This window comes from Limnohabitans sp. B9-3, from assembly GCF_002778325.1.
Lineage (GTDB): Bacteria > Pseudomonadota > Gammaproteobacteria > Burkholderiales > Burkholderiaceae_C > Limnohabitans > Limnohabitans kasalickyi.
Window position 1 is genome coordinate 283,187 of sequence record NZ_NESI01000002.1, and the last position, 115,343, is coordinate 398,529.

General features: G+C 55.8%; 103 protein-coding genes (2 of these 103 running past the window's edge). 59 read left to right on the forward strand and 44 right to left on the reverse strand.

Annotation, left to right across the window (positions count from 1 at the left end):
• Positions 1–409: the end of a Bug family tripartite tricarboxylate transporter substrate binding protein gene (locus tag B9Z42_RS04210; protein WP_100132090.1), read on the forward strand. 548 nt of this gene lie to the left of the window's left edge; the window shows 409 of its 957 coding nt (coding positions 549–957); its start codon lies beyond the left edge, outside the window; the stop codon is at positions 407–409.
• Between the two features lie 80 nt (positions 410–489).
• On the opposite strand, the gene iaaH is transcribed toward B9Z42_RS04210, so the two are convergent.
• The 3 genes from iaaH to B9Z42_RS04225 all read right to left on the reverse strand — a co-directional run bounded on the left by iaaH (position 490) and on the right by B9Z42_RS04225 (position 4,049).
• Complete coding sequence (gene iaaH, locus B9Z42_RS04215; protein ID WP_143474031.1) at positions 490–2,115, reverse strand: indoleacetamide hydrolase; 1,626 nt, start codon at positions 2,113–2,115, stop codon at positions 490–492.
• Positions 2,116–2,216: 101 nt separating this feature from the next.
• Positions 2,217–2,951, reverse strand: coding sequence for a LuxR C-terminal-related transcriptional regulator (locus tag B9Z42_RS04220; protein WP_100132092.1), 735 nt, complete (start codon positions 2,949–2,951; stop codon positions 2,217–2,219).
• 138 nt (positions 2,952–3,089) lie between these two features.
• On the reverse strand, positions 3,090–4,049 hold the full coding sequence (locus tag B9Z42_RS04225) for a LysR family transcriptional regulator (protein ID WP_100132093.1): 960 nt from the start codon (positions 4,047–4,049) through the stop codon (positions 3,090–3,092).
• A 92-nt stretch (positions 4,050–4,141) separates the two neighbouring features.
• Here B9Z42_RS04225 and B9Z42_RS04230 point away from each other — a divergent pair, with 92 nt between their 5' ends.
• Genes B9Z42_RS04230 through B9Z42_RS04240 form a run of 3 tightly spaced genes read left to right on the forward strand, consistent with a single transcriptional unit; the run spans position 4,142 to position 7,585 of the window.
• Entirely contained in the window at positions 4,142–5,659 is a 1,518-nt protein-coding gene (locus tag B9Z42_RS04230; RefSeq protein WP_100132094.1) for a sulfatase, read from the forward strand.
• Between the two features lie 31 nt (positions 5,660–5,690).
• Positions 5,691–6,650, forward strand: a complete 960-nt coding sequence (locus B9Z42_RS04235; RefSeq protein ID WP_100132095.1) for a tripartite tricarboxylate transporter substrate binding protein — start codon at positions 5,691–5,693, stop codon at positions 6,648–6,650.
• An 11-nt stretch (positions 6,651–6,661) separates the two neighbouring features.
• Positions 6,662–7,585, forward strand: coding sequence for a hypothetical protein (locus B9Z42_RS04240; RefSeq protein WP_100132096.1), 924 nt, complete (start codon positions 6,662–6,664; stop codon positions 7,583–7,585).
• Positions 7,586–7,611: 26 nt separating this feature from the next.
• Here B9Z42_RS04240 and B9Z42_RS04245 read toward each other — a convergent pair whose 3' ends face one another.
• Positions 7,612–8,592 carry a tripartite tricarboxylate transporter substrate binding protein gene (locus B9Z42_RS04245; protein ID WP_100132097.1) on the reverse strand — a complete coding sequence of 327 codons (981 nt, stop codon included), beginning with the start codon at positions 8,590–8,592 and terminating at the stop codon, positions 7,612–7,614.
• A complete protein-coding gene (locus B9Z42_RS04250; RefSeq protein ID WP_100132098.1) occupies positions 8,589–9,983 on the reverse strand; it encodes an MmgE/PrpD family protein in 1,395 nt (464 codons plus the stop codon). Before B9Z42_RS04250 ends, B9Z42_RS04245 begins: the two co-directional genes overlap by 4 nt.
• A gap of 203 nt (positions 9,984–10,186) precedes the next feature.
• Here B9Z42_RS04250 and B9Z42_RS04255 point away from each other — a divergent pair, with 203 nt between their 5' ends.
• From B9Z42_RS04255 to B9Z42_RS04265, 3 genes are read left to right on the forward strand one after another with little or no spacing between them, the layout of a single operon-like run.
• Complete coding sequence (locus B9Z42_RS04255) at positions 10,187–10,645, forward strand: (2Fe-2S)-binding protein (protein ID WP_100132285.1); 459 nt, start codon at positions 10,187–10,189, stop codon at positions 10,643–10,645.
• Positions 10,646–10,655: 10 nt separating this feature from the next.
• On the forward strand, positions 10,656–12,884 hold the full coding sequence (locus B9Z42_RS04260) for a molybdopterin cofactor-binding domain-containing protein (protein WP_100132099.1): 2,229 nt from the start codon (positions 10,656–10,658) through the stop codon (positions 12,882–12,884).
• A gap of 55 nt (positions 12,885–12,939) precedes the next feature.
• Positions 12,940–14,871: a YhgE/Pip domain-containing protein gene (locus tag B9Z42_RS04265; protein WP_100132100.1), complete on the forward strand. Its 1,932-nt coding sequence runs from the start codon at positions 12,940–12,942 to the stop codon at positions 14,869–14,871.
• A gap of 46 nt (positions 14,872–14,917) precedes the next feature.
• On the opposite strand, the gene B9Z42_RS04270 is transcribed toward B9Z42_RS04265, so the two are convergent.
• From B9Z42_RS04270 to B9Z42_RS04300, 7 genes are all read right to left on the reverse strand, one after another.
• Positions 14,918–15,526, reverse strand: a complete 609-nt coding sequence (locus tag B9Z42_RS04270; protein ID WP_100132101.1) for an NnrU family protein — start codon at positions 15,524–15,526, stop codon at positions 14,918–14,920.
• A 61-nt stretch (positions 15,527–15,587) separates the two neighbouring features.
• A complete protein-coding gene (locus tag B9Z42_RS04275; RefSeq protein WP_233203519.1) occupies positions 15,588–16,295 on the reverse strand; it encodes an ABC transporter ATP-binding protein in 708 nt (235 codons plus the stop codon).
• Positions 16,285–17,019 (reverse strand): ABC transporter ATP-binding protein, encoded by a 735-nt coding sequence (locus B9Z42_RS04280; RefSeq protein WP_100132103.1) that lies wholly within the window; start codon positions 17,017–17,019, stop codon positions 16,285–16,287. The genes B9Z42_RS04275 and B9Z42_RS04280 overlap by 11 nt, the downstream gene beginning before the upstream one ends.
• Positions 17,016–17,954, reverse strand: coding sequence for a branched-chain amino acid ABC transporter permease (locus tag B9Z42_RS04285; protein ID WP_100132286.1), 939 nt, complete (start codon positions 17,952–17,954; stop codon positions 17,016–17,018). Before B9Z42_RS04285 ends, B9Z42_RS04280 begins: the two co-directional genes overlap by 4 nt.
• Positions 17,955–17,968: 14 nt before the next feature.
• The gene (locus B9Z42_RS04290; RefSeq protein WP_100132104.1) at positions 17,969–18,823 is read right to left on the reverse strand and encodes a branched-chain amino acid ABC transporter permease; all 855 of its coding nucleotides are present in this window, start codon (positions 18,821–18,823) and stop codon (positions 17,969–17,971) included.
• Positions 18,824–18,868: 45 nt separating this feature from the next.
• On the reverse strand, positions 18,869–20,098 hold the full coding sequence (locus tag B9Z42_RS04295) for an ABC transporter substrate-binding protein (RefSeq protein WP_100132105.1): 1,230 nt from the start codon (positions 20,096–20,098) through the stop codon (positions 18,869–18,871).
• Between the two features lie 31 nt (positions 20,099–20,129).
• Positions 20,130–21,464, reverse strand: a complete 1,335-nt coding sequence (locus tag B9Z42_RS04300) for a serine hydrolase (protein ID WP_233203520.1) — start codon at positions 21,462–21,464, stop codon at positions 20,130–20,132.
• Between the two features lie 485 nt (positions 21,465–21,949).
• On the opposite strand from B9Z42_RS04300, the gene B9Z42_RS04305 reads away from it, so the two are divergent.
• Positions 21,950–24,070 carry a hypothetical protein gene (locus B9Z42_RS04305; protein ID WP_100132106.1) on the forward strand — a complete coding sequence of 707 codons (2,121 nt, stop codon included), beginning with the start codon at positions 21,950–21,952 and terminating at the stop codon, positions 24,068–24,070.
• A gap of 130 nt (positions 24,071–24,200) precedes the next feature.
• Here B9Z42_RS04305 and B9Z42_RS04310 read toward each other — a convergent pair whose 3' ends face one another.
• The 6 genes from B9Z42_RS04310 to B9Z42_RS04335 all read right to left on the reverse strand — a co-directional run bounded on the left by B9Z42_RS04310 (position 24,201) and on the right by B9Z42_RS04335 (position 30,666).
• Positions 24,201–25,202 (reverse strand): SDR family oxidoreductase, encoded by a 1,002-nt coding sequence (locus tag B9Z42_RS04310; RefSeq protein ID WP_100132107.1) that lies wholly within the window; start codon positions 25,200–25,202, stop codon positions 24,201–24,203.
• A complete protein-coding gene (locus B9Z42_RS04315) occupies positions 25,199–26,158 on the reverse strand; it encodes a bile acid:sodium symporter family protein (protein WP_100132108.1) in 960 nt (319 codons plus the stop codon). The genes B9Z42_RS04310 and B9Z42_RS04315 overlap by 4 nt, the downstream gene beginning before the upstream one ends.
• 25 nt (positions 26,159–26,183) lie before the next feature.
• Positions 26,184–27,506: an NAD(P)/FAD-dependent oxidoreductase gene (locus B9Z42_RS04320; protein ID WP_100132109.1), complete on the reverse strand. Its 1,323-nt coding sequence runs from the start codon at positions 27,504–27,506 to the stop codon at positions 26,184–26,186.
• Positions 27,503–28,342: an SDR family oxidoreductase gene (locus B9Z42_RS04325; RefSeq protein WP_100132110.1), complete on the reverse strand. Its 840-nt coding sequence runs from the start codon at positions 28,340–28,342 to the stop codon at positions 27,503–27,505. The genes B9Z42_RS04320 and B9Z42_RS04325 overlap by 4 nt, the downstream gene beginning before the upstream one ends.
• Before the next feature lie 105 nt (positions 28,343–28,447).
• Complete coding sequence (locus B9Z42_RS04330; RefSeq protein ID WP_100132288.1) at positions 28,448–29,347, reverse strand: hypothetical protein; 900 nt, start codon at positions 29,345–29,347, stop codon at positions 28,448–28,450.
• A gap of 86 nt (positions 29,348–29,433) precedes the next feature.
• Entirely contained in the window at positions 29,434–30,666 is a 1,233-nt protein-coding gene (locus tag B9Z42_RS04335; RefSeq protein ID WP_100132289.1) for an MFS transporter, read from the reverse strand.
• 110 nt (positions 30,667–30,776) lie between these two features.
• Here B9Z42_RS04335 and B9Z42_RS04340 point away from each other — a divergent pair, with 110 nt between their 5' ends.
• From B9Z42_RS04340 to B9Z42_RS04380, 10 genes are all read left to right on the forward strand, one after another.
• Positions 30,777–31,778, forward strand: coding sequence for a tripartite tricarboxylate transporter substrate binding protein (locus B9Z42_RS04340; RefSeq protein WP_100132111.1), 1,002 nt, complete (start codon positions 30,777–30,779; stop codon positions 31,776–31,778).
• A 24-nt stretch (positions 31,779–31,802) separates the two neighbouring features.
• Positions 31,803–32,627 (forward strand): TauD/TfdA family dioxygenase, encoded by an 825-nt coding sequence (locus tag B9Z42_RS04345; protein ID WP_100132112.1) that lies wholly within the window; start codon positions 31,803–31,805, stop codon positions 32,625–32,627.
• A 21-nt stretch (positions 32,628–32,648) separates the two neighbouring features.
• Positions 32,649–33,260 carry a carboxymuconolactone decarboxylase family protein gene (locus tag B9Z42_RS04350; protein ID WP_143474032.1) on the forward strand — a complete coding sequence of 204 codons (612 nt, stop codon included), beginning with the start codon at positions 32,649–32,651 and terminating at the stop codon, positions 33,258–33,260.
• Positions 33,257–33,982 (forward strand): formylglycine-generating enzyme family protein, encoded by a 726-nt coding sequence (locus B9Z42_RS04355; RefSeq protein WP_100132114.1) that lies wholly within the window; start codon positions 33,257–33,259, stop codon positions 33,980–33,982. Before B9Z42_RS04350 ends, B9Z42_RS04355 begins: the two co-directional genes overlap by 4 nt.
• Positions 33,983–34,233: 251 nt before the next feature.
• A complete protein-coding gene (locus B9Z42_RS16095; RefSeq protein ID WP_143474033.1) occupies positions 34,234–36,450 on the forward strand; it encodes a hypothetical protein in 2,217 nt (738 codons plus the stop codon).
• A 43-nt stretch (positions 36,451–36,493) separates the two neighbouring features.
• Positions 36,494–37,021, forward strand: a complete 528-nt coding sequence (locus B9Z42_RS16100) for a hypothetical protein (protein WP_143474034.1) — start codon at positions 36,494–36,496, stop codon at positions 37,019–37,021.
• On the forward strand, positions 37,005–37,499 hold the full coding sequence (locus tag B9Z42_RS04365) for a DUF2844 domain-containing protein (RefSeq protein WP_100132116.1): 495 nt from the start codon (positions 37,005–37,007) through the stop codon (positions 37,497–37,499). The genes B9Z42_RS16100 and B9Z42_RS04365 overlap by 17 nt, the downstream gene beginning before the upstream one ends.
• Positions 37,496–38,713, forward strand: coding sequence for a DUF3443 family protein (locus B9Z42_RS04370; protein ID WP_100132117.1), 1,218 nt, complete (start codon positions 37,496–37,498; stop codon positions 38,711–38,713). The genes B9Z42_RS04365 and B9Z42_RS04370 overlap by 4 nt, the downstream gene beginning before the upstream one ends.
• A 220-nt stretch (positions 38,714–38,933) precedes the next feature.
• A complete protein-coding gene (locus B9Z42_RS04375; RefSeq protein WP_100132118.1) occupies positions 38,934–39,326 on the forward strand; it encodes a hypothetical protein in 393 nt (130 codons plus the stop codon).
• A 29-nt stretch (positions 39,327–39,355) separates the two neighbouring features.
• Positions 39,356–39,706 (forward strand): LysR family transcriptional regulator, encoded by a 351-nt coding sequence (locus B9Z42_RS04380; RefSeq protein ID WP_100132119.1) that lies wholly within the window; start codon positions 39,356–39,358, stop codon positions 39,704–39,706.
• A gap of 11 nt (positions 39,707–39,717) precedes the next feature.
• On the opposite strand, the gene B9Z42_RS04385 is transcribed toward B9Z42_RS04380, so the two are convergent.
• Positions 39,718–41,511: a hybrid sensor histidine kinase/response regulator gene (locus B9Z42_RS04385; RefSeq protein ID WP_100132120.1), complete on the reverse strand. Its 1,794-nt coding sequence runs from the start codon at positions 41,509–41,511 to the stop codon at positions 39,718–39,720.
• 12 nt (positions 41,512–41,523) lie between these two features.
• Complete coding sequence (locus tag B9Z42_RS04390; protein WP_100132121.1) at positions 41,524–42,180, reverse strand: response regulator transcription factor; 657 nt, start codon at positions 42,178–42,180, stop codon at positions 41,524–41,526.
• A 278-nt stretch (positions 42,181–42,458) separates the two neighbouring features.
• Between B9Z42_RS04390 and B9Z42_RS04395 the strand changes: the two genes are divergently transcribed.
• From B9Z42_RS04395 to B9Z42_RS04430, 8 genes are all read left to right on the forward strand, one after another.
• On the forward strand, positions 42,459–43,049 hold the full coding sequence (locus tag B9Z42_RS04395; protein ID WP_100132122.1) for a carboxymuconolactone decarboxylase family protein: 591 nt from the start codon (positions 42,459–42,461) through the stop codon (positions 43,047–43,049).
• 60 nt (positions 43,050–43,109) lie between these two features.
• Entirely contained in the window at positions 43,110–44,087 is a 978-nt protein-coding gene (locus B9Z42_RS04400) for a tripartite tricarboxylate transporter substrate binding protein (RefSeq protein ID WP_100132123.1), read from the forward strand.
• Entirely contained in the window at positions 44,084–45,268 is a 1,185-nt protein-coding gene (locus B9Z42_RS04405) for an MFS transporter (RefSeq protein ID WP_233203521.1), read from the forward strand. Before B9Z42_RS04400 ends, B9Z42_RS04405 begins: the two co-directional genes overlap by 4 nt.
• A gap of 79 nt (positions 45,269–45,347) precedes the next feature.
• A complete protein-coding gene (locus B9Z42_RS04410) occupies positions 45,348–46,511 on the forward strand; it encodes an iron-containing alcohol dehydrogenase family protein (RefSeq protein ID WP_158235898.1) in 1,164 nt (387 codons plus the stop codon).
• Between the two features lie 26 nt (positions 46,512–46,537).
• Positions 46,538–47,419, forward strand: a complete 882-nt coding sequence (locus tag B9Z42_RS04415) for a TauD/TfdA family dioxygenase (protein ID WP_100132125.1) — start codon at positions 46,538–46,540, stop codon at positions 47,417–47,419.
• Positions 47,416–48,354: a fumarylacetoacetate hydrolase family protein gene (locus B9Z42_RS04420; protein WP_100132126.1), complete on the forward strand. Its 939-nt coding sequence runs from the start codon at positions 47,416–47,418 to the stop codon at positions 48,352–48,354. Before B9Z42_RS04415 ends, B9Z42_RS04420 begins: the two co-directional genes overlap by 4 nt.
• Before the next feature lie 57 nt (positions 48,355–48,411).
• Complete coding sequence (locus tag B9Z42_RS04425) at positions 48,412–49,395, forward strand: tripartite tricarboxylate transporter substrate binding protein (RefSeq protein ID WP_100132127.1); 984 nt, start codon at positions 48,412–48,414, stop codon at positions 49,393–49,395.
• Positions 49,395–50,531 (forward strand): alpha-hydroxy acid oxidase, encoded by a 1,137-nt coding sequence (locus B9Z42_RS04430; RefSeq protein ID WP_100132128.1) that lies wholly within the window; start codon positions 49,395–49,397, stop codon positions 50,529–50,531. The genes B9Z42_RS04425 and B9Z42_RS04430 overlap by 1 nt, the downstream gene beginning before the upstream one ends.
• Here the strand turns inward: B9Z42_RS04430 and B9Z42_RS04435 are convergent.
• Positions 50,528–51,130 carry a 3'-5' exonuclease gene (locus tag B9Z42_RS04435; protein ID WP_100132129.1) on the reverse strand — a complete coding sequence of 201 codons (603 nt, stop codon included), beginning with the start codon at positions 51,128–51,130 and terminating at the stop codon, positions 50,528–50,530. The two genes, B9Z42_RS04430 and B9Z42_RS04435, sit on opposite strands and share 4 nt — an antisense overlap.
• A gap of 297 nt (positions 51,131–51,427) precedes the next feature.
• Between B9Z42_RS04435 and B9Z42_RS04440 the strand changes: the two genes are divergently transcribed.
• The 8 genes from B9Z42_RS04440 to B9Z42_RS04475 all read left to right on the forward strand — a co-directional run bounded on the left by B9Z42_RS04440 (position 51,428) and on the right by B9Z42_RS04475 (position 59,628).
• Positions 51,428–52,201, forward strand: a complete 774-nt coding sequence (locus B9Z42_RS04440; protein ID WP_100132130.1) for an ABC transporter ATP-binding protein — start codon at positions 51,428–51,430, stop codon at positions 52,199–52,201.
• Complete coding sequence (locus B9Z42_RS04445; RefSeq protein WP_199171976.1) at positions 52,201–52,902, forward strand: ABC transporter ATP-binding protein; 702 nt, start codon at positions 52,201–52,203, stop codon at positions 52,900–52,902. The genes B9Z42_RS04440 and B9Z42_RS04445 overlap by 1 nt, the downstream gene beginning before the upstream one ends.
• A gap of 2 nt (positions 52,903–52,904) precedes the next feature.
• A complete protein-coding gene (locus B9Z42_RS04450) occupies positions 52,905–54,188 on the forward strand; it encodes an ABC transporter substrate-binding protein (RefSeq protein WP_199171977.1) in 1,284 nt (427 codons plus the stop codon).
• 99 nt (positions 54,189–54,287) lie between these two features.
• On the forward strand, positions 54,288–55,145 hold the full coding sequence (locus tag B9Z42_RS04455; protein WP_100132132.1) for a branched-chain amino acid ABC transporter permease: 858 nt from the start codon (positions 54,288–54,290) through the stop codon (positions 55,143–55,145).
• Between the two features lie 8 nt (positions 55,146–55,153).
• On the forward strand, positions 55,154–56,152 hold the full coding sequence (locus B9Z42_RS04460; protein WP_100132133.1) for a branched-chain amino acid ABC transporter permease: 999 nt from the start codon (positions 55,154–55,156) through the stop codon (positions 56,150–56,152).
• 4 nt (positions 56,153–56,156) lie between these two features.
• Entirely contained in the window at positions 56,157–57,317 is a 1,161-nt protein-coding gene (locus B9Z42_RS04465) for an acyl-CoA dehydrogenase family protein (RefSeq protein ID WP_100132134.1), read from the forward strand.
• 22 nt (positions 57,318–57,339) lie between these two features.
• On the forward strand, positions 57,340–58,923 hold the full coding sequence (locus B9Z42_RS04470; protein ID WP_369806834.1) for an AMP-binding protein: 1,584 nt from the start codon (positions 57,340–57,342) through the stop codon (positions 58,921–58,923).
• 39 nt (positions 58,924–58,962) lie between these two features.
• On the forward strand, positions 58,963–59,628 hold the full coding sequence (locus B9Z42_RS04475) for a TetR/AcrR family transcriptional regulator (protein WP_233203522.1): 666 nt from the start codon (positions 58,963–58,965) through the stop codon (positions 59,626–59,628).
• A 145-nt stretch (positions 59,629–59,773) separates the two neighbouring features.
• Here the strand turns inward: B9Z42_RS04475 and B9Z42_RS04480 are convergent, their stop codons facing one another.
• From B9Z42_RS04480 to B9Z42_RS04535, 12 genes are all read right to left on the reverse strand, one after another.
• Entirely contained in the window at positions 59,774–61,429 is a 1,656-nt protein-coding gene (locus tag B9Z42_RS04480) for an FAD-dependent oxidoreductase (protein ID WP_100132137.1), read from the reverse strand.
• 249 nt (positions 61,430–61,678) lie between these two features.
• The gene (locus B9Z42_RS04485) at positions 61,679–62,476 is read right to left on the reverse strand and encodes a 2OG-Fe(II) oxygenase (RefSeq protein ID WP_158235899.1); all 798 of its coding nucleotides are present in this window, start codon (positions 62,474–62,476) and stop codon (positions 61,679–61,681) included.
• A 2-nt stretch (positions 62,477–62,478) separates the two neighbouring features.
• The gene (locus tag B9Z42_RS04490) at positions 62,479–62,904 is read right to left on the reverse strand and encodes a VOC family protein (RefSeq protein WP_100132139.1); all 426 of its coding nucleotides are present in this window, start codon (positions 62,902–62,904) and stop codon (positions 62,479–62,481) included.
• 19 nt (positions 62,905–62,923) lie between these two features.
• A complete protein-coding gene (locus B9Z42_RS04495) occupies positions 62,924–63,226 on the reverse strand; it encodes a c-type cytochrome (RefSeq protein ID WP_143474036.1) in 303 nt (100 codons plus the stop codon).
• On the reverse strand, positions 63,227–63,763 hold the full coding sequence (gloA, locus tag B9Z42_RS04500; RefSeq protein WP_100132141.1) for a lactoylglutathione lyase: 537 nt from the start codon (positions 63,761–63,763) through the stop codon (positions 63,227–63,229).
• A gap of 89 nt (positions 63,764–63,852) precedes the next feature.
• Complete coding sequence (locus B9Z42_RS04505) at positions 63,853–64,227, reverse strand: ribbon-helix-helix domain-containing protein (RefSeq protein ID WP_100132142.1); 375 nt, start codon at positions 64,225–64,227, stop codon at positions 63,853–63,855.
• Between the two features lie 53 nt (positions 64,228–64,280).
• A complete protein-coding gene (locus B9Z42_RS04510; protein WP_100132143.1) occupies positions 64,281–65,849 on the reverse strand; it encodes a GMC family oxidoreductase in 1,569 nt (522 codons plus the stop codon).
• Positions 65,850–65,897: 48 nt separating this feature from the next.
• A complete protein-coding gene (locus B9Z42_RS04515; RefSeq protein ID WP_100132144.1) occupies positions 65,898–66,524 on the reverse strand; it encodes a twin-arginine translocation signal domain-containing protein in 627 nt (208 codons plus the stop codon).
• A gap of 153 nt (positions 66,525–66,677) precedes the next feature.
• Positions 66,678–67,616, reverse strand: coding sequence for a ribosome biogenesis GTPase YlqF (gene ylqF / locus B9Z42_RS04520; RefSeq protein WP_100132145.1), 939 nt, complete (start codon positions 67,614–67,616; stop codon positions 66,678–66,680).
• A gap of 65 nt (positions 67,617–67,681) precedes the next feature.
• Positions 67,682–68,905, reverse strand: coding sequence for a CaiB/BaiF CoA-transferase family protein (locus tag B9Z42_RS04525; protein WP_233203523.1), 1,224 nt, complete (start codon positions 68,903–68,905; stop codon positions 67,682–67,684).
• Position 68,906: 1 nt separating this feature from the next.
• A complete protein-coding gene (locus tag B9Z42_RS04530) occupies positions 68,907–69,881 on the reverse strand; it encodes a tripartite tricarboxylate transporter substrate binding protein (RefSeq protein ID WP_100132147.1) in 975 nt (324 codons plus the stop codon).
• A gap of 41 nt (positions 69,882–69,922) precedes the next feature.
• Entirely contained in the window at positions 69,923–71,083 is a 1,161-nt protein-coding gene (locus tag B9Z42_RS04535; RefSeq protein WP_100132148.1) for an acyl-CoA dehydrogenase family protein, read from the reverse strand.
• A gap of 98 nt (positions 71,084–71,181) precedes the next feature.
• On the opposite strand from B9Z42_RS04535, the gene B9Z42_RS04540 reads away from it, so the two are divergent.
• From B9Z42_RS04540 to B9Z42_RS04550, 3 genes are read left to right on the forward strand one after another with little or no spacing between them, the layout of a single operon-like run.
• The gene (locus B9Z42_RS04540) at positions 71,182–72,006 is read left to right on the forward strand and encodes an IclR family transcriptional regulator (protein ID WP_100132149.1); all 825 of its coding nucleotides are present in this window, start codon (positions 71,182–71,184) and stop codon (positions 72,004–72,006) included.
• A 31-nt stretch (positions 72,007–72,037) separates the two neighbouring features.
• Positions 72,038–72,997, forward strand: coding sequence for a tripartite tricarboxylate transporter substrate binding protein (locus tag B9Z42_RS04545; protein WP_100132150.1), 960 nt, complete (start codon positions 72,038–72,040; stop codon positions 72,995–72,997).
• Entirely contained in the window at positions 72,994–74,301 is a 1,308-nt protein-coding gene (locus B9Z42_RS04550; protein WP_100132151.1) for a DUF1254 domain-containing protein, read from the forward strand. The genes B9Z42_RS04545 and B9Z42_RS04550 overlap by 4 nt, the downstream gene beginning before the upstream one ends.
• Here B9Z42_RS04550 and B9Z42_RS04555 read toward each other — a convergent pair.
• A complete protein-coding gene (locus tag B9Z42_RS04555; RefSeq protein ID WP_100132152.1) occupies positions 74,252–75,010 on the reverse strand; it encodes a tRNA-uridine aminocarboxypropyltransferase in 759 nt (252 codons plus the stop codon). The two genes, B9Z42_RS04550 and B9Z42_RS04555, sit on opposite strands and share 50 nt — an antisense overlap.
• Positions 75,011–75,128: 118 nt before the next feature.
• Between B9Z42_RS04555 and B9Z42_RS04560 the strand changes: the two genes are divergently transcribed.
• The 3 genes from B9Z42_RS04560 (at position 75,129) to B9Z42_RS04570 (ending at position 77,880) form a co-directional block, all read left to right on the forward strand.
• The gene (locus tag B9Z42_RS04560; protein WP_100132153.1) at positions 75,129–76,235 is read left to right on the forward strand and encodes an aromatic ring-hydroxylating dioxygenase subunit alpha; all 1,107 of its coding nucleotides are present in this window, start codon (positions 75,129–75,131) and stop codon (positions 76,233–76,235) included.
• 80 nt (positions 76,236–76,315) lie between these two features.
• Positions 76,316–77,164, forward strand: a complete 849-nt coding sequence (locus B9Z42_RS04565; RefSeq protein ID WP_100132154.1) for a response regulator — start codon at positions 76,316–76,318, stop codon at positions 77,162–77,164.
• A 41-nt stretch (positions 77,165–77,205) separates the two neighbouring features.
• Positions 77,206–77,880, forward strand: a complete 675-nt coding sequence (locus B9Z42_RS04570; protein ID WP_233203524.1) for a Crp/Fnr family transcriptional regulator — start codon at positions 77,206–77,208, stop codon at positions 77,878–77,880.
• Between the two features lie 10 nt (positions 77,881–77,890).
• Here B9Z42_RS04570 and B9Z42_RS16400 read toward each other — a convergent pair whose 3' ends face one another.
• From B9Z42_RS16400 to B9Z42_RS04600, 6 genes are all read right to left on the reverse strand, one after another.
• Positions 77,891–81,364, reverse strand: coding sequence for a PAS domain S-box protein (locus B9Z42_RS16400; RefSeq protein ID WP_143474037.1), 3,474 nt, complete (start codon positions 81,362–81,364; stop codon positions 77,891–77,893).
• Positions 81,365–81,655: 291 nt separating this feature from the next.
• Positions 81,656–82,912 carry a hypothetical protein gene (locus tag B9Z42_RS04580; RefSeq protein ID WP_100132157.1) on the reverse strand — a complete coding sequence of 419 codons (1,257 nt, stop codon included), beginning with the start codon at positions 82,910–82,912 and terminating at the stop codon, positions 81,656–81,658.
• A gap of 4 nt (positions 82,913–82,916) precedes the next feature.
• Positions 82,917–83,660, reverse strand: coding sequence for a hypothetical protein (locus tag B9Z42_RS04585; RefSeq protein WP_100132158.1), 744 nt, complete (start codon positions 83,658–83,660; stop codon positions 82,917–82,919).
• A 51-nt stretch (positions 83,661–83,711) separates the two neighbouring features.
• Positions 83,712–84,263 (reverse strand): hypothetical protein, encoded by a 552-nt coding sequence (locus B9Z42_RS04590; RefSeq protein ID WP_100132159.1) that lies wholly within the window; start codon positions 84,261–84,263, stop codon positions 83,712–83,714.
• A gap of 57 nt (positions 84,264–84,320) precedes the next feature.
• Complete coding sequence (locus B9Z42_RS04595; protein WP_100132160.1) at positions 84,321–84,614, reverse strand: DnaJ domain-containing protein; 294 nt, start codon at positions 84,612–84,614, stop codon at positions 84,321–84,323.
• Positions 84,615–84,653: 39 nt separating this feature from the next.
• Positions 84,654–85,169, reverse strand: coding sequence for a GNAT family N-acetyltransferase (locus B9Z42_RS04600; protein WP_100132292.1), 516 nt, complete (start codon positions 85,167–85,169; stop codon positions 84,654–84,656).
• Positions 85,170–85,328: 159 nt separating this feature from the next.
• Here B9Z42_RS04600 and B9Z42_RS04605 point away from each other — a divergent pair, with 159 nt between their 5' ends.
• The 8 genes from B9Z42_RS04605 to ycaO all read left to right on the forward strand — a co-directional run bounded on the left by B9Z42_RS04605 (position 85,329) and on the right by ycaO (position 93,963).
• A complete protein-coding gene (locus tag B9Z42_RS04605; RefSeq protein ID WP_100132161.1) occupies positions 85,329–86,318 on the forward strand; it encodes a tRNA-dihydrouridine synthase in 990 nt (329 codons plus the stop codon).
• Positions 86,315–86,827, forward strand: a complete 513-nt coding sequence (locus tag B9Z42_RS04610) for a hypothetical protein (protein ID WP_100132162.1) — start codon at positions 86,315–86,317, stop codon at positions 86,825–86,827. Before B9Z42_RS04605 ends, B9Z42_RS04610 begins: the two co-directional genes overlap by 4 nt.
• 180 nt (positions 86,828–87,007) lie before the next feature.
• A complete protein-coding gene (locus B9Z42_RS04615; RefSeq protein ID WP_233203525.1) occupies positions 87,008–87,292 on the forward strand; it encodes an antitoxin in 285 nt (94 codons plus the stop codon).
• 2 nt (positions 87,293–87,294) lie between these two features.
• Positions 87,295–87,711 (forward strand): type II toxin-antitoxin system VapC family toxin, encoded by a 417-nt coding sequence (locus B9Z42_RS04620; protein WP_233203526.1) that lies wholly within the window; start codon positions 87,295–87,297, stop codon positions 87,709–87,711.
• Positions 87,712–87,715: 4 nt separating this feature from the next.
• Complete coding sequence (locus B9Z42_RS04625; RefSeq protein ID WP_233203527.1) at positions 87,716–89,893, forward strand: ATP-dependent DNA helicase RecQ; 2,178 nt, start codon at positions 87,716–87,718, stop codon at positions 89,891–89,893.
• 75 nt (positions 89,894–89,968) lie between these two features.
• A complete protein-coding gene (locus tag B9Z42_RS04630) occupies positions 89,969–90,916 on the forward strand; it encodes a nitronate monooxygenase family protein (protein WP_100132163.1) in 948 nt (315 codons plus the stop codon).
• Between the two features lie 28 nt (positions 90,917–90,944).
• Positions 90,945–92,114: a YbfB/YjiJ family MFS transporter gene (locus tag B9Z42_RS04635; RefSeq protein ID WP_100132164.1), complete on the forward strand. Its 1,170-nt coding sequence runs from the start codon at positions 90,945–90,947 to the stop codon at positions 92,112–92,114.
• A gap of 115 nt (positions 92,115–92,229) precedes the next feature.
• On the forward strand, positions 92,230–93,963 hold the full coding sequence (gene ycaO, locus B9Z42_RS04640) for a 30S ribosomal protein S12 methylthiotransferase accessory factor YcaO (RefSeq protein ID WP_100132165.1): 1,734 nt from the start codon (positions 92,230–92,232) through the stop codon (positions 93,961–93,963).
• On the opposite strand, the gene B9Z42_RS04645 is transcribed toward ycaO, so the two are convergent.
• Entirely contained in the window at positions 93,960–94,667 is a 708-nt protein-coding gene (locus B9Z42_RS04645) for a VOC family protein (RefSeq protein WP_100132166.1), read from the reverse strand. The genes ycaO and B9Z42_RS04645 overlap by 4 nt on opposite strands.
• Positions 94,668–94,712: 45 nt before the next feature.
• On the opposite strand from B9Z42_RS04645, the gene B9Z42_RS04650 reads away from it, so the two are divergent.
• Positions 94,713–95,534, forward strand: a complete 822-nt coding sequence (locus B9Z42_RS04650) for an RNA pseudouridine synthase (RefSeq protein WP_100132296.1) — start codon at positions 94,713–94,715, stop codon at positions 95,532–95,534.
• Between the two features lie 61 nt (positions 95,535–95,595).
• On the forward strand, positions 95,596–95,754 hold the full coding sequence (locus B9Z42_RS16265; protein WP_158235900.1) for a hypothetical protein: 159 nt from the start codon (positions 95,596–95,598) through the stop codon (positions 95,752–95,754).
• A gap of 123 nt (positions 95,755–95,877) precedes the next feature.
• On the opposite strand, the gene B9Z42_RS04655 is transcribed toward B9Z42_RS16265, so the two are convergent.
• On the reverse strand, positions 95,878–96,420 hold the full coding sequence (locus tag B9Z42_RS04655; RefSeq protein WP_100132167.1) for a C40 family peptidase: 543 nt from the start codon (positions 96,418–96,420) through the stop codon (positions 95,878–95,880).
• Between the two features lie 144 nt (positions 96,421–96,564).
• Between B9Z42_RS04655 and B9Z42_RS04660 the strand changes: the two genes are divergently transcribed.
• The 5 genes from B9Z42_RS04660 (at position 96,565) to lpdA (ending at position 104,964) form a co-directional block, all read left to right on the forward strand.
• Complete coding sequence (locus B9Z42_RS04660; protein WP_100132168.1) at positions 96,565–97,167, forward strand: isochorismatase family protein; 603 nt, start codon at positions 96,565–96,567, stop codon at positions 97,165–97,167.
• A 98-nt stretch (positions 97,168–97,265) separates the two neighbouring features.
• Positions 97,266–99,161, forward strand: a complete 1,896-nt coding sequence (locus tag B9Z42_RS04665; protein WP_100132169.1) for a propionate--CoA ligase — start codon at positions 97,266–97,268, stop codon at positions 99,159–99,161.
• A 162-nt stretch (positions 99,162–99,323) separates the two neighbouring features.
• Positions 99,324–102,188, forward strand: a complete 2,865-nt coding sequence (locus B9Z42_RS04670) for a 2-oxoglutarate dehydrogenase E1 component (RefSeq protein WP_100132170.1) — start codon at positions 99,324–99,326, stop codon at positions 102,186–102,188.
• A gap of 39 nt (positions 102,189–102,227) precedes the next feature.
• Entirely contained in the window at positions 102,228–103,478 is a 1,251-nt protein-coding gene (gene odhB, locus B9Z42_RS04675) for a 2-oxoglutarate dehydrogenase complex dihydrolipoyllysine-residue succinyltransferase (protein WP_100132171.1), read from the forward strand.
• 58 nt (positions 103,479–103,536) lie between these two features.
• Positions 103,537–104,964 (forward strand): dihydrolipoyl dehydrogenase, encoded by a 1,428-nt coding sequence (gene lpdA, locus B9Z42_RS04680; RefSeq protein ID WP_100132172.1) that lies wholly within the window; start codon positions 103,537–103,539, stop codon positions 104,962–104,964.
• A gap of 57 nt (positions 104,965–105,021) precedes the next feature.
• Here lpdA and B9Z42_RS04685 read toward each other — a convergent pair whose 3' ends face one another.
• Together B9Z42_RS04685 and B9Z42_RS04690 are read right to left on the reverse strand one after the other, a co-directional pair.
• Positions 105,022–105,720 (reverse strand): response regulator transcription factor, encoded by a 699-nt coding sequence (locus B9Z42_RS04685; RefSeq protein WP_100132173.1) that lies wholly within the window; start codon positions 105,718–105,720, stop codon positions 105,022–105,024.
• Entirely contained in the window at positions 105,717–107,717 is a 2,001-nt protein-coding gene (locus tag B9Z42_RS04690) for a sensor histidine kinase (protein WP_158235901.1), read from the reverse strand. Before B9Z42_RS04690 ends, B9Z42_RS04685 begins: the two co-directional genes overlap by 4 nt.
• A 253-nt stretch (positions 107,718–107,970) precedes the next feature.
• Between B9Z42_RS04690 and B9Z42_RS04695 the strand changes: the two genes are divergently transcribed.
• The 4 genes in view from B9Z42_RS04695 to B9Z42_RS04710 are tightly spaced (at most 56 nt apart) and all read left to right on the forward strand, a layout consistent with a single transcriptional unit that may run on beyond the window.
• Entirely contained in the window at positions 107,971–109,245 is a 1,275-nt protein-coding gene (locus B9Z42_RS04695) for a TolC family protein (RefSeq protein ID WP_158235902.1), read from the forward strand.
• A gap of 6 nt (positions 109,246–109,251) precedes the next feature.
• Positions 109,252–111,423, forward strand: coding sequence for an ATP-binding cassette domain-containing protein (locus B9Z42_RS04700; protein WP_100132176.1), 2,172 nt, complete (start codon positions 109,252–109,254; stop codon positions 111,421–111,423).
• The gene (locus tag B9Z42_RS04705; RefSeq protein WP_100132177.1) at positions 111,420–112,568 is read left to right on the forward strand and encodes an HlyD family efflux transporter periplasmic adaptor subunit; all 1,149 of its coding nucleotides are present in this window, start codon (positions 111,420–111,422) and stop codon (positions 112,566–112,568) included. Before B9Z42_RS04700 ends, B9Z42_RS04705 begins: the two co-directional genes overlap by 4 nt.
• A 56-nt stretch (positions 112,569–112,624) precedes the next feature.
• A protein-coding gene (locus B9Z42_RS04710) for an Ig-like domain-containing protein (protein ID WP_100132178.1) crosses the window boundary here: on the forward strand, positions 112,625–115,343 show its 5' portion. 11,051 nt of this gene lie beyond the right edge of the window; the window shows 2,719 of its 13,770 coding nt (coding positions 1–2,719); it begins with the start codon at positions 112,625–112,627; its stop codon lies beyond the right edge, outside the window.

Consider the following 115,343-nt stretch of genomic DNA (forward strand, 5'->3'; position numbering starts at 1 on the left):
GCAATTGATGACCGCGCTCATCGGTGATCAAGTGACCTTGGGCATTGACACCTTGGTGGACCAAGGCGAGATGCACCGTGCGGGCAAAAGCCGCATCCTGGCCACCTCCGGCCCGAACCGCAACGCTTTGTTTCCCGATGTGCCCACCTTGCGTGAGTCGGGCTTCAGGGATCTGGTGGGCGTGGGCTGGTTTGCCTTGTTCGCACCGGGCGGCACGGATGCCACGCAAATCTCCACTTTAAATGCCGCCGTGAACCGCGCTTTGAAAAACCCGGCGCTCAAGGATCGGTTCACCAAAATGGGGCTGGAAATTGGTGGCGGCAGCCCGCAAGACCTGCAAGTATTGGTCAGCACTGAAACCGCACGCTGGGCACCGGTGGTCAAAGCCTCGGGTTTCACGGCCGATTGAGTACGCGCTTCAAAAAAGGCCAGGTGAGGTTTCTCACCTGGCCTTTTCTTTTTTTCAAACCGGCTCAAGGCCGGTCTTGATCAGACCACTGGCGCTTTCACCGAACCCCACACCGCTTCAATGGCCATGCCGATGGCCAGCAAATTGGCATCCGAGCCCAAGGGACCGTCAATCTCCATGCCCACTGGCAAGCCGCCAGCTGTCATGCCCGCAGGGATCGACAGACTAGGAAGGCCGGCGTTGGTGCACGGGTCGGTGTTGCGGATACAGGTGCCAAAGGTGTCTTTGTCCTTTTGCTCAACACCACCGACGGTGTAGCTGAGTTTGTCGGAACCTTTGGCGGCGTCGATCTTGGGTGCGGCCAGCAAGGTGGTGGGGAACAAAACGCACTCCACGCCTTGTGCCGAAAAGTAGTCTTTATAAAGTTTTTGCAGTTGTGCGCGTCCACCCGTAACGGCAACCATGGCGGCGTCATAAGCGCCATTGCCGGGGGCGGGACCAAACACATCTCCCGCGATCGCACCAAAAGCACCTTGCACATCGGGGCTGGCCAATCCGGCGATCACAGCTGCAACGGTACGAACGGGCGCGTTGTTGGCATTCAAGTAGGCCGGAATGGCTGTGACGGGTTCGTGCAGCGCAATTGGGAAAGACACCGCGTCGTTGAGCGCCATGATGCCGGACAAATCAGCCTCCACAAAGACCACACCGGCATCGGCCAGCTTTTTCTTGGCCGCTTCAGCCACAGGCTTCACGCTGTCGTCCAGGCCCGTCCAGAAGGCGGCGGGAATGCCGATTTTCAGACCTTTGAGCGCTTTGGCTGTGGGCACAGTGCCACCCGTGATGACCGCATCGAGCAGGGCAATGTCTGCGACTGTTCGACCCATGGGGCCCACCGTGTCTCGCGTGGTGCTGATGGGCAGCGCATCATTGGCGGTATCGCGGTAGCGGCGGTCCGTGCCACCATCCCCCACCGAAGGGCGAAAGCCTGCAATGCCGCAAAACGACGCCGGTACGCGGGTGGAACCACCCGTGTCAGTGCCCAGACCTGCTGGCGCGAAGCGAGCAGCCACCGCGATGGCTGTACCACCTGATGAGCCACCAGGAATTCGGCTCGTGTCATAGGGGTTCTTGCCGGCACGTGTGGCAAGGCCTGATTGGTCGGTGCCCAGCGTGAAGTTGGTGGTGGTGATGCCAAAGGCCCACTCGTGCAAATTGGATTTGCCCAAAATGATGGCGCCAGCATCCAGCAGTTTTTGCACCGAGGGCGCGTTGCTTGTGGGCTGGAAATTGCGCAGCGATGACGTGCCACCCGTGGTCTTCATGTCTTTGGTGTTGATGTTGTCTTTGACCACAACCGGCAAGCCGGCCAAAGCGCCCAATGGGGTGCCAGCGGTTTTAGCAGCATCAACGGCTTTAGCGGCTTTTAATGCCTCACTCTCGTTCAAGAAAATCATGCCGTTCAGACCACTGGCTGCTTTGGCGCGGGCGATCATGGCGGCCATGTAGGTTTCGGCCTTGAGCGTGCCGTTTTTAATGCTTGTCACCACTTGGGTGGCGGTCAAGGCCAGCAAGGGATCTTCAGAGGTGGAAGCGGAATCGCCGCCGCAAGCCGTCAACCCTGCGCCAACGCCGCCGAACATGGCAGCAGCTGATACAGCGCCTGTGCTTTTGAAAAAATTTCGCCGTGATGCATTGGGGTTCATGAGGGTCTCCTTGGATGTTGAAACGCCCGGATGGACGTTCTCTTCATGCTAGGCAGCCCCCTTGTTTGCGACCATCCTCAAGATTGCGGAGGATGACGCCCTTAGTTCCTCAACTTGTGCACCAGTGCTGCGCGGTTACTCACGCCCACTTTACGGAAAGCGTTTTCCAGGTGCGTGCGCACCGTGGTGCTTGAAATGCTCAATGCCCGGGCGATTTCTTTGTCGGGCATGCCCAACATCACAAAGCGTGCGGTGTCTTGTTCACGAGGCGTTAAGCGTTGAGACAAGGTGTTGAGTTGCACTTCATGCCGTTGGGTCGGCCGTTGTGCCCTGGCCAATGCGGTGACGAAAGCCGGCTGCAGCATGTCCAGCAAGCGCATCTCGTCGGGTGTGAAGTTATCCCTGCGCTTGTCGCGCCAGATGCGCATGTCACCCAGGTTTTGCCCCTGGTGCCAGGCGTACAGGTTCACCCCCCAGTACAAGCCGTCCTTGTTCAGGAAATCGTTGAAAAATTCGGTTTTCTTCAGATCTTCAATCGCCAGCACATCGGTGGCACGCACGGCCACCTGGTAGCGTTGCATCAGGGGAGTGATGGGGTCGTGAAACTGGTAGTAGCTTTCATAGGCCCGCAGGTTGATGGGGTCCATGTTGATCTGGGTGGGCTGTGCAAAGCTCAAAGAGTCTGGCTGCCAGACATAGCTGGCATAAAACTGTGCCCCCAGCAATTGCATGACCAAGTCACCCATGATTTCACGGATTTCCTGCTCTTCGTGCGGTTCAGCCAAGGTCTGCATGATGCTACCCAGCAGTTGGGTTTGCTTGCCTGTCAGATACATCGGGGGTCCTTGGCGCTCATATTTTTAGCGTGCATAAATTACATCCTGACAAGGTTCGCCATTGCACAGGGGTTTATCCCATCCTGTTTTTAAAGGATGGTCTTGCACAGGGTTTTGCGGTGATGACCTCGCATGCGGTCATGTCAGAAATTTTTCAACTTCAGGTTCCGTCAAGGGCAGTAACGCCACGCCCTCTAAAAGTTGAAAATCGCCTGCTTGCAGTTGTGCAATGAACAAGCGCAAAAATGCGCGGGTACACGGCATCAGATCGCGCTCAGTGGCGCGCGAGATATGAATGGCGCGGTGAAAATCTCCAAAATCCAAGGCCCTGTGTGTGGTTTGGGTGTGGGTCGAAGACTGACAACTCAAGCTGGGTAAAAACGTCATACCCAAACCTGCCGCGATCATGCCCACCAAGGTGGATTGCTGATCGACTTCGATCAAGGGCACAGGACTTTGGATCTTGTCGAGCAGCGGGTTGACCATGTCTCGAATGGCCCCACGCCGCATCACGATGAACTGCTGACGCTGCAAATCTTTCAAGCGAATCTGTGCTTGTTGCGCCAACGGGGCTGCGCTGCAGCCGACCCACCGCAAACGGTCTTTTAGTATGGGCAGGTTTTTAAGATTTTCGCCATTTTGAGAATTCGAAAAAATAGCGAAATCACCTTCACCCGATTGCATCAACACGCGCAGTTGGGGGTCGGGATGGTCATGCACTTGAATCGTAACCTCTGGATGCAAGTCGCCATAGGACTTCACCACCCTCGGAAGAAGCAGATGGGCGACAGAGGGAATGCTGAGCACACTCACACTGCCGTGCTGGCCATTCGCCCACTGTTGCGTGTTGTGCAGCAAGCGTTTGTTCATTTCAAGCACCCGTTGTGCATCCCTGAAAAACACGACCCCTGCGGGTGTTAGTTGGAGGGAGCGGGTGGTGCGCGCCATGAGTTTGACGCCCGCGATGGTTTCCAAATTTGCAATCGCCTGACTGAATGCAGGTTGCCCCATGTGCAACTGACGGGCCGCTTTGATCATGGAGCCAGTTTCGATGGCGCTGACAAAGGCTTGTAAATGCCGAGGGTTAAAGTAATTCATTTAAATCAAATAATGATTCATAAAAATCGATTTGTAGCATGGATTGAAGTTGACTAGCATGCACCACAAGTTGACCCAGAGAACCATTGCCCATGAAAACTGTTTTCGTTCTTTTTGACTCGCTCAATCGCAAAGCCTTGAGTTGCTATGGCGGCAAAGATATCGCCACCCCCAATTTCCAACGATTGGCAGACCACTCTGTGGTGTTTGACAACCACTATGTGGGCAGCTTGCCTTGCATGCCTGCCAGGCGGGACTTGCACACGGGGCGACTGAACTTCTTACATCGCGGGTGGGGGCCGCTGGAGCCGTTTGACCATTCATTTGCAGCGCTGCTTCACAAACACAATGTCTACAGCCATTTGATTTCAGACCACTTCCATTACTGGGGTGATGGCGGCGCCACTTACCACAACCGGTACGACACCTACGACTTCATTCGCGGTCAAGAAGGTGACCCTTGGAAAGCGATGGTGGATCCGCCATGGAAACGCTTCAAAGAGATGTACCACCCTGTTCAATATTCAGAGCAGCGGCGCAACAAGTTGTCGCGCAACATGATCAACCGCGAACACATCAAGGAATACTCAGACTTTCCATCGGTCAGGTGCTTTGATTCAGGCTTGGATTTTCTCAACACCAACCAAAGCGCAGACCAATGGTTGTTGCACCTGGAAACGTTTGATCCGCATGAGCCTTTCCATGCACCCAAAGAATTTCGCCAAGCATTTTCGACCGATTACAGAGGTCCAACACTGGACTGGCCTCCCTATGCGCGCGTGACCGAGACCTTTGACGAATGCGAAGAGTTGCGCGCCAATTACGCCGCCATCATCGCGCTGTGTGACCATGAGTTGGGGCGGTTGCTTGACCATTTTGATGCCCACGATTTGTGGAAAGACACCGCCTTGATCGTCACCACAGACCATGGATTTTTGCTGGGTGAACACGACTGGTGGGCAAAAAATATCATGCCGTGCTACAACGAAGTGGCGCACATTCCGCTGTTCATTCACCATCCCGATCACGCTGCGCAAGCCGGCACCCGAAGGCAGTTGCTCACCCAAACCATGGACATCATGCCCACGCTGATGGACATTTATGGGGCGCCGCTACCGCCCGAGGTGACCGCTCATTCTTTGCTACCCGCCTTGGCAGATGTGCAGTTGCGCAACCGTGAAGCCTGTATTTACGGTGTTTTTGGCAGCGCTGTGAACGTGACCGATGGTCGTTACACCAGCTTCATTTATCCGCCTGATGTGCATGGGGGCGACTTGAACCAATACACCTTGATGCCGATGCACATGAAAGAGTTTTTCAGCATTGACGAGTTGCAGCAAGCGCAACTGGTGCCTTCGATGCCCTTTTCGAGGACCGCTCCGGTGATGAAAATTCCGGCCACGCCCAAATCGCCTTTTTACAACCATCAAGGGCCTGGCACCTTGAAAGACACCGTCTCCGCGGTGTTTGATTTGCAAACAGATCCTTTGCAAAAAATACCGTTGACAGATCCCGGCATCCAAGCACGCATGCACCAATTGGCGATTGACCAAATGAAAGTTCAACACGCACCGGCTGAATATTTCGACCGACTTGCACTGGCCGCATGACCACGAATCTCCACATGAAAAGGACTGAACGATGAAATTCCTAACGGCGTTTTTAATTTTGATGAGCCCAATTTTCGGAGCTTGGTCGCAGACTGACTTTCCTAATAAGCCGATCACTTTGGTTGTAGCCACCCCCGCAGGTGGTGCAACAGACAAAACCGTGCGTTTGCTGGCCAAGCAGTTGCAACTTAAGTGGAAAAACGGTGTGGTGGTTGAAAACAGGGCAGGTGCATCAGGCAATATTGCCTCGGCGTATGTGGCCAAAGCTAACCCCGATGGCTACACCTTGCTGGTGTCCGCAGGGCCGTTTGCTATCAATCCGAGCCTGTTCAAAACCTTACCTTTTGACACCAAAAAGGACTTTGTGCCCATTGCACAGATTTCCAGCTTTGCCAGCGTGCTGTTGGTTCACGAGTCCTTTCCAGGCAAAACTTTGAATGACTTCATCGCCACGGCCAAAAACTCAAAAGAGCCGTTGGCCTATGCCTCAGCGGGCAGCGGAACCGCGCAACATCTGGGTGTGGAGTTGTTAAAAAGCAAACTCAAATTGAACCTTAACCACATTCCCTACAAGGGTGGCGCACCCGCCATGAACGACTTGTTGGCGGGTCACGTCAAAGTCATGTTGGCAGGCATGGGTGATGCAAGCCCGCATCTGAACTCGGGCAGGGTCCTTCCATTGGTCACCACAGGAAAGACCCGCTCAGCCTTGTTGCCCAACATCCCAACCCTGCAAGAGTTGGGGATTTTGGACTTTGACGCTTCCGGCTGGTGCGGCTTGCACGCCCCCGCAGGAACGCCCGCTGAACTTATCAACAAGATCAATCAAGATGTCATGGCCGCATTGGCCGATCCAGCCGTGCGTCAAGGCATGGCCGCCATGGATGTCGAGCCTCGGCCTACCTCCGTCCAAGAGTTTAGGCAGTTCATGGACAGTCAGTTCGTCAAGTGGAAAGAGGCTGTCGAATTCTCCGGCGCCAAGGCAGATTGAGCCATCTGCGCATGCCTGACTTGGCCGTTTGTCCCAAGGTTCGTCTTCAGGCGGGTCGTTACGCTGCAGAAATTTCGCCGTCAGCCGGAGGGCGTCTGCTTTCTTTGACATACAAGGACGGGCAAACGCCTATCGATTGCATCGTGCCTTGGCCCAACGAAGAGCTGTTTCACCCGCATGACTGGCCTAAAGCAGGCGCATTTGTGATGTTGCCATTCACCAACCGACTAGCGCCTGCGCAGTTCATGTGGTTTGGCAAAGACATCACACTGGACAATGCATCACCGAGCCAGCAGGGATTGCATGGCTTTGGACATCGACGTCCTTGGCAACTGTTGCAAGCCACCCGTAGCAGCGCAGAATTGCAAATGGTGCACGCGGGCGCAGATTCCGAATGGCCATGGTCATTTGAGGCCGGCTTGTTGTACAAGCTCAGTGAGGCTGGGTTACAGGTTCAAATTTCCGTTCGCAACACATCGTCCGAGGTCATGCCCTTGAGTTTGGGTTGGCACCCTTTTTTGCCTAACGCGGCGTCAGCTTCTCACCACACTGATACATGGCGCGTTCACGCACAACGACAACACGCGATTGGATTAGACGGTTTAGGCCGTGCTGAAGCTGGTATGACTCAAGGTCCGATGCAAACCTTTCCCTTGCCTCTAGAACAGGCAGGCACCATCGCTTATGAGAATTACAGCGGCCAAGTCAAGCTGCCATTGACGCGGGACTGGCAATTGACGTTGCGCAGCCAGCATGCCCCTCATTTGCTGATTCACACCCCATTGGGGTTCAGGCACGTTTGCGTGGAGCCAATCAGCGCTTTGCCTGGCGCTTTGCGGTTCACAGCGCTCGCGCAAGAGCTGCTTAGCTTGTCGCCTAGCGAGAACCGCTCTTTGGTTTGCACTTTGTGCTTGGAGGGTGCCTCTGAAACATAAAGGCATCAAGGTGAAATGAGGAAAGCCTATTCGGGTTGAATCCGCGCGACTTTGATCATTCGGCCCCAATCGGCCAGTTGGTCCGTCACGTAGTTTTTGAATTCATCGGGTGAGCGGGTGGGCTGAATGTCAAAGCCAATGCCGCTGAGTTTGCTTTGCGTTTCGGGATCGGCCATCACCGCTTGAATTTCTTGCGACAAGCGTTCGGCCACAGCTTTTGGCATATTGGCGGGACCAAAAATGCCATTCCATGCATGCAGATCAAATCCGGGGATGGTCTGCGCCAGCGGTGGTACATCGGGCAGCAATTGTGAATTGCGGTTGTTCGCCAGTCCCAGCGGCCTAACCTTGCCGGCACGGATCTGCGGCAAAGCCAACGTGAAGTCGACGACATAAAAATCCAGGTGACCGGCCATCAAATCGGTCATGGCTTGCGGGGCTGATTTGTAAGCCACATTGATCAAATCCAATTGCGCCATTTTTGCCAAGGCCTCGGATGCCAGCATGGAGGTGCCGTTGGGCGACGCAAAGGCCAATTTTCCGGGATTCTGTTTGGCATAAGACACGAACTCAGCCATATTGCGCACGGGAAGACTGGGTTTGACAACCATCACAAAGGGCATGATGCCCAAGCGTGCCACGGGTGTGAAGTCTTTAAGAGGGTCGTAGCGCAAGCTCTTGTAAAGGTAGGGGTTGGCTGAATGCGAGGTGGCAGTTGTCAGCAACAAGGTGTAGCCATCGGGGTTTGCTTTGGCTGCATATTCCACGCCAATTTGGGCGTTGGCACCGGCTCGGTTGTCGACCATCACAGCTTGTTTGAGGCGCTCAGATAATTTTTGTGCGACTTGCCGAGCAACGGCATCGGTCCCACTTCCCGCTGCAAACGGAACCACCAAGGTGATCGTTTTTTCGGGGTAGCTCTGAGCCCAAACTGAAGTGACCGCAAGCCAAACGGTCAAAGACACGGCCAGACAGCGTTTGAGAATTTGAAATGGAGAGGTGCTCATGATGTTTGCGCCTTTGTTAGTGGATGAGGGAAGGCCATGCTTTGCAGCAATGAACGAACGCATTGATGGGCCGTCATTTGCCAAATCGCATCGCATGTCCGCTGCGCGTGTTCGCCGAGAACTGGTGTGGTCAATGTCACAAACTTATTTTGAAGCGATTCATCCGTCATGGGGTGTCGCGGATGTCCCAAAGGCAGATCCACTTGCATTTGCAAACGACGCCCAGAGGTGGTCTCTATCGCCATGTGGCAGGGGATTTCGTTGGGAAAGCGTCGGGTCAAGTCTGGGTCTTCGAGCACCCTTATTTTTTGGGTCAACGCACGGTGCTGCGGGTCCTGCAACTGTTCAGTGCTGAACAAGTATTCCCCGAAATGCCCATGCAGTAAAACGCCCGCCACAATCCAAGGCATGCTGTGGTCGGCAGTTTCCCTGTTTTTTGGGGCCCATTTCTCAGGGTCGCTGGCCACCTCGCTGTGAGCAAACGCATAGGTGTGCACCACAACAGACTCAATGGCCTCGCCCTGAAGTTGGCTGTGCAATTGCATCGCTGCAGCAATGGGCGTTTGAGAGTGGTAATCGCACAAGAATTGTTTCATGTGCGCCAGCTGCATGCGTGGCACGCCATTCCCTTGATCGAACGGTTCTAGCTCAAATGCGCCTGTCAAATGCCACAGGCCACGGTCACCTTCAAAAGGCATGGCCGGTCCTTCCATGCCTGCCGCCGCCATCAGCGCTGCAAACACGCCGTTTCGACTGGCATTGGCGCTGGCGCCAGCCTTCCACATGGAGAGTGCCCCAGTTCTGGCCACCGCCAAAGACACATTGGGAACCACGGCCAAAGACAAAGCGTGGGCTGTTTGTTCGTGGTTCAGTTCCATGAGACAAGCACAACCGGCCGCAGTTCCTAGCGTCACATAAAAACTGTTGTCGATGCCCTTATCGCGCAACTGGGCCGAGACAAACAAATTGTGAAAAACGCTGTAAGCCACTCGGGCGGCGAGCAACAAATTTTGGATGTCCAGACTGCGTTCTTCGGCCACAGCTAGTAAACCAGCCCAGCAGTCACTGGGGTGTCCACCGCCTCCGGGGTAAGTGTCTGCCCCATCCAGATAGCGAATCATCCAGCCGTTGGCGAACGCCGCGAGCGCCACAGAGGTGCGCTCTTGCGTTCCCAACAAACTTGCGCCGCCACCCACGCCGTCTAGCAACGCCAGTTGGCGAGCTTGCACACAGGGGCGCTGATGCAAGGCCGCCAATCCACAGCCCAATGTGTCCAACAGCCTGCGACGGCCATCGAAGAACTCGGTATCAGACAGAGCGACATGCCTTTGGGCGATGACAAAACTTGCCAAAGCGTGCAAGGTGTTGTCGTGTGTGGAAACGATATGCATGGCTCAGATTGAATCACAAGCTGGCCTGAGCAAGATGATCGGCGTGCAGGGGCTGACCTGTCCCCGAGTGGACTTTCTTGGGGATTCCACGAGCCCTCCATTTTTGAGGTTTCTTCATAATCAAATTTGCTGCACGCGTCCTGGTGGATTCGTGGCCCGGGCTCTTCTTCTGTTGGGATGGGCCTCAATTCATGGAGATGAAGATGGCTCAAATCAATTTGAAGGTCAACGGAAAGGCTCGTGCTGTCGATGCCGATCAGGACATTCCGCTGCTTTACGCACTGCGCGATCAACTTGGCCTCAATGGCCCCAAATTTGGCTGCGGCAAGGGCCAATGCGGCGCCTGCACCGTGATCGTCAACGGGCAAGCTACGCGTTCATGTATCACGCCGGCTGCAACCGTCCAAGGCAAAGCGGTCACCACGCTCGAGGGCTTGGGCAGCTCTGCCAAGCCGGGCAAACTTCAGCAAGCCTTCATTGACACACAAGCTGTGCAGTGCGGCTATTGCATCAACGGCATGATCATGACCGCCACAGCTTTGCTGGCCAAAAACAAGAACCCCAGCGACCAGCAAATCACCGAGGCATTGGCCGGCAACCTTTGCCGCTGCGGCACCCATCAACGCATTGTGGCCGCCGTCAAACGTGCCATCACCGCCTGAGGAGAACACGATGACCCAATTCAATCGACGTCAATTCCTGGGCGCTGCTGGTGCAGGCGTTCTGTCCGTCAGCTTCTCTTTGACAGCTCAAGCGAAATCCGCGACGGGTTTGTCGCCTGTGAAAAGTGTGGCCCCCGATGTGTTGGACTCCTGGCTGACCATCGACAAAAACAATCGCATCACCCTGTACGTCGGCAAAGTCGATTTGGGCACGGGCACCAAGACGGCGCTGACCCAAATCGCAGCCGATGAGCTGGATGTCGCCTTCAGCCGCATCGATATGGTCATGGGTGACACGGGCACCACCCCCGACCAATGGCTCACGGGCGCTGCCATCACCATCTCTCAAGGCGGAAGCGAGCTTCGCATCGCCGCGGCCAACGCCCGTCAAGCTTTGCTGCAGCGTGCCTCTAAAAACTGGGGCGTGCCTGTGGCCGAGTTGGTGGTCACCGATGGTGTCATCGCGCACGAAGCCACCCGCAAAACCGCCACCTACGGCAGCCTGATTGGCTCGGGTTTTGAAGTCAAGGTCGACCCCAAGATCGCGGTGAAAAAACACACTGACTACAAGCTCGTGGGGCAGTCCATCCCCCGCGTGGACATTCCCGGCAAGGTCACTGGCGAGCACTTGTATGTCCACGATCTGCGCCTGCCCGGCATGCTGCATGCACGGGTGATTCGCCCCACCCAGATTGGCGCCACGCTGCAAGCTGTTGACGAGACAGCCGCCAAAGGCGTGAAAGGCTTTGTTCAAACTGTGAGGCAAGGCAACTTCTTGGCGGTGGTTGCCAAAAACGAGTGGGCCGCCATCAAGGCGTCCGAGGCGATCAAGACCCAATGGAGCGCAGGCCCTGACTTGCCGGCCAAGGCCAACATTTTTGAAGCCTGGCGCAAGATGCCCATCGCCAAAGAAGAGGCGACCCAAAAGGTGGGCGATGTGTCACAAGCCTTGACCAGTGGCGTGAAAAGCGTCAAGGCCACCTACAACTTTGCGGTGCAGACCCATGCGTCCATCGGCCCATCGTGCGCTGTGGCCGATTTCAAAGACGGTCAATTGGTGTGCTGGTCGGCCTCGCAAGCCACGCATTCCATGCAGCACGAGCTGTCCGTCATCACCGGCTTGCCCAAATCGGCCATTCGTTTGGTTTACCTGGATGGCTCAGGCTGTTATGGCCGCAACGGTCATGAGGATGCCACCGCAGACGCGGCCTTGATCGCCATGAAAATTGGCAAACCTGTGCGCGTGCAGTGGACGCGTCAGGACGAGACGGCGCTGGCCCCTAAAAGCCCACCTCGGTCCATGGACCTCGAGGCCAGCCTGGATGCACAAGGCAAGATCACCGGATGGAAGGGCGACTTCTTCATCGCGCTCAACCACATCGCCGCTTTCAAACCGCTGGACTTTCCGCTGCTGGCGGCCAGTGACACGGGCATTCCGCGACCTGGCAACTGGGTCGGTTTTCTGTTCCAAAATGCGGGCGCACCCTATGCAGTGCCCAACATTTTGGTGACCACCAAACACGTGGCGCAAACCTTCTTGCGCTCGTCACATTTGCGCAGCCCAGGGCGTATTGAAAACAGCTTTGCCAACGAAGCCTTCATGGACGAACTGGCCGCGGCAGCGGGTGCCGATGCCGCAGATTTCCGTTTGGCGCATTTGAACGATGCACGCGCCAGCGGTGTGATCAACGCGGTGGTCAAGGCCTCCAACTGGAGCAAGCGACCATCAGCCACTCAGGTCAACGCTGGCAATGTGACGCGAGGTCGAGGCATTTCTTATGTGCGTTACAACAATGCCATCACGTATGTGGCGACAGTGGCCGAGGTGGAAGTCAACCGCTCAACGGGTCAAATTTTGGTGACCAAGGTGTTTGTGGCCCACGACTGCGGCCAGATCATCAACCCCGATGGTGTGCAAAACCAAATCCAAGGTGGCGTGATTCAAACCGTCAGCCGCACGCTGATGGAAGAGGTGCAGTGGAGCGGCAGCACCATCGACAGCGTGGATTGGGCCAGCTACCCCATCCTGCGCTTCCCTGAAACGCCCACGGTGCAAACCGTGTTGATCGACCAGCCTGGCCTGCCGGCCTGGGGCGCTGGCGAACAAACACCCACGACCGTGCCTGCCGCGATTGCGAATGCTTTCTTTGATGCCACCGGGGTTCGCATGCGAACCATTCCTTTCACACCAGAGAGCGTGAAAGTTGCTTTGAAGGGTGCAGAACGCAAAGTTGCCTGAACTGAAAGACGGGGGGCCAGACTTTTCACCCCCTAAGCCCGACAATCCCGTCTTGATGCAGTTCATTCGACAAATCCATTCCATCGCGCGCTTAGAAGCGGGTTTCGTGCTGGGGCAAGCCAAAATTGCATGGTCTATGCTGGCTGTCGCCCTGATTCCCGCTTTGTACTCCCTCATTTACTTGTCGAGCCTGTGGGACCCTGCTTCGCACAGTCAAGCCTTGAATGTGGGCATCGTGAACATGGATCAAGGTCTCGTTTACCGTGACAGCGCTGTCAACGTGGGGCGAGACCTCAGCCAAACACTGCAAACTGCGGGTAAATTCAATTACCAAGTGATGTCCACAGCGGACGAAGTCAGGCAGCACGTTCGCCAAGGCAAGTTGGCGTTTGCTTTGATCATCCCTGAAAACTTCAGCGCCAATGCTGTGCCAGGTGAACAAGCCGGCGCGGGCCAGTTGGTGGTGTTTGCATCCCAGGGCAACAACATTGAGACAGCACGCATTGCGCAGCAGTTTGCGTCTGAGTTGGGTCACAAAATCAACGAAAGCCTCAATGCTCAGCGTTGGTCCTTGGTGCTTTTGAATGCCGCAGGTTCCAAGCAAAGTGTGTCGCGGCTGAATCAAGGGTTGAAAGAGCTCCATCATGGTGCTACCGAGCTGAGCGAGGGTTCGAGCAAAGCGGCGCAGGGTGCCAAATCAATCCACACGGGCGCACAGCAGCTCAGCGAAAACGTCTCGCAAGTGAGTCAGAATGCCAAAAAACTGAGCGCAGGCTTGCGCCAATTAGAAGCCAACCGACCCCGAAACTCAGATTTAAGGCGGCTCGATGCAGGCGCAGAAACACTGGCCAACGGCGTCTCTGAACTGGGACAAGGGTTGCAGCGACTTCATACCGGAAGTCGCTTGATCAATACCCAAGTGTCATCCTTCAAAGCAGATACCGAAAACAGCTTTTTGGTGGGTGCCACGGCTCGAGACAACGTCTTGCAACTGTCTCAGGGGTTGCAGCAGCTCGACCAGGGTTTGCAAACCGCTGCCAACAGCGGACAAAAACTCGAGGAGGGTGCTCAGAGTTTGCGCACAGGGGTCAATGCACTGACCACAGGTGTTCGCAGTATGACCACCGTTTTGAGATCTGCCACGACGCAATTGCCGGAGGACGCTCAGCTGGAGGCGCTGGACAACGGCGCTTCAGAGTTGGCCAACAGCACTGCCAACCTGGCGCAAGGTAACGAAAAAATTCGTGAAGCCAGTCAACGCTTAGAAATGGGCTTGGCACTTGTAGAGAAAGCCATACCGGATGTAGGCGATACGCCCGATGGCAGCCCCGAGGGCTTGGCAGATTCGGTCCGCCCCTTGTTTGAAATAGACGCCACCGTGCAAAACAACGGCATTGGTTTTATTGCCAACGTGATCCCGGCCGCGCTTTGGCTGGGCGCGGGCATTGCGGTGTTTTTTGTCAATCTTCGGGTGCTGCCAAGACATGCCGAGCCATTTCATCCGGTCGCGCAGTGGCTTGGGAAAATGCTGCTGCCAGGCACCTTGGTCTTGGTTCAAAGCCTCACGCTGTTGTTCACCATCATGGTGGTGCTGGAGGTGAATGTGGTCCATCCCTTGGCGTTGATACTCACCATCGTGAGCGCTGGCTTGGCTTTTTTGTGCTTAGTCAGCGCCCTGACGTGTTTCATGGGGGATGCAGGAAAAGCCATGGCGATGGTTTTGCTGGCGCTTCAAATGACCTCTTCGGGCGGGGTGATGCCCGTCGAGTTGAGTGGCAGCTTCTTTGCCACCTTGAGCCCATGGCTTCCCATCACATGGTTGGCCCATGGCCTGAAAGCCGCCATATTTGGTGCTTTTGAAAGCACATGGGTGGTGCCTTGGCTGCAAGTCACAGGCGTCGGAATTTCAGCTGCCGTGCTCACCGTGATGTTGGGACGATGGCGTTTTGTTTCTATCCGTCAACTGAAACCCCGGCTTGATTTGTAAAGCGTCAGCAGTCGCCAGCGCATCCTGCGGATTGCTTTTTTCGCTGTTAACCCAGCGGCGAAACGCCAACCACCTGCGCATGCAAAACAAACGTGATGAGTGCCCAAAGTCCAACGCCCACAACAACTGCGATGAGCGTGGCAGAAAGTTTGGGAGCTGTGGATGGTGCAGTTTCACCTGGCACCAGCGCTTGCCTTTCGGCCGAGGCACGGTCGCGTGAACGCGCAGATTTGAAGTTCATCACGGACCAAGCCAAAAAAGCACCGAACAAAATGACATCGGCCAAATTGCCGTTTGACAACAAATGGGCCAAGGCCCACACCTTGACTGACAGCACCATGGGGTGGCCCAGGCGCACTTTGAAATGATTCGCGGGTATGTTCGCGGCAACCAGCAAGATACTGGCAAACAACATCAACAACACACTGATGTGGCGCGTCGCGATGGGGGGCTGCCACAGAACAACTGGCGCCATCCGCACTTCTGCGTAGCCCACGATCAGTGCATAAAAACCCAACAAAGAGACCAAGGCGATCACTCCCTTGAAAGGCTTTTCACCCCAGGCCTCCATGGTCCTGGTGCGCCATGCTTCAGCAAAGATGCGCGTTGAATGGGCGCCTAAAAAAAGAACCAAGCCCAAAATTAACCAAGCCATGCCAACTCCTTATGAACAACAGATCGTGCATTGTCTAGGAATCTGACATGCGAATGAAGGCTTAGGCAACGCCCAAGTAAATTTGCCGAATGTGATCGTCTTTGCTGAGTTCAGCCACTGGACCATGACGTGCAACATGGCCATGCTCTAAAACATACGCCCGATCGGCAATGCGCAACGCACTGAGCGCATCTTGCTCGGCCATCAAAATCGCCACGCCGCCATCACGAATTTGCCGAATGGCGTCAAAAATCTCGTGCTTCAAGCGGTGGGCGATGCCAACGGATGGCTCATCCAGCAAGAGCAACTTGGGGGCCCCCATCAAGGCCCTTCCGATCGCGACCATTTGCTGCTGACCGCCCGACAAGGTACTCACCATCTGGCTGGCACGGTCACGCAAAATCGGAAACAAGGCATACACCCGTTCCAGATCTTTGGCGACCGCATCTGCATCGTCACGCAAATAGGCCCCCAACATCAGGTTTTTGAGCACCGTCAACTCAGGGAACAAACGACGGCCCTCCGGACAATGACAAATGCCCCGACCGACCACCTGATGCGCTGCAAATGGGTGCAGTGACACCCCATCGAGCTCGAGTTTGCCGCTGGCGTCGAGCATGCGCGAAATGCATTTGAGCAGGGTGGATTTGCCCGCACCATTGGGGCCCAATACGGCCACAAACTCGCCGGGGGCGATGTTCAGGCTGACCTCTTCCAAGGCCAATGCTTTGCCGTAAGAGGCGCTCATTTTTTCAATGTCAAGCAGCATATTCGGCATCCTGTTTTCCGATGTAGGCCTCGATCACTTTCGGGTTTTTGACAATGTCCTGTGGTGCGCCCGTGGCAATGACCTGACCGAAATCGATGGCAACCACCTGCGACACCAATTGCATGAATTCGCGCAACTTGTGTTCGATCAGCATGATGGTCAAGCCTTGTTGGCGGTGCAGATCCCGAATCAAGGTGGACAAGGCCGCAATTTCACCCGATCCTAGTCCTGCAAAGGGTTCGTCCAACAGCAGCAAACGGGGTTCTGTGGCCAGCGCACGGGCAATCTCAAGCCGCCGCTGGTCGCCATAGGACAGGAGCTCTGAGGGCGAGCTTTCTTTGCCCGCCAGCCCCACTTGATCGAGCAATTTGTAGGCGCGTTTTTCGAGGTCAACATCTGGCACGCGTGGCCCCAGACTGCCCACCATGACGTTTTCAAGCACCGTCAACCCGACGAAAGGACGGCACAACTGAAAGGTGCGGGCAATGCCCAAGCCGACCACCTTGTGGGTGGGGATGCCGAGCAATGACTGCCCATCAAGCAACACCTCGCCGTTGTCGGGTTTGATGAAGCCAGTCAGCAGGTTGTACAACGTCGTTTTGCCTGCGCCGTTGGGCCCCAAAATGCCCAAGATGTCACCCTGCTGAACTTCTAGGCTGACATCTTTTACCGCATGCAGACCACCGAAGCGCTTGTCGAGATGGCGAACGCTAAGCAAGCTCATGGTTGTCCCCCTGCCAGTCGTTGGCGAATCTTTTCCCAAGTGGGTGCCACGAGGCCTTGTGGCAAAAAGAACAAGATCAAGATCAAGGCCACGCTGTACACCATCAAGCGCCACTCACCAAAATTGCGCAGTAATTCGGTCATCAAGGTCAACAGCAGTGCGCCCCCGATGGCCCCGTAAATGGTGGACATGCCACCCACATAAACCATGGTGATGATGGTGATGGACGTGACCACGGCAAACAGTTGCGGGCTGACCTGCAATTGGTAATGTGCATACAAAGCGCCGCCCATGCCCGCAAATGCGGCGCTGATCACCAGTGACGCAATTTTGTAATACGTGACGTTCAGACCTGCGGCCTGACACGTTGCTTCATCGCCCCGAATTGCTTTCAGGATCAGCCCCCAGCGGGAACGGGCCAAGCCACCCAGCAATGCGGTGGTGAGTACCAGCATGCCCAACACAAACCAGTAGAAATAAAGGGGCGAACGGATCAAGGGCTCAATGCCGTTGATGCCTTCTTCGCCGCCCGTGTATTCCCAAAAAATCAGCATCAGCCGCTGCATGATGACCGCGCCTGACAGCATGGCCAGCGCAAAGTAAGGGCCTTTCAAACGCAAGGTCGGAATACCCATGATCAAAGCGAATGCAATGGCGGCGATCATCCCAGCTGGCAAACTCCACCAAGCACTGGCTCCCCAAGTGGTGTTCAGAAATCCGGCGGCATACGCACCCACACCAATGAACAGCGAGTGGCCAAAATTCTCCCGGCCCGTCAAGCCCGACATGAAGTCCCAACTCACCGACCAAATGCCGTAAATGGCAGCCACTGTGAGCACACCCATCAGATAGCGGCTGTCAAAGACCAGCGGCAAAACCGCCATCACTGCAATCGCGACCAAGGCACCACCTCGGTCTATGTTTTTCAGTTGCATCGTGGTTCCTAACATCAGAAGGCAGCGCGTTTGCCAAAGAACCCAGCGGGGCGCAGCACCAGCATGAGCAAGGTTGCAGCCACCGAAACAATCTCCGTCCATGAGGTCGAGATGCCATACGCCACCAAAGTTTCGGCATAGCCCAGCATCAAAGCCGCCACGATGCTGCCCGGGATCGACCCCAAACCACCGACCACCACAATCGCAAACGCTTTGACAATGGGCAACAAATGCATGGAGGGTTGGACACTCAAAAAGGGCCCAGCCATGATGCCCGCCAATGCCGCTAAACCTGCGGACATGGCCATCACCACGCCAAAAATACGGTCACTTGGAATGCCCATGTACTGCGCCGCCTCCGGGTCTTGCGAGATAGCCAAAATGGCACTGCCCAGGCGGGTTTTCTGAATGAACATGTACAGCCCACCAATCGACACCACCGCAACCAGCAAGGTCAGCAATCTCTGCCCAGCCACGTCGACGCCGCCGATCACGTATTTCTGATCGATGAAGCTGGGCACGTTGCGGTACTCAGAGCCAAAAATCAAAAACAGCGCCTGCTCAACCACCAGTGACACCGCCAGACTGATCATCAGCACCGCCAGCTGTGACTTGCGCATGGGGCGGATCAAGACCCGCTCCACGAGCATGCCGAACAGGGCGACACCTAAAACCACCAAGGGTGTCGCCACGATCAGCGGCACCTTGAAGACGGTTGTCAACACGTAGGCGCCGTATGCCCCCAGCGCATAGAACGAGCCATGCGCCAAGTTCAAAATGCGGGCCACGCCAAAAATCAAGGTGAAGCCCACGGCCAACATGGCGTAGATGGCACTGGTGACAGCACCGAAGATCAGTATTTCAAGCACACGATTTCCTTTGCGAGAAGCAAATGTGAAATGAAGCGGGTCAGATTACTTGGCCAACCAAGGCGGCATGATCATGTTGCCGCTGCGTAAGCTCTTTGGCCACAGCACCACACGTTCGCCTTTTTCTTGCCATTGCGCGAACAACAAGTTCATGAATTTGCCGCCTGCTTTCACGTCGTGTGTTTCATCAAACTCGAGTACACCGGCAACGCCGACCATGCTGGTCTTTTCCAATTCTTTGATGATGGCGTTGGTGTCAAAACTCTTGGCACGTTCAATAGCCTGCGCGTAAGCATGCACAGAGTCATAAGTGCCGAACGCGGTGTAGACCGGCACGCGACCTGTGCGCTTTTTGAACTCGTCAAAGAATGGCACGGTCTTGGCTGTCAAAGGCGCACGCACCGCGAAGTTCACGGCGACTTCACTCAATGATTTACCACCCACACGGTCAAAAAAGTCACCGTCTTGGGACTTCACATCAATGCCGCCATAGGGGATCGGGAAGCGGGCGTCGTACCACTGCTTGGCAAACACGTCGCTCGACGCATGTGACAGAACCACCACCAAGAACTGGGCATCCGAGCTTTTGATTTTGGAGAGCAAAGGCGAAAAGTCGGAGGTTGAAGTGTCAAAGAATTCAACCATCCTCACATCGGCGCCGACATCGACAGCGCCCTTGCGCAACACGGGCACCAAGTCTTGCACCCACTTGGCATTCTCACCAATGATGGCGATTTTCTTCAAGCCGAGCTCACCGATCAGGTGGCCCGAAATCCACTCCACCAAACCTCTCGCCTGGTGTACGGCGTTGATGGGGCCGGCGCGGAAGATGTACTTGTAGTTGTCGTAGTCCTGCTTCACCTTCGCCGTGATCGCCGGCGAAGCCGCACCCACGCCAAGGTAGATGGTTTTAGCCGAGGAAATGTGGGGCAACTGCGCCAGGGTCACGCCGCTGGTGTAGCCGCCCACAATCACATCGACCTTTTCATCGGCCGTCAATTTCTTGATGGCATTGATGCCCACTTCTGGGTTTTCGGTTTCATCGGCCACCACAAACGTGAGCTTGCGCCCCATCACGCCGCCCTTGGCATTGATCTCGTCAATCGCAATTTTTGCCGCTTCTTGGGTGTCCCTGCCCACTTGCAATTGCACGGCGGTGGTCAAACCAATTTTGATGGGACCTTGCTGTGCTTGTGCAGGTAAAAACACCGCTGCGGCACTGAGTGTCACGGCAAGTTGGGTGAAGGAACGCTTAGATAAAGATGAATTCAACATGCTTGTCTCCTCGGGTTTGAAAAAGGGAATCTCAGTCCACGATGGCCTGTGCCACCATGTCTTTCATGAAACGGCGGTAGTAGGCACGAATTGGGCTCGGGGCCTGCGTCATGTAAACCGCGCAGATTTGCTCTTTGGGTTCGGCCCAGAAGAAGGTGCCTGCATAGCCGGCCCACATGAACTCGCCGGTGGTGCCATGCACACCAGCAATGCCATCACTCTGGCGAACCAAAAATCCCAGACCAAAGGTGTAGCCCGGTGTGCCAAGTAGCAGCATGCCGGGGTTGACGGTGGTACTGATCGCACTGCCTAAGTGGTCCGAGGCCATGAGATTCACGGTGGTGCGCGAGAGAATGCGCGCGCCATCCAACTGCCCGCCGTTGAGCATGGCTTGGCAATAACGGAGGTAGTCGCCTGCCGTGCTGACAGCCCCAGCGCCACCTGAGTCGTTGCCAGGCGTTTTGCTGACATCGATGAGTTTGTTGGCTGCGCCGGTGGCTGGGTCTTTGGGAAAGGCTTCTGCCAACAAAGGCAGCTTGGCTGCGGGTACGCTAAAGCCGGTGTCGGTCATCTTCAAGGGCTTGAACATGCGCTCTTGCATGAAGTCGTTCAAACGCTTGCCGCTCACAGCTTCGACCACACGACCCTGAACATCCACCGACAGGCTGTACTCCCAGGCGGTGCCGGGTTGTTGGGCCAGCGGTGCTTTGCCCAAGCCATCTGCCATCTCGGCGCCACTGAGTGTGCGAGAGTCGTAGTCGAGGTCTGCTTTGAACACACCAGCTTTGATGTACGCGTCTCTCACCAAGGTGTTTTTGGTGAGCTCGCCATAGGCGATGCCGGAGGTGTGACGCAGCAGGTCCTGAATCGTGGGTTCGCGGTTGGCAGGCATCAGCTTGAAAGTCACGCCGTTAAACACAGGGTCAAAGGTGGGAACGCTGACCATCGGACCCTTGAATGAGGGCAAAAACTTGCTGACTGGATCGGTGAGTTGCACCTTGCCGTCCTCCACCAACATCATGAGTGCGGTAGACACCAGTGGCTTGGTCATGGAGTAGATGCGGAACAACGCATCTGGACTCATGGCCCCACCCGTGCTGTTGTTCAGACTGCCCACGGAGGTGCTGTAAACCAGCTTGCCTTTACGCGCCACCATCACCACTGCGCCAGGGAGTTTTTTGTCGTTCACTTCTTGTTGCAGGGCAGCGCCAATTTTGGCTAAGCGCTCAGTGGACATGCCCACTGACTCGGGCTTGGCCATGGGCAGCGCTTGTGCGAACACGCTTGAAGCGGCAAGAGTCAATGCAGCTGTCAAAAGCGTTGGGCGCATGGCTGGTGCGTGGGTGATCAAGGTGTTGTGTGACATCCGTCTAGCAAGAGAAGTCAATTTCAAGGCAGTCTCCTTTGGGTTGCTGGCCATGTCAGCCAGATTAACCAATCTACGATTCAAGGTCTAGCGTGGCAAGGGGGGCAACCATCATTAAGTCGACGTAGCTGTCACCTGTGCGATAAAACGGACCATAAGCTTCTTGGTGCGTGATTGGGTCGTTCAAAAGCTAGAACAGATGGCTTAGCCGATTCTGTTCAAACTCTATTTAGGCTGGAATCCAGCGTTCAAACAACATCTCCCACTTTGTTGCCAATTTTTTCTGCTGTGCAGAAAAATCACGGATCAGCAAAATGAGCATTGAACGCTCGTCATCAAAAAACCATGCCTAAAAACGACTTGATGACCAAGACCTAACGAGAAACTACTCCTTGACTGTTCGCAGAATAAAGTATGATCAATTTTGTAATTAAATGCCGATGGGCTTTTTAGTGATGTAAATATCCATTCAAAGGAGGAGAACAATGAATAATCCAAAATTTTCAAGGCTCACGCTGGCTTTGTTGACCTTGGGCTTAATCGGCATCCAAGGTTGTGGAGGAGGCGGTAATGCCTCCGTAACAACAGGCAGCAACACCATTGCGCTCTCAGGAATAGCAGCGACTGGTGCGCCTATGGCAGTCGCCACAGTCCAAATTTACGGAGCCGATGGCATCTCTTTGTTGCAAACGCCTGCCACCGTCGCGGCCGACGGCAGCTACGGCGCCTCAATTCCTGCAACCGCTAAATTCCCCTTGATCATCATTGCGGACGATGGTTCCACCAAATTGCTGAGCGTTGTGGCCGAGGCAGGATCAACAGCCACAGCTAACATCAACCAACTCACAAATCTGATTGCCGCCCGTCTGTCACCCACGGGCGATCCTGCGAGTTTAATAAGTGAGATCGCTGCCAGATTAGCGACGATCAACAGTTCGACCTTGGCTTCAAAAAATCAGGAAATGATGGCCGCCATTAAGCCTTTGCTCGATGCGCTCAATTTGCCCGCCACCACCAATCCACAAACCGTCAGTTTTGTAGCCAATGGCACAGGCTTTGACAAGATGTTGGATTCACTCGATGTGAAGATCGAGCCCAAGGGTTCGTCCTCCACGATTGACTTAACTTTGCGCAAATCCGTCAAAGAAGGCGAAGACCTCCCCAATGTCAGTTTCAATAGCAATAGCTCAATCACCGCATTACCCTCGGTAAATTCCAGCGAACTGGTTACCGATGGCTTGAGTGTCAAACTCCAAGCTCTGCTGGACCAAATGACCAGTTGTTATGCACTCGATAAAGCGTCCCGAACTGGCAATGTGCAAGGTACAGCAGCAGATATCACCGCCGATCAATGCAAAGCCATCTTCCATGCCAGAAATCCTGCGGGCTACAAACTCAATGGTGCTGTCGTAAAGGCTGATCAGCATTTTGGTGGGATTTTCACTGCTAATCCTGGCGTGAAATTTATCTCTCCTAAGTACTATTACACCGTCTCTGAAACGGTAGCGAATGGCCCCACTGCGGGAGACGTAGTATTTGGTTATCGTTGGCAAGACGATTACGGAAACTTCCAGTACGAGAAAAATGTGGCCAGATTGGACCCTTCGGACAACCAGTACCGGATCATTGGGAATCAGTACAGCCTTCCAGGCGGAGCGAGTCCTTATGCACAAAGACGCGAGTTCCCAAAAGATGTGGCCTACACCTATGACAGCGTAGGTTACGTATTTGACTTACCCTGCACAAATAACACCAAAAATTGGGTGAAAGTCGTTATTACGTCGCCGTCTTACAACGACGCTGGCGATAAGGCTCAAATCACTATGAAACCCAATGTAACGGGAGGCATTTGCAATTACTCCTATTTCACAGTTTCCAAAGATACGGTCACACCTTCTTCAACAGGCTTTATCAGGATTCAGTCCAAATTCACGGGCAGCGCGCCTGTTGCTCACCCGCGCGATAGGGAAGGCACATTCTTGGTCTTTGTGGATCAGGATATGACCGATGCTCAGTTGGAAAAACTGCCGCAGTTTGGTACTTGGAAATTTGAGTACTTCTTTGCGAACAACAACGCAAATACACCTAATGCAATTCAGTATTACAAAACGACGGCTAGGGCCAAGACTATTGATGGTTTCATTAAGTCAGTGCCGTTGCCAAATTTGACATCGACCCTTCCAACCATCAATTATCAAGCTCAGGGTTCTCTAACTTTGGTGCAGCATCCCAGCATTGGATATTTCATACCGCAGGGTAATAAGGTAGATTTGACTTGGTCGGTTGCCAGTGATTCAAATCCTTTGCTGAAAGGTACTGAACCAGCGACTTATCGTGCTCGTATTTATGGCGCTTATGGTGGAGCTACTACTTTTAATGCCGGCAGGGGTTATCGTCTTGGATACGAAGATTCCGTGCTTTTTAGATCATCTGCTCGCGGATCTTCTATCATTTGCGGCGAGGGGTCATCGGCGCCTCAGTGTGCCAACGGCATCTTCAAAAATACTTCATATGAAAGCATAGTTACAGATATTGACCTTATCAGCCGCACAAGTGATGCATGGGATGCGAGTCATTTCTACTCATTTAGAAAGTATTCGAATTGAGAGATAGTTAGGTAGATATCAAGCCACCGGTGCATCGCTTGCCGGTGGCTTTTTTAATTTAAAAATTCCTAATTCCGATGGTTTAAGGATTAAGCGATGTTTTCTGATGTTCTGTTCAAATTTTGACCTTCTAAGGTTGAGGGCGAGTAGACCCACTTTGGTACTTGCGCGCTGATAACCACGCCTCGAAAGCTTCTGCACTGGTTTTATCGGGCTGATAGCCAAACCGAGTTTTAAGCGCGGTGTTGAGCAGCACGGGCCGGTAGCGTAAGAAGTCGAGTTGCTCGGGGCCGTAGCGACTGATGCGCAGGGCGTGGCCAATGGCCAAGGCGGTTTGTAACAACCAAGCGGGCAGCACGCGGGGGCGTTTGTTCATTCGCTGGGCGATCTCGAAGATCGTGAGCGCGCCGTCACCCGCCAAATTGAAACAACCGCTTGGGGCTTGACCGCTGAGCGCGTGCAAGATGGCGCCGGTCACGTCGTCGTCCCAGATGAACACAAAGGGGCTGTCGCTGCCTGCAATGGCCAAGAGGCGTGGTTTTTCAAACAGCGCGGTGATTTGGTTGTCCACCCGCTCGCCCAAGATGGTGCCAATGCGCAGCACGGTTTGCTGCAGTTGCGGACAGCTTTGGCGGTAGTCGGCCAGCATGTCTTCGACCAGCCGCTTGTGGTGCGAATAAGCAAAGCTCTCATTGCCGCGCAAGGGCATGTCTTCGGTCAGCCAAGGCGCGTTGTCGGCGTGGTAGCCATAGGCTGCGCCGCTGGACGAGACCACGATGTGCGCTACGCCATGTTGCACGCAGGCTTGCAGCACATTCTGTGTGCCACCCACATCGACCGAGTATTCGAATTCGCGGTTCGAGTCTTTGCCGGGTGTGACGATGGACGCCAAGTGCACCACGGTGTCGATCTGGTGCGCGGCCAGGGTGTTCGCCAGTGCCGAGTCGCGCACGTCTTGCGTGATATACGTGATGCCCGGCAGGCGCTGGGCTGAAGGCACTTCGCGCACATCTACTGCAACCACGTTGTCGCAAGTTGCACCACTCGCCAAGGCCTTGGTCAGGGATTGACCCAGAAATCCAGCGGCGCCAGTGACCAGCACTCGGCGTGCGGCAGGCGTCACCGTGTTCATGTGGACTTAGCCTTTGGCGTGCTGAGAGCCGTCTCGGGTGTCGTTGCCGGGCCACCGCTGCGCAAAGGCCGCCGTGCCCAGAATCCGGCCAGGATCAGGCCCGCGATGATGTCCCAAAAGCCCCAAACCCCGGCCACCACGGCCATACCGCCCAGGCCACCAAAGAAGCTGAAAATCAGCACCAGACCCAAGCCCGCATTGCGGATGCCCACTTCAATCGACAGGGCACGGCAGTCGAAGTCAGACAGGCGCGCCGCCCGGGCCACGGCATAGCCGGTGCCAAAGGCCAGCGCGTCGTGCAGCACCACGGCCAACAGCACCAACCCCACGTAATCCAGAAAGTAACGCCAGTTACCCGCGATGGCTCCGACGATGAAGCCGATCAGCGCCAGAAAGCTGATGATGCGCAACGGTTTTTTGAAGCGCTCGGTGAAGACCGGAAAGCGGTGCACACAGGCCAGGCCCAGTGCAAAGGGCAGGCCGATGATCAGAAAAATGTGGCCGAACATTTGCAGTGGATCCAGCGCGATGCTGGTCAGCAGCGGCGCGGCCGTGGGGTGGATGCCGCCCCAAAACGCAAAGTTGAGCGGCATGGCCACCACCGAGATGGCGTTGGACACGGCCGTCATCGACACGCTGAGCGCGACGTTGCCGTTGGCACGGTGGGTCAGGATGTTGCTCACGTTGCCCGGCGGGCAGCAGGCCACCAGGATCATGCCCAGCGCGATGCTGGGGGCCGGTTGCAGCACCAGCGTGAGGCCGTACGTGATGGCCGGCAGCAACAAAAATTGCGCCGCAATGCCCACCGCAAACGCCATGGGCATGCGCAACAGGCGGCGAAAGTCTTCGGTGCGGGTATCGAGCGCGATGCCGAACATCAAAAAGCCCAGCACCGCGTTGAGCACGGCCAGCGAGGCGGGGTTGAAGTTCAGTCGGATGTCGTCAACAGGCAGCATGGGGTGTTCCTTGTAGGGCTGTGGGTCAGGTCAGCGCGGCCGAGGCCTCGCGCACGGCAGCGCGGTAGGCGTCTTTGTTCACGTAATAGGCCATGCGTTCGAGTTGCAGGTATTGGTAGCCGCCTGACACATCGGGCGAGGGACCTTGTCGGGCCTGGTCGAGCGCCAGCGCGGCGGGTGTGCCGCTGTCCAAGCCCTTGAAGTAGCGGGCCACCATTTCGGCCTGTTCGTAGCGGCCTTGCCAACCCAAACCGCTGGCCTCGACCATGCCCAGCACCGCCAGTCGGTTGAAGCGCGGCGACAGCATGTTGAGGTACAGCCGAGGGGCCATGCCCTGCCAGTTGAGCAAAGCGTTGTCGATGAAGGGGTAGTGCAGCTTGTAGCCGGTGGCGGCCATGAGCATGTCGTAGTCTTTTTGGCTGCCATCTTTGAAGTACACGGTGCGGCCATCCAGACGCGCAATGTCGGGCTGTACCTTCACGTCGCCATGGCCGATGTGGTAGAGGATCAGCGAGTTGACCACGGGGTGTGACTCGTACATCTTGTAGGCGGGTTGCGGAAAGCCAAAGCGCACCGGATCACCCGTGAACCATTTCAAGATGGTGCTGTCGATGGCCTGCTTCAGGCGCATGGGCAGTTTGATCTTGCCGCCCACGGTGTCGGCGGGTTTGCCGAACACATATTTGGGCACGAAGTAATAACCCCGGCGCACCGAGATGTCCACGCTTTGTGCATGGTGCACCGCGTCCACCGCGATGTCGCAGCCGGAGTTGCCCGCACCCACGATCAGCACGCGCTTGCCCTGGAACTGCGTGGCCTGCTTGTAGGCCGAGGTGTGCAGCAGCTCGCCGCTGAAATGGCCTTCAAAGGCGGGCATGTTGGGCTCGGCCAGGGTGCCGTTGGCGATGACCACACCTTTGTAATCGGCGCTCTCCAGTTGGCCGTTACCGGGGTCGATCGTCACGCGCCACAAGCTGTCGGGCGCGTCGCTCAGCGGCTCTGCCCGGACCACCCGCACGCCAAAGCGGTAATGCCGCAACAGGTCAAAGTGCGCGGCATAGGCTTTGAAATACAGCAGCAGCTCTCGGTGGCTGGGGTAATCGGCCACGTCGTCGGCCATCGGGAATTCGCTGAACTCGGTCATGCGCTTGCTGGAGATCAGGTGCGCCGACTCATACACCGTGGAGCGGGGGTTGGTGTTGTTCCACAGGCCGCCCACATCGGAGTGAGCTTCAAAACCCTGAAACGGCACGCCGTTGCGGCTGAGCGCCCGCGCACCGGCCAGGCCCGCGGGGCCTGCGCCGATGAGCGCGATTTGTTCGTGACTGGATGGCGTTGGGGTGTTCATGGTTTGGGCGATGCGTTGGGTGACGACATTTCTGTTGCGCTTTGTAGTCCTGGAATGGGGGTGGCACCCGCCTGGCCCGCACGCGGTTTGCGCGGCTGGCCCAGCAAAATGCGGTCGTGCCAACGGGCGGGCAACAGCGACAAAGCGCGCGACAGCCAGCCGATGCGGCGGGGCAAAACAATGTGCTCACGGCCCCCGGCTACGCCTTGCAGCAAGGCGCGGGCAGCGGCTTCGGGCTCCATTAATCCAGGCATGGCAAAGCTGTTGCCCGCTGTGAGCGCCGTGCGCAAATAGCCGGGGCTGATGGTGTGCACGCTCAGGCGGGTAGGGCGCAGCTCGGCACGCAGGCTTTGCAAATAGGCGATCAGCCCGGCCTTGCTGGCGCAATACGCGCCATTGCCGGGCATGCCCCGCCAGCCCGCGATGCTGGCCACACCCACCAGCGCACCGGCTTGTTGGCGGTCGAGCATGGCTTGCAGAAAAGGTTGAAAGGTGGTTGCCACGCCCAGCAGGTTGATCTCGAGCATGCGGCGCATCACGGCCAAGTCAGTGGCGTCTGCGGTTTCAAAGCCGCCAGCCACCCCGGCGTTGGCGATCACCAAATCGGGTGTGCCGTGTTGTGCAAGCCATTCGCTGGCCATGGCCTGCATGGCGGCGGCGTTGGAGACATCCGGGGTGTAAATGCGCGTGCGCTCTGGCGCGAGCGCAGCCAGTGCTTGAAGTGCGGAGAGGTTCAGGCCAACCAGCGCCACGTGAGCGCCCGAGTCGATCAGTTGGCGAGCTAGGGCCTGACCCAAGCCCCCACAGGCGCCGGTGATGACTGCGTTGCGAAACATGCGGTGTGCAAACCTATTAATTTATTCAAAAACATTCTTGCACGCCAACTTCCTCAAGCCCTTCGGTGAAGACCCTTGGGCCTCGTCTGTAAAAGGTCTGTCAATTCAATGCGCTCCCAGGTAACACCCCTCAGCCCGCTCCCCATCCACGTCATCACCTTCTTCACTACAAAGCGCCGCAATCAAAGCTTGGTCCACCACTTGACCAGGTAGCAGCAGCTCTTCATTGGTCCAGCGCTTGACCAAGTGACCATTGGCCACGCCGCCTGTGTGGGGGGCTTGGTAGGCGCGGCGGTGTTGCATGGTGAGTCGGCTGTTGGCGTTGGCAATGAAGCGACTTTCGCCCAAGGCCCACGGTTCAAAGTAGGCATTGGCGGCGGCATCGACTTGGCGGAAGTAACTGCGTGCGCCTTCGGCGTTGAGCTTTTTGCGCACGGTGCGGGTGATGAGGCCTTGCAAGTGGTCGAGCGCGGCGTCGTCCATCTGGTCCAAGGCTTCGGGGCTCATGTCTTGCGTGGCCAATGCTGTCGTGGCGGCCAACTCAGCGGGCAGCACTTGCACCATGGCTTTGACCACGTCGCGGTGCGGTGCCACAGCGGTGGCCACGCCGCGTGTTTGCGGCTGGATGGGGCAGCGAATTTCTACAAAGCGCGGCTTGACAGGGCCCGTGCAGCCGTCGTGGTGGTAGTACTCGCCTTGACTGAGCCGCCCTTTGCTAGAGCGCCCGCGCACGTCGCGGTAGGTGGGGTGTTGGGTGTGCGAATTCAGGCAGACAACCAAGCCGGTGGCATCGACTAGCTTGTAAAAGGCTTCGCGCCATTCGGGCAAGAGCAGTTTGTCGTGCAGGTAGTCGCTGGGCTCAGCACTTTCCTGGCCGACTTCACCTTCAATCACCAACACGAAGGGCTTGGGCCGGCGCACGCGCCACAAGGCGTTGGCAAACGCCAGCACCGAGCTGGCGTGTTCAGAGTGTGTGGCGGCGCTGTGGCCCGTGGGTGCTGACATGGTGGGGTTTGAGTTGAGGCCGGGCTCGAACACCGAGCTTGTAACCAAGCTTAATTTTAGGTGGCGCACCCTGCGCGTTGTGCGGGCTAACGCAAGGCCCTGCGCTGCGCCAACCACAACGCGCCTGTGCTGAGCACGCCCAGTGCAAAAAGGCATTGCAAAGCCAGCGCATAGCCTTGTTGCGGCGACCACAGCAAGCCCATCACCAGTGGTGCCGCAGCGCGGGCGAGGGCGATGGGCATGCCCAGCAGACCGTTGAGTTGGCCCACATGGTCGCGGCTCACGTACTGGGCCATGGCCGTGCCTTTGACGATGGTGTTCATGCCATTGCCCAGACCGAAGAGCACCACAAACACCAAGGCCGCGCCGGGGTTGAGGCCGCCAATCAACAAGGCTAACAGGCCCATCGGAATGAGGGCCGGTATCCAGCGGTTGGCGGTGTGCACGTCCCAATGGCGCTCGAACATCCACAGCAGCAGGCGGCCCACCACTTGTATGACACCAATAGCCGCCGGAATGGCAATCACCCAAGCGGGTGACAAGCCCGCTTCTTGCAGCAGCGCAATCATGTGTGCGGGCAGGGCCGAGGTGACACCCATCATCAACAGCATGAAAGCGGCCAGCAACCAAAACGGCGATTGCCGCAGATGCGCCCGTACCGACACGGGCCGCGTTTGGGAATGGTCTGCGTGTTCGAGTGACACTCGCTTGGGCGCTGCGCCGCGCAAAAGCATTGCATGCAAAGGTGCACACACCAAAAATTGCAATGCCGCCAACGACCACAAGGCTTGACGCCAACCCCACAGCGCAATCCACCAGCTGGTGAGCGGAATAAACACAGTGCTGGCCAGTCCACCTAAAAAAGTCAGGGTGATGATGGCGCGGCGAAAGTCCAGCGGAAAGCGCCGCGTCACCACGGCAAAGGCGGGGCTGTACAAGGTGGCGGCCAGCCCCAAGCCCAACCAAATCCACGCGGCATAAAACGCACCGACCGATTGCACCCAGCTGTGGCCTAGCAAACCTAGCCCGACCCACACCGAGCCCAAGGTCATCACTGCGCGTTCGTGGCCCGCATCGATCCAACGCCCTACTTGGTAAGCCATCAGCCCCTCGGCCAGCAGCGCCAAACTGAAGGCCAAGGACGACTCGGCGCGGCTCATACCCAGTTCAGCTTCTAGCGGCGTCATCAGCAACGAGAAGGTGTAGAACACGCTGCCCCAGGTGATGAGCTGGGGCAATGACAGCCAAAAACTGAATGGTCCCAATGCGGGCGCTTTTGAAAAAAGCGCTTTCAGAAGTGGGTGGCGGGCAAGTTGCATGTGAGCATTATCTTGGGCGGCGAAGTGCCGTTTGGCTGTCATGTGAAAGACTTGCGTGATGCCCTTGACGTGCCAAAATTTCCTAACTTTTAAACCACGAGAGACCCTGCATGACTTTTAGTTTTCGCCTTGAGAAACGCCTGCGAGTGCCCTGTGTGTTGGGTTTTGTTTTGGCTGTGTTGGGCGCTCAGTCAGCGCTGGCGCAAACGGCGCCATCAACTTTCCCCACCAAACCCGTCCGCATCGTTGTGCCCCAAACACCCGGCGGCGCGTCCGATGCACTGGCCCGCATGGTCGGACAAAAGCTGTCTGAAAAATGGGGCCAAGCGGTGGTGATTGAAAACCGTGCAGGGGCGGGCGGCAACATTGGCATGGATGTGGTGGCCAAAGCACCGGGCGATGGCTACACCTTGTTGATGTCGTATGTGGGCTCGCACGCCATCAACCCCAGCATCTACAGCAAGCTGCCGTTTGACCCAGAAGCAGACTTTGTGGCCGTCGCCACCTTGGCCAACGTGCCTTTTGTCGCGGTGGTCAATGCCGCTGTGCCGGTGACCAACCTCAAAGGGCTGGTGAGTTATTCGGCGGGCAAGCCGATTTCCTTTGGCTCTGCGGGCAATGGCTCGGTCAACCATTTGTTGGGTGAAATGTTCAACACGGCCAGCGGCGCCAAGATGCAGCATGTGCCTTACAAAGGTGCTGCACCGGCTTTGACTGATTTGATTTCCGGTCAGATCCAAGTGGTGTTCACCAGCATGCCCTCGGTGGCTCAACACATTCGCAGTGGCACGGTCAAAGGCTTGGCGGTCACGGGCTCCAAGCGCGCTGCGGCGTTCAAAGACATTCCCACGATTGCCGAGTCGGGTTATCCGACTTTTGTGATCAACCCATGGTTTGGGCTGTTTGCTTCCAAGGGCACGCCTGTTGCCATCGTCAGGCAAATCAATGCCGACGTGAAAAAAGTGATGGAGGACAAAGACCTGCTCGACAAATTCGCGGCACTCGGGGCTGAGCCCTTTGAGTCCACGCCGCAAGAGTTTCAGGCCATGCTGCACGCTGACATCAAAACGTGGGCGGCCGTGGTGAAGAGTTCAGGCGCAACCGCTGACTGATGGCGAGCCAAAGGAACAACTGACATGCAAGTTCGACGTATCGCAGGGGCATTGGGTGCCGAGATTTCCGGCGTCGATTTGACGCAAGCTATTTCGACTGATTTGGCGGCAGAAATTCGTGATGTATTTTTAAAAAACGAGGTCATCTTTCTTCGCCACCAAGCGCTGAGTCCCACGCAGTTCATGGCTTTTGCCAACGCCATGGGCGAGCCCGTGGAGTACCCGTTTGTCAAAGGCTTGGACGGCTTTCCACAGATCATTGAGGTGAAAAAACTCGAGCACGAAACCGTGAATTTCGGCGGCGTGTGGCATTCCGACACCACCTACCTTGACGAACCGCCCATGGGCTCCATGTTGCTGGCCAAAGAGATACCGCCCTACGGTGGCGACACCTTGTTTGCCAGCCAGTACGCGGCGTATGACGCTTTGTCGGACACCATGCAGCGCCTCCTGCACGGTCTGCAAGGCATCAGCACATCGGCTAAAGCCGATGTGTCGAAGACGCGCGAAGACCGCCTTAAAAGCGATGGCAAAGCGTCGGCTCCTAAAGACTTCAGCAGCAAACATCCGGTGGTGCGCACCCACCCAGAAACAGGTCGCAAAGCCTTGTACGTGAACATCGCACACACAGCCGGCATCGAGGGTTTGACGGAGCAAGAAAGCACCCCCTTGTTGAACTTTTTGTTTCAGCACCAAGTCAAGCCAGAGTTCACCTGCCGCTGGGCTTGGGAGCCTGACACCCTCACGTTTTGGGACAACCGCTGTGCGCAACACAACCCCATCAACGACTACCACGGCTTTCGTCGCGTTTTGCAGCGCATCACCTTAAAAGGCGACAAGCCCGTTTAAACGCCACAGTGATTGCGACCCATGTCAGACACCTTTTTAGAAAATAGGCAAGTCCCCCCTGAGTTCGAGATGCGGGGCAACCGCTTCCAGCCCTTGACTTGGGACGTGATGACGCCTGAGCAGCAAGCCATGACGCGTGCCGTTTTAGATGGCAAACGCGGTTCCATGCAAGGCCCTTACAACGTGCTGCTGCGCAGCCCTGAAGTGGGTCAATTGGCACAGCAGTTTGGCGCGCAAACCCGCTTCAACTCGTCGCTGCCTTTGGCTTTGAACGAGCTGGCAATTTTGTTAGTTGCTAGCGACTGGACGGCGCAGTTTGTTTGGTGGGCGCATCGTCGAATCGCTGAAGACGCGGGTCTGTCGCCCGCCTTGATTCAAGCCATCGCCACGGGGGAGTCCGTGCCTGATGGTTTGCAGCCAGAGGTCAAGGCGGTACATCAGTTCTGCAGCGAATTGCTGCGCGACAAGAAGGTCAGCGATACGACGTATGCATCTGCCGTCAGCCAATTTGGCGAACGTGGCGTGGTGGATTTGATGGCCACCATGAGCTACTACACCTTGGTGTGCATGTCACTGAATGTCGATGGGTACCCGTTGCCTGACGGTGCGCAGGCAGAACTGTTTTTGAAATGACGAACTTTCACAGCACTTCCAAGAGGCTTCTTGGGTTGGCCAGCGCAGCCTTTGTCGTGGCCGCACATGCCCAAGTGGGCGAGCGTGTGGCGTTGCCAGGTTTTGCGATAGACCGCACCGAAGTCACCATCGGTCAATTCGAACGCTATGTGCGTGTGACCGGGGCCGTCACCCGAGCAGAGAAAGAAGGCGGTGGTTTTGAATACGTGGCAGGGTGGGAGCGCCGTCCCGGCTGGACATGGCGTCAACCCGATGGTCATCCCACGAGTGCCGACCACCCCGTGGTGCATGTGACCTTTGCAGAGGCGCAGGCGTATTGCCGCTGGGTGGGTGGGCGTTTACCCACGGGGGCAGAGTGGCAAAAGGCAGGTTTTACCGAAATGCGCGAGACGCCACCCAGCCCTTGGGTCAAGGGCCGCACCTACCCATGGACCACTGGCGACAGCCCTCAAGGTGCCAACACCAGCGACGTCGACCCATGGCCACGCGCTGCGCCTGCGGGAGTCACGCGCCAAGGCGTGAATGGTTTGTATGACATGGGCGCCAATGTGTGGGAGTGGACCTCAGACAACCCGCCAAACGATCCACAGGGTCGCGAACGGCGCACGGTGGGCGGCTCTTGGTGGTACGGCGCTCACAACATGAAGGCCGACGTGCAGGCCTTCAAACCGGCTGATCTGTATGTGGTTTATGTTGGTTTTCGTTGTGCTTATGAGCGCTAAATCGCCTGCAAGCAACGTACCTTGTGTCCAAGTTTTCGGGTGTCTGGCTTTATGAAAAATTAGCCAATTATTAATTTATAAACTATAAAGTATTAAATTAATTTAATATATTTCTTGATATCAATCGTAATCCCACATAGTTAATTGGTTCTAGATGAGGCAGTTTGGAAAGATTTTTGTGAATTGGACATCCTAGAGATGTTAAATTAATTAGGAGATTTATAACATTTACAAAAAAAGAGGAGCTAAAAATGAACGTCATCAGAAAATCGATACACGCCATCAGTTTAATTGCTGGCTTAATTTTGAGTGGCTGTAGTGGAGATAGCACAGTAGTTGAAACTGCTAAGGACGCACTGATTGCAGTTGCTGAAACCGATGCTGTTGTGGATGGTGTGGACTTGTCTGAGTCCTTAGACCAGGAAGGTGTGGAAACACAAATTGCTGCTAACAAGACCAAAACAATGACTCTTTACGGAACCAATCTTCAGATGGGGTTAAAGGTGACGTTCAATGGTCAAGCATGTTTGACGCATGATTTAGTCGCCTACGACAACGAAAACGAAGACAGCGGTCAGACTGAAATACAGGTTGACTGCCCAGGTCAGGCTGTTGGCAGATACGAATTGAAGGTTGTAGATTCAGGCAAGTCGGTTTATTCACAAAATATTGATGTCGTGGATGCCTCCTTACTAGCCAATCTTCGACAAGTTCGCCTCGCCGGTATCAGGCCTGTTTATGGTTCATCACTCACCGGCCGAACTGCTAGCGTAAATCCAATGGGTATTCGGCATCAAGCTTTGGCTTTGTTGCCCAGTGGTGGTGGAATTATTACAGGTATTGTGAACGCCCAAAAACCTGGGAGCTCGAATTCAAGTGCCGCTTTAAATTACGCATCTGTCACAACTTTTCCTGTTCGTGGGGTGGTGGTTAAATTACTAGATGTTGGAAACAATGATGCAGTGTTGGGAACGACTGCAACTGATGCAAGTGGCTCATATACGTTTTCTGGTGTACCAGCATCTTCGCAAGTCAAGGTGCAAGTCATTGCACAAATTGCCGAAACAAGAGCAACAGGGGTTACCACTGGTGCCCAATACAACTTTATGTTGAGAAACAATACCGCAACAGGTGCTGCAAAGCCGTTTTATGCTTTGACAAGCGGAATAATTACATCTTCGGGCACAACTGATTTTCAAAATTTCACCGCTCAGTTGGGTTTTGATGCTTCAGGGAATGCATTAACCGCACGTGAATCAGCCCCATTTGCTATCTTGGATGTCGTCTACAACGCCGTTGCTGGTATAAAAGCCGCAGATCCAAATGTAACTTTGCCTGATCTCAATATTTATTGGAGTCCTGAGAATACTGCGGGTGATGGTGATAAGACAGCTGGAAAAATTGGAACATCTCATTTTTCTGATTCAGGTGATTACCCCGGTGTTTTCATTTTAGGCAAAGCCGATGTTGATACAGATGAATTTGACCGAGGTGTTATCGGTCATGAGTTTGGTCATTATTTGCAATTTGCAGCATCGTATTCAGACAATCCTGGTGGTTCCCACGGTAGCAACGAATTCAAAGACGCATCACTGGCTTATGGTGAGGGCTTCGGTACAGCTATTGGTGGCTTACTTTCGGGGTCGCAATATTACACAGATTCTTCGGGCTTAAAGCAGAGCGAAGGCGGTGTTCAAGACTTATTGCAGCCTCCTCCATCAGGAACTGCTAACGGCTTCTACGCAGAAAATTCAGTCGCTTATTTGTTATATAAACTGGGAAATCAATATGGATTCACCTCCTTTTGGAAGGCTACTACTAGTTTAAAAACAGGTCATGAATCTGCAACAGTATTTAATTTCTTAGATAAATTCATCACCAATAGCGGTGGTGCTGCTTCAAGAGATGCAGTTCTCTCAACAGCTCTGCCGGCAAATATTAAAACAGTCCATCCCCTTGGAGTCCTCGATCCTTCGGTGTCATTAGATGCTGCAATCAATGCCTCTACCTCTGGAGGAGCTGATGACTTAGAGGTTTTGTACAAAACATTGTCTCCTACGACTCCTATTAATGCGGATGTCCAAAAGCTTACAGCGACTGGCGGAGAATTCTGTCTAAATAAAAAGCTTCGCGGCTCTAGTGCGACATCAAACTCTAATGGCTTAGGTTGGACGAAACGCTTCACATTTACAAGTACATATACTGGAACGATGGGTGTAAAAACTTTAAATGGTGCAAATCTAGCCTATCCTGACGGTACTGTTTTCGTAAAGATTCGCAACGGTAGCACTGGAAAATCTGTGCCGCTTTATAACTGGGATGGCGCAGCAGGACGCTGGAATGTAACACAGGGTGTGACTTATTCTATCGTCTTACAAGTCGCTGATCCAGCAGTTTTTCCTTCTTCAGGAAATGCGTGTGGCAATACTTTGACATTATGGCAAGCGCCAGTGCTTCAAACTTTGTAATCTAATTTAAAGTAGGCCTATCTCAGGATAGGCCTTTTTAATCATGAAGAAAAGTTTTCTAATGGCTATCTCACTTGTGGGCATTTGTGCAGTTTTATTAGGCTTTTTTTATCCTTATCAAAAGCTGGTAAATTATGCAGAAGCCTGCCCTGGTGAACCTCTCAATTGGATTAATCAAGACATTCAAGTGGCGGCGGTAATTTCATCGGATCTGAACCAAAGGGATTGGCATAAAACGGCTAAAGTAAGTGAAAGTAAGTTCCCTTCAGGAATAAATATTCACTATAATTTCCAAACATCGGAGTATGCTTCTGAAAATAGATACACCTTAAATCTAAGATTTTCTAACGTGAATCAAGATATTGCAGTAACTAATATTTACCCTCACTCAGGGGCTAAAATTATTCATGCTAATAATGTTGTTTTAGGATTAAAAAAATCTAAAATTAGTGGTGCATCGCTTGATGTAATAGCACCCAAAGGATTAGGAGGTATTGCTGTAACAACGTGTCAGAACAAAAGACGCTCCACTATAAGTATTGATTTCCCGAATTATGAATTACCTGCTTAGTAATTTTGTTTTTGGAAGAGGAGTATTTTCAGTTTATCTAAAATTTCTCATTTTAAGTTTTTTATATTTATTTTCAAATGTCGTATTTGCGGCAATAGGAGTTGATCCGATAGATAGATTTTATGACTCTAGTAAGGTCATTACCTCTGTCAAGACTACAAATAATTATGGAAATGGATATGTGTTGCAAGAATATACTGAGATTTCTGGGAGTCAGATTAGAGAATACAGAAATTTACTTGGACAGCTATTTGCTGTAGCTTGGTCTGGGCCAGTATTGCCTGATTTGAAAAAGTTAATCTCAGAAAAATATCTTGATGATCCAATCCTTGTCGGTCCTCAGTTATCCAATAGAGTAATTTCTACGAAGAAGGGTAGTTTGGTGATAAAAAGTCAAGGACGTATGCGCTTTTTTAAAGGCTATGCTTATGATTTGAATATCTTACCCAGCCAGTTTGATTTGAGGTTGCTCGAATGAATAATTTATTCCTATCAAAGGCGCTGTTAGTTATTGCATTTTTTACCTTAATTCATGGTTGTGGTGGTCGAGAGGGTGGGAAAAATGCATATGAAACACAAGGCGATATACTTAAAAATTATTCAATTATAAAAGTTGATCGTGGCGTGACTGGTGATTACGTTAACGGGCTTTTTACAACAATTAATGTTTGTGTGCCCAATAATGACACATGCTACGAGATAGATAACGTTCTTGTAGATACTGGTTCAACTGGGGTTCGCTTGTTGTCATCTTCCCTGCCATCAGTAAATATTGATTTTAAATATGATGTAATTTTAGATAAAAATATAGCAGAATGTTCACAGTTTGTATCCGGTGTAATGTGGGGCGGTCTAATAAGGGCAGATATTAAGATAAATGGTGAATTGGCTAAGAATATACCAATCCAAATTTTAGGTGATTCTTCATTTTCCAGTGTGCCGTCTGATTGTTCTTCTCGAGGTCAAGTACTTAACTCTGTACAAAGTCTCGGCGCCAATGGCGTTCTAGGGATTTCTAACTTTATGACAGATTGCGGTTTGCATTGTAGTAATTTGGTAGACAACTTCTATTATTATCAGTGTTCACTTTACGAGTGTTCAAAAACTGCGTTGGCAGAAGCACAGCAAGTCCAAAATCCGGTCGCTCATTTTCGAGAAAATAATAACGGAACAATCATTGAATTACCAGCCGTTTCGGATGTTGCTAAAAGTTCAATCTCTGGTAAATTAATATTTGGTATTAATACCCAGGTAAATAATAAAATCGGTTCTGCAAAGAAAATTACACTTGATTCTAAGAGTGCAACATTTTCAACGATATATAAGAGCCGCAGTTACAGTCAGAGTTATTTTGATTCAGGATCAAATGGTATCTACTTCGATGATGCATCATTGGCGGAGTGTTCATCAGTTTTAAGTTCGTACTATTGTCCCGTACAAACCCTACAATTGGATGTTCTTTTGCATGGGGTAGATACAGAATTGTATGGTTATAAATTTTCAGTTGGTAATGCATTTGAATTAATTAAAAATTATCCAAACATGGCTGTACAGCCTTATCTGGTTGGTTTGGGTGGTGGTACAGGGCAAGACTTTGTATGGGGATTGCCTTTCTATTTTGGAAAAAGATTTTTCACTTCAATAGAAGGTCGTGGAGTTGACACTCCAAATATCTATTGTGCCTATGAATGACATACCGACTCAGCCTGAGAGCAGTATTGATTGAATATAGCGCAGTTGTATATTTGCTAAATTTTAAAAAAGTAGTTTGGCAATTTTTTTCATTACATGCGTAGTATTTTCAAACTTTGATTTTTTATGTAACTCATTTTTTATAATATATTTATATTTAATTATAAAGTGATTTAAGAGATAGCTAAGAGCTTAAGTTCTAGAGCGTATTTGTTATTGTTTGATCAAAGCCCACTTCATAGAATACACAGAATTATCCCTGCGATTTTTGGTGATTATGAAAAAAGAAAATTTTTTAAAATCGGTTGTTATTTATTTGGCCTACTGTTTGGCCTATGTGTCTTTTATTTCAAGTGTTCACGCTGTGGTGGAGAACACCATGATAAATAAAAAATTCTTGGGTAACGACGACGATAGTTTCATATTTTCTGGTCGTTGCCCCAATGGGCAGACGTATCGTTTGTTTTCATACCAGACTCAGGTAAACGGCATTACCCAGTTTTTTTATGACTACGAAGGACCAGTCGGCAAAGGCACGGTCAAAACGCGAGCGACAGCCAAAACCCTTGCTGTTCGGGTGTGTCGCCCACTGGCAGAAATTGCCAACGACTGAGGCATCTTTACAAAAAGAGGGGCTCCAAGATGTATGTTTCTGTTGAATATAAATTTTCGGATCAACCCACTTCCAACCGCATTGAGCATGCGCTTTTGATTTTGTTGGAGAGTTTGCATGTGCAAGGCTCTATTGCCGCAGCCGCCAAGCATCTGGGACGCTCTTACAGATACGTCTGGGGTGAACTGAAGTACTGGGAAGAACAACTGGGTACACAACTCGTTGTCTGGGGACGGTCAAGTGGTGGTGCCGTATTGACCGTCCAGGCGCTTGAATTTATTCAAGCCATGTCTCTCGCTCAAAAGGCACTTGAGGCAAGTGTCATGGCCATTAAATCCAGTGTTTTATACAACACCTTGGTTTTGAAGTCTAAAAAATAAACGGAAGACGTTCAATTGTCTTTTAAGCAGCCGGAAATGAATTCTTCGATGCGTTTGATATTGATTGGCTTGTAAAGTACATCAATGTTATGTTGGCTAAATAATTCAAGGTGTTGAGGCGAGGTGTCTGCTGTCACAATACAGGCAGGAATTTCCTCGTTAAACTCTTCGCGTAGTTTTTGTATGAAATAAATTCCATCTTTGGTGCCAAGTCTAAAGTCGCTCAAAATAAAGTTGAGCTTGGGCATATCGACCAGATACTCGGTAAAAGCATCTTCACTGTGCGGTATTAAATGAACTTGGTAACCCGCATTTGTGAAATACTCCAAATAAGCTTCTTTCAAAGAGTAATCATTTTCAATAATGCCCAAGTGATAGGCCGGAGTTGATTCGGAAAGTCTTACCTCTTCCTCAAAATTTGGCAAGTTTGAAGTGAGTTGAGATGGATCGGTCAAGGCTGTTGGTGGTGAATTGCCCTGATCTTTTGAAATTGTAAAAGGCGTATGGATAGTGAATACAGTGCCTTTGCCCACTTCAGAATGCACCAAACACTGGCCTTCAATTTTTTTAACAATTCGACTCACAATCGACAAGCCCAGACCTAATCCGTCATATTGAGCACGCGAGTGCTCTGAGCGGTAAAACTCCGTAAATATCAAAGACAAATCTTCTGTGGGTATACCGCAGCCTGAGTCTTCGACTTGAAACACCAAGTTTTCAGACGTGTCATCGAATGTGATGGTGATGTGTCCACGCTCAGTGTATTGAATGGCGTTTGAAAGCAAATTTCTCAAAATTTGCTCAGTCAGGTATGCGTCGCCTGCAACAACACCATCGTTGTAATCAAATCGCAATTCAAGTTTTTTCTCAACACACAAATCCGTGAAGGTATTCTTTAAATTTTCGACCAGGGTGTGAATCGTGAACTGGGTTTGTGTGATTGCAAAGTTGGAGTCCAGTTTGCTGATATCAAGCAGGGTGTTAAACATCCTATTCAATACCGAAACACTCTTTCTCATGCGCGCAAAAATGGTGCTTTCATTCGATTTGAGGTTGTTGTCATCGATCATTTCAATAAAGATATTGATCGACTGCATCGGTTGGCGTAGATCGTGACTGGCGGTCGCAATGAATTCAGACTTGGCAACGTTGGCCGCATTGGATGCATTTTTTTCAGCGGTTAATTGTTCAAATAACTTGTCGTTTCTCAGCCGAAGCGCAAAAGACTTTTCCCAGGATTTAGAGAAAAGAAAACTCATCTTCAAGGCTAGGTAAAAAGCGACCATCGAACCCAAGGCAATGGGCCAAACGGTGAGTTCATAATTCATCAATAAGAAAACAATCTCTGGCAGCTTCAATGGAATCATGAACGCGCAAAATGTTTTCCAATTGACACAGTAACCCACCATACCGACAAAAAGAATCGTCAGACAGCTTATTTCGTACATCAAATAATGATTGAAGCTGTCTGTATCTGGAACAAATACAAACCAACCTAAGCCCCAAACTAAGGTCACAGAGGATGTCGCGAGATGGAGAAGCCGGAAGTTTGTCTCAATTGTGCGGGTACGATTGATGCTCCTAATGAGTATGTACCGCACAATGACAGCGACTGTCATGACCGCAAACCAAATATTAAAAAGTGCAGCTGGGGTGCTGTCTTTGTACAAGGGGATGCACAAGAGTGGTGCTAATAAGGTGGCAATCGTGCTTGATTTTGCATAATCCTGCATGTATTGCAGTTTTTCCAATGCAGCAAGTTCGTTGAAATCGGCTTCATATTCCGCAGTTTGCTGCATGGTCATGGGGGGCTTCGCTTAAGGCGTGTGGTTGCTGACTACATTTTCAGCGGTGAGCAGCTGGTGTTTTTGAGCTTTTAGAACGGCTTGTGTTCTGTTGAACACCCGCAACTCTTTGAAAATTTGGTTGATATGAATTTTTACCGTTTGTTCTTTGATGTCTAAGTAATCGGCAATGATCTTGTTGGGATGACCCAATGCAATTAATTGCAGCACCTCAAGCTGGCGTTGGGTGAGTCTGAGTTTATGATCTTCAATGGCGACGGATTGAGCTTTGTTGGACTGGAAATCTTCAAAAAGAGGTTTAAGTTTTTGAAAAATATTCAAAGATGTGTAGTTTTTTGATAAAAATAAAGTAGCCCCAGCCGCAACCACCTTAGGCTCCCAAATTTGCGTGTCCAGTCCAGAGATGGAGACCACATGCGCCACACTGTGTTTCTGTTTGAACACCTTGATGCCGGCCAGTCCGTTGAGTCCTGGCATGAGCACATCCAATAAAATCACCCAGTTTTTCTCTGATGCATCAACGAGTGTTATGCCGTCGTTCGCGTTGCTGGCGGTTTTGATGTCAATGCCAAGCGTGCTGAATTGTTTAAGCAATATTTCAGCCAAAGCTTCCCGATAGACAGGATGGTCGTCGATGATGAGCAGCGCTTGGGGGACAATAGTTTGCATATATAGCAATAGATATTACAAGCATTAAATTTATTTTCAATGAAACTTAGGTTGTAGCTGAGACTTTAGTCAGCACGCTTATTTCATGATGTTTAATTTAATTAATGATTACTTTGTATTGTTTTTGAACTGAATGGTGTATCTATTCATTCGTGCACCAAGCGCAATAGATCACGCGCCATAGATCAAGCGTCGGTGACACCAGCGACCCGCGATCACCTAGCCGACGGGCACAATTCGTCCACCCAAACATAGCCACTTGACTTGCCGGAGAACCCATGACCGAACGCCTGCCCCAGATCGCCTACGCAGATTTGCCCGAAGCTGTGCGGCCCCTTGCCGACGACATTCTCAAGATTTCAAGTGCCGCGCTCGGTGGCCCTTACAACGCCTTGCTGCGCAGCCCAGACATGGCGCGCCGGTGCTTTGATTTTTTAGACTATCTGCGCTTCAAAACCTCGGTCAACAAACGTCTGAACGAGTTCGCCATCCTGATTCAGGCGCGCATATCGAACGCGCAATATGAGTGGTGGGCGCACGAAATCATTGGCCGCAAAGCAGGCTTGTCCGATGCAGTGATGCGCGATTTGCAGCAGTGCCGCCGACCCACCACCATGCAGCCCGATGAGCGGTTGGTGTACGACTACTGCGTGCAACTGTCCCTCAACCACCGTGTGCCCGATGCGCTGTGGCAAGAGGCGGTGGACCACATGGGTGAACAAGCGGTGATTGACTTGACCGTGCTCTCGGGCACCTATGTGATGGTGTCGATGCTCTTGAACGCCACCCAAGTGGGCATTCCAAACGGCGGCGCGTTGCCGCTGGAGGTGTTGGATCCGGTGGTCATTCGCCAGCGTTTGCTCGCTTGATCGTTCTCTGTCATCCAAAGAATTGCCCCAAAAACTGCCCTTAAAAAACTGGAGACTCTCATGAACGCATTCCTTCGTCGCACCTTCGTTGCTGTGTCGCTGGCCTTGGCCGGTTTGCACGCGGTCGCGCAAGACTTCCCCAACCGCACCCTCACCATGATGATGCCGTACGCCCCCGGCGGCCCAGGTGACACCATCACCCGCGTGTTTGCGGGCGCCATGCAAAAGCAGTTGGGTCAGCAAATCGTGGTCGAGAACACCGCGGGCGCCTCGGGCACCATCGGCACGGCCAAGGTGGCCCGCTCCAAACCCGATGGCTACAGCTTGCTGATGATTCATGTCAGTCACGCCACCAATCAGGCGATGTTCAAAAACTTGCCGTATCACCCCGTCGATGACTTTGAGCCGATTGGCCGCGCCACCAGTGGGCCGATGGTGATCGTCACGCGCAACGACTTTCCGGCCAAAGACTTGAATGAGTTTGTGAGCTACGTCAAAGCCAATGGCCCCAAGATCAGCCTCGCCCATGCGGGTGTGGGCTCGGCCTCCCACCTGTGCGGCTTGATGATGCAGAGCGCTTTGAATGTGCAGATGAACGACATTCCCTACAAGGGCACGGGCCCTGCATTGACCGACCTTATGGGCGGTCAAGTTGATGTGCTGTGCGACCAAACCTCGGGCACGGTGCCCCCGGTCAAGGCCGGAAAAATCAAAGCCTATGCGGCCGCAGGCAAGAGTCGCTTGAGCGGTTTGCCCGATGTGCCCGCCATCAGCGAGGCGGGCGTGCAGGGCTTGGACATCAACATTTCGTTCGGCTTGTACGCGCCCAAAGGCACGCCCAAACCCGTGCTCGATCAGCTGACCGCGGCTTTGCAAAAGTCGGTGTCTGACCCTGAAGTTCGCCAACGCTTGGAGGCCATGGGTATCTCAGCCGTGACGCCTGACCAAGCGCGGCCCGAGGCCTTGCGAGCGCATCTGAAAAATGAGATGGACACGCTCGGCAACTTGCTCATCAAAGCCGGTGTGAAGCCCAATTGAGCAACTGGTTTGCCCTACCCCTGACCCTGGTCATTCAGGCCATGGTCTCCATGGCGCTGTTGACCTTGCCGGTCATGGCGCCAGTGATCGCCCAAGACTTTCAAGTCTCGCCAGCTTTGGTGGGTGTTTACGTGGCCATCACTTACGCCGGTGCGATGGTGGCGAGTTTGACGGGCGGCGCTGCGGTCAAGCGCTTGGGTGCCATTCGCATCAGTCAAGTCGGTTTGATGTTGTGTGCCTTGGGCTTGTTGCTGTGCACATTGCCTTGGATTGGCACCGTCGCGCTTGGGGCCGTTTGTATTGGTTTGGGTTACGGACCCATCACACCCGCGAGTTCGCACTTGCTGGCCCGCACCACGCCCAAGCACCAAATGTCTCTGGTGTTCTCGCTCAAACAAACCGGTGTGCCTTTGGGCAGTTTGCTGGCGGGGGCGATTGTGCCCACGCTGTTGTTGGGTTTGCCTTGGCAAGTTTGTATGGCGGTGGTGGCGGGCGTTTGTGTGGGTTGCGCTGCCATTTCACAAATCTTGCGTGACAAACTCGACGAGGACCGGCAACCCAATCTCACCACGCAGGGTGTCAGTTGGATTCAGCCCATTCGTTTGGTGTTGGCCCACCGTGCCTTGGCCAGCATGGCGGCGTGCTCGTTCATGTTTTCGATGGTGCAGCTTTCGCTCACCACCTACCTCGTCACGTTCTTGCACGACGATTTGGCCTACGGTTTGGTGGCGGCGGGCTTGGCCTTGTCGGTCACGCAATTTGGCGGCATGGCGGGGCGGATTCTGTGGGGCTACGTGGCCGACCGTTGGCTGGGGGCCAGTCGCATGTTGCTCATCTTGGCGGCCATGATGGCGCTGGGGGCTTTGGCCACCACCACCTTGTCGCATGACACGCCAAAGTCTGTGGTCATCGCTCTGTTACTTGCTTTTGGCGCATCGGCCATTGGCTGGAACGGTGTGTACTTGGCCGAAGTGGCCAAGCGTGCGCCGGAAGGCATGGCCAGCGTGGCGACCGGTGGCACCTTGGTGTTCACCTTTTTTGGTGTGGTGGTGGGGCCGCCTGTCTTTGGGGCGTTGTCTGCACTGTTTGGCACCTACCGCGCGGGCTTCACGGCCTTGGTGGTGGTGGCCTGTGTATGCGGCTGTGTTTTGATTTGGAGTCAGCGCAAGCCTCGCGCCTGAGGCCATGGCTTGTCGAGCGGGGGACATGGCCGCGTTTGTATTTTTTGAAAACTCGATAAGCTCATTTGATATGAGTTTCATGACAGCCTTTCAACACCAAGCCACACGCACCCGCGTGGTTTGCAGGCCGGATGCGGTGCTGGATTTGCCAGACGAGCTGCGCAAATTGCAAGTGCGCCGCCCACTCTTGCTCACCAGTGCTCGCATGTCAGGCACGCCTTTGTTTGCCCAGCTTCAAGCGCTGCTGGTGGGTTGTGAGGTGGCGGTGGTGTCAGACGTCCCCGCGCATTCCTCCGTTGCAACCGTGCAGCGTTTAGTCGCGTTGGCCCTGGCCCATCAGGCCGATGGATTTGTGTGTTTGGGCGGTGGCAGCGTGTGCGACTCTGCCAAAGCCACCGCGTTGGTGCTGGCCGAAGGCGAGCCCTTGGCCCAGCATGCCAGTCGCTTCATCCCGCCTGCGCAGGTGATCACGCCCAACTTCGTGCGCGAAAAACTGCCCATCGTCGCCATCCCCATGACGGCGTCAGGTGCAGAGGTGACCCCTTCATTGGGCATTCGCACCGAGCACGGCACCAAGCTGTTGTTTTGGGATGCCGCGTTGGCCAGTCGCGTCATTTTGATCGACCCGCAAGCCAACCTGCAGATGCCTGCGGCGGTGATGCAGGCCACCGCCATGAACGGCTTGGCGCATTGCATCGAGGGCCTGTATTCCAAAAACCGTTCACCCGTGACCAATGCCTTGGCCGTAGCGGGCTTGTGCGGTTTTGACCGCGCCATGCGCGCCGTGGCGCAACATCCGCACGATGTGGCGGCACGGTCTGAGATGTTGGTGGCCGCGCATTTGTCGGGCATGGTGCTGGCCAGTGCGCGCAGTTGCCTGCATCACGCTTTGTGTCATGTGCTGGGTGCAACGTGTGGCATTGGGCATGGCGAAGCCAACTCGGTCATCTTGCCGCATGCGCTGCGTTTTAACGCGCCCGCTGTGCCAGAAGCCATGCAACACATGGCGCAAGCCTTGGGTTTGTCGACGCAAGCGGCGACGCCCACAGCAGCGGTTCTGGACTGGTTGTTGGACCTGCAACGTGTGTCGGGTGTGCCCACCCGTTTGCGCGATTTGGGGGTGGCGCAGGCTTCCTTGCGCGGCGTGGCAGAGCATGTGTTGCACGAGCGCGGTTTGGCCTACAACCCACGCGTGGTGACGTCTGCCCAAGAGATGCAAGACCTGCTGATGGCAGCGTGGTGAACTGATGTTGAACAAGGACAGAAAAGATGCAAATTATTCAGAGCGGTGAAATTTTGGGTGCTCGCGTGGAGGGCTTGGATTTGTCGCAGCCTGTGTCGCCCGCTGAGTTTGTTGAGCTTGAGCAAGCGCTGGGCCGCTATGGCGTGTTGAGCTACCCCAAGCAAGTGCTGACGTCGTTGCAACTCAAGCAATTTGCGGAGCGTTTTGGCCAGCTCGAAATCAACGTGGCCAATGCCTACCAAGAGCCGGGCTTGCCCGAGGTGATGATCTTGTCTAACAAAGTGGGCCCTGACGGCAAGCCTTTGGGTTTGAGCGATGCGGGCCAAGACTGGCACACCGACATGTCGTACAGCAAGATGGTGGCGTTCACCAACATCTTGTATGGCTTAGAAATTCCGCACCGCAACGGCGAGCCTTTGGGCAACACCGAGTTTGTCAGCATGCACGCCGCTTACGACGATTTATCCGAAGCCATGAAGCAACGCTTGGAAGGCAAAACCATCACCCACGACTTCGCCAAGTTTTGGGACATGATGCGCGCCAAGCCCGGTAGCGCGCGCGGCCCTCTGACGCCTGCACAGCGCGCGGCCAAACCGCCGGTGTCGCACCCAGCAGTGATGGTGCACCCGATCACCGGGAAAAAAGTGCTGTATGCCAACCCCGGCTATTCGATGCGCATCAACGAGCTGCCGGAAGCCGAAAGCGACGAGGTGTTGGCGTTTTTGTTCACCCACCAACTGCAAGCCAAGTTTCAATACAAGCACCGCTGGCAAGTGGGCGATGTGTTGATGTGGGACAACTTGGGCACCTTGCACAACGCCGTGCCCGATTACCGACCCGACGAGCCGCGTTACATCAAGCGCTGCCAGGTTATGGCGACCCGTTACTTTGACCTGGCGGCGGCATGAAGCTCATCACCTATCGGCAGTCTGACTCACGGGTACGCACCGGTGTCGTGCTGAACGACCGTGTGCTGGACATCTCCGATTGGCTCGAAAATTTGCCTGTGTCAGCGCAAGCCGAGGCGCATCACTTGGCCGCTGGCACCGTGGCACCTGTGGGTGGCATTTTGCGCTGGCTGAGCGCTGGCCCCGAAGCCGACGCGCTTTTGAAAGCGTACGTGGCGAAGGCGACCCATCCGAATTTGGCGCAGGCCATCACCGATTTGCCAGCGCTTGCCGCTGTCACGCTCTACGCGCCAGTGCCCAGGCCCGGCAAGATCATTGGCGTTGGCCGTAACTACGCCGATCACGCCAAAGAGACCGGTGTGGCACCGTTCGAGAAGCCGCGCATTATTTTCAAAATGCCGTCGTCCGTGGCAGCACCCGGTGCGTCCGTGGTCCGGCCCAACGGCGTGACCAAATTGGACTTTGAGTCCGAGTTGGCCGTGGTCATTGGCGCCTTCGCGCGCGATGTGGACGAGTCAGATGCTTTGAGCTTCGTGGCGGGCTACACCGTGCTCAACGATGTGAGTGCGCGCGAATTTCAGTTCGACGTCTCGCCCGCGCAAACCACCTTCGCCAAAAGCATGGACAGCTTTTGCCCCATGGGGCCGTGGCTGGTCACGCGCGATGAGGTGCCCGATCCGCAAGCCCTGGACGTGTCGTGCTGGCTCAACGGCGAGCGCATGCAGCACGGGCACACCGCGGACATGTTGTTTTCTGTGAAAGCGCTGGTGGCCTACGTGTCGCAGTTTATGACCTTGGAGCCTGGCGACATCCTCACCACCGGCACGCCCGCAGGCATTGGTGCTTTTCGACAGCCGCCGGTCTATTTGCAACCCGGCGATCAGCTGCGTTTAGAAGTCACCGGTGTGGGCAGCATGACCCACGCGATTGCCTGACGGCCCGAAACATTGACATCACGGCTCATCCATCCACTGACAAACTGAGAGACTCACATGAACCAAACCAAACTTTCTCGTGTACTTGCCGCTTCTCTGTTGGCCCTGTGCGGCTGGACGCACGCTGCCGATGTTTACCCATCCAAACCGATCCGCTTGCTGGTGGGTTTTAGCGCCGGTGGCCCGACCGATGTGATCGCCCGTGTGTTGGCCAAAGACATGTCCGTCACTTTGGGGCAATCGGTGGTGGTTGAAAACAAAGCAGGTGCCAGTTCGATGATTGCCACCCGTGAAGTGCGCAATTCACCCGGAGATGGTTACACCTTGTTGTTCTCGTCGCTGGGCATGAACGTGAATCCCATTTTGTTGGGCGAGCAAGCGGGCTACAACCCCAAGACCGATTTCACCCCCATCTCCAACGCGGCCACACTGCCCTTGGTCGCTGTGGCTGCCAACGAATCAGCCCTGAAGTCGATTCCTGATTTGCTCAAGCAGGCGCGCACCAAACCCGAAGCGGTGAGTTTTGCATCGTCGGGCAGTGGTGGGTCTGGGCACTTGGCCGGTGAGTTGTTGGGCACCACCGCGAAGGTGAAGATGCTGCATGTGCCCTACAAAGGCAACGGCCCTGCGTTGCTAGAGGTGATGGCCGGACGGGTGGACTTCATGTTCTACCCCGTGATTGGCTTGGCTGACCACTTGGCCACCAAGCGCATTCAAATTTTGGCGGTGGGCAGTGCCAAGCGTTTGGCGCAGTTCCCCGATGCGCCCACGATGGGTGAGGTGGGCTTTGCGGGTTTTGAAGAAACCGCCCCTTGGGTGGGCTTGTTAGGTCCCGCCAAAACGCCTCCTGCCGTGGTGGCCCGTTTGCACGATGCCATGAGCAAAGCCTTGGCCAAGCCCGATGTGCGTGCACAACTCGAAAAACTAGGCGCTGTGATCGTGGGCGACACGCCTGCGGAGTTCACTGCCTTTTTGAAGCGCGACTACGAGCGCTGGGACAGCGTCATCAAAGCTGCCGCCGTCAAAGCAGACCTGAACTGATGAATCCCGCCTACGCGATTGCCGACTTGCGCGCTGCGGCACAGCGCCGCTTGCCGCGTGCGATTTTTGATTTCTTTGATGGTGGCGCCGAAGACGAGCAAACCTTGTCGGCCAATCGTTTGGCATTTCAGCAGCACCGCTTTTTGCCGCGTGTGCTCAAGGATGTGTCGGTGGTGCACACCAGCACAGCGCTGTTTGGTCGGTCCATGGCCATGCCCGCGGCCATTGCCCCCACCGGCGCTTTGGGCTTTGGGCGACATGGGGCCGATGTGGCCATTGCCAAGGCGGCTGCGGCCTTGGGCATTCCGTACACCCTTTCGAGCACCGCAACGGCTTCGATTGAACGTATTGCCAATGCCGCGCCCGGGCGCTTGTGGTTTCAGGCGTACATCTTGAAAGACAAAGCGTTTTTAGCCCGCTTAGTCGAGCGCGCGCGCGTGGCCGACTACGAGGCCTTGATGATCACGGTGGACCTTCCCGTGGGTGGCAAGCGCGAGCGTGACCACCGCAATCACTTTTCGGTGCCGTTTCGCTTCACACCCAAAAACGTGATCGACTTTGCCCAAAAACCAGCCTGGTGCTGGCAGATGTTGCGCCAAGGCATGCCCGTCATGGAGAACCTCATTGGCTTGGATGAGCAAGCCAAAAGCGCCTCCAGCATGGCCTCATCGGTGGGCCGCAACTACGACCCTGCCTTTGATTGGGACGCCTTGCAACGCATGCGTGATGCGTGGCCCCGTCGCTTGATTCTCAAGGGTGTCATGCACCCCGATGATGCTGACCGCGCTTGCGCCATGGGCTGTGATGCGATTGTGGTGTCCAACCACGGCGGCCGTCAGCTCGACGGCGCCATGGCCACGCTCGACGCGCTGCCCGCTGTGGTGCAAGCCGTGGCCCAGCGCGTGCCGGTGTTTGTCGATGGCGGCGTGCGGCGAGGCCAAGACCTGGTCAAAGCCTTGGCCCTAGGCGCACATGGGGTGTTGCTGGGACGCGCCACCTTGTTTGGCGCGGTATCGGACGGTGAACGCGGTGCCGCCCGAGCCTTGGAGATTTTGCAGACGGAATTGGTGCGCACCATGCAGCTGTGTGGCGTGCCCAATGTGGGCGAAATTAACGCTACGTTGTTGGGGCGTTAACCGCCGCTTTGCTGCAACGCATCCCAAACACAAATCGCCGCATACGCATCGTTCGCGGCATAAATCAATTGCGATTCGCTCAAGTTCGCATTGGCCCAGTTGCTGGTGGCTGCTTTTTTGGATTTTTGAAAACGCTGGTTGAACAGCACCGCCACCGCACCTTTGACGCCCATGTCTTTGCGGTAACCGCGTTCGCGAAAGATGGTGTTGAGTTCCAAAATGCCTTGGGGCTCAATGCCCAGTTTGTGGATGATGCGTTTGCGGTCATCGCCCAAACCAAACCCCGCTTTGGCGATGCCGCCGCGTGCCAACAAGTCGGCCGCGACCTTGCGACATTCGGGATCGTGCAACTGAAATACCCAAGCGCGCTCGCGTGTGGAGAGTTGCAACACATGCGGCCCGTCTGACGACTCGCCCACACGGAACGTGGGTTTGGACTCCGTGTCAAAGCCCCAAGCTTGGACGCCGATCAAGGCGTCATGGGCGTCACGGGCTTGGGGTCCGGAGTTGACGAGTGTGATGCGCTCAAGCCCTAGTCGATCAAAAGGCGGGAGGAGGGCGATGGCTTCTTTGTCGGGGGTGGGCTTGTGGTTTTGCATAGGTGGTGAGTTAAAGGCCCAAGGGTCGATGGTGTGAACACCAGTCCTCCCGAAGTCTCGCACATGACGCATCGCAGCCATAAGGCCGTTTGGCTTGGCAATGGCTGCTACCTAATGGCCTCCTCGACGTGCGGGACGATTCATTCCCGTGTATCCAAAGAGAGGCAGGGAATACCCCGCTTGTAGACGACCGGTCTAATATTAAACTGACCTGCATCGTTTTGTGCTGAGACCAAGCCCAGCTGCACAGAGCAACATGTAGACACTTCATGTGCAACCACGAAAGACACAGTTCAAATGCCTGAGCAAGAGCGACTGCTAACTTTGAATCAAGTCAGTAAGAATTTTGGTGGCGTACAAGCCGTTAAAAATTTGAGCTTTGATGTGAATTCAAATGAGATTGTGGGATTGATTGGACCCAACGGATCGGGGAAATCGACGTCAGTGAATTTGATTTCAGGCGCTGTGCCTCCAAGCTCCGGAGACATTGTTTGGCGAAACCAAAATGTCAACAAACTTCCCATTGGTCAGCGTGTACCACTGGGCTTAGCGCGAACATTTCAAACCACGAGCTTGCTTGCAGAGTTCAGTGTGCTTGAGCAAGTTTTGACTGCATGCCATACCAGTTACCGCGTCTCACCGTGGCGCTCTGTTCTAAGACTCAAAGAAGCAAGAGTCCAAGACGCTGAACAAAGAGCCAAAGCACAAGAGTTGGTGGAGTTTGTTGGTTTGGGTGACGTAGCGCACGATCTAACTTCGACGATTTCATCTGCTCAACAGCGGCTATTGATGATCGCGACCGCGATGGCAGCAGAACCCAGACTGATCTTGCTGGATGAACCCGCGGCTGGGATGGTGGCAAAAGAACGTAAAGAATTAGCCGAAATCATCCTGCGCATCCGTAAGAGGGGGTTGGCTGTTTTGGTCATCGAGCATCACATGGGACTGATCATGGAGGTGTGTGAGCGCATTGTGGTGTTGAATTTCGGTGAAAAAATAGCTGAAGGTAAGCCTGAGGAAATCCAGCGAGACTCGGCAGTCATTGAAGCGTATCTGGGTGGGGTTCATTGATGCTACATATTAAAAACCTAACAGCGGGCTATGGAAAAGTTAATGTTTTGCACGGGGTCAGTCTCGATGTGAATGAGCGTGAATGTGTTGCGCTGATTGGTGCAAACGGAGCTGGAAAGAGCACCACCCTTCGCTGTATTTGCGGACTCAATGAGGTGCGCTCGGGCAGCATCGAATTTATGGGGGATTCGCTCAATGGTTTGAGCGGGCACGCCATTGTGCGTAAAGGGATCACGATGTGTCCGGAGGGGCGGCAAGTTTTTGCTGAAATGTCTGTTCTCGAAAATCTGGAGATGGGCGCGCACATACGCAGAGATGGTGAACAACTCAGCGACATAGAACGAATGCTCGACCTGTTTCCTGTTTTGCGTCAACGCGCAAAACAAAGGGCAGGAACGCTGTCTGGCGGCGAACAAGAAATGCTCGCAATCGCACGCGCACTGATGGCAAGGCCAAAACTATGTATTTTTGATGAGCCCTCGCTAGGCTTGGCTCCAAAAATAGTCGAGGAAGTAGAGCAAATTTTGGTGCGCATCAAGGCGATGGGAACAACCATCGTGCTGGTGGAGCAAAACGCGGCTATGGCTTTGCGCTTGGCCGATCGTGCTTATGTTTTGGAAGCGGGCGAGGTGGTGCTGCATGGCACCGGCCAGGAACTCAAAAACGATCCGCAAGTGAGCAAAGCCTATTTAGGCTATTGACGTTGAAGCCGCGTCCTTTGAATGGGACACTGCTGAAACATTTTTTTATAAACCGGAGACAACGAATGAAACTGAAGACACCTTTGACTTTGGCTGCACTTGCCTTGTGTGCAGCTCTGATGCCTTTGGCACACGCAGCTGATGAAGTGTTGGTGATCGGCGTGAACGATGCATTAACCGGTGGTGGTGCCGTCTACGGCTTGCCCCAAGCTAACGCAGTCCAAATGGCGGCCGATGAGATCAATGCAGCAGGGGGCATCAAGGCCGGCGCAACCAACTACAAGCTCAAGGTCATCACGTCGGATGACAAAGCCAACCCAACAGAAGCTACCAACAGCGTGCGTAAGCTGATCGACCGTGACAACGTGAAATACCTTCTGGGTTTTTGCTGCTCCGGATCAACCAGTGCTGTGGCTTCCTTCATTGCCAAAGAGGACGCTGTCATGTTGGTGGGCAATGCTGCTGAGCGTGCCATTACGGCCCAAGGAATTGCGAACGTGTTTCGTACACGTCCGCCGGCAGACTTCACGGGCGCTGCTGCCGGTACATTTGTGGCGCAAAAGGGCGCACGCAATGTCGCGGTCATTGGCGCTTTAGAAGTTGGTTTTTATACCCAATATGTCGATGCGTTCGAGAAAGAGTTAAACAAAGCTGGCGGCAAGATCATTGCTAAAGAAGCCTTTGGTCTTCGTGATCGCGATATGACGCCGCAATTGACAAAAATTCGTGGACTCAAGCCTGATGCCATCTTGGTTGTAGGTTACGTTGAGCCAGCAGCATTTGTGTATCGTCAAGCCGTGGAGTTAGGCCTCAATGTTCCGCGTTACGGTTTTACCAGCGGCAGCGAAGAGCAGTTTCTAAAGGTGGTGTCGAGTGCGCAAATGGAAGGCGTTTGGGATCTCCGCCCAACAGAGCTGACCATCGAAGCTTTAGGACCACAGGCCAAAGCATACGATGCGAATTACAGAAAAAAGTTCGACCAATCGCCCACCCCTAGCTCGCCTTACGCTTATGACCAAGTTTACGTGCTGAAAAATGCGATCGAGCGCGCTGGGAGCGCGAAGGATGCCAAGAAAGTCGCTGAAGCAGTTCGTACTTTGCCTATTCCTAAGGAAGCCGTCATGAAGTACATGGCAAACGATGGCGGTGCTATGTTCGACCAGAACGGCCAGGCTTACACGTCCAACGGTGCCTTCCAGTGGCAAAAAGGCAAATGGGTCTTTGTGTCCGAGTTGCCATCGGATAACAAAGCGTATTCACAATTTTTGCGCAGTATTCGCAAATAAGTCCAGCGCTTAATTGGCCAACAACCCGCGACTCAGTCACTCACTCAGTCGCGGGGGTTTCTGTCTCCCTCAGCTGGCATATCCGAATGGTGAAATGCGATGAATGAATTTTTGCAACAAATATTCAATGGACTTGCCATTGGTTCCGTCTACACATTGGTAGCGCTTGGACTGACCGTAGTCTTTGGAATTTTAGGAATCGCGCATTTTGCGCATGGCTCATTGGCCATGTTTGGGGGCTACCTAACGTTCGTCTTTTCCACGTCAATGGGATTGTCCTTCTTTGCCAGCATTGCAATGGCTATGCCAGTTGGTGCGGTGATGGGCATGCTCATCGAGCGGTTTGCATATCGACCTGTTCGTGATGCACCTCATATCAACGCCTTCATCATTGCTTTGGGTTTGACAATGATGTTGGAAGGCGGCAACTTGCTGTTGTTTGGAGCCGATCAGGTGATCATTCAAACGCCTTATCAGCAGGTGTTTGATTTTGGAGGAATCTTCGTTGCTCAATTACGAATGGTTGTGATCGTTACTGCAGTCACGTTGGTCGCAGTTGTGACGCTACTTCTTTTAAAGACGAAAACGGGAAAGTCTGTTCGCGCCGTGGCTCAAAACCGGCATGCAGCGGTGCTAATGGGTGTCAACGTGAACTTTGTGTCTTCTGTTGTATTTGCTATTTCGTCCGCCCTCGGTGTAGCGGCAGGCGCATTAATTGGCGCTTTGTTAGCGCTTGCACCTGGTGTCGGTGAGAGTTTTGCGGTGAAAGGGTTTGCCGTGTTGATATTGGGTGGACTTGGATCATTGCCAGGTGCTATTTTGGGCGGCTTGGTTTTGGGTGTCAGCGAATCCCTGGCCGCAGGCTTTTTATCTTCAGCCTACAAGGATGTGATTTCCTTCTTAATCATGATCTTGGTCTTGCTGGTCATGCCACAAGGCTTGATGGGGAAAAAATGACTCGCCTTATGACCAAACCGTTGATGTTCAGCGTCGTTGTTGTGGCAACCGCTTTGGCGATGCCGCACACATTCAAATCCCCTTATTACATTCATTTGATGACCTTGGCATTAATTTGGATTGTGCTTGCACAAGGCCAAAATTTAACGCAAGGATTTGTCGGTTATGTGTCGATCGCCCAGGCAGGATTTATGGGCATAGGTGCCTACATATCCACCTTATTGACCATGAACTTTGGTATTTCAGTTTGGGCAACGTTAGTGATGGCGCCTTTGCTGACTGGCGTTATGGCCGTCGTTGCGGGGTATCCGAGTCTTCGCGTTAAAGGGCACTACTTTTCAATTGTCACGTTAGCGTACAACATGGTCATCTTCATTGTGCTGATGACCTTTCGCGCGCTGACCGGAGGCGAAGCGGGCATACCTGATGTGCCACGCCCGAGTGAGCTGACACTTTTTGGGCATGTCTTTAATTTCGAAGGGCGCAGTAATCTCAACTATTACGCGCTTGCTTTGTTAGCAGCAGTCGTGGCCACCATCTTTTGCGCCTTGGTGTTGCACTCCCGCGCAGGACGGGTGATGTTGGCAATACGCCAAAACGAAGATCTCGCAGAGGCCATGGGTGTCATTACTTCACGCTACAAGTTGTTTGCGTTTGTGATGAGTTCAATTTTGGCTGGTTTGGCTGGGACGCTTTATGCGCATTACATCGGCTTTTTAAATCCTGAGCCGTTTGGCGTCGATCAATCGTTGAATATCATTTTGGCGGTCATTTTGGGCGGTAGCGGGACGCTGACAGGCCCCATCGTGGGTGCGATTTCCGTCACATTTTTGCCTGAGCTTTTACGGTTTGCTGACAGTTTTAGACTCATCACCTATGGTTTGATTTTGGTGGTGGCGACCATCTTCCTGCCTAAGGGGCTGGTGCCCTTGGTGGCCTCCTTGTGGCGGTGGTTACGCACGAGTCAATCCATCTCGAGTGATAACAAGCACACAAGCAAGGCATGAAGAAATGATCTTAGACACACAAGATCTGTCCAAACGTGCAGCGAGCGCCATCGAAGAAGCCGATCAATTTGCACAGCGGCACCTTGCTCCGAATGCCGCTCAATGGGGGCAGGGTCTTTTTGACCGTCGTGCTTTATTTGAGCCTGCTGGTGCGGCAGGATTATTGGGCTTACAAGTGCCGCACGAGTTCGGTGGATTAGGTTTGTCTTTTGGTGACAAGGTCAAGGTTCTGCACAAGCTAGCACAGAGTGATTTCAGTGCTGCCATGGCATTGGTGAATTCACACAACGTTGCAGCGCAACTGGTGAAAGCATCACCCCATGAGTTGGCACCTCGCTACGTCAGCCATTTGATGCGTGGCAGCATCGTTGCATGCACTGCATTGACTGAGCCCGGCGCTGGATCAGATTTGGGTCAACTTCAAACCACGGCGATCCGTCAAGGCGATGGTTGGTTGCTCAACGGTTCTAAGACTTGGATCATCAATGCTGCACATGCTGACGGTGTCGTGGTTTACGCCCAAACTCAAGCGGGTTCCGGCGTAAAAGGAATTGCGGCATTTTTTGTCCTGGCTGATTCACCCGGTTTCGAGCGTGTTGAGGTTGTCACTAACAGCGCACTGAGCAGCATGGGTATTGGTGGTTTTCGCTTAACGAATGTCTATTGCGATTCCTCCCACCTTTTATATCAGCCTGGAAAAGCGTTTGTCGACATCATGGGTGCTATCAACCGAGCACGCACTTATGTTGCGGCCATGTGCTGCGCAATGGTGACTCAGGCTTTGAACGATGTGAGTGTTTATGGTCATAAGCGAACTGCATTTGGCCAGTCTTTGGACCAATACCAAGGCTGGCGGTGGCAGATAGCGCAAGCAGCGACAGCGTTACAAGCGGGTGAACTATTGGTGAGGGATGCTTGCGAGCGCATTGACAAGGGAGATGAGGTCCAAACTGCTGCGGCTCAAGCCAAACTCTATGCGACAAGTATGGCTCAGACGCAATTGGGATCTCTCTTACATGCGATGGGTGCAGAAGGATTTTTGGATCGCTATGCTTTTTTAAGGCATCTCACGGCTGCTCACACCGCTTCATTAGCCGACGGATCGACAGCGATGCTACTTGAGCGAGTAGCAAACGACTATCGTTTCAAACCCGGAGCAACCTAAATGCGCTTCTTTCAGTTGGGGTGTGAAAAAACACTTCCACAGTCGTGTAGTACCCATTAAAAACGGGGGTCTGATGCTAATTCCTATTCAACCAATCAACGTTGATCCTGAAAAAATTGCATTTCAGATGTGTGAAAGTGGTGAACAAGTCACATTCGCGCAGCTCGAAAGCCGTGCGAACCAAGTTGCGCATTTGGTTACAGATTTAGGCATCCTTCCAGGCGACCACGTGGCTTTGCTGATGAATAACTGCCGTGAATTACTGGAGCTTTGCTTTGGTTTGGATCGAAGCGGGGTTTATTACACCCTGATCAGTACCCGTCTGACGACCGACGAGATTGATTACATCGTGCGAGACTGTGGTGCACGCTTGTTTGTTTATTCGGCCGCTTTGGAGTCTGTTGAGCAAGATTTGTTCTCCAAGCTACCCGATACGTTGAAGTGCATGAGCATCGATGGATGTGCCGAACACAAGTCGCACGAGGATTGGGTGGCTGAATGTGCGAAAAGGTCCACCTCTGCCACAGCACAAGCTTTGCAGGGCAGTGACATGCTTTACTCGTCGGGCACAACTGGACGCCCGAAAGGCGTGCTGTGGCCACTGCCCAAGACAGCCGCAGGACAACAAACCATGTTGGTGACCTTGCTGTCGCCACTGTTTGGATACGACGCCGACAGCCACTACCTTTCTACCGCACCTCTGTACCATGCTGCACCACTGCGTCACAGCATGACGGTCATCAAAATGGGTGGGACCGTTACGGTCATGGAGCGTTTTGACGCACTGCTAGCACTGCAGACGATTGAGCGCTATCGCATCACCCACAGTCAATGGGTGCCCACCATGTTTGTCCGATTGCTGAAGCTTGACCGAGAGACGCGTGAGAAATTCGATCTCTCATCCATGGAAATGGCTGTGCACGCTGCCGCGCCTTGCCCTGTTGATGTGAAAGAACAAATGATTAACTGGTGGGGGCCAATCGTTCACGAATACTATGCCGGCACCGAAAACAATGGTTTTTGTAGCATCACGCCTTCGGAGTGGTTGGCGCACAAAGGCTCGGTAGGTCGTGCTTCACAAGGAAAATTGCATATTTGTGACGAAGAAGGAGTTCCTGTAGATGTAGGTCAGATAGGCGCTGTGTATTTCTCAGATGGCCCCCAGTTCACTTATCACAATGACCCAGTTAGTACCGCGCAAACACGTAACTCTTTGGGTTGGACAACCCTCGGTGACATTGGCTATCTGGATGAGCAGGGTTACCTTTATTTGGTAGACCGAAAAGCCTTCATGATCATCAGTGGGGGCGTCAATATTTATCCTCAAGAAATTGAAAATGTGTTGCTACAACACCCCAAAGTAATGGATGCCGCTGTTGTTGGAGTTCCTAATCATGATTGGGGTGAGGAGGTTAAAGCCGTTGTTCAACCCGTTCACGCATACGATATCGGCCCAGCTTTGGCGGAAGAACTACAGGCATTTTGTCGGGAAAAATTAGCAGACTTCAAATGTCCGCGATCGATAGATTTCGACTTGGAGTTACCTCGTTTGCCAACAGGGAAGCTTTACAAAAAATTGGTCAAAAAACGCTACTGGCCTCAATAAGTTCAAGTTAAAAGTGAAATGTTAGACGGAGAATATTACGTGTCAGAAATCTATCCTATTCATTTGACGTCGAGTTCTAGCAAAAGCAGTCATCGTGCTTCAACACGAACAGATACTCGCACCGCATTGGTCTGGTGTGGAACTGAGCTTTTGACCGAGCGCGGATTTCAAATAACGGGTATTGATGAAGTGCTCAAGCGCGTCGGTGTCCCTAAGGGCTCTTTCTACCATTACTTTAAAAGCAAAGATCATTTTGGACATGCCGTCATTGATAACTACGAAGCGTATTACGCTAAGAAAATGGATCGCATTTTTGGTGACTCAACGCAGTCCCCGTTGCAGAGATTGGTTAACTTCACCGTGAATGCAAAAAATGGCATGGTTAAATTTGATTTCAAGAGGGGCTGTTTGATAGGCAACCTTGGTCAAGAGCTTGCTGCCCTTGATACTCAGTTTCGTGAACGACTGGAGGGGGTTCTGGTGTCGTGGGAGAAACGTGTTGCCGAGTGCTTGCGTGAAGCGATGGATATTGGAGAACTGGCAACCGGGCAAGACCCTCAAGTACTGTCGCGTTTTTTCTGGATCGGTTGGGAGGGGGCCATCTTGCGGTCAAAACTTATGCGCAGTTTGCAACCTATTGATGAATTTACCACCATTTACTTCGGGCATGTGATACGAAAAAATAGCGCTCATAACAATATTTAATTAATTGGTTAAATTCCAATAAATTAAAGGGGAAATATCGAATTTCCACCTTTCAGAATATAGCTATTTAATATTTTATAACCCAATATATTCCCTTTCTTATATAGGTTAAACGTTATTACCCTATAAGCCTTGAACTGTAGCTTCATGCTCCCAGAAGTTGGGCGAGGACCGCCTCCGCTTGGGTGTCCTCGTGGCCGCGCCAAGCCACGATTTGGTCGGGTCGAATCAAGGTCAGTGGGGCTTCGTACAGCTTCAGCAGGTCGTTGCTGGTGTGGCGCACGACTTTGAGGTCGATGCCTTTTGATTGGGCTGCCAACGCGAAGGCGTGGGTTTCGGTGGGTTCTGCGCCCAACACCAGCAGGGTCCATTCAAAGTTGAACGTGTCAAACAACGAACGTCCGTCTGGCAACCAAGCGTGGGGCGGGCGTCCACCTGGCGTGGCGCAGGGGGTGTAGGTGTTGGCGGCGTCGGGCGGGGCCGTGGTGCCGTCGCTCACGATGATGGGGCTGCCGTCGTAGCGCCCGCCAAAGGTCACGCCGGGAATGTTGAATTCGCGGCGCACATGGCCGTTCAGGTAGTCCGAGGCTAGCGCACGGGCCTGCTCGCCCTGCGGGTTGTGGTCTTCCAATTCGGGGGCGGCTTCAAACAAACCAATTGAGTCGGCAAACTGTCGGGCGTAGCCCGTGTTGCGCAGGGCCAAGGGTTGGCGTTCGCGTTCGTAGCTGTCTAGCAAGGTGGCAGGGGCTTGGCCCTTGAGCACGCTGGCCAGTTTCCAGCTCAAGTTGACGGCGTCTTCGACGGCGGTGTTGTAGCCCAGACCCCCGGTGGGCGTGAACAGGTGCGCGGCATCGCCGCCTAAAAAGATGCGGCCTTTCTGGAACGACTCCGCCACCAGCGCATGGCCAGCCAGCCAAGTGGCCATCGACAAGATGTCTATGTCGATCTCCTGCCCAAAAGCTTGCGAGAACAAACGCCGTGCATCGGCCTCGGTCAGCGCGTCGGTGGCAGCGTCATCGGCCATTTGGATGTGAAAGGCGAACTCGCTCACGCCATCCACCGACATGATGAAGGCGCGCAATTCGGGGTTGACCACCACGTACATCCACGCACGGTCGTTGGGGTTGCGGGCATAAAAGTCGGGAGCTTTGAGGTACACCGCTAGCATCTTGCCGCCCATGAATTTGCGCTTGAAACCAGTGGCGCCACCCCAAGCAATACCCAACTGGCTGCGCACAAAACTGCGTGCGCCATCGGCACCGATCAGGTAGGCCGCATTCACCTGAACCGGCTCGCCGCCGTCCACCGCTTGCACCACGGCTTCAACACCTGTGCCCAAGTCGCTGAAGCGCTTGAGTTGCCAGCCGTAGCGCATCTCGACGCTGGCCTGTTGTTGGGCATGGTGGTGCAGGCAAACCTCGACATATTTTTGCGAAACGCGGTGCGGCAGCTCGGCCGCACTCCACGAGCCCGACATGTTTTTGACCGCCTGCGGTGCCGCTGCTGCCGTGGGCAAACGCAAGCGCGCCAGTTCGGTGCCTGCAAAGCGGGTCAGGTAAGCGATGTCGGTCGGGTGATCGGGCGGCAAGCCCATGCTGCGGATTTCGTGTGCAAAGCCCAGACGCCTGAAATGCTCCATGGTCCGCGCCTGCGTCGCGTTGGCTTGTGGATTGAAAGCGGTGCCGGGCTTGGCATCTACCAGCAAGCAGCGGATGTTGCGTCGACCTAGCTCGATCGCCAGCATGAGGCCGCAGGGCCCGCCGCCTGCGATGAGCACATCGATGGAGAGCGTCGAGGTCAAGTGGTACGCCGCGTTTTAGCTTCAGCGCCCAAGTGGGTGGTGGTGCCATTGCCTGACGAGGCGAAAGCCAAGCCCAAGCCGGGGAGCGAGCGATGGATGGAAGTTTTCAAGGGATATCTCCTCGGCGGCATGATGCTGTCTGAAGAAATACTAATCCATAAAAATCGAGCCGATTTCGAGCGCGTTCTATAAAACGCGCTTAGGCGACAGCGGCTGATGTGTGTGGGCTTGCCTTTGTGGCGGGCTGCTTCAATCTTGCCCGTACATGATGTTGATGCGGGCCACGTATTTGGAGGTTCCTATACCGACTTGGCGTCCTTCATGCACCACCGAGTGCGGACCAAAGCCATGTCTGAAAAACACGGCCGAACCTTTGCGGGGCAATACATCGACTGCGCTGCCGTCTGGTCTGAACAGGCGTGTGCAACCACCGCTGACCCCATCTTCGGGCCCATTCAGGTACAAGACCATGGTCAACCGAGACCGTAAGGTGTCTCCCCATTGCAGCATCTGACTGCGGTCTTCGCTCAGGCTGTAGCCTGGCCATTCCCCATCCACGTGACGGTTGAAGACATCGCTGGCGTCGTAGCGGTACATGTTCAGGCGTTGGCTCAACAGTCCATACAAGGGTTGACCATCGACCGAGGCAGGTAGCAGGTGCATCATGCGGCTCATCATGGGGTCGAGCATGTGTTCATCGGCCACCCAATGCACCGATTTGTTCATACGCATGCCGGGTGGGGTCGAGATGCCGGGGGCTTCATCGCGGTAACCCAGCCGTTCGCTGGCGGTGACCAGAGCATCGGCCTCTTCACCGCTCAGCACATCCTCGATGACAAACGCCAACAGGCCACCGAGTTCGATGTCGGTGCGAACGGGTTTGAGTTCGGTTTGCGCTTTGAACTGCAGAGCGCGCGGGCTGCTGGCAAAGGCATGAATGGGCGTCATAGGTACAACGCCACCCATGGGCAAAGAGCCGGGCAAGTGGGCGACGGCCCAATGTTCGGGCCATACTTGGTTGGCGTTGGGGGTCACATCGTTGGTCATACTTACCATTGCCCCACGTTGGGCATCGCGATCCAAGGCTGCGCAGGGGGCAGGGGGGCACCATGTTGCAGCAATTCAATCGAGATGTTGTCCGGCGAGCGCACAAAGGCCATGTAGCCGTCACGGGGCGGCCTCAGAATCTGCACACCGTGGTCTTGCAGCCGGTGACAGGTGTCGTAAATGTTGTCGACGGCATAGGCCAGATGGCCAAAGTTGCGTCCACCGGCATAGCCGGTTTCGTCCCAGTTGTGTGTCAGTTCGACTTGGGCTTGGGTGTTTCCTGGAGCCGCTAAAAAGACCAAGGTGAAACGTCCAGCCGCTACCTCTTGTCGACGCAATTCCTGTAGTCCAAGGGCATCGCAATAAAAGCGAAGGGAGGCATCAAGGTCGCTGACCCTGACCCTGACCATGGTGTGCAGGTATTTCATGGTGGTGTGAAAGAAGGTTTCATTTGGCTTGAAGGATCCACTGTGCCAGCTTTTGGGTGTCGGCTGCAGGCAGATGGGCGTGGGGCGGCATGGCCATGTCTCCCCACTTGCCTTGACTGCCAGCGCGGATGCTTTGGTTGACCAGCGACTTGGCATCGGGTTTGTCTGCGTATCGAGCCGCAACTTCTTTGAACGAGGGTCCCACCAAGGTGCTGGCGACCGCATGGCACCCCAGACAGCCACTTTTGCGGGCGAGTGCTTCATTGGACAAACAGTGGCTAGACCAAAGCGTGGTTGCCATCAGTAAAAGGGCGACTCGCATTCAACGTCCAAGGTGTTTGAGTAAATCGGGCTGGACGATTTCAATCCAGTAGCCATCCGGGTCTTTGATGAAGGCGACATCTTTCATCTTGCCTTGATCGGGCCGTTTGACGAAGGTCAGTTGGTTCTCGTCAAACCAGGCCACGGCGGCGGCTAAGTCGGGCACCGAAAAACAGAGGTGGCCAAAGCCTTGAGGCTGGGCGTTGCCATCGTGGTATTTGAAGTCCGGATCATTTTCCGTGCCCCAGTTGTGGGTCAACTCCAAAATCCCGCGTTGGCTGAACGTCCAAGCTGTGCGTTCACCGTCGTCTTGTGGCGCGCTTTCGCCATCGGTTTGTCGGTGTAAGAAGTACAGCGAAAACTTCATTTCTGGGAAGTCCAGTTTGCGCAGTACTTGCATGCCCATGACACGGGTGTAGAAGTCCAAGGAGATTTGTGGATCTTTGATGCGCATCATGGCGTGGTTGAACACAAAACCGCGGGTCGCTTCGGAGGGCACAGCGCTCACGCCAGGGTAGCTTTCGGTATGGAATGTCATGGCTAACTTTGAAGGCAAAAAATGATGAGAACGAGTTGTTGCACCCAGGGCCTGTGAAGCACCCCAGGTACGTGCAGTGAAGAGTTGAATTACCTGCCCACTGCGGCCAGGGCTTTTGGGGCGGCGATGGCCTCCCCACTTCTGGCGGCAATGGCTGTCACAACCTGTTGCGTGGGTGGGTTGAGTTGCTTTTCGAGGCGCAACATGGAGCGGTGCAAGTAGCGCATGCTGGTGACCCGCAAGAAGGAGGCGAAGTTGGGCACCTCCCCCCGATGCTCCAAAATTTCCTCGTGAAACTTGGCAATCAGGGCGTTGGTGGTACAGCCTTCTTCTTCGGCCATTTCGGCCAAGATGTCCCAGACCATGTTTTCCAGCCGGATGCTGGTCAACACGTTTTTGATGCGCACCGTGCGTGAGCGTTGCTCATACTGAATCGGATCGGCTTTGACGAAATATTCACACATGGTGGGCTCCTGCATCAAGAACGGTCTGGGACATATTTGACATGCACTTCAGATCAGAGTGCTTTTTCGGTCATCAATTTGGCGATTTGGTCAGCCTGGCGAATGGCCAGGGTGACGATCGTCAAGGTGGGGTTTTCCGCGCCGCCAGTGGTGAACTGACTGCCGTCACTCACGAACAAGTTGCTGATGTCGTGCGATTGTCCCCATTTGTTCACGACGCCATCTTCGGGGCGTGCGCTCATGCGACAGGTGCCCATGTTGTGGGTGGACGGGTAGGGCGGCGTGCGGAATGTTTTGATGGCGCCGGCTGCGCCATAGATACGCTCGGCCTGTGTGAAGGCGTGGTTACGCATGGCGATGTCGTTGTCGTGGTCATCAAAGTGGACGTTGGGCGCGTAGTTGCCGTATTGGTCTTTGACGTTCGTATTGAGCGTGACGCGGTTGGTTTCACGCGGCATGTCTTCACCCACCAGCCACATGCCGGCCAGGTTGGTGTAATGGTCCATCCACCAGGCAAATTCAGGGCCCCAGCCGCCGGGGTTCAGGAAAGCGGCCATGAAGGGGATGCCCAGCGAGAGGGTTTCGAGTTCGTAGCCGCCCACAAAGCCTCGGCTGGGGTTGTGTGCGGCTTCGTCGCGCACGATGCCGGCCATGGTGGTGCCGCGGTACATGTGGACTGGGTTCTTGAAGGCGGCATACACCGAGCCGGTCATGTGGCGCATGTAGTTGCGGCCCACCTGGCCCGAGGAGTTTGCCAGGCCGTCCTTGAACTTGCTGGACTCGGACATCAAGAGCAAACGAGGCGTTTCGATGGCGTTACCGGCTACACAAACCACGCGGGCTTTTTGGCGCTGTTCCTTGCCGTCCTTGTCGAAGTACACCACGCCGGTCACTTTGCCTGCGGCGTTGTGCTCGATGCGGGTGACATGCGACTGCGGGCGCAACTCAAAATTGCCGGTGGCTTCGGCCTTGGGAATTTCGGTGTACAGGGTGGACCATTTGGCACCGCTCTTGCAACCCTGAAAGCAAAAGCCCAGCTGCAAGCAGCGGCCACGACCGTCACGCGGCTGGCTGTTGATGGCCATATTGCCGGTGTGCACTTCTTTGTAGCCGAGCTTGGTGGCCCCCGCATGCATGACCTTGAAGTTGTTGTTGCCGGGCAGGCCAGGGATGCCGTTGGTGCGGGTCACGCCCATTTTGTTTTCGGCTTTGGCGTAGTAGGGGGCCAGCTCGTCCAGCGTCACGGGCCAGTCGAGCAGGTTGGCACCGGCCACATTGCCGTAGACTGATTTGGTGCGGAACTCATGCTCCTGAAAGCGCAGCGAGGCACCGGCCCAATGGGTGGTGGTGCCGCCCACGGTTTTGCAGATCCAGGCAGGCAGACCGGCAAAGTCTTTGGCGACGCGCCAGGAGCCTGAGGTGGTGCGGGCATCGAGCCAAGCCAGTTGGCTGAAGGACTTCCACTCGTCGTTGATGAAGCTCGATTGCGATTGGCGTGCGCCCGCTTCGAGCGACACCACCTTGATGCCTTTTTGGCAGAGTTCGTTGGCCAATGTGCCACCGCCTGCGCCTGAACCAATGATGACGACCACGGAGTCGTCGTTGTAATCAAATTTAGCCATGTCAATCCTCTGTATGCGTTATTAGATAAGTTCGCTTCAATGCGGCGATCAGCCCATGAAGGGGGGTGGGCTGGCTTCTTTGGAGGGTGCGGGCAACCATTTCAGGTCTTGGAAGCCGCGTGTGATGTAGCCACCTTTTTCCCAAGCTGATCCGGGATAGCCAAATGCCGCATAGGCCATGTCGTTGTCGTACAGAGAGGTGACACACTGGCCACGCACGGTGGCAAAGAAGGCGGTTCCTTCCATGCTCAGCACCAGCTCGTATTGCTGCTTGGCACTGGCCTTGGCGAAGTTGCCGCCGGTGGATTTGTTGAGGTAGGCCACACCGTCTTGGATCATCTTGGCGGCGCCTGCGTCACCTGCGGCTTTGGCGTCCAGGTCTTTGGAGAGCAGGGCGTACACCGCATCGGGTAATTTTTTATGCGGGAACAAAACACGGCCCATGGCCATCAGGATTTGTCCCTCGGCGGTGGTGAGCTTTTTCAGCTCCAGCGCCCAAGCCGTTGAGGGCGCCAAGCCAGCGAGCAAACTGCCTGTGGCTAGGCTGCCAAACAGCAGGCCCGATCCCTTGAGGAAATCGCGCCGTGCCAAGGGCAAGTTGACCTTGCGGACAACGCCGCTTTCTTCGTCGCAGCCAGGGGCTTCGACATTTTGTGTGATGGGTATGACGCGCATAGTGCCTCCGATGGTTTTGAATGTCTTTGCAGGTGCTGCAAAGTACAAATCCAGTATTTCATCGGAGCGCTCAGAGCGGGTGATAGCAGGCTACTTACAAACCCAAAAAGCCTCAGGGTTTACGCTGGGAAACAGTCGCTTAGTTGACTGATGTCAACGCTTCTTGGGCTTACGCACGGTCTTCTTTGTTTTCTCAATCGCCTCTTTGCGCACCGCCCGCTCGGCATCGGCTTGCTTGCCTTCTGCCAGCCAACCCGCAAATTGCTCAGGCGTTTCTAGCGTGACGCGACCCATCGCGGCCGTGCGGAAATCGTGAATCACGATGTGCGCTGTTTTGGTGGTGTTGATGCGGCCACCGCTTTGTACCGCGCCGCGTTTGCGGCCAATGGCGTCCAGCATGTCTTCATCGGTGTGGCTGGCCACGTCGTCGATGTTGTAGCGTTGGTGCAGCACCTCAGGGTAATGAGGTATGAGGTAGTTGAGCAGCTCCAGCGCGACGGTTTCTTCGTCAAACGCGTTCACGCCAATCGCACCGCTGGCGGCCAAGTTGAAACCGCTTTGCTCGACGATGATGCGCGGCCACAGCACGCCTGGCGTGTCGTACAAATAAAAGTCATCGGCCAGCGCGATGCGTTGCTCGGTTTTGGTCACACCCGCTTCGTCGCCCGTCTTAGCGGCGCGTTTGCCTTTGAGCGTGTTGATGAGGGTGGACTTGCCCACGTTGGGTATGCCACAAATCAACACCCTCATGGGTTTGACCATGCCGCCACGGTTGGGCGCGAGTTGCTGGCACGCATCAATCAGCGCTTTGGCCGGCGAGGTCATGCTGGTGTCTAGCCCAATGGCGCGCACGCCGGGCATGGCGTTGTAGTGGGCTAGCCAAACCGCCGTGCGGGCAGGATCGGCCAAGTCTTGTTTGCTCAGGATCTTGAGGGCGGGCTTGCCTTTGATCAGCTCGGCCAACATGGGGTTGGCGCTGGAGCCCGGCAAGCGGGCGTCGAGCATTTCGATGACGACGTCAATCTCTTTGATGCGCTCTCCAATCGCTTTGCGCGTGAGGTGCATGTGTCCGGGGAACCATTGAATCGCCATAAAGAGCCGCTACTGACCGAGGGGTGAAAGGGTGTGATTGTCGGTCACCTCCGTGGTTGTGGTTTTCAAATCACTTTGTTTGCTTTAAGTAAAGCGAGTTCGCTTTCACTGAGGTTTATGGCGGCATAAAAATTTTCATTGTGTTCACCTCGATGTGGACCTGTGTGAGGGGTGGGCAACTCTTTCCCCACAAACCGAGGCACGATGCAAGGTGCTTTGACGCTGCCAAGGTCCGAGTCTGGCAAATCAATCAATGCCTTTCGCGCCATGAAGTGCGGATCTTGCGCTGCCTGGGCAATCGAGTTGACACGGCTGTAAGGGGCCTCTTGTGCATCCAGTTGCAGCATCACATGCGCAATCGGGTGCTTTCCACACCAAGTGGCAATTTCTTGGTCCAGTTCGACGAGATGGCGTGTTCTTTCGAGATTGTTGGTAAAGCGTGGATCGGTCAGCAAGTCGGTTCGATCCATGGCTTTACAAATGCGCTCGAAAATCGGATTGCCAGTGCCCACGATGGTGATCCATTGGCCATCCGCCGTTTCAAATACATTGGACGGGGCGGTGTAAGTGGCCCGAGAGCCACTGCGTTGCCTGACCATATCCATGAACTGCATTTCAGCGGCCAAGGGGTCGAGCAATCGAAATAAAGCTTCAGTGGCCGCTAAGTCGATCTCGCAACCTTTGTACTGCGCTGGTGATGTTCGCGCGCGTTCTGCCAACGCAGTTGAAATAGAGAATGCGCCGAACAACCCCGCAATCGCGTCCCCCAAGGGGTAGTTCATGTGCTGAGGTGGGCCGTCGGCCTCACCCGTCAAATGTGTGAAACCGCTCATGGCTTCAAAAACTCGCGCAAAGCCTGGGCGCTTGGCATAGGGGCCCGTTTGGCCAAATCCAGTCAAGCGCAAGACGATCAAATTTGGGTTGTGCGCGTGCAAGGTGGCGATATCCAAGCCCCATGCATCCATCGTGCCGGTGCGGAAGTTTTCGATCAGCACATCAAACTGCGGCAACATGCGCAGGAGCAAGTTGCGCCCTTGCGCTTGGCGAACATCGAGCGTGATGCCTTGCTTGCCTCGGTTGGCCACTTTCCAAAATAGCTCGTGCCCTTGCCACACAGGTGCCAATGAACGTAAGGCGTCGCCGCCTTGGGGTAGCTCGACTTTGATGACTTCGGCACCCATATCTGCACACAACGTGCCTGCCAAAGGTGCGGCCACCACGGTGGCAAGATCCAAAATGCGCACACCGCGCAAGGGCCCTTGGGAGGGCGTATCGGTGGAGGCAGTCACCTCAATTGCCTGACAAGTTGAGTTTGCCCAGCATGGGGTCCCAAGCCTTGCGGTCTTGACGCAAACGTTCATCGAATGCCGATGCTGCAGAGGGCAAGGGTGTGGCGCCCAACTGCTGCAGTTTGTCTTTGAGTGCAGGCGAGCTCATGGCTTTGGTCAAGGCCTGGTTCAAGGTTTTGATGATCTCTGGCGGTGTGCCCTTGGGCGCAACGAGGCCCATCCATAACCCCGCCTCAAGGCCCGAAATGCCCAGTTCGGCAAACGTCGGCACATCGGGCACGGCTGAGGACCGCGTCTTGCCTGTTTGTGCCAAGATGCGAATTTGCCCACTGTTCATATAGGGCAAGGTGCCACCCAAGTTGTTGCACATGGTTGGGATGTGCCCACCCATCAAGTCGGCCACTGCCGGCGCATTGCCCTTGTAAGGCACATGTTCCAGTTGGGTGCCGGTCTGGAAATTCACCATCTCGCACACCAGATGCGAAGGCGTGGCCACGCCAGCGGATGCAAAGTTAATGCTTTTAGGTTTGGCTTTTTCGGCCTTGATCAAGTCATCGAGTTTTTTGTAGGGTGTGGTTGCATTGACTGCGATCACGTTGGGCAAGTCGGCCACCAGCCCGATGTTGGCGAAATCGTCCACAGGATGAAAACGCAGATTTTTGTGCACATAGGGCAAGAAGACATTGGTCAGTCCCGCCATCAGCAAGGTGTAACCATCTGCCGGCGCTTTGGCCACCAACTCCGAGCCGAGCAAACTGCCGGCACCAGCTTTGTTGTCCACCACCACGGTTTGTTTGAGTACAGCCCCCAGTTCGACGACCAAAGCTCGAGTGACCAAATCCGTGCTGCCTCCGGCAGGAAAAGGCACGACCACTTTGATGGTTTGGCTCGGATAGTCCGCTGCCTGCACCGATAAAGCACACAGACTGAACCCCAGCAAAGCTGGAATCTGGCGCATGTAAAAACGATGATTCATGGTGTCTCCAAAATAAAATCTAGAAATGCAATGGCTTTGCTTTAGGCCGCACTGTGCTCACGCAGCACATGCTTGGCAATGTTGATCTGGTGGATTTGACTGGTACCTTCATACAACCTGAACAATCGCACATCGCGGTAATAACGTTCAATAGGGCTGAAGTCAGCCACATAGCCAGCCCCCCCGAACATCTGCACACAGCGGTCAGCCACGCGACCACACATCTCAGAGGCAAAGTATTTGCACATCGATGCGGTCAGTGCCACATCTTCGCCACGATCGCGAGCACGGGCGGCTTCCAGAATCATGGACTGCGCGGCATAAATCTCGGTCTGGCTGTCGGCCACCATGGCTTGCAGCAATTGAAAGTTGCCCACCGGCTGGCCAAATTGCTGTCTTTGTTGGGTGTGCTCAATCGCCAGGTCCAGCATACGGATGGCAGGTCCAGTGCACAAGGCAGACAAGTGCAAGCGTTGTTTGTTGAGTACCTTCATGATGGTCTTGAAGCCCACGCCTTCTTGGCCACCAATCAGGTTGTCAACAGGAATGCGGCAATCTTCAAAGTACACATCGGACACCGGTGAGCCAGCTTGGCCCATTTTTTTGTACGCCGTGCCAGTACGTAAACCCGGCGTGCCACGCGTCACAATGAAAGCCGACAAGCCAGAACTCCCCTTGCTGTTTGGCTCTGTACGGGCCACCACAGTGAACACATCGGCAATCGGAGCATTGGTGATGTAGCACTTGCGGCCATTCAAAACATAGTGGTCACCTTCTAGGCGTGCCGTGGTCTGCACATTGGACGCTTCAGAGCCCGCATCGGGTTCGGTTAAGGCCAAGCAACCGGTCAATTCGCCAGTGGCCATACGTGGCAGCCAGCGCTGCTTTTGCACGTCAGTGCCATCTGCCACCAAAGCCTCTGAGCCAATGCCGGTGTTGGTGCCTACCCGGGCTCGCAAGGCCACGGAGGCCTGAGAAAGCTCAAATGCCGCCAGAATCAGCTCTTCGGTGCTCAGGCCCAAGCCGCCATACGCCTCGGGAATGCTCCAGCCAAAAAAACCGCGTTCACGCAGTTCTTGGACGATGTCATCAGGGACATGGTCAAGTTGCTCAACCGTGTTTTCCAATGGATGCCAGCGCTCACGCACAAATGCACGAACCTCGGCCAGAAGTGTTTGTAGTTTTTCAGGGTGTCGAATCATGCTTGCAATGGTGCGCGATTGTGCTTAAGGTGTGAACGTCTGTTTCAAATATTGAAACAACTATCGTTCACTTTCTCCACGACAGCCATCATTCATCCATGCGCGCCCACTCAGCACCTCAACACCTTCGTGACCAAAGCGAATTGCAACAGCTGCGCGAAGACAACCCCAGCTTTGCCGGAACTCTGGCCAAGGGCATGATGATTTTGCAGTGCTTTGTCAGCGACCCCCGACCGCACGCCAACAGCGAATTGGCCAAACGACTGGGTATCCCGCGCCCCACAATTTCTAGACTGTGCCGCACGTTGCAAGCCATGGGCTATCTGGACCATGACGAAAGGCTTGATCGCTATTTCATTGGTCCTGCCATCGTGTCTTTGGGCTACCCTTATCTGATCAGCACGCCTCTGTTGACCCAATTACGGCCGGCGATGCAGGCCATGGCCACCCAGATGAGGGGTGCCGTGTCGATGGGGGTGGCCATGGACCTGGACGTGGTCTACCTAGACTCGTGCACCCATGAACACGGCACCTTGAAGCGTCCTGCCGTAGGCGCCGTGCGTGGCATTGTGGAAACAGCAATGGGCCGCGCCCTTTTGGCTTCGCTGGAAGAGGGCGCACGCAAGGAAACGTTGGAGCGCATACAAATTCAAAGACCCAATGACCACCAACGCTGCTTGGCGGGTGTGGAAGAAAGCTTGATGAATTACCGAAAGCGGGGCTTTGCCATCAATCTGGGCGATGCCGGTTTGGGCGTTTTGGCCGTTGGCGTGGCATCGCGCATCCGTTACGGATCGCGGCAGCTGCTTTTCAATTGCGCTGTACCCGGTTACCGCGTGAAACCGCAAGAATTACTCAAAACCATCGGCCCACGACTGACCGACATGGTGCGCATGGCCGACGCCCAATCAGGACTGCGCTGAAACCTTTATTCAACAACGACAAGGAGACCTCATGAAACGCAGAACTTTTCATCTGAGCACATTCGCTTTGTGGGCCCAATCGACAGGCTGGGCGTGGGCCGATGAGTCTTATCCTTCAAAGCCGGTCAAAGTCATCGTCCCCTACCCAGCTGGCGGTGTCGTCGACTTGCAAACCCGTGCCATGACCCAAGGCCTGTCAACCGAACTGGGCCAGCCCGTGTTGGTGGACTCTCGGCCAGGCGCCAATGGCAACATCGCTGCAGAGGCCGTGGCCCGTTCTCCGGCCGATGGCTACACCTTGCTGGTCTCCGCCCCTTATCTGATCAACAACCCCCTGAACGAAAACAACCTGCGCTGGGCCCCAAAAGACTTTGTTCCCTTGGCGCGTTTTTCGGTGTCGCCCAGTTTCATGTGTGTGCCGACTGCCTCACCCGCCCGCACGGTTCGAGACTATGTCGACATGGCGCGACGCGCCAAACCCATGCTGCAATTCGGCGATCCCGGCAGCGGCACCACACAAACCATGTCGGTTCAAATCCTCAAATCGACAGCAGGCATTGAGATCGAAGGTATTGCCTATAAAGGGGCACCACCTTTGGCGATCGACCTGATCAACAACGCGTTTTCCATGTCGGTCCTGCCATCCAGTGTGGCCTATCCACACATCAAATCCGGCAAGTTGCGGGCGCTGGCCACCACCAGCTCGGCCCGATATGCGCTATTGCCCGATGTGCCCACCATTGCCGAGGCTGGCTATCCAGAAGCCACTGTTCTTTCTTGGTATGGCATACACGTACCGGCCAACACACCTGTGGCGGTGATGCGCAAACTGGAAGCTGCCATCAAAGCCGCTGTGCAAAAGGCAGATACGCAAAACCAGTTGGTGAGCGCTGGCGGAGAAGCCGCGTATTTGGGCACAGACGATTTCAACCGATTCGTGGTCAGTGATGGCCAAATGTGGGAACGTATTAACCGGATGTTGCGCAAATGATCGACATGCAATCCCTGGCGCGGCGAGCCATTGTTTATGCGCTACCTGTTTACGAAATGGCGCGCATGCGCTCGTCCAGTACGTTGCGCAAGACATCCCACGGAGACTTTGCGGATGCGCAGGGCGGCCCGGAGTCTTTACGCCGCTGGATCAACTTGTTTTCGCATTCGCGCAGGCTGCTCAACGCCAGTGACCGGCGTGTGGTCACCCCCAACAACGACACGCTGTACACCAACGCTTGGCTGGACCTGAGCGACGGACCCTTGCTGATCCATACGCCAGACACCGGCTCACGCTATTACGTGTTGGGCTTGATTGACATGTACACCAACCCCTTCGCGCACCTGGGCACGCGCACCACAGGTCATAAAGCGCAGACCTTTTGGGTGCATGGCCCCCAATGGCAAGGTCAGGTTCCTGAAGGCTGCATTCCCGTGGCTTGCCCAACTCACAGTGTTTGGGTGCTGGGCCGCATTTTGGCCCATGCCGATGAAGACATGGCCCCCTTGCACGCTCTGCAAGACGCCTTTGTCATCCGTAAACCAGACGGTCAGCCCGCACAGCGGGTCTACGAATGTAGCGTGCAGCCGCAGGCGCTGCCCAACGATGCCGCTACCTTTGTGCGTGTGGTCAACCATGAAATGGCGATCAACCCACCTCCCCATGCCGATGCAGCTGAACTGCAAGCTTGGGCTGCGCTGGGAATAGGCCCGGGCTTAGAGGCGCCTAGCGACTTAGGCTTGCTGCAGCAAGCACTCACCGAGACGCTTCAAGAACTCGACACGCCCACTGAGGCTGACCTGCAAGGGGGATGGAAAGCCGCCGTCGAGGTCATAGACAATTTCAACGGCGACTGGCTCACCCGAGCCCGAGTCGCGCGCGCTTACATTGGCATTCTGGGCGCGCAGGAGGTCCTTTACTTGTTGGCTTTTCGTGACAGCACGGGTCAAGTCCTGAGCGGTCAGCGCAACTACACATTACGCTTTCCGCCCGGGGGCTTGCCGCAAGTGGATGCCTTCTGGTCGCTCAGCCTGTATCGGAAAGCTGATTACTTGTTTTATGACCACCCCGAGCAACGTTTTGCCATAGGTGACCGCACTGAAGGACTCAGCTATGACGCGGATGGTGGGCTCACACTTGTCATCGGTCACGTACCACCGACACAACCCACCAACTGGCTACCCGCGCCGGCCGAGGCGTTTTATTTGGCGTTGCGGCTGTACCTACCCCAAGAAGTGCATCAAATTAAACAATTCAAATACCCCGAAATTGAACCTGTTCCTTCGCAAGTGATCGGTGCGTGATCAGTTGTTGCAACTTGACGTGCACCGCGTCCATCAAATCCACAGGCCGTTGTTGCTTGGCCAGAAGATAGCGCGTGGTGTAGACGTCGAGGTAGGCGTCTAGCGTTTGCGAGGCTTGGGTGTCATTGGCCAAGTCTAGGCACATGGCCCCCACTTCTGCGGTGCAAAAGTGGGCTTCGGTTTGTGAGCGGCGTAGCTGATAGCGCGAGAGCTGGTCGGGGTGCAGGCTGAGCACGGGGAAGCGGTCGAGGTAGGGGCTTTTGCGAAACATCTTGCGCGCTTCGTCCCAGGTGCCGTCGAGCAAGATGAAAAGCGGGCGCTTCGTTGTGTCGTGCGTCACTTCGTTCACCACACGCTCAGCATCGGCGAACGCGCTAGGAAACACCACGAAGGGTTGCCATTGCGGGTCGCTCAGCAGCGCCAACAGCGCGGGGTCGATCTCGGTGCGGGCCCAGCCAAACGCGAACGTATCGGCCACCACGTCGGCAATCAACCAACCTGTGTTGCTGGGTTTGAGGGGCTCAATGTCGGCCATCAGCAAGCACATGCCAGAACGGGTAGGCACGTTGGGGCGCAGGGCACACATGCAATGGCTGGGGACGAGTCTGCAGCCTGCACACCGCTCGCCTTTGGGGCCGCCGCGGGCTAAAAAAGGTTTGGCGCTACGGGCAAGACGGGCAGAGCGGAGGCGGGCGACGGCATGGGGCATGCAGTAGCTTACGCGACAAAGGTTCGGCTTTGATCGAGGTGTGTGGCGGGTGGTGAGGCGTTCTGCGTCAACCTGCCCCCTAGAATGTTTTTCATCACACCTTTCAGGATATGTGGCGATGACACTTCCAGCAGCCTCCGTGATTGCCGCCACCCAAGCGGCTTCTTCCAAGATGGCCGATCGGCACACCCCGTTCATTTTTGACGATTGGTATGTAGCCGCATTTGCGGACGAGGTCGGCAAGCAACTCTTGCCCCGAACCTTGTTAGGCCTAGGCATCGTGATGTACCGCAGTGCTGACGGCCGAGTGGTGGCCATGCAAGACCGTTGTCCGCACCGCTCCATGCCATTGTCTGCCGGCCAATTGCAAGACGACCACATCGTTTGTGCCTATCACGGCATGAAGTTCAACCGAGAGGGCGATTGCGTCCATGTGCCATCTCAAGCCACTTGTCCGCGCGCCATGGGCGTGCGCACTTTCGCCACCCTAGAACGTGGCCCTTTGATTTGGATTTGGATGGGCGACGCAGCCAGCGTCGATGAAAGCCGCTTGCCACCACAGCCTTGGCTGACCTCAGGCGGTTGGGAAACTTCTCAAGGCTATTTGCACCTCAAAGCCAGCTATGTCCGCCTGCATGAAAACTTGTTGGACTTGACGCATTTGAGCTTCCTGCATGCCAAAAGCTTTGGCACCCCCGATTACGCCAGCGCCGCGTATGAAACCGAAATTGGCGAGGGCCAATTTGCCGTCATGCGCAACGTGGTGCCCACCACTTTGCCGCCTGTTTGGGCTGAGCCCACAGGACTCAAGGGCGAGGGGCAGGCGGCGCGTATTGTGCGTTCACAGTTTCGCAGCCCAGCCATGCATGAGGTGTCGGTGTCGTTTTACGACTGCACCTTGCCAGAAGCGGGCCGCGACACCTTCCGCATTCGCACGGCCCATTTGCCCACGCCCGAGACGGCCACCAGCACGCATTACTTTGTGGTGCACGGCCGGGACTTCGCACAGAACGACAAAGCGATGACGCAATTCATGCACGCGCAACTCTTTGTGGTGTTCAACGAAGACGTGACGGGCTTGGCTCTGCAAGAAGAGGTGTTGGCCCGCACGCCCGCGAATGACTTGTATGAGTTTTCAGTGGCGGCCGATGGCCCGTCGGTGGCCATGCGGCGCTACCTGCTGGAGCGGGCAACGAAGCGAGGGACTATAGTGACCGATAACTGACTCAGTAGACGTCAGTCAAAAACCCTTCTTCTAAAAATTCGATCGGCGTTAAAACGGCACGACAAACCGGAGCCCAACGCATGATTCACGCCGACGACATCTTTCTGGCCAACATTCTGATCGTGGACGATCAAGCGTCCAACATTGAGTTGCTCCAAGAGCTACTGGCAACCAGTGGCTACAGTAATGTGCACGCGACCGATAAGCCCGAGGAGGTGTGTGCACTGCATCGCAAGAACAGCTTTGACTTGATCCTCCTGGACTTACAAATGCCAGTGATGGACGGTTTTGCGGTGATGGAAGGGCTCAAAACCAACACCATCGACGATTACCTGCCCGTGATCGTTTTAACGGCGCAACCCGGTCACAAGCTGCGAGCCCTGCAAGCGGGCGCCAAAGATTTCATCAGCAAGCCCTTTGATCTGGCCGAGGTCAAGACCCGGATTTACAACATGCTGGAAGTGCGCCTGCTCTACAAAAAGCTGGCTGAATTCAACCGCGTGTTGGAACAGACGGTGCAAGAGCGCACTGCTGAATTGCGCGAAAGCGAAGCCCGTTACCGCAGCCTCACCGAATTGGCCTCAGACTGGTATTGGGAGCAAGACGAACACGGTCAGTTCACCAAGGTCTCAGGCCCCGTGCTGGAGATGTTGGGCATACAAGTTTCTGAGTTTGACAAACCCGATGCCAAAACCACCGCGGGTTGGAATGAGCTTGAGCGCGCCGAGTTGCGCGAAAGCATTGCCGAGCGCCGGCCGTTTTTGGACTTTGTTTTTCACCGCGTTAACAGCAATGGCTCACGCCAGCAATTTCGCGTGAGCGGCGAGCCCATGTTCAACCAGAGTTGCCGCTTCTTGGGTTACCGAGGCATTGGCGTCGAGATTTTCGACAACAGTTTGTCGCCTGTACCTTCGTTAGAAGCGTTATAAAGCAAGTTCAGAGCCCTGGCCAGAATCGGATTCTGGCCGCCTTGCCGCACCCCGAATTTGATGTCCTAACCCCACACCTTGAGCTGGTGGTCATGCCCTTGGGACAAATGCTCTACGAGCCTGGCTTGCCCCAGCGCCATGCCTACTTTCCCACCACGGCGATTGCGTCACTGCACTTTGTGACCGAGTCCGGCAGCTCTTGCGAAGCTGCTGGTGTTGGAAACGAAGGCATGGTGGGCATCTCGATCTTCATGGGGGGGCACACGACGTCCAGTTCTGCCGTGGTGCAAACAGCGGGACACGGTTACAAAATCGCATTCGGTCAGCTCAACGAGGCGTTCAATCGCTCAGGCAAGTTGCAATCTCTCTTGCTTCGCTACACCCAAGCGTTGATGACGCAAATCGCGCAAACTGCGGTTTGCAACCGTTACCACAGCATCGATCAGCAGTTGTGCCGCTGGCTGCTGCTTACCACGGACCGGCTGCCGGATCGCGAGCTGGTGATGACGCAGGAACTGGTGTCCAACTTGCTCGGTGTGCGCCGCGAAAGCGTGACCGAATCTGCAGGCCAGTTACAAACCGCTGGCTACATTCGTTACCGGCGTGGCCACATCACGGTGCTCAACCGTGCGGGCCTGGAGCGCAACACCTGCGAATGCTATGGCGTTGTCAAGAAAGAGTTGGGCCGTTTGCAAAATGACGCGCTTTACCGTTGAGGCCGGTGGATCAAACAGGGGGTTTGCCTGCCTCGGTAATTTCTAGTGCTGCATTCAGGGCCAACAACAACTCATCGACCTGGATGGGTTTGGTGAGGTAACGCAGAAAGCCTGCTTTGAGGCCTCTTTTGACATCGCTTTCCATGGCATTGGCACTGAGGGCCAGCACGGGTATGTGGGCCGTCAGCGCATCTTCGCGCAGCATCTTCAAGACCTCATAACCATTGATGCCTGGCAGGTTGATGTCCAGCAAAATCACGTCAGGTAAATCAGAGCGGGCAATATCAAAGCCCGAAAGCCCGTTGTTGCTGATCCGCAGATCGAACTCGGGTTGGCGTCCGATGATCTCTTGCATCAGCTGCATATTGGCAGGGTTGTCTTCCACATACAGCAGGGTGTGCGCTCGGTTTGCCCGTTGGACGACCGGCAAGTTCAAGTCCAGATCGTGGCGTTGTTGAGGCACCTGTGGGCCGTCTACGGTGTCGAGTTCAACCCAGAACACGCTGCCTTCACCCACCTTGCTCTGCACGCCGATGGTGCCCCCCATCAGTTCCACCAATTGCTTGGCCACCATCAGGCCAATGCCTGTGCCCTCCACACCACTGGACTCCTGCCCCAGCCTGTTGAAGGCTTGGAACAATTGCGCTTGCTGGTCCAAGCTCAAACCCATCCCGTTGTCCTGAATACTGACGCGCACACGGTCATTTACCAGTAACGTGCAAAGCACGTTCACCGAGCCCTGCGGCCTGTTGTATTTGATGGCATTGGTCAGTAAGTTGATCAACACCTGCTTCAGGCGAGTGCTGTCTGCATGCACAAACAGCGCTATATCGATCGATGGCACATGGATGGCAATGCCCAGTTGTTGCGCCTGCGTTTCAAGCATGCCCAGACATTCGCCCACCATTTTTCCCAAGTTCACCGGCTCCATGGAATAGGTCACCTGTCGCGATTCAATTTTGGTCAACTCCAAAATTTCGTTGATCAGGTTGAGCAGGTGCCAACCGGCGCGAATGATTTGTGAAATACGTCTTTGTTGTTGGTCTGTGGGTGCGGGGGACTCCGACGCCATCAACTGAGCGAAGCCTAAAATTGCATTGAGCGGACTGCGCAACTCATGGCTCATGCTCGAGAGAAAGTCAGACTTGGCTGAGTTGGCCTTGTCTGCCAGCGTGCGGGCTGCCTCTAGCTCCAAGTTTTTGTCTTCCAGCACCCCGTCAAGGCGCTTGCGCTCGTTGACATCACGCGCCGCGGCGAACACCCCTTGCAGGTTACGGTTGCGGTCATAAAAAGTGGTGGCGTTGAAGGAGACCACCGTTTCCAGACCTTCCAAGGTGCGCGCGGTCAACTCATAGTTGATGACCTTTTTTTCATTCAACACCAGGTCGATCGCAGCTTTGGCGTGCTCGGGGTCTGTGAAGTATTTTTTGAACGGTGCGCCAATCAGCTCATCTCGTGTGCAGGAGGTGAGCAACTCCATTTGTTTGTTGACGTCGGTGATGATGCCGGACGGATCGGTGGTGATGAGCGCATCGATATTCGCCTCAATCAGCGAGCGCGTGTAAAACTGTTGGTCGCGCAAACGCTGGTCTAGTTTCTTGCGCTCTTCTTCAATCTGCCGCCTGACCGTGTTGTCGGTTCCGATCAGCAGGTAGCCGATGATGGTGTCGTGCGCATCACGCAAGGCGGTGACAGAGAACAGTGCTGGAAAGCGGCTGTGGTCCTTGCGGATGTAAGTCAACTCGTAGATATCTTCAATGTCCCGCGAGGCCTTGAACACCAGCGCCTCAAACCCGGGTTTGATGGGGGTCTTCTGTTCTAGGCTGAGGCTTTTGGCACGGGCAATGAGCTCTGCGGCGTCTGAAATGTCTGCCGGGGTGATCTTGTTGATCACCTCTAGTGCGGTGTAGCCCAGCATGCGTTCGGCGCCCACATTGAAAATCTGAATCACCCCTTGGGCATCGGTTGCAATGCTGGAGAAGTTGGCACTTTCAAAGATTGCCTTTTGCAGGGCACTCCCCTTGAGCACCGCTTCTTCAGCTTGTTTGCGTTCGGTGCGGTCACGAAGAACGCCGGTGTAATGCCGTTCGTTACCCAGCCACATTTCATTGAGCGTGATTTCCAAGCTGAATTGACTGCCATCTTTGCGATGTCCTTGCACCTCGGAGACCGAAATCGCAGCAGATGCGTGCGCCAAGGGGGACAACGTGGGAATCAAAAGTCGGATGTCCTGACCCACGATCTCTGACCCTGCGTAGCCAAACATCTTTGTCATCGCTGGATTGACGGTCTCGACCAAAAAGTCGTTGCCGTGAAGGGTGAGTACGCCGTCTGCCACGCTGTTGAGGATGGTCTGCATCAGCACCGCATTGCTACGGGCACTTTCTTGCGACGCATACGCTTGTGTCACATTTCGAAACACCAGCACCGCGCCAATGACTTGACCGTCTCGCGTCAGGATGGGTGCACAGCTGTCCGCAATATCGTATTCACTGCCGTCCCTTGACAGCAGCATGGTTTGGTTGGCCAGGGCCTGACCCGACCCGTTTTGCAGAGCGGCCATGACCGGATTGGGAACTCCTTCGCGGGTGCTTTTGTTGACGATTCGCAACACGTCGTCGATGCGGCGGCCACGCGCTTGCTCTAGCGTCAAACCCGTGAGCCTGAGTGCCATGGGGTTGATGCCTGTGACCTGAGCGAGAGCGTTGGTCGTGACCACGCCGTCATCGATGGAGTTGAGGGTGATGGACAGCAGCTCTTCACTGCGTTGCAAGGCCAAATTAGATGTTTGTAGCTGCGCATTCAGTTGCTGCTGCTGTTCTAAGGATTGGCGCGTCTTTTGTAACAAGACCGCGTCCTGCCGTTGCAGGCCTTGGCGATACAGGTGGTACGTAAAGCTCAAAGCAGCGATGAAGAACAGCAAACAGGCGCCTAGCATCACGTTGAAGAGCCTAAAGAGGGTCGCTTGGTAATCGACCTCATGCTGGGCGAGGGTGACTCTCTCGGCCTGAATCAAGGTTTGCACGCGAGAACGGATGTCGTCCATCAGTTGCTTGCCTTCACCCCGATTGACAAGCTTCACTGCTTGAGCATCGTTGCGGGCGCGCTTGAGCGCAATGATCTGCGCCATTTGTGCCATCTTGGTTGTCAGTGGGAGGCGCAGTTCTTGGATGGACGCTCGGCTGGCATCGGTTTGTAAAAGTTGTTCCAAGTACTGCAACCGCGACTGCATGGTGTCGCGCTCAGCAAAGTAGGGCTGCAAAAATGCCTCATTGCCCGTGATGACAAAACCACGTTCCCCAGTTTCGGCGTCTTTCAACGCTGACAAAAAGTCCTCTAATAAGTCGATCACCCGCAGGGTGTGCCTTTGCTCACTGTAGGAGGTGGCAATGTGCTGGTAAATTTTCAGACTGGCAACGATGCCCGCGAGCAAGAACAACACGCTCAGCAGCAGCATGATCCAGATTTTGTGATTGGATTTCATGCGCTTGCACGCCGGTTTGACGAATGCATCCCATGCGTAATGGCCGGCACCGCGAAAACGTTGCCGGCTGGGTAGCCATTTTTTGGGGTCACTGCTGCTTTCTGAGGTGCGCGACCTGCGCTGAGGTGCATTGCGCGGCCGGTGGTGCAAGTTGCACCGTTGCAGCAAGTCCCATCATCACATAAGTTTGAGGTTAAAACTTATCAATTTTGATGGGGCTTAGGGTGGCGACACTACGTTGCCAAACAAGCCATTGGCTGTCCATGTTGAAAATTTAGCGCTTTTGGCAGCTTACTCGTCCGTCACATTGCACTCGCGGCGTAGCAGCGACAGGGCATCGTGCAGTTTGTAATCGTGGTCGCTCTCTAACGTGGCTTGCGCCTCTTCGACGAAGGCTTGCCACACGCGCACGTAGTCGCCTTGGTGCTCGATGGGGGCATTGTCCAAAATGAACTGCTTCGCCAACTCGGGATCAAAGCCAGATTTGCGAATTTTACGAATCAGCGCGGTGGCTGATTTTTCGGTGAGCAATGTTTTGCCAGCGCTGACTTTGCCGCCTGCGGCGATGCCCAAAAAAAGCGTGAGTAAAGAACTGTCGTCGCTGTGGCCACCGGTGGCTTTGAGCCACGCTGCAGAGGTCTCGCGGTCGAAGTGGTCAACTTCCGCCAAACCGTCTTCCACCCAAAAATAGCGGCCTACAAACGCAGGGGTTTGGTTGAAGAGCCTTTGGGGGGTGAGCTTGGCGTCCAAGATTTTGGGCAAATCGGCTTCCACGCTGTCGCGCACCGCCTCAACCACGGCTTTGAACTCAGCTGGCAACTTTTTGGGCAACGTCAGCACGATGTTTTTGCTGGTCTGCGGCGTGCGCAACTTGGCCACCATTTTCTGAAACGTCACCCAATCGGGCATTAGGGTTTGGCGGGTGGCTGCTGCCAGCAAGGCAGTGCGAATGACGGCTTCGGCGTCGCAACCGGCTTCTTCCAAATCGTCCACATGCAGGCCCAAGGCATCGGCCAGCCAAATGGCGGCCTGCATGACGAGCGCCACTTGGTGACGTTTGACAAATTCGGTTTGGTAATCGGTGAAGCTGCACAGCGACCACTTGGCCAATAGCGGGATGTGTTTGTCGTTGAACCCGCCATGCTCGTTCATGCCGAAGTGCGTGTTTTGCGGCATCACAATCAGCGCTTTAAGCAAGTCGGAGGCCGCTTTGGAGCGCGACATGAACGAATGGTCACGCAGCAACTCGGCGGCTTGGCGCAAGTCGCCCGCGCTGGTGATCTCTAAGTTCAGGCTTACCAAATTGACGATGCGGTCTTTGGCTTTTTCCAATTCAGGCCGCAAAAACTCGCTGCCAAAGTAACGCGCAATTTGCACCATGCCCTTGGGCGCATCGGTGGCGATGGCCTCGAGTTTGGCGCTGTCCAACAGGCCGTGCTGAATGCCGTAGCGCAGGGCTTTTTCAAAAAACGGACGCTGTTCGTACACCGACACGCCGCCAGCAGACGGCGAGCCAACAGAAGCTGTGCTTTGGATGGCGTCTGACATGGGCTTAGATGGCGGACTCTTCGTCTGACTCGCGTGCCGCAGGTGTGGCTTTGCCGCGGTCGGTGGCGCTGGTTTCGACGCGGTCGTCGTCCTCTTCCTCGTTTTCTTCGGACAAACCGGCTTCAAACGCGCGGGCTTTGGCGCGCAGCACCAGCAGCATTTCAATGAACAGATCGGGGATTTTGTGGCGCAGGATCCACGCCATTTGCATCCAATCTTGGTCGGCCACTTCGTCCTCTTCGACGCGGGGACGCACGTAGGCTGAGCCGCGTAGGGCGTCTTCGCTGAGCATGTCGCCGTCGTCTTCCATGGTGTCAAAAGTGCCTGTGCGGGCGAAGGCTTCGATGCGGCTCCACTTTTCGGTGAAGTAGTCGGCCAGCGCCTCGGCGCCGCCTTCGAGGTCGCCAATGGCGTTCAAGAACTCGATGGTGTCGGCATCGTCACGGAAGATGATGGAGTTCATCATGCCGCGCAGGTGGGTGCGGGTGAGGTCTTTGTATTGTTTTTCGATCACCACCGCGCGAGCAAATTGCTCGGGGCTGACCAACAGGTTGATGACCGACTCTTTGGAGGTGTCGTATTCGCGAATGACGGCCAAGATGTCTTTGGGCGGCATTTGCTCGAGCACCACCATGAGGGCTTGGTCACCCTCGGCATCGGCCAACTCCACCAAGGCAGCCTCGGCTGCAGCGATGTCGCCTGAGGCAATCAGGCTTTGGGTTTTGGCAATGAGGGTGAGGGCGTTCATGGTGTGGTTCTCGGTGAAGCTGCTTGATCTTGGCTGATTGATTTGAGTTAATTATTCTTTGCTGTCGAAGCCTTGTTCGACCATCCAAGCGTTGCCGGCTTCTTCGCGGGCGCGGGCTTCTTTTTCTTCTTCGTCGAGGTCACCGTCTAGGTCGGCGTTGTCACCTTCCTCGCGGTCTTCATCGTCTTCTTCGGCTTGTGGAATAGCTTTGCCCAACGGACGGTTGTGCATGTACTCCAAGCCTGCGGCCACGCTCATGAACCACTCGCCCATGGGCTCTTTCAAAATCTCGGCAGCGATGGGCTGGGCCCAAGGTTCCAGTTTGATCGCTTCAGACAACGCGTCCCATGACAACAACTCGTCGGAATCTTGTGTCAAAAAGTGGTCCATCAGTTTGGGCTGCGTGAAGTGAAACGCTTGGTGTAACACCACGGCCACCATTTCGGGGCTCAGCTCGATCATCTTGACCAAAAAGCCCAGTTCCTTGCGCTTCTCGTTGAGGCGCCGGCGTAGCACGTCTTTGCCTTCGGAGTCGGAGGTCAGGTCGTCGAGCTCGGCTTGGTAGGCGGAACGCAGTTCTTGGAAGAAGGGGGAAATGCTCATGGTGGGTCAGTGCTTCAAAGAGGGCGGGTGAACGAAGTCGGGGCTAAATTGGGGCAATTACCGTGGTCGCAAAGCCTGAAAGTAGTGATGCCAAATTTCGCGTGCCGTGTCTGCGGGGTCGTCGAGCAAGCTGCGCCGGCGGTTGTCGTCATAGGCTTGGCGCTTATCGGGGTCTGACAGCACATCGTAGGCTTCTTGCGCCGCCCGAAAACGCGCGGGCGCGTCTTCGTCCAAGTTGCGGTCGGGGTGAAACTGCGAGGCTTTTTGACGGAACGCCTTTTTGATGTCCGCCAACGTGGCGTCGCTTTTGAGCCCGAGGGCTGCGTAGTGCTCAGAGGTGGGCTCAGACATAGGCGTTAACAGGGTGTTCGACTTCTTAAATTGCAGCGTTTAAAGCGGCTGCTTCAGGCGAATCTCTTCGACCTTCACCGGGCCCATGGGCACGGTTTTGGCGCTGGACATTTCGCGCTTGAAGCCTGCCAGTTCATGAAAACGCATGGCGCGGTCGTTGGCAATAGGCACCCAAATCGACACATGGGTGCAGCCTTCTTCTTGCAAGCCTTCGCGGGCGGCGTCCCACAGGGCCAAGCCCACGCCTTGCGACCAGTACTCGGCGGCGGCGTAAATGTCCCAAATTTCGCCCATAGTGTTGGGCGTGCCTTTGTCGCGTGAGCGGTCGTAGCCCACAAAGCCGACGATCTTGTCGCCGTCCACGGCCACTTGCACTTGGGGTTCAGCGAACTCAATGGCGTCGCGCCAGTACTCGGCATCTTTGGCTTGGGGCACAGGCGGCACGGCCGAGCCGGTGCGCATGGACTTGAAGGCTTCTTTGGCCGTGGCGGCGTAAAGCGCGGCGATTTGTGCGGCGTCGCGTTGGGTGGCGTGGCGAACTTGTAGAGAGGTCAGGCTGGACATGAAGGGGTGAGCTGTGCGATGCAGAAATTGAGAAAGGGGTGGATTGTCTCCGCAAAAGCACGACGCTCGCGTGCGGCGGCGTACGTACAGGCGAATTGGGGCGTCGAGTTCTGTGTAGAGTAGGCCCCTTTCGCCTTGATTCCAACCCCAATGATCATCCTTGCCCCCATGGAGGGCCTCCTCGACTTTGTGCTGCGCGACGTGTTGACCCGCATTGGCGGGGTAGACCGCTGCGTGTCCGAGTTCATCCGCGTGACCAACACCTTGCTGCCCGAGCGTACGTTTTTGCGCATCGTGCCCGAGCTGTTGAATGGCGGGCTGACCCCCGCTGGCGTGCCTGTGCGCCCGCAGTTATTGGGGTCTGACCCCCATTGTTTGGCGGACAACGCCGCACGCGTGGCGGGCATGGGCTGCGATGGGGTGGACCTGAACTTTGGCTGCCCCGCCAAGCAAGTCAACCGCCACGGTGGCGGCTCGGTGTTGCTGCAAGACCCCGAAGTGCTGTACCAAATTGTGCGCACCGTGCGTGCCGCTGTGCCTGCGCACCAAGTGGTGTCGGCCAAGATGCGCTTGGGCTTCAACGACGACAGCACCGCCGAAGAATGCGCTTTGGCACTTGAGGCGGGCGGGGCGAGTGAGATCGTGGTGCATGCCCGCACCAAGGCCGATGCCTACCGCCCACCGGCTTACTGGCACCGCATTGCCGACATCAAAGCCAAGGTCAAAACGCCGTTGGTGGCCAACGGCGAAATTTGGAATGTGCAAGACGCCTTGAACGCCCGCGCCGAATCGGGCTGCTTTGACTTGATGTTGGGCCGTGGCATCGTCACCAATCCCGGCCTCGGCTGGGCCATCCAAGCCCACGACGCCGCTGTGCAAGGTTTGCCCGCGCCTGCCGCCGAGGTTCGCTGGCAAGATCTACCGCCACACTTGCACACGTTTTGGCAAATCGTGACCGGCCATGTCAGCGAGCGTCACCAAGCTGGCCGCTTGAAACAGTGGCTCAACTTTTTGCGCAAGTATTACCCCGAGGCCGAGGCCGCGTACATGCATGTGCGCACCTTGACCCGCCCCCAAGACATTCAGGCGTGGATCGATGCCAGCCGTCTTAACCACGAACACGTCACCGAATCCGCATGAACGACAACCACACCCCTGACCAAAGCCAAGACGACATCCAAGACAGCGGCTTCGCGCAAGAACCCCGCCTTTGGCAAAACGAAACGTGGACCGCCAAGGTCATCAAAAACGACGATGACGACGGCTGGGCCGTGGCCATGTTCAAAGACGGCGAATCCGAAGCCGCCCTGATTGGCCCGTGGACCATGGGCCGCGACAAAAAGAACCCCAAACCGCTGGACGGCAACGCCTTCATCACCTTGGTCAAAACCGCCAGCGAGTTTGTGCGCCGCAGCGAGCAGCAGTTACATGCCACCTTGCACCAGTCGGTCACGGTCAATGGTGAGGCGGGCCGCATCACGGTGCTGTTAGATATCGTGCCTGATGACGACAACCCTTACGCCACGTTAAGCGCCCAAGATGAAGGCGGCGACACACTGGCTGAGGTGCGAGTGGCCGCTGGTTTTAAGCTGAACCGCAACACTGCGCAGGCTTGGGTGGATGCGAGGTATGAGAAGCCGAAGGGTTAGGGGCTAAAAATTAGCCGCATCAAACGTGTTGAAGGTTGAAGTTTGACCTTGCGTAACCCTTAGTTGAGCGAATGACGCTGCAGATTCGCAATACTGGCGCAATACGAAGGAAAGTGAATCAGTTCCATTTGGGATAGAACCACGCACAAACGTGCGCACGCTCAATTTCAAATGCTGGTCATGAAGTTATTAGGATGTATATACTTCACGTTGATACATTTTTTAGGAGCCGCCATGACTTACGCCCGCATATTTCAGTCTGGGAACAGCCAAGCTGTGAGGTTACCCAAAGAGTTTCGATTTAACACAGATCAAGTTGAGATTTTTCGGCAGGGTAATGACATCGTGCTGCGTCAGATACCGGCCAATGCAGCTGCTGTGTTTGATTTGCTAACCAGCCTGCCTGTTGACTTCATGGCAGATGGCCGTGAGGACCTGCCCCCTCAAGAGCGCGAGGCTTTTTAAGTATGGCCATGCAGGCTGAGCGCTACTTGCTTGACACCAATATTTGCATTTACATCGCCAAAGGGCAGCCGCTGGCTGTGCGACGTCGCTTTGAGGCACACACCGTTCAAGAGCTGGTTATGTCAGCGATTACCGTGGGTGAGCTGCGGTTTGGCGCAGAAAAAAGTCAGGCACGCGAGCGTGCACTCGCTACCATTGCGCAATTGGTTCAAATGATTCAACCCTGTGCCTTACCTATGGCGGCTGCAGAGCACTATGGCCGTGTACGTGCCACCTTACAGCAGCAGGGATTGCCCATTGGCAACAATGACTTGTGGTTAGCCGCTCATGCGCTGGCCGAAGGTTGGACGCTGGTGACCAACAACACGCGAGAATTCTCCCGCGTACCGGGCCTGCGCGTTGAAAACTGGGTGGATTGAGCGGATGCACACCCACCCCCGCGAATTCGCCGAACAGCACATGCACACCATCTTGGCCCGTCTGGCCGGGCCTAGTGCAGTGCCCCGTGCAGACCAAGTCGACGCTGTGCACGCGGTGTTGCAACCCGCCTCGCGGGTGCTGGTGGTGCAGGCCACGGGCTGGGGCAAGTCGGCGGTGTATTGGGCGGCCACGCATGCCATTCGCAGCACGGGCGCTGGGCCCACGCTGGTGGTGTCGCCGCTGCTGGCGCTGATGCGTGACCAAGTGAGCGCGGCCGAGCGGGCGGGGTTGAAGGCGGCGACGGTCAACTCGACCAACATCGACGACTGGGACGATGTGTTTCAGCGGCTGGACGCTGACGCCATCGACGTGTTGCTGGTCTCGCCTGAGCGTTTGGGCAACCCGCGTTTTGCGGCGCGGCTGGGCGCTTTGCTGGCTAGGGTGGGGCTGATCGTGATCGACGAGGCGCATTGCATTAGCGACTGGGGTTTTGACTTTCGGCCGGACTACCAGCGGCTGGCGCGGGCGCTGTTGTCCACGCCCACGGCCAGTGTGTTGGCCACGACCGCGACAGCCAACGAGCGGGTGACGCAAGACATTGGCGCGCAGTTGAGTGGTGACCGTGCGACCATCCATGGCGGCAACACAGTCACCTTTCGCGGCACGTTGGCGCGTACCTCGCTCACGTTGTCGGTGGTGCCAGATTTGTCGCCTTTGCAGCGCTACGCGTGGATGGCCGATGCGCTGGAGCAGTTGCCGGGCTCCGGCATTATTTATGTGTTGACGGTGGCCGAGGCCGAGCGATTGACTGCGTTTTTGCGCAGTTGCGGCCACGCGGTGGATGCTTACACCGGGCAGAGCGACGCTGACACCCGCCTGAAAGTGGAAGACCGGTTGCGCCACAACCAGGTCAAGGCGGTGGTGGCCACGTCGGCGCTGGGCATGGGCTACGACAAACCCGACTTGGGTTTTTGCGTGCATGTGGGCTCGCCCTCAACACCAGTGGCTTACTACCAGCAGGTGGGACGCGCGGGCAGGGCGGTGGCACATGCCGAAGGTGTGTTGCTGCCGTCGGACGCCGACGAACGCATTTGGGATTACTTCGCCACGGCATCGATTCCGGACCCTCAAACGGCGGCTAAGGTGTTGCACAGTTTGGGCGATATGGGTGGGGTTGGTCGCAGCCTGATCGAGCTGGAAGCCGACACTGGTGTGCGCCGTGGTCGGTTGGAAGCGCTGCTCAAAATTCTGGCCGTCGAAGGTGTGGTGAGCAAAGACGGCTCGGCCTGGCATGCCACGGGTGTGCCTTATGAGCACGACACCGCCAAATGGACGGCGCTGGCCCAAGTGCGCCAGCAAGAGGCGGGCATCATGCGCCAGTACGCACATGGCCAGGGTTGCTTGATGGCGTATTTGCAGACCGCGCTGGACGACCCGTCGCCCGCGCCTTGTGGGCGCTGTTCGGTATGCACGGGGCATTTGCCGTTCCCGGGGCTCACGCCCTCACAAGACAAGCTGATCGCGGCGCGTGACTTCTTGCGCGGTGTGGACGTGGACATTGAGCCGCGCAAACGCTGGCCCAGTGGTGTCGGGCGCAAGGGCAACATCCAAGGTTTTGCGGCTGGCCGTGCTGTTGCGTTTGCCGACGACCCGGGTTGGGTGGCGGAGTTACAGGTTTTAAAAACGCAGGCTTTGAAAATGCAGGCATGGAGAGCACAGTCTCACAAGATGGCTGATACGTCGCACCATGCCGAGTTGGGCGAGATCTCGCCGGCTTTGTTGGAAGGTGCCGTGGCTACCTTGGGCCGTTGGGCCAAGAACTGGCCCGCTCGCCCTGTGTGTGTGGTGCCTTTGCCCGCGCCTGATATGGCCTTGAACCGAAACTTGGCCTCGCACATTGCGCGGCGTGGCAAGTTGCCCCTGCACGATGTGTTGCGCTGGACGGGTGGTCCCGCGCCGGATGATGTAGCCTCCACGCCCGTGGTGGCGCATTTAGAGGCGGCCATACAGTGGGGGACTCAGGCAGATGGGCACGATGATGCCCAAACCTTGCCATCAGGGCCGGTGCTGCTGGTCACCAGCCATATACGCACCCGCTGGGCCGCGACGGTGGCGGCCGCGCTGTTGCGGGAGCATGGCGCTTCGCAAGTGCTTTTGCTCGCCTTGCACTTGCAGCCTTAAGTGCTGTCAAGGCGGGCACAGCGGCCGCAAGGATGCAAGGTCAAAATGGGTCGCACAAAAAAAAGGAGACTCCCCATGACCCGCGACACCAACCGTGTTTTGGCCCACACCGGCGCCCGTTACCCCATTTTGCAAGCGCCGATGGGCTGGATTGCCCGCAGCACCTTGGCCTCCGCCGTGTCGCGCGCAGGGGGCTTGGGCATCATCGAAACCTCATCGGGCGAGACGGCCAATTGCCAACGCGAGATTCAAGCGATGGTGGACAGCGGCTTGCCGTTTGGCGTCAACCTGCCCATTCGGTTCTTGAAAGACGAGGCCATGCTGCGCTTTGTCTGCGAGTCGGGCGTGCGTTTTGTCACCACCTCGGCGGGCAGTCCGGCCAAGTTCATCGCCCCGCTCAAGGCGGCGGGCATTGTCGTGTACCACGCGGTGCCCACGCTGGAGACGGCGCTCAAGTGCGTGGAGGCGGGGGTGGACGGTTTGGTGGTCGAGGGCTCCGAGGGCGGCGGGTTTAAAAACCCAGAAGAAGTCAGCACCTTGGTGTTGTTGCAAGCCATCCGTGAACAGGTGGATGTGCCTTTGATCGCGGCGGGCGGCATTGTCGATGGCCGAGGCATGGCGGCCGCGTTTGCGTTGGGGGCGGAGGCTATTCAAATGGGCACGCGTTTTGTGGCCAGTGCCGAGAGTCCGGTGCATGCGCATTACAAAGAGGCCATCGTGTCGGCCAGCACCACGGGCACTTGGATGCTCAACACCCGCTCCACGCCCTGCATCCGCGCGCTCAAAACACCGTTCACGCAAACCATCCATGAGGCCGGACTGATGGGGCCGGAAACCTTCAACGGCATTCAAGGCGTGTATTTCGGTGGCGACATGAACGCCGCACCGGCGCTGGCTGGGCAGTCGGCGGGCTTGATCGACGAGGTGAAAACCGCGCAACAGATCATCGACGAAACCGTGGCCCAGTTCCATGCCATCACGGCACGGTTGGGCGCCATGGCCTCTGCACGTCAATTTGGTTGACGCCTGGCGTCGTCAATCAGAGCCCCTCATGCGCACGGAACAATCTCATCTTCAACCTTGGCAAGTCATCGTCGGCGGCATGTGCGGCTTGGTGTTGACCATCGGCTTGGCGCGTTTTGCTTACACGCCGTTGTTGCCCAGCCTCCAAGCGCAAACCGGTTTGACCGATGCCGCAGCAGGTGGCTTGGCCGCCATCAACTACGCGGGCTATATGACAGGCGCTTTGGCGGCCGCTTGGATTGACGATGTGCGCTGGCGTCATCGCCTCTATAGCGGTGGCCTCTGGATGGCCTTGGTCACCGTGGCGTTGATGGCCGTGTCGACCTGGATGCCCGCTTGGGCGCTGGCTCGCTATGTGGGCGGTTTATGTGGCGCGACGGGCATGCTGCTGGGCTCAGGCTTGGTGTTGGGGTGGCTGATGCGGCAAGGTCGCAGGCCGGAATTGGGTGTGCTCTTTATTGGTTTGGGGCTGGGCATTGTGGTCTCAGCCGTGGGAGCGTGGGCCTTGGCGCAGGTATGGTCGGTGTGGTCGGATCAATGGCTGGCGTTTGCGGTGCTGGGTTTGGTGTTTTTGTTACCGGCCTGGGTTTGGCGTCCGCCTGTGCCGCCGCCTGTGGCTGCCGCCGCCCAAGTTGGCGGCGCGGCAACGGCTTCGCGTCGTTGGACGTGGACCATGCTGACCAGCTACTTTGCGGCGGGGTGGGGTTTTGTCATCAGCGCCACCTTCACCGTGGCCATTGTGGAGCGTGAGCCCGCGTTGGCAGGACAGGGCGCTTTGGCTTGGGCGATGGTGGGTTTGGCCGCCATGCCCGCTGTTTTTATCTGGGACCGTGTGGCGCGTCGGTGGGGCGACAAGCAAGCGCTGCTGTTGGCCTTTGGTTTGCAAACGCTGTCGGTGGTGTTGCCAGCCGTGTCGGGCTCGCTGTGGGCGGCGTTGGCAGGGGCCTTGGGTTACGGCGCCACGTTCATTGGCATCGTCAGCCTGACGCTGGCTTTGGTGGGGCGACGCTCGCCCAACAACCCGGGCAAGGCCATGGCCCGTTTGACCCTCAGTTATGGTGTCGCTCAAATGCTGGCGCCTGTGGTGGCGGGCTATATGGCGCAGGCCACGGGCACTTTCAAGGGCGCGTTGTGGTTGACGGCGGGGGTGCTGCTGGCGGGCATGGCGTTGCTGGCCACGCTGCCTCAAGAGGATTGAGCGAAAACCCCAAGTTCTGCCGTCCTGTCAGACCCCTGACAATAGGCCTCTGCCCATCAGGGCCCGTTATTTTCTTGTCGCTGTTTTTCGTTCTATTTATTTCAAGGCGACACCCGTGCCCACACTCAGTTACATCCCCGGCAAAGACGCGCCGCTCGAAGCCACCATCAACAGCATGCAGGCCAAACTGCAAGCTTTGGGTTTTCACATCGAAGAAAAGAGCTGGCTCAACCCAATAGACGGTATTTGGTCGGTGCACATCCGCGACCGCGATTGCCCCGCCTTGTTCAGCAACGGCAAAGGGGCCACGCGCATGGCGTGTTTGGCCAGTGCGCTGGGGGAGTTTTTTGAGCGTTTGTCGACCAATTACTTTTGGACCCACTTCTACTTAGGCCCCGACACGGCGGACGCGCCGTTTGTGCACCACCCGCAAGAGCGCTGGTTTGACTTGACCGATGACGGCAGCTGGCCCGAGGGCTTGCTCAACCCCGCCTTGCACAGGTTCTACAACCCCGAGCGGAACATCGACTGCGCCAATTTGGTGGATTTCAACTCGGGCAACGTCGAACGCGGCATTTGCGCCTTGCCCTACGAGCGTTTGCGCGATGGCGTGACCACGTACATCCCCGTCAACCTCATTGGCAATCTGTATGTGAGCAACGGCATGTCGGCGGGCAACACCGCGCCAGAGGCCCGTACGCAAGCGTTGTCTGAGATTTTTGAGCGCCACATCAAGGCCAAGATCATCAGCGAGGGCATTTGTTTGCCCGATGTGCCCGAGGCTGTGATCAACCGCTACCCGCGCATTGCGGCAGGTATTGCCGCCTTGCGTGCTGCAGGCTTTGGCATTTTGGTGAAAGACGCCTCCTTGGGCGGCAAGTACCCCGTCATGAACGTGACGCTGTTGCATCCCGAAGACCAAGGCTGCTTCGCCAGCTTTGGCGCGCACCCCCGTTTTGAGGTGGCGTTGGAGCGTGCTTTGACCGAGTTGCTGCAAGGCCGCGCGTTGGACACCTTGGTCGGTTTCCCGACCCCCACGTTTGACTTGGAAGAGGCGGCCAGCGCGACCAATATTGAGATTCACTTTGTCGACTCCAGCGGCGTGGTGCATTGGGAGTTCTTGGGCGAGATTCCCGACTACGTGTTTGTCGATTGGAACTTTGCCACCAACACCGCCGAGGACTACGCGTATTGCGTGAAGCGCGTGCACGACGACGGCTTTGACATGTATGTGGCCGATTTCGAGCACTTGGGCGTTTACTGCTGCCGCATTTTGGTGCCCGGCATGTCCGAGATTTACCCGGTGGACGACCTCGACTTCGAGAACAACAGCATCGCCAACGGCATGCGCGAAGCGATTTTGAATTTGACCGACCTCGACAACGAGGAGTGCGCTGACTTGCTGGAAACTTTGAACGCGTCCAGCTTGGCCGACGAACGCTCGGTGGCCGTTGTGATCGGCATGGCCGCCGATGCTGGCAGCTTTTGGGCAGATTTGCGTGTGGGGGAGTTGAAAACCTTGCTGGCCTTGGCGATTGGCGACGAGGCGGCCACGGTGGAGGGGTGTGAGTGGATTCGCCACTTTGACCAAATCCCGCAGCAGCGACGCTTGGTTTACGCCTGCATTGAAACCTTGGTGCTGCTGAGCGACCGAGGCGACACCGCGCCGTTTGTGGGCGCGATTCGCCAGTTGTATGGTGCGGGAGTCTTTGCGCAGGCCCATGCCCTGATCATGCAAACCGATCGCTTCATGGGCATTTCAGCGCCCGGCTTGATGATGGAAGGCTGCGACACGCACCAGAAGCTGTGGGCCGCTTATGCCAAAGTGCAAAAGCACAAGAAGTTTTAAATCCCCAAACTTTCTAGCGTGACTAGGCCCTTTGGTGTGTGCAGCGTGGCTTTGAGGTTGGCAGGGCCTTCGCTCACCGCCACCCGCTTGAGTTCGATTGCGGAATACGCCTCTTGCAATTTCTTGGCGCTAGGGTGCGTCACTTCTAAGCTGTTCAGCGTGACGCCCGAGCGCGGCAGCGTGTTGCGGGGGTGCAGCTTCAAGGGCTCGGTCGCATCGGGCTTGCCCCATTGAATGACGGTGGGCATGGTGCCATCAAACAAACGTTGACCGTCGGCACGCACCGAAATTTGCCAATTCAGCACGCCTTTGGAGGTCCGGCGGTTGCCGTAAATGGCGGGGCCGCGGTCGATGGCTTCCATGCGCAGGGCCATGCGGGCGGCTTTGAGGTCGGGGGTGTTGACCACAAAGTGCACCAAACGGGGCTCGATGGCCACGGCTTTTTGCAGGGCGGGGTTGTCCATGTCGAACCATCGGGTGGGGCTGGCTTTTTTGGGGCGCACGGCGTTGGGGTCGATGGCGATGATTTCCAAATACACCATGGGGTTCGCGGGCGTGGCGATTTTTAACAGGCGGTTGTGCGTGCCGTAAAGCGCGTGTTCGCCGCCGGGTCCAGGCGTAACGCCCAGGGTTTCTTCGCACCATTGCACCCCTTGTTCTAAGGTTTTGGCAACGATGACGAGATGATCGAGTTGTGTATGCATGGGGCAGGACCTTACCACCTCAAACTGTGGGAGGATGCACCCCCTATGAATTTCAGTCACTCAGCGCCCGAAGGCGAGCGTTTGTCCAAACGTGTCATGCAACTGCGGAGCTGTTCGCGCCGCGAGGCCGAGCAGTACATCGAAGGCGGTTTTGTGCGTGTGGACGGCACAGTGGTCGAAGAGCCGCAGTTTCGCGTGAAGCAGCAAGCGGTGACGATGGACGCACACGCCAGCTTGCTCAACCTCACGCCCATCACCTTGATCATCAACAAGCCCGTGGGTTTTTCGGATGGCCTAGAGGCCTTGCCTGAAGAGCGCCCAGCGCCTTCAGGCCGAGGTGGGCCTGTGCGTCGCCCCGTCAAAAAAGGCCCGCAAAACGTGCGCACTTTGCTCACGCCTGCCCAGCACAGCGCCCACGACTTCAGCGGCGTGCGCGTGTTGAAGCGGCATTTGATGCACCTTGATGCCAGTGTGCCCTTAGAGCAAGCGGCCAGCGGTTTGGTGGTCTTCACCCAAGACTTTCGCACCCAACGTAAATTGGTGGAAGACATGGCGTTTGTTGAGCACGAGTTGATCATTGACGTGCGCGGCGAGGTGACGCCCGACGACTTGCGCCCGATTGAGCGCGCCATGCGCGATGAGCGCTTGCGCTTGCCCGCTTTCAAAATCAGCGTGGGCAGTGCGACGCCTGAGCGCAGTAAATTGCGCTTGGCCGTCAAAGGGGCGCACCCGGGTTTGTCGGCTTATTTGTGCGAGATCGGCGAATTCGAGATCTTGGGCTTGCGCCGCACCCGCGTGGGGCGCGTGAGTTTGGGCGAGTTGGAAGAGGGCGGCTGGCGCTTTTTGGCGGATGGCGAGCGGTTTTAAAACCCGCGTTGCGAGCGGCGAATGCATGTCAAAATTGCCACCTATTTCAAAGGTGTGTGCAATGAAAATTTTGGCTTTTGTGTTGGTTTGCTTGGGTTTACAAGGCTGTACGGTGCTGGCCGTGGCGGATGCCGCTGCGTCGACCGTGGTGTATGGCGTGAAAACCGCGGTGAACGTGGTGGACGCCGTGACCCCAGACATCATCAACAAGAAAAAATAAGTCATCCCAGCGTCAGTACGCTGAGCCCAAACGCAGACAACTGGGCGAATCTGCACAGGCAAAAGCCGCTGATTTCAGCGGCTTTTTTCATGGGTGTCACCTCAACAGGCCAAAGCGTCGTGCTCAGTTGCTGGTCGAATCGCCTTTGTTGTCCACGCGGCGTGCGCCGGTGAAGCGACGTTCCCAATAGGCTTGGCGCATATCGTCCACGCGCACCTGCTGGCCGGGCTTGGGAGAGTGGATGAACTTGTTGTCGCCCACGTAAATGCCCACATGGCTGAACGTTTGGCGCATAGTGTTGAAGAACACCAAGTCGCCGGGTTTGAGGTCTTGTTTGTCAATTTTTTCGGTGACGGCCGCTTGGTCGCTGGCGCGACGGGGCAGCACTTTGCCCACCGATTGCTCGAACATAGAGCGCACAAAACCGCTGCAGTCGAACCCCGTGTTGGCGTTGGTGCCGCCACGGCGGTAGGGAACGCCCAAAAAGCCCATCGCATCGAACACCAAGTTCGACGCGGTGTCGCCCACCGATTGACGCACTTGGTCGAGTTGCGCGGAAATGCCACGTTCTGCCAAGTAACGCTCAATGTCATCGGCCGCATTGTTGGACGGCGCCGCATGGGCGCTGGCAACACAGCAGAGGATGAGAAGGGCGCGTTTGAACATGGCGAGCATTCTAATCGATCGATGCTTTGGCGTGAGGTAGCTCTGCTAAGTGATTGATTTTGCAAAGCTTAGTACACAAGTCGAGGTCTATTCGAAAACATCGTCGATACTCCAAACCTTCATTTAATTTTCGGATTTCTCAGCATGTTGCTCGACGACCAAGACTCCCAACTCGTGTTGGTGGATTACCAAGCCCGCTTGATGCCTGCCATTTTTGAAGGCGAGTTGGTGCTCGCCAACGCCATGCGCTTGGCCCAAGCCGCGCATTGGATGGAAGTGCCCACCTTTGGCACCGAACAAAACCCGGACAAATTGGGCACCAACCCCGCCGCCTTGCGCGAGTTTTGCCGTCGCACCTTGCCCAAAATGAGCTTCAGCGCTTGTGCCGATGGCTTGATCGAGTTGCTCAAACCTGCTGCGCGTGCCCCGTCAGGCAACGCCCGCAGCTTGCCCAAGCACTTGCAAAAAGCGGTGCCCAAGGAGTCCAACCGCAGCAGCATCGTGATTGCGGGTGTGGAAGCCCACATTTGCCTGTTGCAAACAGCGTTGGATTTGCTGGAAGAAGAGTTTGATGTGTGGGTGGTGACCGACGCTTGTGGCTCACGCACCGAGCGCAACCGTGACGCCGCGTTTGACCGATTGGCAGGGGCAGGCGCTGAGCTGGTGACGACCGAAATGGTGTTGTTTGAATGGCTGCGCTCAGCAGACGCTGATCCGTTCAAAGAAATACAAGATTTGATCAAATAATCCGATTCCGTGGCATAAGTCAGCTTGCTGCAAGTCCGCCATTCTCATAATTATGAATTCAGTACAGATGTACGAATTCACAATGAGGAGATGTTTGAATGGTTGCTTTTGCAGATTTCCACCGTCGGTCCATCGAAGACCGTGACGCTTTTTGGTCTGAGCAGGCCCAGTTGATCGACTGGCAAACCAAGCCTCAACAGATCTGCGATTACAGCAACCCGCCTTTTGCCAAGTGGTTTGTGGGTGGCACGACCAACTTGTGCCACAACGCCGTGGATCGCCATTTGGCCGATCGCGCCGATCAAGCCGCACTGATCTTTGTCTCGACCGAGACCGACCAAGAGCACACCTACACCTACCGCGATCTGCACGCCGAAGTGCAACGCATGGCGGCGATTTTGAAAGCGCAGGGCGTCACCAAAGGCGACCGTGTGTTGATTTACATGCCCATGATTGCCGAGGCTGCGTTTGCCATGTTGGCGTGTGTGCGGATTGGGGCGATTCACTCGGTGGTGTTTGGCGGCTTTGCCTCGCATTCTTTGGCCACGCGCATTGAAGACGCAACGCCCAAAGTCATCATCAGCGCGGACGCGGGTTCGCGTGGTGGCAAGGTCATTCCTTACAAGCATTTGTTGGACGAAGCCATCCGCTTGTCCAGCCACAAGCCTGGCAAGGTCTTGATGGTCGACCGCAAGTTGGCCCCGTTCACCCCTGTGGCTGACCGTGATTTGGACTACGCCACCGAGCGCGCGCAACACATGGACACAGTGGTGCCTTGCGAGTGGGTCGAGTCCACTCACCCCAGCTACACCTTGTACACATCGGGCACCACCGGCAAGCCCAAAGGCGTGCAGCGTGACACCGCGGGTTACACCGTGGCGTTGGCGTCCAGCATTCCGCACATTTACCAAGGCAAGCCAGGCGGCACCTTCTTCTGTACCAGCGACATTGGCTGGGTGGTGGGCCACAGCTACATCATTTACGGTCCACTGATCGGCGGCATGGCCACCATCATGTACGAAGGTCTGCCCATTCGCCCAGACGGCGGCATCTGGTGGAGCTTGGTCGAGAAGTACAAAGTCAACGTCATGTTCAGCGCGCCCACGGCCATCCGTGTGCTCAAAAAGCAAGACCCTGCGTTGTTGAGCAAGTACGACTTGTCCAGTCTGCAAGCCTTGTTCTTGGCTGGCGAGCCTTTGGATGAGCCTACCGCCAAGTGGATTTCTGAAGGCCTGAACGGCAAGCCCATCATCGACAACTACTGGCAGACCGAAACCGGTTGGCCAATTTTGACGATCTGCAATGGCGTGGAAAAAGCTGAAAGCAAGTTCGGCTCGCCCGGTAAGGCGGTGTATGGCTACAACGTCAAGTTGGTCGACGACCAGACCGGCGAAGAGCTGACCGGTGCCAATCAAAAAGGTGTGTTGACCATCGAAGGTCCGCTGCCTCCCGGCAACTTGCAAACCATTTGGGGTGATGACAAGCGTTTTGTCAGTACCTACTGGAGCACAGTGCCCAACAAACTGGTCTACAACACCTTCGACTGGGCGGTGCGCGACGAAGACGGTTACTTCTTTATCTTGGGCCGCACCGATGACGTGATCAACGTCGCCGGCCACCGCTTGGGCACTCGCGAGATCGAAGAGAGTATTTCCAGCCACCCCAACATCGCCGAAGTGGCGGTGGTCGGTGTGGCCGATCAGCTCAAAGGCCAAGTGGCCATGGCGTTTGCCATTGCCAAAGACACCTCGGGTTTGACCGACGATGCCGCGCGTTCGAAGCTCGAAGCAGAAATCATGAAGGTGGTGGACACGCAGTTAGGTGCCTTGGCCCGTCCTGCCCGAGTGATGTTTGTCACGGCTTTGCCCAAGACACGTAGCGGCAAATTGCTGCGTCGCGCCATTCAGGCGGTCTGTGAAAAGCGAGATCCGGGCGACTTGACCACCATCGACGACCCCACGGCCTTGACCCAAATTCAAGATCAAATCGCCTAACTACGACATACGGCGGCTGGTCTGCGGACCGCATGGCACAATCACGGGTGTTACTAGGCCTCCTTCCAGCCACAGTCGCATCCGCCAATCGGTCCAGCCGTGTCGCGGAAGGTTTCTTTCAACCAACTAATGTTCCCCCCAGGGGAGCGAAGGTCAAGCGCAATGAGTGAGACAAACGTCTACCAAGCCTATTCAGGCAACACCTATCTGTTCGGTGGCAATGCTCCGTACGTCGAAGAGATGTATGAGAACTACCTCGCCAACCCCGGCAGCGTCCCCGATTCTTGGCGCGAGTACTTCGACGCACTGCAGCATGTGCCTGCCGTCGATGGTTCAAATGCCAAAGATGTGCCCCATCTGCCCGTCATCAACGCCTTTGCCGAGCGCGCCAAAGCGGGCGGCACCAAAGTCGTCATGGCCAGCGAAACCATCGAAATGGGTCGCAAGCGCACTGCCGTGCAGCAGCTCATTGCGGCTTACCGCAACGTCGGCCAACGTTGGGCTGACCTCGACCCCTTGAAGCGCACCGAGCGCCCCAACATTCCTGACCTCGACCCCGCGTTCTACGGCTTCACCGATGCCGACCAAGAAACCGTGTTCGACACCAGCAACACCTTTTTCGGCAAGAGCAATATGTCCTTGCGCGAGTTGCTCAACGCACTGCGTGAAACCTACTGCGGCACTTTGGGCGCTGAGTTCATGTACACGTCTGAAATGGGCGAAAAGCGCTGGTGGCAAGAAAAGTTGGAAAGCATTCGCAGCAAGCCCAACTTCAACTCAGACAAAAAGAAAGCCATTCTGGAGCGCCTGACCGCTGCGGAAGGCTTGGAGCGTTACCTCCACACCAAATACGTGGGTCAAAAGCGCTTCTCGCTCGAAGGTGGCGAAAGCTTCATCGCGGCGATGGACGAGCTGATCCAGCAAGCGGGTCTCAAAGGCGTGCAGGAAGTGGTCATCGGTATGGCCCACCGCGGCCGATTGAACGTGTTGGTCAACACCATGCGCAAGCTGCCCGCCGATTTGTTTGCCGAGTTTGACCACACAGCGCCTGAAGAGTTGCCCTCGGGTGACGTCAAGTACCACCAAGGTTTCAGCTCGGACGTGTCGACGTTGGGTGGCCCGGTCCACTTGTCGTTGGCGTTCAACCCCTCGCATTTGGAAATCGTCAACCCCGTGGTGGAAGGCTCTGTACGCGCTCGCATGGACCGCCGCGCTGACCCACATGGCAAGCAAGTGCTGCCCGTGTTGGTCCATGGTGACTCCGCGTTTGGCGGTCAGGGTGTGAACCAAGAAACTTTGGCGCTGGCCCAAACCCGTGGTTACACCACAGGCGGCACGGTGCACATCATCGTGAACAACCAAATTGGTTTCACCACCTCTGACCCCCGCGACATGCGCTCGAGCGTGTTCTGTACCGACATCGTCAAGATGGTCGAAGCCCCTGTGTTGCACGTCAACGGTGACGATCCAGAAGCCGTGGTCTTGGCCACGCAATTGGCCCTCGACTACCGCATGGCCTTCAGCAAAGACGTGGTGATTGACATCGTGTGTTTCCGCAAACTGGGCCACAACGAGCAAGACACGCCAGCGCTGACCCAGCCGCTGATGTACAAAAAAATTGCCGCTCACCCAGGTACCCGCAAGCTGTTCGCCGACAAGTTGTCTGCACAAGGCTTGGGCGATGCTTTGGGCGACGACATGGTCAAGGCCTACCGCGCCGCTTTGGACGCAGGCAAGCACACCGATGATCCTGTGTTGACCAATTTCAAGACCAAGTTCACCGTGGACTGGTCACCCTTCATGGGCAAGAAGTGGACCGACGCTGGCGACACAGCGATTCCCATGTCCGAGTGGAAGCGCTTGGCTGAAAAGATCACCACCATCCCCGCATCGGTCACGCCGCACCAGTTGGTGAAAAAGGTGTACGACGACCGCGCCGCGATGGGCCGTGGCGATACGCCCGTGGATTGGGGCATGGGCGAGCACATGGCGTTTGCCTCCTTGGTGGCCAGCGGCTACCCCGTGCGTTTGTCGGGCGAAGATTCGGGCCGTGGCACCTTCACCCACCGTCACGCGGTGATTCACGACCAAAAGCGTGAAAAGTGGGACACCGGTTCTTATGTGGCCCTGCAAAACGTGGCTGAGAACCAAGCACCCTTCGTCGTGATCGACTCGATCCTGTCTGAAGAAGCGGTGTTGGCGTTTGAGTACGGTTACGCATCCAACGACCCCAACACCATGGTCATTTGGGAAGCTCAGTTTGGCGACTTCGCCAACGGCGCCCAAGTGGTGATCGACCAGTTCATTGCCTCGGGCGAAGTGAAGTGGGGCCGTGTGAACGGCTTGACCGTCATGTTGCCTCATGGCTACGAAGGCCAAGGCCCAGAGCACAGCTCTGCCCGCCTCGAGCGCTTCATGCAATTGGCCGCGGACACCAACATGCAGATCGTGCAGCCCACCACGGCCAGCCAGATCTTCCACGTGTTGCGCCGTCAAATGGTGCGCGACTTGCGCAAGCCTTTGATCATCTTCACACCGAAGTCACTGCTGCGTAACAAAGACGCCACATCGCCTGTGTCGGAGTTCACCAAGGGCTCGTTCCAAACCATCATTCCCGAGAACAAAACGCTCAAGGCCGACAAGGTCAAACGCGTGTTGGTGTGCTCAGGCAAGGTGTATTACGACTTGGTCAAGAAGCGTGAAGAGTTGGGTGCCAATGACGTGGCCATTTTGCGCGCCGAGCAGCTCTACCCCTTCCCGCACAAGGCGTTTGCGTCTGAACTCAAGAAGTACCCGAATGCGACTGAATTGGTGTGGACGCAAGACGAGCCACAGAACCAAGGCGCTTGGTTCTTCGTGCAGCACTACATCCACGAAAACATGACAGCAGGTCAAAAGCTCGGTTACTCGGGCCGTGCTGCTTCCGCGTCGCCTGCCGTGGGTTACTCACACCTGCACCAAGAGCAGCAAAAAGCGTTGGTTGAAGGCGCGTTCGGCAAGATCAAGGGCTTTGTGCTCACCAAATAAATCGCTCACACCGACTCAAGAAATACAGAAAGAATAGATATGGCCATCATCGAAGTCAAAGTTCCTCAGCTGTCTGAATCCGTGGCTGAAGCCACCATGCTGCAATGGAAAAAGAAAGTGGGCGAGTCCGTCGCCGCAGACGAAATCTTGATCGACATCGAGACCGACAAAGTCGTGCTCGAAGTGCCCGCCCCAGCGGCCGGCGTGATCTGTGAAATCTTGGTCGCCGACGGCGGCACCGTGGTTGCTGAGCAACTCATTGCCCGCATCGACACCGACGGCAAAGTGGGTGCTGCTGCGCCTGCCGCCGCTGCGCCAGCTGCCTCACCATCGGCCGCTCCTGTGGCTGCTGCTGCCGCAGCCTCCAACAGCAAAGCCGGTGTGGCCATGCCCGCCGCCGCCAAGCTGATGGCAGACAACAACTTGGCCTCCGGCTCGGTCTCAGGCACTGGCAAAGACGGCCGCGTCACCAAAGGTGATGTGTTGTCTGCGGTAGCCGGTGGCGTGCAAGTGACGGCTGCGGTCATTCCAACAGGCGTGCCGACAAAAGCTTTGCCTCAAGTGGCAGCACCAGCCGTGAATTTGGGCGAGCGCCCAGAGCAACGCGTGCCGATGACCCGTCTGCGTGCGCGCGTGGCCGAGCGTTTGTTGCAATCGCAATCGACCAATGCCATCCTGACCACGTTCAACGAAATCAACATGGCACCCGTCATGGACATGCGCAAGCGCATGCAAGAGCGTTTCGAAAAGGAACACGGCGTGAAGCTGGGTTTCATGAGCTTCTTTGTCAAAGCGGCTGTGCACGCGTTGAAGAAGTTCCCTGTGTTGAACGCTTCGGTGGACGGCAATGACATCGTCTATCACGGCTATTTCGACATCGGTATCGCGGTGGGCTCGCCACGCGGTTTGGTGGTGCCGATTTTGCGCAACGCCGACCAAATGAGCTTTGCCGACATCGAGAAAAAGATTGCTGAATTCGGTGCCAAAGCCCGTGACGGCAAACTGGGTCTTGAAGACATGACCGGCGGTACGTTCTCGATCTCTAATGGCGGCACTTTCGGCTCCATGATGTCGACACCCATCATCAACCCACCTCAGTCTGCGATCTTGGGCGTTCACGCTACCAAAGACCGCGCCATGGTGGAAAACGGCCAAGTGGTGGTTCGCCCGATGAACTACTTTGCGATGTCGTATGACCACCGCATCATTGACGGCCGCGAAGCTGTCTTGGGTCTGGTGGCGATGAAAGAAGCGCTGGAAGATCCAGCCCGCTTGTTGTTCGATATCTAATTTCACCCTATAGCAATGCCCCCAGTTTGGGGGCGTTGTTCATTCAAGAGATATTTCTATGAGTAAACAATTCGACGTCGTCGTCATCGGCGGTGGCCCTGGTGGCTACATCGCAGCCATCCGCGCTGCCCAACTCGGTTTCCAAGTCGCTTGTATCGACGAGTGGAAAAACGCAGCCGGTGGCCCAGCGCCCGGCGGCACTTGCACCAACGTGGGTTGCATCCCGTCTAAGGCCTTGCTGCAGTCCAGTGAACACTTTGACCATGCCAACCACCACTTCGCAGAACACGGCATTTCCGCCAAAGATGTGAAGATGGACGTGGCCAAGATGCTGGCCCGCAAAGACACCGTGGTGAAGCAAAACAACGATGGCATCTTGTACCTGTTGAAGAAAAACAAGGTCACCTTCTTCCACGGTCGCGGCTCGTTCGTTAAAACCACCGAAGCGGGTCACGAAGTCAACGTGGCAGGCAAGGCGGAAGAAGTCATCACCGGCAAACACATCATCATCGCCACAGGTTCGAACGCCCGCGCGTTGCCCGGCACACCGTTTGACGAAGTCAACGTGTTGTCCAACGATGGCGCCTTGCGCTTGGGTGCGGTGCCTAAGAAACTGGCCTTGATTGGTTCAGGCGTGATCGGTTTGGAAATGGGTTCTGTGTGGCGTCGTCTCGGCGCTGATGTGACCATCCTCGAAGGTCTGCCGACATTCCTCGGCGCTGTGGACGAGCAAATCGCCAAAGAAGCCAAGAAGGCGTTTGACAAGCAAGGCTTGAAGATCGAACTCGGCGTGAAAGTCGGCGAGATCGTCAACGGCAAAAAGGGCGTCACCGTCAACTACACCAACGCCAAAGGCGAAGCCATTGTGCTGGACGCTGACAAGCTCATCATCTCCATCGGTCGCGTGGCCAATACGATTGGTTTGAACCCCGAAGCCATTGGCCTGCAAATCGACGAGCGCGGCGCCATTGTGGTGGACGGTGATTGCAAAACCAACGTGCCCGGCGTTTGGGCGGTGGGTGATGTGGTGCGTGGCCCCATGCTTGCGCACAAAGCCGAAGAAGAAGGCGTTGCCGTGGCTGAACGCATTGCAGGCCAACACGGCCATGTCAATTTCAACACCATCCCTTGGGTCATCTACACCAGCCCTGAAATCGCTTGGGTAGGACGCACTGAGCAGCAACTCAAAGCCGACGGCGTGGCCTACAAAGCCGGCACATTCCCGTTCCTCGCGAACGGCCGTGCACGCGCTTTGGGCGACACCACCGGCATGGTGAAGTTCTTGGCCGATGCCACAACCGACGAAATCTTGGGCGTTCACATGGTGGGCCCACAGGTGTCTGAGTTGATTGCTGAAGCTGTGGTGGCCATGGAGTTCAAGGCCTCGGCCGAAGACATCGCCCGCATTTGCCACGCCCATCCCTCGTTGTCAGAAGCCACGAAAGAGGCTGCTTTGGCGGTGGATAAGCGCACCTTGAACTTCTAAGAAGTTTCAGGCCTTAACGCTGTAAAGCCCGCTGGTGACAGCGGGCTTTTTGCTTACTTAGCCAAGCTCAATAGGTGCCGTGAAAGCGTAGCCCAGCCTATGGGCGGTTTCTAGTGGCAAAGTTAGGTCCCACGTATCTTTGGCTTTGTTACGTAGGCGTCTTATCAAAATTTCCAGACGCCTGAAATCGTAGTGTTCCGGATTGTGTCCAAGGCTGGTTGCAAGCGCCTCTTTCGAGACGGCTTGCCCTGACGACTGCGCCAATCTCTGAAGCAGCACATGTTCTGAGTGCGTCAATTTGAGAGGTCTTCCGTCCGGCGCAAGCAAACGCCAGCCCGTTTCGTCGAGCTTCCATACCGACACGGCTTGTCCTCGCAACCGTCGCATTAAGTTGTGCACCAACGAAACAATTTCTTCGGGTAGTACCGGCTTGACCAAATACACATCCGCACCCGCACGGATACCGCTGATACGGCTGAGGGAGTCGCTGCGAGCTGTGGTGATGATCACACCCTTGTTGCGTAAATCTTGTCGTTTCTTTAACCAGTTCAACCCGTCACCATCAGGCAGTCCCAAATCTAAAAGCAAGATGTCAAAGTTATTCAATATCATCCAGGTTTGGGCATCACTGAGATTTTTCACACCGTAAGCCTGCATGCCTTCCATATTTAAATAGTCAACCAGTGCATCCAACAGGTCTGGCTCATCTTCAATCACCAGCACTCGGGCTGATATTCCGGTGGAAGTCAAAGTCATAGGGGCTCCTCAGTTTGCGGGGTCGGCAACCAAATACAGAAAGTAGATCCATGACCCGCTGTACTCGACAACGCGACATGCCCACCATGCGCGTGCGCAATGCGTTGCACGATAGACAGACCCAATCCCACGCCTCGCACACCGCTTTCCGGTGATAGCCTGAAAAACTCAGCAAACACTTTTTCCTGAACATCTTGTGGAATTCCTGGCCCCAAATCCGTCACAGCAATGCCCACATAACCTGCTTTGAGCCTTGTTCCGACAGTAATTGATGTTCCCGTGGACGAATATTTGGCAGCGTTGTCAATCAAATTTGTCAAGGCCACACCGAGGTGGTATTCGTCGACTAGGACCGTGTTCACTTCAGGGTGCAAGTGCAATTTAACCGTGTGATTCAGCAACAGATGTGTGCTGGTCTTGATCACTGCATTGAGCCATGGCTGCAGTTCAAGTTGTTTGGGGTCAAGCGCTTCCAAGGTCTGTGTCATGGCATCGCTTTGCAGCCACTTATCAAACATCACCGTCAATCGTTGGCTTGCACTGCTAATGGCTCCCAGCCGTTTTGTAACTTGGTCAATTGCATGTTCATGCTCTTTACGCATCAAACTGGCTTGACTTTGAATGATGCTCAAAGGGGTTCGAAATTCATGCGAAATCATGGAGCCGAAACGAACATACTGTTCACGTAGGCTCTTTTCTAACAGGAGTGATGCCTCGAGCTGTTCGGTTCTTTCTTGTACCGCGTGTTTGAGCTTGTCTTCTGAAGCCTGCGTCATTTCCAGCATGGCACGGTTGGCTGCCAAAGCCTGTGCCTGAGTATGGCGATGCGCCTCATGCTCTAAGCGCAACAAATCGCCAAGAGCCAAGGCCATTAAGAGCACCTCCATGGTTGTTGATATTTGTACCGCATAGGACGTCAATCCAGTACTCGGCAGCCAACCGAAGGCGCGTAAGGCCGCAACCGAAACACCAAGCCACAGCATGAACCAGCCTGCCAGGAAAAACCGTATGCCGGGTCGCTTTTGTAAATAAGCCCTAACGCTGGCCACAGTGACCCACAGACCCATGAGCACAGAGTTAATCAGCAACAGTTGGTTGGCCGGACGCAACAGTTCGGGATAGGCGATCGCCAGAAGTGCCAACAGACTGGTTAACAAAAAAATGAACTCGCTCCATTGCAAGCACCACTTCAACCAAGATCGATCTGTGGCGCGCAGCAGAAGATTTCGCGCAAAGCGGACTGCAAAAAAAGCAGCCAAATTGAAAAATACACTTTGCGCTACCTCGTCAAAATCAAGGGCATCAGGCCAGACCAACTGGCGCCCATAACCATTGCTTGCAAACATGCCCAACCAAATGGTCACGATATAGGCGCAATAAGTTAAAAACCGTTGATCCCGCAGCGCTAAAAAAATCACCAAGCCGTACATCGCCAGAACGATCAGGCCACCGTAATAAATGAACTGCAACGATTGAAATTGCTGCTGCTCCTGCCGGTAGGCGTCGGGTTGCCAGACCGCTAAAGGTACCGTCAGTGCATAGCGTGAAGTTACTCGTAGATAGGCAAACTGGGGTTGTGGCTGTACGTCCAGAGGCAGTACAAAAAATCGATCGAAATAGGGCCGTGTGGCGAAGGCTCTGCTGCTGCCTGTCAATATCGCAGGCGCGTCCGAGAGGTAAAAGTCCAGTTCGTAAAGTTTGGCGTTCTTAGTGACAAGCAGCCAATCTTTCGGAGCATTTGCTGCACGCTGTAGGGGCACGCGAATCCAATAGGCCGAATCAGTAAAACCGAAATTCAGCTCGGTGCCACCGCGTGTCCAAGACGCAAAGCGATCGTCCATGTTGCGCACATCGTCAATGCGCAAGACACCCGACGGGTCTTCCATGAATTGCGCACTGTCAATCAGGTTCACTTCCCGGTTTTCGGTTGTCAGAACCGTCGCGTGTGCAGCTATAGCCGCTAAGGAGAGCAACAGTGAAAAGAATATTTTTTTCATGAACAACGCGTAATTCATAAACATTATGAATCTGCACTCTCAAACCTTTGGCGTCTCAATTGCGAATGTCGGAATTTGTCGTTTGAGTGATGTTTTTTGTCGGAATTTGTCGGTGCGTACGTATGGAACATCTGGCGCATTGCCAGAACAATCAAAAACAACAAAAAGTCGACAAAAACCATAAGAACAAAAAATGCTGAGGTTTACAAAAGAGATTCACAGTTTTCTTGGCGTTTGCTTGGGCCTATTTGCCATGGGGTTGCCCAATGCGTTGGCGGATAACGCTCGGCTGCACCAACTGATCTCGCAAGCGTTGACCACTCATCCCGCCGTCCAAGCCCAACAATCTCTGGTTGGCGCCGCGCAAGACAACGTCAGCGGTGCCCGCTGGCAATACTTTCCCACACCTTCTGTTTCGGTGCAAAACGCCAGAACCGGCGCTACCGACCCCGCCTATGCGGGTGATTCGCGTGTCACGGTTTTAGCCTTGACCCAGCCTTTGTGGACCGGTGGCCGCATTGAAGCCGGGGTCGACAAAGCCCAAGCCTATGCCCAAGGTGCCGCCGCGGGTCTGGCTGAGTCGCAGCAGCAACTCGCCATTCGCGTGGTGCAAGCCTACGGCGACTGGCTCAGCGCTCACCGCAAACGCGCGGCCTACCAAGTGGGCCAGGCCCAGCACATTCGCCTCAAAGACCAAGTGGCCCGCCGCATCACCGAAGGTCAAGCGGCTGCCAGTGACCTGGCCTTGGCCCAAGGTCGCTTGGCCAGTTTGGATGCCGACATGGCCTTGGCCATCACGCAAGAAGAGGTCAGTCTCGCCCGCCTGTCGCAGCTGCTGGGTCAGACCGTGGCGGCCAAGTCTTTGACCGGTTCACTGGCCGAGCCCTTGCCCAACAGCCTGAGCGTGAGTGAGTTGCTGGCCCAAGCCCAAAGCTATTCCCCCTCGTTGGCCCGCTCACGTAGCAATGCCCAGGCCCAACTTGCGGCCATTCAAGAAGCCAAAAGCGCCACCTTGCCCGAAGTGTCGTTTCGCTGGGAGCAGCAACACGGCAATTTCAACTACCTCGGTGGGCCCACGCACACCCGTGGCTTTGTCAACCTCAGCAGCCGCCTTGGGGCCGGCTTGTCCAACTTCGCTGCCATCAGCGAAGCCGTGCAACGCCACGCTGCCGCAGAGGCCGACACCGAGTCTCAACTGCGCAGCCTGAGCGAGCAAGTCATGACCGACCACGCCTTGCTGGTCACCTCGCAAAGCCGCCGTCAAGCCCTGCAAACCTCGGCCGAGCTGGCCGACCAAGTGCTCGCCTCGTGGGACCGCCAATACCTGTCGGGTCGCAAAAGCTGGCAAGACCTCATGAACTCCGCCCGCGAGCAAGTGCAAGTGCAAGCCCAACTCGCCGACCTCGAAGGCTCCCAACTCGTGGCCTCGTGGCGACTGGCCCTGACCACAGGTCAGCTTCAAGTAGCCGCAGGTCAGCTCCAAGTCTCCTCAGGCCAGCTCCAAGTGCCCACCGCTGAACAGAAATAAAAACACATGACTTCAGCACTCCCTTCAGCCACCCCTTCATCCCCGCAACTGCCGCGCTTGCTCGCGGCCTTGCTGCGTCTGGCCGAACTCCAACGCGAGCCGGTGGACCGCCTCGCCCTGCAAGAGGCTGTGCAACACGTCCAAGCCGAAGATGACTCAGCAGGTGCGGGGAAGATACAAACCCCCGCGCAGCAAATCACCCGCCTCACGCGCCACCTCGGTCTCAAGAGCGCCCGCTGGCTCAAAGCCGCCGATCCCTCGCAAGTGCCCGCCTTGGTGCACGACCCCATCGACGGATGGGGTGTGCTGGTTGGGCAGAACGCCCAGCAGCAGTGGGTGGTCTTGCGTTGGGACGAGGTTCAACGCGCCTGGTCCGAAGGCCTGCACGACGACCCCAAGCCGCTGCAGATTGCCAAGCTGCGTTTGTCTGCCCCCTTCGAGCTGGGCAAAAGTCCCGTCTTCGCCCTCATTCGCACCGAGATTGCCGCGCAAAAGGGCCGTCTCATCGAAGCCGCCGCAGGCGGTTTGATCATCGGCATCTTGGGGCTGATCACCTCGTTTTATTCGATGCAGATCTACGACCGCGTCATTCCTACCGGCGCCATGCAAACCCTCATGGTGCTGAGCTTGGGCGCCTTGATCGCCATTGGCTTGGATTGGATGGCCCGCAGCGCCCGCACCCAGCTGTACGAGAACATCATCGATGAGGTGGACAAGCGCATGGCGCGCACCGTGTATTTGCGCTTGCTGGCCGTGCGCCTGGACCAGCTGCCCCGCAGCGTGGGCAGCTTGGCTTCGCAAATGCGCGGGTATGAGAGCGTGCGCAGCTTCCTCACCCAAGTCACCACCAGCGTGCTGGTGGACCTACCGTTTGCGTTGTTGTTCTTGGTCATCATGGCGCTCATGAGCGGCGCATTGGCGCTGGTGCCCTTGCTGTTCTTTGTGGCCGCGTTGAGCTTAGGCCTGTCCACCAGAACGCGCATGGAAGAGCTGGCTAAACAAGGCGCCAAGGCTGGCAACTTCAAAACCGGCTTGCTCGTCGAAACCGTGGAAGGCGCCGAAACCCTCAAATCAGGGCAGGGCGGTTGGCGCATGCTCGGGCGCTGGCTGCACAACGTAGACGAAGCGCGTGACGCCGAGCTCCAATCGCGCAACTTGAGCGAGCACTTCCAGCACCTCATCTCTAGCTTCCAGCAAATGAGCTACGTGCTCTTGGTGGCCTTTGGCGCTTATTTGGTCACCAAAGGCGAGCTCACCCAAGGCGGTTTGATTGCCTGCACCATTTTGTCGGGCCGCGTGCTCAGCCCCGTCGCCGCTGTGGCCGCGCAGGCCCTGCAGTGGTCCTACGCCAAAGCCGCCCTCGAAGGGCTAGATGCGCTGTGGCGTTTAGAAAACGACCACCACGACCACGAACCCGTGGTGCTCGACCACGTGCATGGTAACTACCAGTTCGACAAGGTGACCGCCCGCTACGGTGCCAGCCCCGCCTTGGTTATCCCCCAGCTCAGCATCAAAGCGGGCGAGCGCATTGGCATCATCGGCCCCGTGGGCGCTGGCAAAACCACCTTGCTGCGCCTGCTCTCGGGCATGTACAAACCGCAAGAAGGCCGCATCTTGCTCGACGGTGTGGACCTCAGCCACATCGCCAAAGCCCCGCTGTCCGAGCGCATCGGTTACTTGCAACAAGAAGGGCGCTTGTTCGCAGGCACCTTACGCGAGAACCTGCTCTTGGGGCTGGCCGACCCGGGCGATCCAGCTATCTTGGCGGTGGCCCAGCGCACGGGCCTCATGCAAGCCGTCATCACGCCGCACCCGCGTGGGCTGCAGCAAGAAATCTTTGAAGGTGGCACAGGCCTCTCGGGCGGTCAACGCCAGCTCGTCAACCTCACCCGCGTGGTGCTGCGCGAGCCCGCCATTTGGTTGCTCGACGAGCCCACCTCGTCGGTGGACGGCAACAGCGAGCTGCAAATCAAACAGCTCATTTATCAAACTCTGCAGCCCCAGCACACCTTGGTGCTGGTGACCCACAAGCCCGACATGCTGCAACTGGTGGACCGCATCTTGGTGGTGGCCAACCACCAAGTGGTGATGGACGGCCCCAAAGCACAAGTCCTCGCTCGTCTGAACGCGAACACACCTACAAACGCCAACGCTAATGCCAACGGAGCCGCCGCATGATGGCCCATCGTCCTTCCAAAATGCTCAGCTTGGTCATCTTGACTGTTGTGCTGTTTATCGCCTGGTCCAGCTGGTTTGACATTGATCAGACCGTGCGCGCCCAAGGCCAGCTCATACCCGGTGGGCGCACCCAAGTCATCCAAGTGGTCGATGGTGGTGTGCTGTCCGAGATTCGTGTGCAAGAGGGCGACAACGTCAAGGCCGGTCAAGTGCTGGCCGTGCTCGAGCCCGACCGCGCCAAAGCAGCCTTTGACGAAGCGCAGGCCAAACACACCGCCTTGCGCGTGGTGCTGCAACGCGCGCAAGCCGAGGCCAACGGCACAACCCCTGTGTTTGGCAGAGAGTTTGCGGGCTACCCTGAGCTGGTCGCTGCACAAAACAAGCTCTACACCCAGCGCAAGCAAAGCCTAGACGACGCACTCGCCATGCAACAAGAAGCCATGGGCTTGGCCAAAGAAGAGCTGCAAATGAACGAGCGTTTGTTTGCCGGTGGCGACATCAGCCGGGTCGAGGTCTTGCGCGCGCGCCGCCAAGTCAGCGACATCCAGTCGCGGATCTTCGACATCCGTAATAAGTACTTGCAAGACGCCCGTGCTGAGGCTGCCAAGCAAGAAGAAGAAATCTCCAGCCAGCGCTACCGCCAAGAAGACCGCCGTTACGCCTTGTCTCAAACCGAGCTGACGGCCCCTGTGGACGGCGTGGTGAAGTATTTGCGGGTGACCACCGTGGGTGGTGTGCTGCGTGCGGGCGACGAGCTCATGCAAATCTCGCCCACCGATGGTGAGTCGCTGTTGGAGCTCAAAGTCAACCCCGCCGACATCGGCCAGCTGCAAACCGGCATGCGAGCCAACATCCGCCTAGACGCTTACGACTACGCCATTTACGGCACCTTGACGGGTGAGCTGGTCTACCTCAGCTCGGACACCCTGCAAGAGCAAGGCGCCAATGGGCAGCCCCAAACCTACTACCGAGCGCGTGTTCGCCTACTGCCCAACGCGGTGGCGGCCAACACCAAGCTCCAACCCATTGTTTTAAAGCCCGGGCTGACGGCCACGGTGGACATCCTGACAGGCCAACGCTCGGTCATGCGCTACCTCATCAAGCCGATTGCACGCGGCTTGAGCGGTGCGCTCAACGAACGCTAAGCCCTCATTCAACCCATTTCTACCCAATCTAAACCATCACTTCCTCGGAGCACATCATGGCAACAGCAGCAAACAACGCATCGCTCATCTTGAACATCAGCGGCACGCAAAGCGTAGTCTTGAAGCGCGGTGAAAAAACCAGCGTCATCGCCAAAGCCGGTCAACGCTACCGCGTGGTCAAAGAGGGTGAAGAAGCGAAAGAAGCTGCAGCCAAAGACGTGGCCGCAAGCCAAAAAGGCCAAGACCTGTTGCTCAGCTACGCAGACGGCACGCAAGTGCTGTTGGTCAGCTTCTACGAAGCCTGTAAGGCCGAGCAATGCGCGGTCGACATGCCGGGCGCCAAGGGCACAGGCACCAGCGGAGGCTACGTCATCACCGGCGACAGCGCGGTGGGTGCGAGCTTGTCGGACGGGGGCAAGTTGGTTTATGCGTTTGGTGATACGCCTTCGATGGCGGCATTGACCCAAGGTGCAGAGCAAGCCCGAGGCTTCTCGCACCAAGACAGCTTGAGCACCTACATGCCACCCAGCGATGCTGCTGTTTGGACCCCCATGCAGATGGGGTTAGGTGTGGTGGGCGTTGCTGCGCTGCTGCATCAAAATGACAAAGCATCCGTGCCCACCGTCATTCGTGGCACGGTGGTGGCTGGCCCGGTTCTGGCTGGCAACGGCTTGACGGCCGTGGCCTACAAAGCCGATGGCACCGTCTTGGCCTCGGGCGCAGTCAACGCCGATGGCACCTTCACGCTCAATGTGGGCAATGACTACTTGGGTGGCGTGTTGGTCAAAGTCAGCGACACCAACGCCAATCCAGATTACTTTGACGAAGCCACAGGCGCCCCCAAAGACCTGAGCACCGACTTGCGCGCGCTCACCGTCATTCCTACGGCGGGCACCTACAACGTCAGCGTCAACGTGTTGACCGAGCTGGCTGTGCGTAACTTAGGTTTGTCGGGTGGAGACACGGGCAATTCAAGCACCACCTTCACCAGCGTGAACGCCACCCAAATCACCCAAGCCAACCAAAAAGTGGCAGCCTCTGTGGGCCTCTCGCAAGATCTGGTGCTGGGGGCAGCGCCAGTGGCCATCATCACCACAACTGGAGCCAGCAACGCGCAATCCAACGACTACGGCCGCTTGTTGGCCGCGTTGTCGGGTGCTGAAGTGGGCAGCGACACAAATGCTGTCCTCGTGGACTTGGCCACCAAGCTGCAAAGCACGCAAGCCCAAGCCACTGGCCAAGTGCTGGAGACCTTGCTCGAAGGTGCAGCCAAGGTCAACCTGGTGGCCGCGATTTCTGACATCACCAACCAAAAGTCCACAGCCATCACCATCGGTGTGGTCTCGCAAGACAACCGCTTGAGCCCCACTGAAATGATCGCAGGCGTCGAGGTGCAAGGCACGGCCGCGGCAGGCGCTTCCGTCGTCATTGCATGGTCCGATTCGACCGGAACAGCGACCGCTACAGGCACACGCACGGTGACGGCCGACTCGCAAGGCCGCTGGAGCACCAGCTTTACGAGTGCAGAAATGCCAGCCTTGGGTGCGACCACCCTCAAAGCCACCGTGGGCAGCGACGCAGCGACGCGCAGTATTTACTTGGATGAACCTTTGGCCCCGACCATCACACTGACCCAGATGACAGGCAGTGGCAACCTGACGAGCAACGGCCATGTGGATGTCAGTGGCATCTTGAACGGCGCAGGTTGGGACTACAGCCTAGACGGCGGTGCCAACTGGACAGCAGGCAGCGGCAGCGGCTTTACGGCGACGGGCGACGGTGCCAAGCAAGTGTTGGTGCGGCAAAACATTGGCGGACATACCTCGCCCAGCAGCAACACCCTCAACTTTTCACTCGACACCGCTACCCCAGCCGTCACGCTCAGCGCAGTCACTGACGATGTGGGCAGCGTCACCGGGCCTGTTGCCTCTGGCAGCAGCACCGACGACACCGCACTTGTGCTTTCTGGCACGAATGAAGCGGGTGCAACAGTGGCGGTCTACAACGGCACCACCTTCCTCGGCGCGGCCACGGTCAGTGGCACCAACTGGACCTACAGCGCTACCGTTGCCAATGGCAGCACCTACCAATTCAACGCCACAGCCACCGATGCGGCGGGCAACACCAGCGCGGCCACAGCTAACCACACTGTCATCGGCGACACCGCTGCCCCAGCCGTTACGCTGAGCGCAGTCACTGACGATGTGGGCAGCGTCACCGGACCTGTTGCCTCTGGCAGCAGCACCGACGACACGGCTCTTGTGCTTTCTGGCACCAACGAAGCGGGCGCATCAGTAGCGGTCTACAACGGCACAACTTTGCTCGGGGCTGCCACGGTCAGTGGCACCAACTGGACCTACAACGCTACCGTTGCCAACGGCAGCACCTACCAATTCAACGCTACAGCCACCGATGCGGCGGGCAACACCAGCGCGGCCACAGCTAACCACACTGTCATCGGCGACACCGCTGCCCCAGCCGTTACGCTGAGCGCAGTCACTGACGACGTGGGCAACGTCACCGGACCTGTTGCCTCTGGCAGCAGCACCGACGACACGGCTCTTGTGCTTTCTGGCACCAACGAAGCGGGCGCAACAGTAGCGGTCTACAACGGCACAACTTTGCTCGGCGCAGCCACAGTCACTGGCACCAACTGGACCTACAGCGCCACGGTTGCCAACGGCAGCACCTACCAATTCAACGCCACAGCCACCGATGCGGCAGGCAACACCAGCGCTGCCACGACCTACCACACCGTCATCGGCGACACGGCCG

What these genes read in the sequence shown, in the direction of transcription:
- B9Z42_RS04580 (WP_100132157.1), bottom strand. Translation starts at nt 82,912, where the DNA reads ATGTCAGACGCCATCCAAAGCACAGCTTCTGTTGGCTCGCCGTCTGCT.
- B9Z42_RS04490 (WP_100132139.1), bottom strand. Translation starts at nt 62,904, where the DNA reads ATGAAATACCTGCACACCATGGTCAGGGTCAGGGTCAGCGACCTTGAT.
- B9Z42_RS04390 (WP_100132121.1), bottom strand. Translation starts at nt 42,180, where the DNA reads ATGCAAACTATTGTCCCCCAAGCGCTGCTCATCATCGACGACCATCCT.
- B9Z42_RS04380 (WP_100132119.1), top strand. Translation starts at nt 39,356, where the DNA reads ATGTATGTTTCTGTTGAATATAAATTTTCGGATCAACCCACTTCCAAC.
- B9Z42_RS04460 (WP_100132133.1), top strand. Translation starts at nt 55,154, where the DNA reads ATGACCAAACCGTTGATGTTCAGCGTCGTTGTTGTGGCAACCGCTTTG.
- B9Z42_RS04645 (WP_100132166.1), bottom strand. Translation starts at nt 94,667, where the DNA reads ATGCATACACAACTCGATCATCTCGTCATCGTTGCCAAAACCTTAGAA.
- B9Z42_RS04335 (WP_100132289.1), bottom strand. Translation starts at nt 30,666, where the DNA reads ATGCAACTTGCCCGCCACCCACTTCTGAAAGCGCTTTTTTCAAAAGCG.
- B9Z42_RS04505 (WP_100132142.1), bottom strand. Translation starts at nt 64,227, where the DNA reads ATGTGTGAATATTTCGTCAAAGCCGATCCGATTCAGTATGAGCAACGC.
- B9Z42_RS04420 (WP_100132126.1), top strand. Translation starts at nt 47,416, where the DNA reads ATGAAGCTCATCACCTATCGGCAGTCTGACTCACGGGTACGCACCGGT.
- B9Z42_RS16400 (WP_143474037.1), bottom strand. Translation starts at nt 81,364, where the DNA reads ATGAAATCCAATCACAAAATCTGGATCATGCTGCTGCTGAGCGTGTTG.
- B9Z42_RS04560 (WP_100132153.1), top strand. Translation starts at nt 75,129, where the DNA reads ATGACACTTCCAGCAGCCTCCGTGATTGCCGCCACCCAAGCGGCTTCT.
- B9Z42_RS04325 (WP_100132110.1), bottom strand. Translation starts at nt 28,342, where the DNA reads ATGTTTCGCAACGCAGTCATCACCGGCGCCTGTGGGGGCTTGGGTCAG.
- B9Z42_RS04455 (WP_100132132.1), top strand. Translation starts at nt 54,288, where the DNA reads ATGAATGAATTTTTGCAACAAATATTCAATGGACTTGCCATTGGTTCC.
- B9Z42_RS04245 (WP_100132097.1), bottom strand. Translation starts at nt 8,592, where the DNA reads ATGAGCACCTCTCCATTTCAAATTCTCAAACGCTGTCTGGCCGTGTCT.
- B9Z42_RS04305 (WP_100132106.1), top strand. Translation starts at nt 21,950, where the DNA reads ATGAATAATCCAAAATTTTCAAGGCTCACGCTGGCTTTGTTGACCTTG.
- B9Z42_RS04690 (WP_158235901.1), bottom strand. Translation starts at nt 107,717, where the DNA reads ATGAAAAAAATATTCTTTTCACTGTTGCTCTCCTTAGCGGCTATAGCT.
- B9Z42_RS04620 (WP_233203526.1), top strand. Translation starts at nt 87,295, where the DNA reads ATGGCCATGCAGGCTGAGCGCTACTTGCTTGACACCAATATTTGCATT.
- B9Z42_RS04440 (WP_100132130.1), top strand. Translation starts at nt 51,428, where the DNA reads ATGCCTGAGCAAGAGCGACTGCTAACTTTGAATCAAGTCAGTAAGAAT.
- B9Z42_RS04300 (WP_233203520.1), bottom strand. Translation starts at nt 21,464, where the DNA reads ATGTCACACAACACCTTGATCACCCACGCACCAGCCATGCGCCCAACG.
- iaaH (WP_143474031.1), bottom strand. Translation starts at nt 2,115, where the DNA reads ATGAACCCCAATGCATCACGGCGAAATTTTTTCAAAAGCACAGGCGCT.
- B9Z42_RS04545 (WP_100132150.1), top strand. Translation starts at nt 72,038, where the DNA reads ATGAAACGCAGAACTTTTCATCTGAGCACATTCGCTTTGTGGGCCCAA.
- B9Z42_RS04695 (WP_158235902.1), top strand. Translation starts at nt 107,971, where the DNA reads ATGGGGTTGCCCAATGCGTTGGCGGATAACGCTCGGCTGCACCAACTG.
- ylqF (WP_100132145.1), bottom strand. Translation starts at nt 67,616, where the DNA reads ATGGCGATTCAATGGTTCCCCGGACACATGCACCTCACGCGCAAAGCG.
- B9Z42_RS04265 (WP_100132100.1), top strand. Translation starts at nt 12,940, where the DNA reads ATGCAGTTCATTCGACAAATCCATTCCATCGCGCGCTTAGAAGCGGGT.
- B9Z42_RS04370 (WP_100132117.1), top strand. Translation starts at nt 37,496, where the DNA reads ATGAATAATTTATTCCTATCAAAGGCGCTGTTAGTTATTGCATTTTTT.
- B9Z42_RS04270 (WP_100132101.1), bottom strand. Translation starts at nt 15,526, where the DNA reads ATGGCTTGGTTAATTTTGGGCTTGGTTCTTTTTTTAGGCGCCCATTCA.
- B9Z42_RS04425 (WP_100132127.1), top strand. Translation starts at nt 48,412, where the DNA reads ATGAACCAAACCAAACTTTCTCGTGTACTTGCCGCTTCTCTGTTGGCC.
- B9Z42_RS04260 (WP_100132099.1), top strand. Translation starts at nt 10,656, where the DNA reads ATGACCCAATTCAATCGACGTCAATTCCTGGGCGCTGCTGGTGCAGGC.
- B9Z42_RS04435 (WP_100132129.1), bottom strand. Translation starts at nt 51,130, where the DNA reads ATGCAAAACCACAAGCCCACCCCCGACAAAGAAGCCATCGCCCTCCTC.
- B9Z42_RS04220 (WP_100132092.1), bottom strand. Translation starts at nt 2,951, where the DNA reads ATGTATCTGACAGGCAAGCAAACCCAACTGCTGGGTAGCATCATGCAG.
- B9Z42_RS16265 (WP_158235900.1), top strand. Translation starts at nt 95,596, where the DNA reads ATGAAAATTTTGGCTTTTGTGTTGGTTTGCTTGGGTTTACAAGGCTGT.
- B9Z42_RS04395 (WP_100132122.1), top strand. Translation starts at nt 42,459, where the DNA reads ATGACCGAACGCCTGCCCCAGATCGCCTACGCAGATTTGCCCGAAGCT.
- B9Z42_RS04670 (WP_100132170.1), top strand. Translation starts at nt 99,324, where the DNA reads ATGAGTGAGACAAACGTCTACCAAGCCTATTCAGGCAACACCTATCTG.
- B9Z42_RS04635 (WP_100132164.1), top strand. Translation starts at nt 90,945, where the DNA reads ATGCGCACGGAACAATCTCATCTTCAACCTTGGCAAGTCATCGTCGGC.
- B9Z42_RS04255 (WP_100132285.1), top strand. Translation starts at nt 10,187, where the DNA reads ATGGCTCAAATCAATTTGAAGGTCAACGGAAAGGCTCGTGCTGTCGAT.
- B9Z42_RS04415 (WP_100132125.1), top strand. Translation starts at nt 46,538, where the DNA reads ATGCAAATTATTCAGAGCGGTGAAATTTTGGGTGCTCGCGTGGAGGGC.
- B9Z42_RS04540 (WP_100132149.1), top strand. Translation starts at nt 71,182, where the DNA reads ATGCGCGCCCACTCAGCACCTCAACACCTTCGTGACCAAAGCGAATTG.
- B9Z42_RS04295 (WP_100132105.1), bottom strand. Translation starts at nt 20,098, where the DNA reads ATGTTGAATTCATCTTTATCTAAGCGTTCCTTCACCCAACTTGCCGTG.
- B9Z42_RS04665 (WP_100132169.1), top strand. Translation starts at nt 97,266, where the DNA reads ATGGTTGCTTTTGCAGATTTCCACCGTCGGTCCATCGAAGACCGTGAC.
- B9Z42_RS04660 (WP_100132168.1), top strand. Translation starts at nt 96,565, where the DNA reads ATGTTGCTCGACGACCAAGACTCCCAACTCGTGTTGGTGGATTACCAA.
- B9Z42_RS04590 (WP_100132159.1), bottom strand. Translation starts at nt 84,263, where the DNA reads ATGAGCATTTCCCCCTTCTTCCAAGAACTGCGTTCCGCCTACCAAGCC.
- B9Z42_RS04340 (WP_100132111.1), top strand. Translation starts at nt 30,777, where the DNA reads ATGACTTTTAGTTTTCGCCTTGAGAAACGCCTGCGAGTGCCCTGTGTG.
- B9Z42_RS04350 (WP_143474032.1), top strand. Translation starts at nt 32,649, where the DNA reads ATGTCAGACACCTTTTTAGAAAATAGGCAAGTCCCCCCTGAGTTCGAG.
- odhB (WP_100132171.1), top strand. Translation starts at nt 102,228, where the DNA reads ATGGCCATCATCGAAGTCAAAGTTCCTCAGCTGTCTGAATCCGTGGCT.
- B9Z42_RS04235 (WP_100132095.1), top strand. Translation starts at nt 5,691, where the DNA reads ATGAAATTCCTAACGGCGTTTTTAATTTTGATGAGCCCAATTTTCGGA.
- B9Z42_RS04240 (WP_100132096.1), top strand. Translation starts at nt 6,662, where the DNA reads ATGCCTGACTTGGCCGTTTGTCCCAAGGTTCGTCTTCAGGCGGGTCGT.
- B9Z42_RS04685 (WP_100132173.1), bottom strand. Translation starts at nt 105,720, where the DNA reads ATGACTTTGACTTCCACCGGAATATCAGCCCGAGTGCTGGTGATTGAA.
- B9Z42_RS04365 (WP_100132116.1), top strand. Translation starts at nt 37,005, where the DNA reads ATGAATTACCTGCTTAGTAATTTTGTTTTTGGAAGAGGAGTATTTTCA.
- B9Z42_RS04705 (WP_100132177.1), top strand. Translation starts at nt 111,420, where the DNA reads ATGATGGCCCATCGTCCTTCCAAAATGCTCAGCTTGGTCATCTTGACT.
- B9Z42_RS04400 (WP_100132123.1), top strand. Translation starts at nt 43,110, where the DNA reads ATGAACGCATTCCTTCGTCGCACCTTCGTTGCTGTGTCGCTGGCCTTG.
- B9Z42_RS04615 (WP_233203525.1), top strand. Translation starts at nt 87,008, where the DNA reads ATGAAGTTATTAGGATGTATATACTTCACGTTGATACATTTTTTAGGA.
- B9Z42_RS04610 (WP_100132162.1), top strand. Translation starts at nt 86,315, where the DNA reads ATGAACGACAACCACACCCCTGACCAAAGCCAAGACGACATCCAAGAC.
- gloA (WP_100132141.1), bottom strand. Translation starts at nt 63,763, where the DNA reads ATGACATTCCATACCGAAAGCTACCCTGGCGTGAGCGCTGTGCCCTCC.
- B9Z42_RS04550 (WP_100132151.1), top strand. Translation starts at nt 72,994, where the DNA reads ATGATCGACATGCAATCCCTGGCGCGGCGAGCCATTGTTTATGCGCTA.
- B9Z42_RS16100 (WP_143474034.1), top strand. Translation starts at nt 36,494, where the DNA reads ATGAAGAAAAGTTTTCTAATGGCTATCTCACTTGTGGGCATTTGTGCA.
- B9Z42_RS04275 (WP_233203519.1), bottom strand. Translation starts at nt 16,295, where the DNA reads ATGCTGCTTGACATTGAAAAAATGAGCGCCTCTTACGGCAAAGCATTG.
- B9Z42_RS04315 (WP_100132108.1), bottom strand. Translation starts at nt 26,158, where the DNA reads ATGCTGCCTGTTGACGACATCCGACTGAACTTCAACCCCGCCTCGCTG.
- B9Z42_RS04345 (WP_100132112.1), top strand. Translation starts at nt 31,803, where the DNA reads ATGCAAGTTCGACGTATCGCAGGGGCATTGGGTGCCGAGATTTCCGGC.
- B9Z42_RS04355 (WP_100132114.1), top strand. Translation starts at nt 33,257, where the DNA reads ATGACGAACTTTCACAGCACTTCCAAGAGGCTTCTTGGGTTGGCCAGC.
- B9Z42_RS04555 (WP_100132152.1), bottom strand. Translation starts at nt 75,010, where the DNA reads ATGCCCCATGCCGTCGCCCGCCTCCGCTCTGCCCGTCTTGCCCGTAGC.
- B9Z42_RS04495 (WP_143474036.1), bottom strand. Translation starts at nt 63,226, where the DNA reads ATGCGAGTCGCCCTTTTACTGATGGCAACCACGCTTTGGTCTAGCCAC.
- B9Z42_RS04630 (WP_100132163.1), top strand. Translation starts at nt 89,969, where the DNA reads ATGACCCGCGACACCAACCGTGTTTTGGCCCACACCGGCGCCCGTTAC.
- B9Z42_RS04530 (WP_100132147.1), bottom strand. Translation starts at nt 69,881, where the DNA reads ATGAATCATCGTTTTTACATGCGCCAGATTCCAGCTTTGCTGGGGTTC.
- B9Z42_RS04650 (WP_100132296.1), top strand. Translation starts at nt 94,713, where the DNA reads ATGAATTTCAGTCACTCAGCGCCCGAAGGCGAGCGTTTGTCCAAACGT.
- B9Z42_RS04430 (WP_100132128.1), top strand. Translation starts at nt 49,395, where the DNA reads ATGAATCCCGCCTACGCGATTGCCGACTTGCGCGCTGCGGCACAGCGC.
- B9Z42_RS04605 (WP_100132161.1), top strand. Translation starts at nt 85,329, where the DNA reads ATGATCATCCTTGCCCCCATGGAGGGCCTCCTCGACTTTGTGCTGCGC.
- B9Z42_RS04515 (WP_100132144.1), bottom strand. Translation starts at nt 66,524, where the DNA reads ATGCGCGTCATACCCATCACACAAAATGTCGAAGCCCCTGGCTGCGAC.
- B9Z42_RS16095 (WP_143474033.1), top strand. Translation starts at nt 34,234, where the DNA reads ATGAACGTCATCAGAAAATCGATACACGCCATCAGTTTAATTGCTGGC.
- B9Z42_RS04465 (WP_100132134.1), top strand. Translation starts at nt 56,157, where the DNA reads ATGATCTTAGACACACAAGATCTGTCCAAACGTGCAGCGAGCGCCATC.
- B9Z42_RS04595 (WP_100132160.1), bottom strand. Translation starts at nt 84,614, where the DNA reads ATGTCTGAGCCCACCTCTGAGCACTACGCAGCCCTCGGGCTCAAAAGC.
- B9Z42_RS04330 (WP_100132288.1), bottom strand. Translation starts at nt 29,347, where the DNA reads ATGTCAGCACCCACGGGCCACAGCGCCGCCACACACTCTGAACACGCC.
- B9Z42_RS04225 (WP_100132093.1), bottom strand. Translation starts at nt 4,049, where the DNA reads ATGAATTACTTTAACCCTCGGCATTTACAAGCCTTTGTCAGCGCCATC.
- B9Z42_RS04230 (WP_100132094.1), top strand. Translation starts at nt 4,142, where the DNA reads ATGAAAACTGTTTTCGTTCTTTTTGACTCGCTCAATCGCAAAGCCTTG.
- B9Z42_RS04700 (WP_100132176.1), top strand. Translation starts at nt 109,252, where the DNA reads ATGACTTCAGCACTCCCTTCAGCCACCCCTTCATCCCCGCAACTGCCG.
- B9Z42_RS04625 (WP_233203527.1), top strand. Translation starts at nt 87,716, where the DNA reads ATGCACACCCACCCCCGCGAATTCGCCGAACAGCACATGCACACCATC.
- B9Z42_RS04320 (WP_100132109.1), bottom strand. Translation starts at nt 27,506, where the DNA reads ATGAACACCCCAACGCCATCCAGTCACGAACAAATCGCGCTCATCGGC.
- B9Z42_RS04445 (WP_199171976.1), top strand. Translation starts at nt 52,201, where the DNA reads ATGCTACATATTAAAAACCTAACAGCGGGCTATGGAAAAGTTAATGTT.
- B9Z42_RS04410 (WP_158235898.1), top strand. Translation starts at nt 45,348, where the DNA reads ATGACAGCCTTTCAACACCAAGCCACACGCACCCGCGTGGTTTGCAGG.
- B9Z42_RS04485 (WP_158235899.1), bottom strand. Translation starts at nt 62,476, where the DNA reads ATGACCAACGATGTGACCCCCAACGCCAACCAAGTATGGCCCGAACAT.
- B9Z42_RS04585 (WP_100132158.1), bottom strand. Translation starts at nt 83,660, where the DNA reads ATGAACGCCCTCACCCTCATTGCCAAAACCCAAAGCCTGATTGCCTCA.
- B9Z42_RS04510 (WP_100132143.1), bottom strand. Translation starts at nt 65,849, where the DNA reads ATGGCTAAATTTGATTACAACGACGACTCCGTGGTCGTCATCATTGGT.
- B9Z42_RS04280 (WP_100132103.1), bottom strand. Translation starts at nt 17,019, where the DNA reads ATGAGCTTGCTTAGCGTTCGCCATCTCGACAAGCGCTTCGGTGGTCTG.
- B9Z42_RS04285 (WP_100132286.1), bottom strand. Translation starts at nt 17,954, where the DNA reads ATGCAACTGAAAAACATAGACCGAGGTGGTGCCTTGGTCGCGATTGCA.
- B9Z42_RS04655 (WP_100132167.1), bottom strand. Translation starts at nt 96,420, where the DNA reads ATGTTCAAACGCGCCCTTCTCATCCTCTGCTGTGTTGCCAGCGCCCAT.
- lpdA (WP_100132172.1), top strand. Translation starts at nt 103,537, where the DNA reads ATGAGTAAACAATTCGACGTCGTCGTCATCGGCGGTGGCCCTGGTGGC.
- B9Z42_RS04535 (WP_100132148.1), bottom strand. Translation starts at nt 71,083, where the DNA reads ATGATTCGACACCCTGAAAAACTACAAACACTTCTGGCCGAGGTTCGT.
- B9Z42_RS04385 (WP_100132120.1), bottom strand. Translation starts at nt 41,511, where the DNA reads ATGACCATGCAGCAAACTGCGGAATATGAAGCCGATTTCAACGAACTT.
- B9Z42_RS04250 (WP_100132098.1), bottom strand. Translation starts at nt 9,983, where the DNA reads ATGCATATCGTTTCCACACACGACAACACCTTGCACGCTTTGGCAAGT.
- B9Z42_RS04565 (WP_100132154.1), top strand. Translation starts at nt 76,316, where the DNA reads ATGATTCACGCCGACGACATCTTTCTGGCCAACATTCTGATCGTGGAC.
- B9Z42_RS04310 (WP_100132107.1), bottom strand. Translation starts at nt 25,202, where the DNA reads ATGAACACGGTGACGCCTGCCGCACGCCGAGTGCTGGTCACTGGCGCC.